Here is a 112,398-nt window from a genome sequence, read left to right on the forward strand (position 1 = left end):
CCCTGAATGGCACAATCGCAAGCTGAGCATTTTCGGTCGCTTCCAGCGGGGCTTCGAGGCGCGGTTCACCAGTTTCCGCGAGCACTACAAGACGATCCTCGAGACCCTGATCTCGATCCGTGGCCGTTTCGTGACGTTGTTCTTGCTGGCGGCGGTCTCGTCCATGGCGCTGCTGCTGTTCATCGGGCAGGACTTCTTTCCCGAGATCAAGTCGGGGACGCTGCAGATGCACATGCGTGCGCCGATCGGCAGTCGGCTTGAAGAGACCGGCAAGATCGCCGGGCTGGCCGAGCGTCGGATCCGCAGCCTGCTGCCGGGCCAGGTGGTCAATGTCGTGAACAACTGTGGTCTGCCGTTCAGTCAGCTGAACCAGGCCATGATCCCGTCTCCGACCGTGGGGGCACAGGACTGTGACATCACGATCCAGCTTCGCAATTCTGAAAGTCCGATCCCTGAATACCGCAGGACGCTCCGCAAGGGGCTGACGAATGATTTCCCTGGCACCATCTTCACGTTCCAGCCGGGTGATCTCACGGCCAAGATCCTGAACTTCGGTCTGCCGTCCCCGATCGACGTGCAGGTGGTGGGACGTGATCTGAACGACAACTTCCGCTTTGCCACACAGCTAGCCAAGAAACTGCGCCATATTCCGGGTATTACGGATGTTTCCATCCAGGAGCCGATGACGCAGCCGACCATCATGGTGAATAACCGCCGAAGCTTTGCGCTGGGAACAGGCATTACCGAGCGGGACGTGGCGCTGAACGCGCTGGTCACGCTGTCCGGCAGTGGTCAGGTCGGTCAGACCTATTACCTGAATGCGCAGGGCACATCGCAGCTGATCGACGTTCAGGCGCCTGCGAACTATCTGCAGACCATGAACGATCTGGAAATCCTCCCGATCGACAAGGGAGACGGCAACCCGACCAACCAGACGCCGCAGCTTCTGGGTGGCCTGAGTGAACTGGTGCAGACCGGAACACCGGCGGAAATCGCGCATTACAACATCATGCCGGTCTTCGATATTTATGCGGCGCCTGAAGATATGGACCTGGGAACTGTCTCGAGGGCGGTGAACCGGATCGTGGACAACGAGCGCAAGCTGCTGCCGCATGGGTCGAGCATGGTGGTCCGCGGTCAGGCCGTGACGATGAATGACGCCTATGTCCAACTGATCGGTGGCCTCGCGCTCTCAATCGTGTTGGTCTACTTGATCATCGTCGTGAACTTCCAGTCCTGGCTTGATCCGTTCGTCATCATCACCGCCCTGCCGGGCGCTCTGGGTGGTATCTCCTGGAGTCTGTTCCTGACCCATACGGCCATGTCGGTCCCGGCCCTGACGGGTGCGATCATGTGCATGGGAACGGCTACGGCCAACGCCATTCTTGTGGTGTCGTTCGCCCGTGAGCGGATGGATCATCATGGCGATGCCATCACGGCGGCGCTGGAAGCGGGTTATGAACGTATCCGCCCGGTTCTGATGACAGCGCTGGCGATGATGATCGGCATGATCCCGATGTCCATCAGCAATTCCGACAATGCGCCGCTGGGCAAGGCGGTGATCGGCGGGCTTCTCGTGGCAACTGTTGCCACCCTGCTTTTTGTTCCCTGCGTTTTTGCCCTTATTCATTACAAGCGGCCTGCTGGGCCTGAAGGAGACCGCGCATGAGCCATTCTGCGGATCAGGGGCAGGTGCCTCCGACAAACCATCCGGCACGCACGGGTTCTGGAACGCGTGGCAAGCTTGTCCTGCTGGTGGTGATTCTGCTGGCGATCGCACTGGCGGCCTGGGGGATCGTGCAGCGGGGAACGCATTATCATTCCCTGACCGGCGCAACAGAAGACGCGGCCATTCCGCCCGTTACACTGATTGCGCCGCAGCCGGGGCCGAAGACGCGGCAGGTCGATCTGCCCGCCAATCTCGCGGCCTGGTACGAGGCGCCGATCTACGCGCAGGTCTCGGGCTATGTGAAGATGTGGTACAAGGACTATGGCGCGCATGTGAAACGCGGTGACGTTCTGGCGGAGATCAGCACTCCGAGCATCGACGCCCAGTTCGAGGCGGCCAAGGCGCATTACAACGTCATTCTGGCGCGGTACAATCTGGCCCTGATCACGACCAAGCGCTGGACGGCCCTGAAGGGAACACAGGCTGTGTCGCGCCAGGAAGTGGACGTGCAGGCCGCCAACGCCGCTGCCCAGAAAGCCGAGCTCGAAGCTGCGCGTCATGACGTGGACCGCTTCCAGGCTCTTGAGGACTTCAAGAAGATCGTCGCGCCGTTCGACGGGATCGTGACGTCGCGTCTGGTGAACGTGGGCGACTACGTGAACGCAGGCGGCGGCAACCTCAATTCACGGGGCACGGCATCCGAACTGTTCTCGGTGGCCGATGTGCACCGCATGCGCGTGTTCGTGTCGGTCCCGCAGGATTTCGCCAGCGTCATTTCCCCGAAAATCGAAGCCGACCTCACGGTCCCGCAGTATCCGGGAAGCCGCTTCCGGGCGACGTTCCTCGCAACGGCCAATGCCTTCAATGCCGCGACCCGTACGGTCACGACCGAGCTGACACTGGATAACAGCGACAATCTGCTGTGGCCGAACTCCTATGCGACGGCGCATATTTCGGCCGCGGGCAATCCGAATATCCTGATTCTGCCGGAAGGCGCGATCATCTTCAGGGCCGAGGGAACACAGGTGGCGAAGGTCATCAATAACCACGCCCACCTGGTGAATGTGACCGTCGGTATCAACTTTGGTACGACAGTCCAGGTCCTCAGCGGTATTACAAAAGACGACCGTGTGGTTGCCAACCCTACTGCTGATCTGCTGGAAGGGGATGAAGTCAAGATCGTCCCGACCACGCCGGGATACAACACGCCGAGCAAGGCGCAGCAGGATGCGGATCAGCAGCCTGTCCGTCAGCATGATGCAAACCCTGAGGAGGCCGGATCTCGCTGATGAAACCGGAATGTTCCCAGTCATCCCCGCTCCAGTCATCTCAGTCCGCCACGGCTTCTTCCAGACGTAACCGCTCCAGATGGCGAATCACGACAGCTCTGGCCGGCGTGTTTTCGATCGGACTGGCGTCATGTGATCTGTCGCCTGAATATCATCCCCAGAAATTCCTCTATCCCGAAGGATGGGAAGGGAAGGGGCTGATGGGCAATGCGCAGCCCGCGGATGGCGTTGTCCGCAGTGACTGGTGGACCATGTTCAACGATCCCATTCTTGATGGGCTCGAAAAGCGCATGCTGGCCGTCAATCCCGATCTGCAGGCTGCGGCGGAAGCCTTCACGCAGGCCCGCGATGTGGCCCGCGAGACGGAAAGCCGTCTGTATCCGCAGGTGACCGGCGCGGCTCATATGAGCGACAACAAGGGCTCCCTCGGCCGGCTGTATAACAACCCGGCCACGAGCAGCAGTCTCGTTTATGAGTCCAATCAGGCCTATAGCGGTGCTGCGACCTGGGAACCGGATTTCTGGAACTCGATCCGTAACACCACGCGGATGCAGAAAAACCTGGCGCAGGCTTCGGCAGGCCAGTACGCGCTGGCCCGACTGAGTCTGGAAGCGGAACTGGCGTCCGACTATATCGCCCTGCGCGGGCTTGATGCCCAGAACGCGGTTTATGATGACTCCATCCGCTACTTCCGTGCCGCGGTCGAGATCACGGAACTGCGTCAGGCGGGTTCGATCGGTGCCGGCCTGGATGTTTCGCGTGCGGAAACCCAGCTCTATTCCGCGCAGGCGGGCAAGAGCAATCTGATCGCCCGACGCAACGTCATGGAGCATGCGATTGCGGTCCTGCTCAACACGGCCCCTGCAGGTTTCCATATCGCGCCCGTCAAGGACGTGAAAATGCATTTCGGGGTCGTGAAGATCAATGCGGGACTGCCCGCGTCGCTTCTTGAACGCCGCCCGGATATCGCCATTGCCGAGCGGCAGATGGCCGCGTCGGCCCGGGCCATCGGTGTGTCACGTGCCGCGTTCTACCCGCATATCACGTTCAGTGCCGAAGGCGGTTTCGAGGATGGCGGTTTCGATCTCGCCAGCATCTCCCGGGCATTCTGGAAGATCGCGGTTCAGGCGGTCGAGCCGGCCTTTACCGGTGGTCTGCGGCGTGCAGCACTTCAGCGCTCCTGGTCGCAGTACCGGAGCATGGTGGACAATTATCGCTCTGTCGTTCTGTCCGCGTTTCAGGATGTCGAAGATGGCCTGACGCAGACACGCCAGTTCAAGATTGCCCAGGATCAGCAGCAGAAGGCCGTGGATGCGGCGCTGCGCACGCAGAGCATGACCATGGCGCTCTATACGGGTGGTCTGTCGAACTATCTTGATGCCCTCGTAGCCCAGCAGGATGCCCTTCAGGCGCGTCTGGCCGAGGTTGATGTCCAGACGGCACAGGTGCAGTCCTCCGTGCGTCTGGTTCGTGCCCTGGGTGGTGGCTGGAGCGCCAGTGACCTGCCGGGCATCAAGCAGATCGATCCGTTCGGTCCGCTCCAGTACAAGGATCTGCGGACACCGAAGCCCGTGAACGGTATCGACAGTCATGCATCCCCGCTGGACAATGATCTGCGCGGTGATCAGGTGTCGGCAAATGTCCCGCAAGGCTTGACGGGACGGCCCTGACTGGTCTAGGGGTCCGCCTCACTTCGAACGCGGGAGGAGGAGGCGTGGCCGACTCCGTTGAACCGCGGTTCGGGAACGACAAACAGGGGAGTCCCGGATATGGCCAAAAAAGTTGTTGGCTACATCAAGCTTCAGATCCCGGCTGGTAAAGCCAATCCTTCTCCGCCGGTTGGTCCGGCTCTGGGTCAGCGCGGCCTGAACATCATGCAGTTCTGCAAGGAGTTCAACGCCAAGACCCAGCAGCTCGAGCCCGGCATGCCGATCCCGGTGGTCATCACCGCCTATGCGGATCGCACGTTCTCCTTCATCACGAAGACGCCGCCGAACACGTACTTCCTGCTGAAGGCTGCCAAGATTTCCAAGGGCAGCCAGACGGTCGGCAAGTCCGCTGCGGTTGGTTCCGTGACGACGGCTCAGCTTCGCGAGATCGCTGAGACGAAGTTCAAGGACATGAACGCCAACGACATTGACGGTGCCGTGCGCATGCTCGCCGGTTCTGCCAAGTCGATGGGCCTGAACGTGGTGGAGGGCTGATATCATGGCCAAGAACAAGCGTCTGACCGCCGCACAGGCAACTGTCGAGCGTAACAAGCCGTATGGTCTGTCCGAGGCCGTCGCTCTGGTGAAGAGCAACGCCAAGGCCAAGTTCGACGAGACGATCGAAATCTCGCTGAACCTCGGCATTGACCCGCGTCATGCTGACCAGATGGTCCGTGGTCTGATCTCCCTGCCGAACGGCACGGGCAAGACCCTTCGCGTTGGCGTTTTCGCCCGTGGCCCGAAGGCTGAAGAAGCCCTGGCTGCCGGCGCGGAAGTTGTTGGTGCGGAAGATCTGGCTGAAAAGATCCAGGCTGGCGAAATCGATTTCGACCGCTGCATTGCAACGCCGGACATGATGGCTCTCGTGGGGCGCCTGGGTAAGATCCTCGGCCCGCGTGGCCTGATGCCGAACCCGCGTCTCGGCACGGTGACCATGGACGTCAAGGGTGCCATCACGGCAGCCAAGTCCGGTCAGGTCGAGTACCGCGCCGAGAAGGCCGGTATCATTCATGCCGGCGTCGGCAAGGCTTCCTTCGATGAAGCCAAGCTGGTCGAGAACATCAACGCTCTGGTCGATGCCGTTCAGAAGGCTCGTCCGACGGGTGCCAAGGGTACGTATCTGAAGAAGGCAGCCCTGTCTTCCACGATGGGTCCGGGCGTTCGCGTTGACGTTGCGAGCTTCGAAGCCTGATTGACAGGTGGTCTTCCTTCTGGGAAAGACCACCACGAAATGACGTCACGCCTTCGGGTGTGATGGCTAAGGGGTGGCCCGCTTCGGTGGGCTGCTTCCAAACCTGTCCAAGACCGCACGTGGACCTTCGGGGCCTTAAGGATCCTTCGGGATCGCGGGCGTCAGACGGGGCGACAGTATTTTTGTGGCTCTGCTGCGATGTGCTGGGTTCGCTCACTTCTGTGGACAGGCGAGCGGGACTGCTTCGAAAGAGGCGGTTCCATGGGTAACCTGGTCCGGTGAAAGCCGGACTGACGAGGAGACAGGTTTTGGACCGTACGGAAAAACGGGCCTTTGTTGAGTTCCTCGCCGATGTGTTTGGCAGCACGTCCATGGTTGTCGTCACCCAGAACAAGGGTCTGACGGTTGCCGATGTGACGGAACTGCGTCGACGCATTCGTGCGGCAGGGGCGACATACAAGGTTGCGAAGAACCGGCTGGCCAGCCGTGCTCTGGATGGGACCCAATTCGACGGCATCGCGCCGCTGCTCAAGGGACCGACCGCGCTTGCGTGGTCTGAAGACCCGGCATCGGTGGCAAAGGTGATCGTCGAGTTCGCCAAGACGAACGACAAACTGGTGGTGCTTGGTGGTGCCCTCGGTTCCCAGACGCTTGGCGTCGACGGAATCAAGGCCCTTGCCGAGCTGCCGTCGCTGGACGAGCTGCGCGCAAAGCTGGTGGGTATGATCAATACCCCGGCCACGCGTATCGCAGGTGTTGTCCAGGCGCCGGCTGGCCAGCTTGCTCGCGTCTTTGGCGCCTATGCCAAGGCCGGCGAAGCAGAAGCCGCCTGAGAATGAAGGCCCGCGCTGCGGCGTAGGCCTTGAACCTGATCAACAGTACATCAATTTAGGATAAGACCATGGCCGATCTGGCAAAGATTGTTGAAGAGCTGTCCGCTCTGACCGTTCTGGAAGCTGCAGAACTCTCCAAGATGCTCGAAGAGAAGTGGGGCGTTTCCGCTGCTGCTCCGGTTGCAGTTGCTGCTGCTGCCGGTGGCGCTGCTGCTGCACCTGCTGAAGAGCAGACCGAATTCACGGTTGTCCTGGCTGATGCCGGCGACAAGAAGATCAACGTGATTAAGGAAGTCCGTGGCATCACGGGCCTGGGTCTGAAGGAAGCCAAGGACCTGGTCGAAGGCGCACCGAAGACCGTCAAGGAAGGCGCGTCCAAGGACGAAGCTGCCAAGATCAAGAAGGCTCTTGAAGACGCCGGCGCCAAGGTCGAAGTCAAGTAATTCACTGACTTCAGGCTGCTCCGTTCGCGGAGCAGTCTCTGCCTGGCAGACAGATGGGGCGGGGATCGCATGCGGTTCCCGCCCGATTTGCCGTTGGAGCAAAACGGGCGTATAGTACGCGGCTCGCCACGTACTGAAAATTTCATAATGGCCGGTCGTTCCGGTCGTCCGCAATGCTGGGGCCAGTTTCCCAGCGCCGTTTACGGGCGACTCGAAGGTCTGGTGCAGAGGGCAGAAGAGATGAACGCGATCACCAAATCGTTCACGGGACGCAAAAGGATCCGCAAAAGTTTCGGGCGTATTCCCGAAATTGCGCCGATGCCCAATTTGATCGACGTGCAGCGCGCCTCCTACGAGGCATTCCTGCAGATGAACGTGAGCCCTGACAGTCGGCAGGATGCCGGGCTGCAGGAAGTCTTCCGTTCGGTTTTTCCGATCAACGATTTTGCGGGTCGCGGTCGTCTGGACTTCATGTCCTACGAATTCGAAGATCCGAAATATGACGTCGAAGAGTGCATTCAGCGCGGTCTGACCTATGCGGCTCCGCTGAAGGTCATTCTTCGTCTGACGACGTGGGACATCGACGAGGATACGGGTTCGCGCTCGATCCACGACATGAAGGAACAGCCGGTTTACATGGGCGATATGCCGCTCATGACCGATAACGGCACTTTCATTATCAATGGCACCGAGCGTGTCATCGTCTCGCAGATGCATCGTAGCCCGGGCGTGTTCTTCGATCACGACAAGGGCAAGACGCATTCTTCGGGCAAGTATCTCTTTGCTGCCCGCGTTATTCCGTATCGTGGTTCCTGGCTCGATTTCGAGTTTGACGCCAAGGACCTGATCTATGTCCGCATCGATCGCAAGCGCAAGCTGCCGGTCACCACACTTCTGTATGCGCTTGAGGGTGCAAACTACCTCGCGCAGCGTGAGCAGAAAATTGCGGAAGGTGGCGATGTCGAGGGTCTTGATATCCGCGGAATGGATCAGGACGAAATCCTGTCCTACTTCTACGAGGCCGTGCCGTTCACCCGTCTGGGTGGAGAATGGGCGCGTCCGTTTGATCCGGATGCATTCCGTGGTCTGAAGCTGCTCAGCCCGCTGGTGGATGCTGACACGGGCGAAGTGGTTGCCGAGGCCGATGCCAAGCTGACCGCCCGTATGGTCCGCAAGATCGCGGAAAAGACTCGCGTCGTGCAGGTCGGTCGCCTCGATATTCTCGGACGCTTCCTGGCCTATGATCTCGTGAACGAGAACACGGGCGAGATCTACGGCGAAGCTGGCGAAGAGCTGACGGAAGACCGTCTGGCAGCGCTTGAAGAAATGGGCATCACGGAGCTTCCGCTGCTGTCCGTTGACGGTTCGCATGGTCCCTGGATCCGCAATACGCTGGCTGCCGACAAGAACAGCTGCCGTGACGAAGCGCTGATCGACATCTATCGCATCATGCGTCCGGGCGAACCGCCGACCAAGGAAACGGCGGAAGCCATGTTCCATGGTCTGTTCTTCGACCAGGGCCGCTACGATCTTTCCGCGGTTGGCCGTGTGAAGATGAACATGCGTCTTGATGTCGACGCGCCGGACACCCTGCGTGTTCTGCGTAAGGAAGACATCCTGCGCACGATCAAGATCATGTGCGAACTCAAGGACGGTCGCGGCCAGATCGACGATATCGACAACCTCGGTAACCGTCGTGTCCGCTCTGTCGGCGAACTGATGGAAAACCAGTATCGCGTTGGTCTGCTCCGTATGGAGCGCGCCATCCGCGAGCGTATGGGTTCCGTCGACATCGACACGGTCATGCCGCATGACCTGATCAACGCGAAGCCGGCTGCTGCTGCCGTGCGTGAATTCTTCGGATCCTCGCAGCTCAGCCAGTTCATGGACCAGACGAACCCGCTCTCCGAAGTGACGCACAAGCGTCGTCTTTCGGCGCTTGGCCCGGGCGGTCTGACCCGTGAGCGCGCAGGCTTCGAAGTCCGTGACGTTCATCCGACGCATTACGGCCGTATCTGCCCGATCGAGACGCCGGAAGGCCCGAACATCGGTCTGATCAATTCGCTGTCGACCTATGCCAAGGTGAACAAGTACGGCTTCATCGAGACGCCGTATCGTCTGGTGGAAGAGGGCGTTCTTCAGGACGGCTGGAAATATCTTTCCGCCATGGAGGAAGAAAAGCTCGTCGTTGCCCAGGCCGACGCCAAGCAGGACGATCAGGGCCGTCTGACGGACGAACTCGTTTCCGTCCGTCGTTCCGGTGACTTCCGCGTTGTTCCGCCGGATCAGGTCACGGCCTGCGACGTTTCGCCGAAGCAGCTTGTGTCTGTCGCTGCCGCGCTCATTCCGTTCCTTGAGAACGATGACGCCAACCGCGCCCTGATGGGCGCGAACATGCAGCGTCAGGCTGTGCCGCTGGTGAAGGCTGATGCCCCGCTGGTCGGTACCGGCATGGAAGCCGCTGTTGCGCATGATTCCGGTGCCACCATCGTTGCCAAGCGTCGTGGTGTCATCGACCAGATCGATGGTGCCCGTATCGTGGTGCGTGCGACGGACGAAGCCGGCGCCACGCAGGGTGTGGATATCTACCGCTTGCGCAAGTACATGCGTTCCAATCAGTCCACCTGCATCAACCAGCGTCCGCTGGTGAAGGTCGGTGATACGGTTCATGCCGGTGACATCATCGCTGACGGTCCCTCAACCGAACTGGGTGAACTGGCTCTGGGCCGCAACGTGCTCGTCGCGTTCATGCCTTGGAACGGTTACAACTTCGAAGATTCCATCCTGATCTCCGAGCGTATTGCCCGTGATGACGTGTTCACTTCGATCCATATCGAAGAGTTCGAAGTCATGGCCCGCGATACGAAGCTGGGTCAGGAAGAAATCACGCGCGACATTCCGAATGTCGGTGAGGAAGCCCTGCGCAACCTCGATGAAGCCGGTATTGTTTATGTTGGCGCCGAGGTGAATCCCGGTGACATTCTCGTTGGTAAGGTGACGCCGAAGGGTGAAAGCCCGATGACGCCGGAAGAGAAGCTTCTGCGCGCCATCTTCGGTGAAAAGGCTTCCGATGTCCGTGATACGTCCCTGAAGCTGCCGCCTGGCACGACGGGTACGATTGTCGACGTTCGCGTCTTCTCCCGCCGTGGCGTGGACAAGGACGAGCGTGCGATGGCCATCGAGCGCGCGGAAATTGAGCGTCTTACCAAGGACCGTGACGACGAGCGTGGCATTCAGGAGCGCAGCTTCTACAACCGTCTGCGTGAGCGTCTGGTTGGCCAGACGGCGGGTGCTGGCTTCAAGGGTATCCGCTCCGGTACGCCGATCACGGAAGAGGTTCTGGACGAGCATCATCGCGCAACCTGGGCCAGCATCACGGTCACGTCCGACGAAGTCATGGCGGAGCTCGAGAAGCTGCGCGGCGAGTTCAAGGAAGCGACCCGCCGGATCGATGCGCGTTTCGACAGCAAGGTTGAGAAGCTGCAGCGTGGCGATGAGCTGCCGCCTGGCGTGATGAAGATGGTCAAAGTCTTCGTTGCCGTGAAGCGCAAGCTTCAGCCGGGTGACAAGATGGCCGGTCGTCACGGTAACAAGGGTGTCGTCTCCCGCGTTGTTCCGGTCGAGGACATGCCGTTCCTTGAGAATGGTCAGGCTGTCGACATCGTGCTGAACCCGCTGGGTGTGCCATCGCGCATGAACATCGGTCAGATCCTGGAGACCCATCTGGGTTGGGCGTGTGCCAATATCGGCGCAAGCATCGGCGATATGGTGGACGAGTATCAGCGGACCGGCGAGCGCAAGCAGGAACTGCTTGACCGTCTGCATGAAGTCTATGGAGACGTAATCTTCAATGACGACATTGCAACGCTGCCGAACGAACAGCTGATCGAACTTGCGAACAACCTTCGCAAGGGTCTGCCGATCGCAACGCCGGTGTTCGACGGCGCCTCCATTCCCGACATCGAAGAGATGCTCGAGAAGGCTGGCGTCAACAAGTCGGGCCAGTCGCAGCTGATTGATGGTCGTACGGGTGAACTGTTCGAACGTCAGACGACGGTTGGCTACATCTACATGCTGAAGCTGCATCACCTTGTCGACGACAAGATCCATGCACGCTCGATCGGTCCTTACTCGCTCGTCACACAGCAGCCGCTGGGTGGTAAGGCGCAGTTCGGTGGCCAGCGCTTTGGTGAGATGGAAGTGTGGGCCCTTGAGGCATACGGTGCAGCCTACACGCTGCAGGAAATGCTGACGGTGAAGTCGGATGACGTGTCCGGCCGTACCAAGGTCTACGAGGCAATCGTTCGCGAGCAGGACGATTTCGAAGCAGGCATTCCGGAGAGCTTCAACGTTCTGATCAAGGAACTGAAGTCGCTCGGCCTGAATGTCGAACTCGAGCAGAGCGGGCTTTAATTGCCCGCTCCCTCCTTCTCGCCACGGTTCATTTTTAAGGTGTCCGCGGGACGCCGCGGTACACATTGGGGTTTCGGCGCATGAACGAACTCATGAAGATCCTGGGTCAGACCGGCCAGTCGGTGACCTTCGACCAGATCAAGATCCAGCTCGCCTCCAGCGAGCAGGTGCGGTCATGGTCTTACGGCGAAATCAAGAAGCCGGAGACCATTAACTACCGGACGTTCAAGCCTGAGCGTGACGGTCTGTTCTGTGCTCGTATCTTTGGCCCGATCAAGGATTACGAGTGCCTTTGCGGCAAGTACAAGCGGATGAAGTTCCGCGGTATCGTCTGCGAAAAGTGCGGTGTGGAAGTCACGCTGGCCAAGGTGCGCCGTGAGCGCATGGGCCACATCGAACTGGCGTCCCCGGTTGCACATATCTGGTTCCTGAAGTCCCTGCCGAGCCGCATCGCCACGATGCTGGATCTGCCGCTCAAGGACGTCGAGCCGGTCCTGTATTTCGAGAAGTTTCTGGTGCTCGACAAGGGCGTCTGTGAATCCGATCAGATCGATTCGTACAAGAACGGCAAGAAGCGCGACCAGTACCTGCTGGACGAAATCCGCTGCGAAGACCTGCTGGATGAATATCCGGATGCGGGCATCGACGTTGGAATCGGCGCAGAGGCCATCAAGCGCGCGCTGTCCAGCTATGACTGGGGCATTCCGAACGACCAGGAACGTGAGCTGAGCCTCGCGGCGAAGGAAAAGGGCCTGCCGGATCCGTTCGACTATGACGCTGACGTCATGGAAGGCGATTCCGAGAAGACCATGATGCGCAAGAAGCTGCGCAAGGCGACCTCGGAAGCCGCGCGCAAGAAGCTCGTCAAGCGTCTGAAGCTGGTTGAAGCCTTCGTGGAAAGCGGCTCGCGCCCGGACTGGATGATCATGGACATCGTTCCGGTCATCCCGCCGGAACTGCGTCCGCTGGTGCCTCTGGATGGTGGCCGTTTTGCAACGTCCGATCTGAACGACCTGTACCGCCGCGTCATCAACCGGAACAACCGTCTGAAGCGGCTGATCGAGCTGCGTGCGCCGGACATCATTGTCCGCAACGAAAAGCGCATGCTGCAGGAAGCTGTTGACGCCCTGTTCGACAACGGTCGCCGTGGCCGTGCCATCACGGGTGCCAACAAGCGTCCGCTGAAGTCACTGTCCGATATGCTGAAGGGCAAGCAGGGCCGTTTCCGTCAGAACCTGCTCGGAAAGCGCGTCGACTACTCCGGCCGTTCGGTCATCGTGGTCGGTCCGGAACTGAAGCTGCATCAGTGCGGTCTTCCGAAGAAGATGGCGCTCGAGCTGTTCAAGCCGTTCATCTACTCGAAGCTCGAGAAGTACGGTCACGCCACCACCATCAAGGCTGCAAAGCGCATGGTGGAGAAGGAGCGTCCGGAAGTCTGGGATATCCTGGAAGAGGTGATCCGCGAGCATCCGGTCATGCTGAACCGTGCGCCGACGCTTCACCGTCTGGGTATCCAGGCGTTCGAGCCGACGCTGATCGAAGGCAAGGCCATCCAGCTTCACCCGCTGGTCTGCACCGCGTTCAATGCCGACTTCGACGGTGACCAGATGGCCGTTCACGTGCCGCTGTCGCTTGAAGCCCAGCTTGAAGCCCGCGTGCTGATGATGTCCACGAACAACATCCTCAGCCCCGCGAACGGTAAGCCGATCATCGTGCCGTCCCAGGATATTGTGCTTGGCCTGTATTACCTGAGCCTTGAGGTTCCGGAATACCGCGAGACGCCTGACGAAGCCGTCATCAAGGATGGCAAGATCGTCACGGCAGCTCCGCCGGCTTACTCGGATGTCGCCGAAATCGAGAGCGCCATGCTTTCGGGTTCGCTGAAGCTGCATGACAAGATCCGTCTGCGTCTGCCGACGATCGATGCCGACGGGAAGTCGGTCCGCCAGACGATCGTGACCACGCCGGGTCGTGCGCTGATTGCGCAGATCCTGCCGAAGCATCAGGCCATTCCGTTCAGCCTGATTAACAAGCAGCTGACGAAGAAGAACGTGTCCGACGTGATCGACACGGTCTATCGCCACTGTGGTCAGAAGGAAGCCGTGATCTTCTGTGACCGTCTGATGGGGCTTGGTTTCCGTCATGCAGCCCGTGCCGGCATTTCCTTCGGCAAGGATGACATGATCATTCCGGAAGCCAAGGCAACGCTGGTTGGCAAGACGTCGGAAGAAGTCAAGGAGTTCGAGCAGCAGTATCAGGACGGTCTGATAACGGCTGGTGAGCGCTACAACAAGGTGGTTGATGCCTGGTCACGCTGCACGGACGAAGTCCAGGCTGCGATGCTCAAGGAGATCTCCAAACAGGTCATTGGCAAGCCGACGAACTCGGTCTGGATGATGAGCCACTCCGGTGCCCGTGGGTCGCCGGCCCAGATGAAGCAGCTCGCCGGTATGCGCGGTCTGATGGTGAAGCCTTCGGGCGAGATCATCGAACAGCCGATTATCGCGAACTTCAAGGAAGGCTTGTCGGTTCTCGATTACTTCACGTCCAGCCACGGTGCCCGTAAGGGCCTCGCGGATACGGCGCTGAAGACCGCGAACTCGGGTTACCTGACGCGTCGTCTCGTCGACGTGGCGCAGGACTGCATCATTGTCGAGCCGGATTGCGGTACGGAGCGCGGCCTGACGGTCCGTGCGGTCATGGATAGCGGCGAAGTCGTTGCCTCCCTGTCCGAGCGTATCCTAGGTCGTACCCTGTCCAAGGATGTGATCCATCCGGTGACGCAGGATGTCATCCTGCCGCGCAACACGCTGATCGAGGAAGCCGAGGCCGAGCTTATCGAGAAGGCTGGTGTGGAAAGCGTCGATATCCGCTCTGTCCTGACCTGTGACAGCCGCGTCGGTATCTGCGCTCACTGCTATGGCCGTGATCTGGCCCGCGGTACGCCGGTCAATATCGGTGAGGCTGTCGGCGTTATCGCTGCCCAGTCCATCGGTGAGCCGGGCACCCAGCTGACGATGCGTACCTTCCATATTGGTGGTGCGGCAACGCGTGGTGCCGAGCAGTCCATGGTCGAAGCGTCCCGCGACGGTATCGTGACGATCAAGAACCGCAACGTCGTCGAGAACTCGCAGAAGGTTCTGGTCGTGATGTCGCGTAACTGCGAGATCCTGCTGACCGACGAAAACGGTGTGGAACGTGCCCGCTACCGTGTGCCTTACGGTGCACGTCTGATGGTCTCGGAAGGCGAAGCGGTGACGCGGACCCAGAAGATGGCCGAGTGGGACCCGTACACCCTGCCGATCATCACCGAGCAGGCTGGTACCGTCGAGTATCTCGACCTGATCGACAGCATCACGCTCGTTGAGCGCATGGATGAAGTCACGGGTCTGAGCTCGAAGGTCGTCGTTGACTACAAGCAGGCAGCCAAGGGTGTGGATCTGCGTCCGCGCCTGCAGCTCAAGGATGCTTCCGGCAACGTCGTCAAGCTCGCCAATGGCAATGACGCCCGCTACTTCCTCTCTCCGGACAGTATTCTGTCGGTGGAGAACGGAGCAGAGGTCAATGCCGGTGACGTGCTGGCCCGTATTCCTCGCGAAGGGTCTAAGACGCGTGACATTACGGGTGGTCTGCCGCGTGTGGCAGAACTCTTCGAGGCACGTCGTCCGAAGGATCATGCGATCATTGCCGAAGGCGAGGGCCGTATCGAATTCGGGAAGGACTACAAGTCCAAGCGCTGCGTCATCGTCAAGAACGACGATACGGGTGAAGAGACGCAGTACCTCATCCCGAAGGGCAAGCACGTTTCCGTTCAGGAAGGCGACTTTGTCCAGAAGGGCGATCCGCTGGTCGACGGTCCGCGCGTGCCGCATGACATTCTCAAGGTCATGGGTGTCGAGGCCCTGTCCGACTATCTCGTGAACGAGATTCAGGACGTCTATCGACTGCAGGGCGTGAAGATCAATGACAAGCATATCGAAGTCATTGTTCGTCAGATGCTGCAGAAGGTGGAAATCCTTGAACCGGGTGACTCGACCTACCTGATCGGCGAGACGGTGGACCGTATCGAGTACGAGGGTGAAAACCAGCGTCTCATGGAGAACGGGGATACGCCTGCAAAGGCCATGCCGGTTCTGCAGGGCATCACCAAGGCGTCTCTGCAGACGCAGTCCTTCATCTCGGCGGCCTCCTTCCAGGAGACCACACGTGTCCTCACGGATGCGGCGACGTCGGGCAAGGTGGATACCCTCAACGGTCTGAAGGAGAACGTGATTGTCGGGCGTCTGATCCCGGCAGGAACGGGCAGTGTGATGAACCGCCTGCGGGGCATCGCTGCCAGCCAGGACCGTCAGCGCGTCGGTGGAACGTCTCCTAAGGCCGTCGAAGACGCAGCGGAATGAGAAAGGGATCCCCGCTTTTGAATGATGCGGGGATCCGGTTCGCCCGATTCCGGAAACTTTCTTTGCAGAATCGGGCCATTTCGGCTGAACCACTTGACTTGGCGTCGAACCCTTCGTAGGTTCCGCGCCCTCGGCTACTGCCTTCCCGGAAGGCTGAAAAAGCCGACGAAGTTTAAAGAATCGCATGCGGTGCCGCTATTCTCTCAGGAGTAGATGCCAAGGCCGCACGCTAAAGAGGGAAGGGAACAGCTCAGGCTGTTTCCTTTTCATGATGTGGAAATGGCAGGCGGTCCTACCGCATTTCGGTTGGAACAAATGTCACGACAGAAACAGCAATGTTGCTGTCTGAAATAGGACAAGGATTGGGAAGGGCGCATGCCGACCATCAACCAGTTGATCGCGAACGGCCGTGAGCCGGCCGCAAAGCGGAACAAGGTCCCCGCACTGCAGGGCTGCCCGCAGAAGCGCGGCGTTTGCACGCGTGTGTATACCGTAACGCCGAAGAAGCCGAACTCCGCTCTGCGTAAGGTCGCCAAGGTGCGTCTGACCAACGGGTATGAGGTCGTGAGCTACATTCCGGGTGAAGGCCACAACCTTCAGGAACACAGTGTTGTTCTGATCCGTGGTGGCCGCGTGAAGGATCTTCCTGGCGTCCGTTATCACATCCTGCGTGGTGTGCTTGATACACAGGGTCTCGCCAAGCGTCGTCAGCGTCGTTCGCTGTATGGCGCGAAGCGTCCGAAGTAAGAGGTATTTGGAATGAGTCGCCGTCACCGCGCTGTAAAGCGCGAGATCCTTCCCGATCCGAAGTTCGGAGACGTCGTCATTACGCGCTTCATGAATGCGCTGATGTACGATGGTAAGAAATCCACTGCCGAAGGCATCGTTTACGGTGCTCTCGAAGTCATGCGCCGTCGCGGCGGCACGACTGCAGATCCGGTGGCCATGTTCCACTCGGCTCTGGACAACGTGAAGCCTGCGGTTGAAGTCCGCTCGCGTCGCGTCGGTGGCGCAACCTATCAGGTTCCGGTTGAAGTCCGCGCCGAGCGCCGTCAGGCTCTCGCGATCCGCTGGCTGATTGATGCCTCCCGCAAGCGTGGCGAGAACACGATGCAGGAGCGTCTGTCCAACGAACTGATGGATGCGGTCAACAACCGTGGTTCCGCTGTCAAGAAGCGCGAAGACACGCACCGCATGGCTGAAGCCAACAAGGCATTCAGCCACTATCGCTGGTAATCAGAACCGGTTAAAGGGCTTCCGGCAGTGTCTCGATCTTCGGATCCGGCACTGACTGGTTTGAACTTTCAGTCTTACTCCCGTTCCAGGTGGAGCGGGGTTTTGGAGAAAGACGATGGCAAAGGCTAAATTCGAGCGGACGAAGCCGCACTGCAACATCGGCACCATCGGTCACGTCGATCACGGCAAGACCTCGCTGACTGCTGCAATCACCAAGACGCTGGCAAAGACCGGCGGCGCCACCTACAGCGCGTACGACCAGATCGACAAGGCTCCGGAAGAGCGCGCCCGTGGTATCACCATTTCCACGGCTCACGTTGAGTACGAGACGGCTGACCGTCACTACGCTCACGTCGACTGCCCGGGCCATGCTGACTACGTGAAGAACATGATCACGGGTGCAGCTCAGATGGACGGCGCGATCCTCGTCGTGTCCGCTGCTGACGGTCCGATGCCGCAGACCCGCGAGCACATCCTGCTTGCCCGTCAGGTTGGCGTGCCGGCACTGGTCGTGTTCCTGAACAAGGTTGACCAGGTTGACGATCCGGAGCTGCTTGAGCTCGTGGAAATGGAAGTTCGTGAGCTTCTGTCTTCCTACCAGTTCCCGGGCGACGATATCCCCATCGTCAAGGGCTCCGCTCTTGTGACGCTGGAAGATGGCGATCCGGCTATCGGTGAAGATCGCGTTCTTGAGCTGATGACGCAGGTTGACGCCTACATTCCGCAGCCGGAGCGTCCGGTTGACCGTCCGTTCCTGATGCCGATCGAAGACGTATTCTCGATCTCGGGTCGTGGTACGGTTGTCACGGGTCGTGTCGAGCGTGGCGTTGTCAACGTGGGTGACGAAGTCGAGATCATCGGCCTCAAAGACACCATCAAGACGACCGTTACGGGCGTTGAGATGTTCCGTAAGCTGCTCGATCGCGGTGAAGCCGGTGACAACATCGGTGCGCTGGTTCGTGGCACGAAGCGTGAAGACGTCGAGCGTGGCCAGGTTCTGGCAAAGCCCGGCTCCATCACGCCGCACAAGAAGTTCAAGGCTGAGGCTTACATCCTCACGAAGGAAGAAGGTGGCCGTCACACGCCGTTCTTCACGAACTACCGCCCGCAGTTCTATTTCCGTACGACCGACGTCACGGGCGTCGTGACGCTGCCGGAAGGCACGGAAATGGTCATGCCGGGTGACAACGTTGCCATGGATGTGGAGCTGATCGCTCCGATCGCCATGGACGAAGGCCTGCGCTTCGCTATCCGCGAAGGTGGCCGTACCGTGGGTGCCGGTGTGGTTTCTTCCATCACCGCCTAAGTCCTGCGTTTAGCTGTTGGCTTTGACAGCCCCGGTCAGATTTTTTCTGACCGGGGTTCCCTTTCAGGGGCAATGGCAGTAGGACGACACCCGAATTTTTGAGTTGGACGAACAAGAACATGGACAACCAGAACATCCGCATTCGCCTTAAGGCGTACGATCATCGCGTGCTGGACAACAGCACCAAGGAGATCGTAAACACGGCGAAGCGTACGGGTGCGCGGGTTCGGGGTCCGATCCCGCTGCCGACGCATATCGAACGGTTCACGGTGAACCGTTCGCCACACGTGGATAAGAAAAGCCGCGAACAGTTCGAAATTCGGACTCACCGCCGGCTGCTCGACATTGTCGAGCCGACCCCGCAGACCGTGGACGCCCTCATGAAGCTCGACCTCGCCGCTGGCGTGGACGTCGAGATCAAACTCTAAGGTCCAGACGATGCGAACCGGATTGATTGCAAAGAAGCTGGGAATGACCCGGCTGTTTAAGGAAGATGGCACGCATGTGCCTGTGACGGTCCTTCATCTTGACAATGTCGAGGTTGTGGATGCCCGCACGAACGAGCGCGATGGCTATACCGCCATTCAGCTCGGACTTGGTAATGCCAAGGTGAAGAATGTCACCAAGGCGAACCGTGGCCATTTCGCCCGGACCAAGGTCGAGCCAAAGAAGCATCTGGCAGAGTTCCGCGTCTCTGAAGACGCCCTGCTGGAAGCTGGAACCAAGCTGTCCGCTGCTCACTTCGTTGTGGGGCAGAAAGTTGACGTCACGGGCCAGAGCAAGGGCAAGGGTTTTGCGGGTGTTATGAAGCGTCATAACTTCGCAGGTCTCGAAGCGTCCCACGGCGTCTCCATCAGCCACCGTTCCCATGGTTCTACAGGCCAGCGCCAGGATCCTGGCAAGGTCTTCAAGGGAAAGAAGATGGCAGGTCACATGGGTGACGAGCGTGTTACCACGCTGAACCTTGAGATCGCTGCCGTGGATGAAGAGCGCAACCTGATCATGGTCAGGGGTGCAATTCCTGGTGCGAAGAACGGCCTTGTGCTGATTCGCGATGCAATCAAGAAGGCTCGCCATGCTGATGCGCCGTATCCGGCAGCAACAGTGGCGGCCGCCGGTTGAGGACGAGGGGCATGGAATACGATATCAAGACCCTCGATAACGGTAGCGCAGGCTCTGTCGCGCTTCCGGAAGAGATTTTCGCGGTCACGCCGCGCTCTGACATCATGGCGCGTGTTGTGCACTGGCAGCTTGCAAAGCGCCGTGCCGGTACGCACCGTACGAAGGGCATGGGTGAGATTTCTGGTACGACCAAGAAGCCTTATCGCCAGAAGGGCACGGGTTCTGCCCGTCAGGGCTCCCTGCGCGCGCCGCAGTTCCGTACGGGTGGCGTTGTCCATGGTCCGGTCGTTCGCGACCATGGCTATGACCTTCCCAAGAAGGTCCGTCGTCTCGGCCTGATCTGCGCCCTGTCGCAGAAGGCAGCCGAGGGCAAGCTGATCGTTCTCGATGCAGCCAACGGTGTCACTAAGACCCGTGAAGCCGCAGCGAAGGTCAAGGCCCTGGGCTGGACGTCCGCGCTGATCGTTGATGGCGCTGTTGACGAGCAGTTCGCTCGCGCAATCGCCAATCTGCCGAAGATCGACGTTCTGCCGACCATTGGTGCAAACGTCTATGACATCCTCAACCACGACGTGCTGGTCATCACCCGCGCCGGTCTTGAGGGTCTTAAGGAGCGTCTGGCATGACCACCAATACCGTCATGAACGCACACAAGACGGCACAGAACATGTCGCAGGAAGCCCTGTACGACGTGGTTCGTGCACCGCTGATCACCGAAAAGGCTACGCTTCTTTCCGAGCGTAACCAGGTGGTGTTCAAGGTCGCTCCCGGTGCGACGAAGCCTCAGATCAAGGCTGCGGTTGAGAAGCTCTTCAACGTGAAGGTTACCGGTGTGAACACGCTGGTCCAGAAGGGCAAGGTCAAGCGCGTCAAGGGTCGTCCCGGCCGTCGCTCGGACATCAAGAAGGCGTATGTACAGCTTGCTGAAGGTCAGTCCATTGACCTTACAGCCAAGCTGGGCTGACGCGGGGTAGGATACCATGGCACTCAAGCACTTTAATCCCACGACGCCGAGCACACGCGGCACCGTGCTGATTGACCGCAGCGAACTCTTCAAGGGTAAGCCGGTCAAGCAGCTGACGGAAGGCAAGAACAAGTCGGGTGGCCGTAACAATCACGGTCGCACCACGGTTCGCTTCCGTGGCGGCGGGCACAAGCAGTCCTATCGTTATGTCGACTTCAAGCGTCGCAAGTTCGATGTGGCCGCAACGGTCGAGCGTCTCGAATACGATCCGAACCGCACGGCATTCATTGCGCTGATCAAGTATGAAGATGGCGAACTCGCCTATATCCTTGCTCCGCAGCGCGTGAAGGTTGGCGATCGCGTCATCTCCGGCGCCCACACGGACGTCAAGCCTGGCAACGCCATGCCGCTGGGTGCAATGCCGGTCGGAACGATCGTGCACAACATCGAGCTGAAGCAGGGCGCTGGTGGCAAGCTGGCCCGCTCCGCTGGCACGTATGCCCAGCTGGTTGGCAAGGACGCTGGCTACGCACAGGTCAAGCTGCAGTCCGGTGAGCTGCGTCTCGTTCGCGGTGAATGCATGGCAACCGTTGGTGCCGTGTCTAACCCCGACAACATGAACCAGCACATGGGCAAGGCCGGCCGTTCCCGCTGGCTCGGACGTCGCCCGCACAACCGTGGCGTTGTCATGAACCCGGTTGACCATCCGCATGGTGGTGGTGAAGGCCGGACCTCTGGTGGCCGTCATCCGGTTACGCCGTGGGGTGTTCCGACCAAGGGTTACAAGACGCGTGTTAACAAGAAGACGGATAGCCTGATCATCCGTCGCCGTAAGTCCGGCAAGTAAGAGGGGGCAAACAGAGATGGCACGTTCCGTCTGGAAGGGCCCGTTCGTTGACGGGTATCTGTTCGGTAAGGCTGAAGCGTCCCGCGCTTCGGGTCGTAATGAAGTGATCAAGATCTGGTCGCGTCGTTCGACGATCCTTCCGCAGTTCGTCGGGCTTACGTTCGGCGTCTATAATGGTCACAAGTTCCTGCCTGTGCAGGTCACGGAGAACATGGTCGGTCACAAGTTCGGTGAATTCTCGCCGACGCGGACCTACACCGGTCATGGCTCTGACAAGAAGTCGAAGCGGGGCTGAAAATGAGCAAGCCGAAGCACATCCGCACGCTCGCTGACACGGAAGCGCAGGCAGTTGCCCGCAACATCCGCGTCAGCCCGCGCAAGCTGAACCTGGTCGCGGCAATGATCCGCAACCAGCCGGCTGACAAGGCTATCGCCGCTCTGACCTTCTCGCGTCGTCGTATCGCGCAGCAGGTCAAGAAGACTCTTGAGAGCGCCGTGGCCAACGCTGAGAACAATCACCAGCTCGATGTCGATCAGCTGGTGGTCAAGACGGCAGAAGTGGGCAAGTCCATCGTCATGAAGCGTTTCCACGCTCGTGGCCGTGGCCGTTCCGCTCGCGTCGAGAAGTTCTTCAGCCACCTGAAGATTGTTGTTGCCGAGCGTGCAGAAGCACCGGAAGAGACGAAGCCGTCTCGCGGAACCAACAAAGAGCAGAAGGCAGCCTGATCCATGGGACACAAGGTCAATCCGATCGGGCTTCGGCTCGGCGTCAACCGTACCTGGGACAGCCGCTGGTACGCTGGTCAAGACTACGCACGTCTGCTGCATGAAGATCTGAAGCTTCGTGCATTCCTGCGTCGCAAGCTGTCCGGCGCAGGCGTGTCCCGCGTTGTTATCGAGCGTCCGGCAAAGAAGCCCCGCGTGACGATCTACGCTGCCCGTCCGGGCGTCGTGATCGGCAAGAAGGGCCAGGACATCGACGCGCTCCGCAAGGAGCTGAGCCGTATGGCGAAGACCGACGTGGCGCTGAACATCGTCGAGATCCGCAAGCCGGAAATCGATGCGACCCTCGTTGCCGAGAACATCGCTCAGCAGCTGGAACGTCGTGTTGCTTTCCGTCGTGCCATGAAGCGCGCAATTCAGTCCGCAATGCGTCTGGGTGCCCAGGGCATCCGTATTACCTGCGGTGGTCGTCTGGGTGGTGCTGAAATCGCTCGTGCCGAAAAGTATCGTGAGGGACGCGTTCCCCTGCATACACTTCGCGCCGACATCGATTACGGTACGGCAACCGCCAAGACAACGTATGGCACCTGCGGTGTGAAGGTATGGATCTTCAAGGGTGAGATCCTGGCTCATGACCCGCTGGCACAGGATCGTCGTGCTGCGGAGCAGGCTCCCCAGCGCTAAGACTGTGAGCGAAAGCTCACAGTTCCTTTGCTGGTGCTGATTTGAGGATTTAACAACATGCTTTCCCCGAAGCGGACAAAGTTTCGTAAGGCCCACAAGGGCCGCATTCACGGTCTGGCGAAAAGCGGAACCCAGCTGAACTTCGGTGCCTTCGGCCTGAAGGCGCTGGAGCCGGAGCGGATCACCGCTCGCCAGATCGAAGCCTCCCGTCGTGCGATCACGCGTGCCATGAAGCGTGCCGGTCGTGTGTGGATTCGTATCTTTCCGGACACTCCGGTCTCGACAAAACCTGCAGAAGTGCGTATGGGCTCCGGTAAGGGTAACCCCGAGTACTGGGCAGCACGTGTCAAGCCGGGTCGTATCCTGTTCGAGATCGAAGGCGTTCCGCCTGAGGTTGCCAAGCTGGCCCTGAGCCTGGGTGCTGCAAAGCTTCCGATCAAGACCAAGTTCGTTCAGCGTATCGGAGACGCGTAATGGCCGACACGTACAAGCCTGCCGATCTGCGCGCGAAGAGCGAGGACGAGCTGAACGCTCTTCTGCTCGATCTCAAGCGCGAACAGATCAACCACCGTTTTTCGGCTGCCACCGGGCAGTCGGAGAACACAAGCCGCGTCAAGGTCGTGCGCCGTGCAGTAGCACGTATCAAGACACTGGCTCATCAATCGAAGAACCGTGCGGGCGCCAAAACGTCCGCCGCTAAGTCCTGAGAGGAGACGGACGATGCCAAGGCGCGTCCTGACGGGTAGGGTCACGAGCGACAAGATGGACAAGACGGTTACCGTTCTTGTCGATCGTCGCATCATGCATCCGCTCTACAAGAAGTTTATTCGCCGCTCCAAGAAGTATGCGGCTCATGACGAAGAGAACGTCTGCCAGACGGGCGATCTGGTCCGCATTGAAGAATGCGCACCGATCTCCAAGCGCAAGACGTGGTCTGTCGTGTCGCGCAACGGAGAGGATCTGGCATCTGCCTCCTCTTCCGTCAGCGCATAAGGGGGTAGGCACATGATTCATCCCGAGACCAACCTGGACGTCGCCGACAATTCCGGCGCACGTCGGGTGCAGTGCATCAAGGTGCTGGGCGGTTCCAAGCGGAAGACCGCCTCGGTCGGCGACGTCATTGTCGTGTCCGTCAAGGAAGCAATTCCCCGCGGCAAGGTGAAGAAGGGTGACGTCCATCAGGCCGTTATCGTTCGCACCTCCTACCCGGTCCGTCGTGCAGATGGCTCCGCCATCCGTTTCGACAAGAATGCTGCCGTTCTGCTGAACAAGCAGCAGGAGCCGATTGGTACGCGTATCTTTGGCCCGGTGGTTCGTGAACTGCGTGCGCGCAAGTTCATGAAGATCATCTCGCTGGCTCCGGAGGTGCTGTAATGGCTGCTCGTATCAAGAAGGGTGACCAGGTTCTGGTCCTCTCCGGCAAGTCCCGTGGCGTTCGTGGCGAAGTCCTCGCCGTGATGCCGAAGGCCGAGAAGGCTGTTGTGCGTGGCGTGGCAGTTGCCAAGCGTCACACGAAGCCCAACCGCATGGGTGGAGAAGGTGGGATCATCGAGCGCGAAATGCCGATCCACCTGTCCAACCTGAAGCTGGTTGATCCGAAGAGCGGCAAGCCGACGCGCGTTGGTTTCCGTATTCTGGAAGACGGTCGCAAGGTTCGCGTTGCCAAGGCAACCGGCGAAGTGATCGAAGGCTGAGGAGCGCAACAATGAGCGAATATAAAAACGCTTTGCCGCGTCTGCACCAGCGCTACGAAGACGTTCTGAAGAAGCAGCTGCGTGAGCAGTTCGGTTACGCCAACGAACTCCAGGTTCCCAAGCTCGAGAAGATCGTGCTGAACATGGGTGTTGGTGAAGCCGCCGGCGACCAGAAGAAGCTTGATGCCGCTGTTGCGGAAATGACCGTCATTTCCGGTCAGAAGCCCGTCAAGACCCTTGCTCGCAAGGCTATTGCCGGCTTCAAGATCCGTGAAGGTCTGCCCATCGGCTGCAAGGTCACGCTCCGTCGTGCCCGCATGTACGAGTTTCTTGACCGTCTGGTGACGATCGCCATGCCGCGTATCCGCGATTTCCGCGGTCTGCCGGCAAACAAGGGCTTTGATGGACATGGCAACTTCGCCATGGGCATCAAGGAACAGATCGTGTTTCCTGAGATCGAATATGACAAGATCGATGCCGTCCGCGGCATGGACATCATTTTCGTGACCAGCGCCAAGTCTGATGCTGAAGCAAAGGCCCTGCTGAAGGCCTTTGATCTGCCGTTCAACGGCTGATCCATAATTTTTCAGACCGATCACGGTTAAAATCAGGATTCGGCCTTCCATTGGAAGGCCGCTTTCCTTTATAGACACGCTGATTGGAAAACCGTCGGGATAGGCCTGACAGGTTCCGGGAGAAAATTCGAGATGGCGAAGGTCTCAGCGGTAAACCGTAATAACCATCGCGCTGCCCTGGTGAAGCGCGACAAGGAAAAGCGGACCGCTCTCAAGAACATCATCAAGGATCGCACACTGTCGGTTGAAGACCGCTTTGATGCGACCCTTAAGCTGGCCCAGATGCCGCGTAATGGATCCGCCACGCGCGTCCGCCTGCGTTGCAAGCTTTCTGGTCGCCCCCGTGCCAACTATCGTAAGTTCGAGCTGAGCCGTATTGCTCTGCGTGATCTTGCCTCCGCCGGCCAGATTCCTGGCATGGTCAAGTCGAGCTGGTAAAGGGTAGATCGAATGTCTTTGTCTGATCCACTGGGCGATATGCTGACCCGGATCCGCAATGCGCAGCGTGCCCGTCATGCTGTCTGCGTTGCGCCTGCATCCAAGCTGCGCGCAAGCGTTCTGGAAGCTCTGAAGCGTGAGGGCTACATCCGTGGCTTCGCAGCTGAGGAACTCCGCAAGGGTGTTGCACAGCTCCGCATCGAGCTGAAGTATGTAGAAGGCCAGCCGGTCATCAAGGAAATCCATCGCGTTTCCAAGCCCGGCCGTCGCGTCTACTCGAAGATCAAGGAACTTCCGCGCGTTTATGCCGGCCTTGGTGTGTCGATCCTGTCCACCCCGCGTGGCGTCCTGTCGGACGTCGAGGCTCGCGCTGCCAACGTTGGCGGCGAGGTCCTCTGCCGCGTCTTCTAAGGAGGATCGCATGTCTCGCGTAGGTAAATATCCCGTCGAAGTTCCGGCTGGCGTGCAGGTTTCCGTTGCTGATGGCTTCTTCAAGGCCAAGGGTAAGCTCGGTGAACTGACCGTTCCGGTGTCCCGTCACGTGGAAGTCAAGATCGAGGGCAGCAACGTTTCCGTCGCTCCTGTCGGTCGTCGCTCCCGCGAAAACTGGACCATGTGGGGAACGACCCGCGCTCTGATCGCCAATACGGTCAAGGGTGTGTCCGACGGCTTCTCCAAGGGGCTTGAAATTCAGGGTACGGGTTTCCGTGCTGCTGTTCAGGGCTCCAACCTGGTGATGAACCTCGGTTTCTCGCACGATGTTGTCTATCCGATTCCGGAAGGCATCAAGATCACCACTCCGCGTCCGACCGCGATTGTCGTTGAGGGTAACGACAAGCAGCGTGTTGGTCAGGTTGCGCTCGATATTCGCAGCTTCCGCAAGCCTGAGCCTTACAAGGGCAAGGGTGTTCGGTACGAGACCGAGGTTCTGCGTCGTAAGGAAGGTAAGAAGAAGTAATGGCATCGCAGCAAGGATTGCAGGAACGTCGCCGTCAGCGGCTGCGCTTCCAGCTTCGTCGCAAGAGCGGCGGCCGGCCGCGTTTGTCGGTCTTCCGTTCCAGCAAGCACATTCACGCCCAGATCATCGACGATGCACAGGGTCGCACACTTGCCAGCGCTTCCACGCTGGAAAAGACGCTGCGCGACGCTGGCAAGACCGGCGCCGACGTGTCTGCGGCTGCCGCTATCGGCAAGCTGATTGCCGAGCGCGGTGTTGCAGCTGGCGTCAAGACCGTCGTGTTCGACCGCGGCTCTTATCTGTATCATGGCCGGGTCAAAGCCCTGGCAGAGGCTGCCCGCGAGGGCGGACTCTCGTTCTAAGGAGGATCACACATGGCACGTGAGCCAAGAGAAGGCGGCCGTGGTGGTCGTGAGCGCGAGCAGGGCGATGATCTGGTCGACAAGCTCGTAACCATCAACCGTGTCGCCAAGGTCGTGAAGGGTGGTCGCCGTTTTGCGTTCGCTGCCCTCGTGGTTGTTGGTGACCAGAAGGGACGCGTTGGTTACGGTGCGGGCAAAGCCCGTGAAGTTCCCGAGGCGATCCGTAAGGCAACTGAGCGCGCGAAGCGCACGATGATCCGCGTACCGATGAAGGAGGGTCGTACCCTTCATCACGATACGTTCGGTCACTACGGCGCTGGGAAGGTTGTTGTCCGTGCGGCTGAAGCCGGTACGGGTATCATCGCCGGTGGTCCGATGCGTGCAGTGTTCGAAAGCCTTGGCGTCAATGACGTTGTGGCCAAGAGCCTCGGCACGCGGAACCCGCACAACATGATCAAGGCGACCTTTGCTGCGCTTGAGAAGGCCAGCAGCCCGCGTCATGTTGCTTCCCGTCGCGGCAAGAAGGCTGCTGAACTGTTTGGCAAGCGCGAGCAGGGCCAGACGGAAGCGGAGGTGACAAATGGCTGAGAACGGCAAGACCGTCCAGGTTACGCAGATCGCATCGGTCATCGGTCGTAAACCGGGCCAGGCTGAGACCATTACCGGTCTTGGTCTGCGTGGAATTGGTTCCACGCGCACGCTGGAGGATACTCCGGCCGTGCGTGGGATGATCCGCAAGGTTGCCCACCTCATCAAGGTGGAGGGTTGAAATGAACCTCAACGAACTGCGCGATAACGAGGGCTCTCGGTATCGCAAGAAGCGTCTCGGGCGCGGCATCGGGTCCGGCAAGGGCAAGACGTCGGGTCGTGGCGTCAAGGGTCAGAAGGCTCGTGAGGGTGTGTCCCTCAACGGCTTCGAGGGTGGCCAGCTTCCGCTGTACCGTCGTATGCCGAAGCGTGGCTTCGTGAACATCTTCCGCAAGGAATATGCTCCGGTGAACCTCGGTGCGATCTCCAAGGCCATCGAAAGCGGAAAGCTGGACAAGGCTGCAACCGTCAATGAGGAGTCCCTGCGCAAGGCTGGTCTCGTCAACGGTAGCAAGCTGGCCGGTGTCCGTCTTCTTGCCCATGGTGAGCTTTCGCATGGTGTGACCATCGAAGTGGCTGGCGCTTCTGCTGCGGCTCTGGCTGCGGTTGAGAAGGCTGGCGGCACCGTCAAGGTGCTCGAAACCAAGAAGGAAGCTCAGGCTGACGCCTGATATTTCTTTTCCGGGCTTCGGCCCGGAATAGGGTTGGATAGTGAACAGCGTCCCGTGCTCTCGTGCGGCGACGCTGTTTTCATGAAAGGACAGGTGGATGGCTTCCGCAGCAGAGCAGCTCGCCGCCAATCTCAATATGAGTTCGTTTTCCAAGGCGACCGAACTCAAGAAGCGCATCTGGTTCACCCTAGGTGCGCTGATCGTCTATCGGCTTGGCACGTATATTCCGGTTCCTGGCGTCGATGCGACCGTGATGGGGCAGCTTCTTGCCCAGCATCAGGGTGGTATCCTGGGAATGTTCGACATGTTCACGGGTGGTGCGCTTGGGCGTATGACCGTGTTCGCGCTGAACATCATGCCGTATATCAGTGCCTCGATCATCATCCAGCTTCTTTCCACGGCGCTTCCGTCCATGGAAGCAATGAAGAAGGAAGGTGAGGCGGGTCGTAAGAAGCTCAATCAGTACACGCGCTATCTTACGGTTTTCATCGCCCTTTTTCAGGCCTATGGCATTGCTGTCGGGCTTGAGAACATGACGGCGCATGGTGCGAATGCTGTGGTGGCCCCGGGGATGTTCTTCATTGCATCCTGCGTCGTGACGCTTGTGGGCGGCACGATGTTCCTGATGTGGCTTGGAGAGCAGATCACGTCCCGAGGTGTTGGAAACGGGATTTCCCTCATCATTTTCGCGGGTATCGTGGCGAACCTGCCGCATGCTCTGGCCAGTCTTTTCGAGTTGGGACGGACAGGGGCTCTTTCGCCTATTTTCGTTGTGATCTTTCTGATCCTGGCGATTGCGGTCATCGGCTTCATCGTCTTCATGGAGCAGGCACAGCGCCGCGTCGTGATCCAGTATCCGAAGCGTCAGGTTGGAAACCGCATTTTTGGCGGTGATTCCACTCACATGCCGCTGAAGGTCAATACGGCTGGCGTTATTCCGCCGATCTTTGCATCTTCCGTTCTTCTGATTCCGGTGACCATTTCCGGGTTCATGAACGGGCATTCGATGCCGGGATGGCTCTCGGTTCTGGGTCAGCAACTGGGGCAGGGCCAGCCGCTTTACATGCTGTTCTATGCGGCGATGATCCTCTTTTTCTCCTATTTCTATGCGGCGATTACGTTCAATCCCGAGGAAACGGCAGAGAACCTGCGCAAGCAGGGGGGCTTCATCCCGGGCATTCGTCCAGGTGCAAGCACCGCCACGTATTTCGACAAGATCCTGTCCCGTCTGACGGCGATCGGTGCGATGTATCTCGTGGTGGTCTGCCTGTTGCCGCAGATCCTGATCAGCAAATATAACGTGCCATTCTATTTCGGTGGCACCAGCCTGATCATTATCGTGTCGGTCACGATTGATACGGTGACACAGGTTCAGTCCCATCTGGTGGCGCACCAGTATTCGGGCCTGATCCGCAAACAGCGTAGCCGCGGTTCCCGTGGTGGTATTCCGGGAGGCTCGAAGCGTCGATGAACATCATTCTTCTTGGGCCGCCGGGGGCAGGCAAGGGAACCCAGGCCAAACGTCTTGAAGCTCTCTATGGCTTCAAGCAGATTTCCACTGGCGACATGCTGCGGGCGGAAGTCGCTGCGGGTTCGGCGATTGGTAACGAAGCCAAGGCGATCATGGAGAAGGGACAGTTTGTCCCTGATCCGATCATTGTTGCCATGATCCAGAACCGGATTGCACAGCCGGACTGCGAGCGGGGCTTCATTCTTGACGGCTTCCCGCGGACCGAAAGTCAGGCTGAGGCGCTGGACACCATGCTGTCCGCGCGCGGTCTGACGATCGATGCCGTTATCCTTCTGGACGTCAACGAAGAGGAACTCGTCGAGCGGATCGCCAGCCGTCGCGGCGAAGATGGTACGCGGCGTCCGGATGACAATCCCGATGTGGTCCGTGCCCGTCTGGATGTCTATCGCAAGCAGACCGCGCCCATCCTTCCTTATTATGAGAAGGCCGGGCGTCTGCTGCATGTTGATGGCATGAAAGACGTTGAGAGCGTTGGCAAAGAGATCGATGCCATCGTTGCGGCAGCGAAGAAACACTGAGCATTCTGACAGAATCACGAAAAAGTGATCTCTATCATTTGACTCAGGTAGGGTGGGCAGTATATTGCGCGCCCTCGACACAGGTGCAGTCAGGCCGTGTATGCGCATGCCGGAATCGGCAGGTGACAGGTCCGGCTGCGAGATAATCGACCTGGCCACGGCCGGGCACGTAACAGTCTGGTACGGCCCTGAGCCGTTCCAATGGGAGTAACAGGCGTGGCACGTATTGCCGGCGTAAACATTCCGACCAACAAGCGGGTCGTCATTGCCCTGCGTTATGTCTACGGCATTGGCCCGTCGACGGCGCAGTCCATCTGCAACAAGCTCGAAATCCCCGATGCCAAGCGCGTCAACGAGCTGTCTGATGATGAAATCGTGAAGATCCGCGAGCTGATCGATTCCGAACTGCGCGTTGAAGGCGATCTCCGTCGCGAGACCGCAATGAACATCAAGCGTCTGATGGACCTCGGTTGCTACCGTGGCCTTCGTCACCGTCGTGGCCTGCCGGTCCGCGGTCAGCGCACGCATACGAACGCCCGTACCCGCAAGGGCAAGGCCGTGGCGATTGCTGGTAAGAAGAAGGTCACGCGCTAATCCGCGCCTGACATTTTCATCGACGTTTTTCGTTAAACTTTTAGGACGACCTCTCTCATGGCCAAGGCCGCTGCTCCGCGTATCCGTAAAAAGGAACGCAAAAATATCATTTCCGGTGTTGCTCACGTGCTTTCCACGTTCAACAACACCATGATCACCATTTCTGACGCACAGGGCAACGCGATTGCCTGGTCGTCGTCGGGTGCGCAGGGGTTCAAAGGCTCCCGTAAGTCCACGCCGTATGCTGCTCAGGTCGCTGCAGAAGATGCCGGCCGCAAGGCACGCGAGCATGGCATGGAAACGCTTGAGATCGAGGTCTCCGGTCCGGGTTCGGGGCGTGAAAGCGCTCTCCGTGCCCTTCAGGCCGTAGGGTTCAACATTACGTCCATCCGCGACATGACGCCCGTGCCGCACAATGGCTGCCGTCCCCGGAAGCGTCGTCGCGTCTGAGTGATGCTTTGCTGCGTATCGTGCGCGATACGCAGCATCTGTAAGTGATTGCATCTTTTGCCGCACCTCTGGTGCGGGCCCAGGTGCCGCCAATTTCCCTTGGCGTGCTTCGTTGTTTGAAAGGCCACGACCTTGGTTCTCCAGAAAAACTGGCAGTCCCTCATCAAGCCGGAGAAGCTTGAAGTCGAGCCCGGACCGGTTGCCTCGCGCATCGCCACTGTCGTGGCCGAGCCTCTGGAACGCGGCTTCGGCATGACGCTTGGTAACGCACTGCGGCGTATTCTCCTGTCGTCGCTGCAGGGCGCTGCCGTGACCGCCATCCAGATCGATGGCGTGCTGCATGAGTTCTCCGCTGTGCCGGGTGTTCGCGAAGACGTCACGGACATCGTCCTGAACGTCAAGCAGCTCGCCCTTCGCATGCATGGTGAAGGCCCCAAGCGCATGATCCTGACGGCCACGGGCCCGGGTGAAGTGACGGCTGGCCAGATCCAGGCGGGTCATGACATCGAGATCATGAACCCTGATCTCGTGATCTGCACGCTCGATGACGGCGTGAAGCTCGGCATGGAATTCACCGTCAATATGGGCAAGGGCTATGTTGCAGCAGCAGCAAACCGTCCGGAAGATGCCCCGATTGGCCTGATTCCCATCGATGCGATCTACTCGCCGGTGCGCCGCGTGTCCTACAAGATCGAGCAGACGCGTGTCGGTCAGGTTACTGACTATGACAAGCTGCTGTTGACGGTTGAGACCAATGGTGCGGTGACGCCCGAAGACAGCCTGGCTCTTGCAGCCCGGATTCTTCAGGATCAGCTGCAGCTGTTCATCAACTTCGATGAGCCGCGTCCGGTCCAGCATGAAGAGCCGCAGGATGACCTGCCGTTCAACCGCAATCTTCTCCGCAAGGTTGACGAGCTCGAGCTGTCGGTGCGTAGCGCCAACTGCCTCAAGAACGACAACATTGTCTATATTGGCGATCTGGTGCAGAAGTCCGAACAGGAAATGCTCCGCACGCCTAATTTCGGGCGCAAGTCGCTCAACGAGATCAAGGAAGTTCTCACCGGTATGGGGCTGTCGCTCGGCATGAGCGTCCCGGCCTGGCCGCCCGAGAACATCGAGGATCTGGCCAAGCGTCTCGACGAGACGTTCTGAGAACTTTCAAGGTAAGGAAAACTAGCAATGCGTCATGGTGTGAGCGGGCGTAAGCTCAACGTCACCTCTTCTCACCGCGCTGCCATGTTCCGCAACATGGCCGTGGCTCTCATCAAGCACGAGCAGATCACGACGACGCTGCCGAAGGCGAAGGAACTTCGCCCGGTGGTCGAGAAGCTGATCACGCTCGGCAAGCGTGGCGATCTGCACGCCCGCCGTCAGGCTTTCGCACAGCTGCGTGACGACGCCGTCGTGACGAAGCTGTTCTCGGCTGTGGCCGAGCGTTACAAGGGACGTGCCGGTGGCTACTCCCGCGTGCTGAAGGCGGGCGTCCGTTATGGCGACAATGCCGATATGGCCGTGATCGAACTGATCGATCGTGATGTCGCCGCAAAGGGCCAGGACAGCGGACCGAAGCAGAACGTTGCAGAGGAGCAGGAAGCCGCCTGAGGCTCTCTGTTTTCGAAGATTTGAAAAAGGCCGGAGCAGGAATGCTCCGGCCTTTTTTGATTCGTGGTTTCTTTGCCACGATGTTGTGTGATATGCAGTCCCCACTCTTTGCAGACCCATTCCTGTCCTGTGTCGGGACAGCGTGAAATTCCGTTTCCTCACGGGAGCGGTTCCCGCCCTTTTGGAGAACGCTCCGCCGTTCTTCGCGGTGGGTCTGCACAATTCTGAGAAACAGGTCCGAGCACTCTCGTAGGGCCTGCCACGACGCATCGAATATGTATCCCGGCAATGAGGCCTGGATGGGTTCGTGATGCGTCCAGCGTTTGGAGAGCGTTATAATGTCCGAATCTTCCCCCCCTAAACATGGGCTTGCGGAAACCCTTGGGATACCCAGAGCCCTGTTCTGGGCATTTGTGGGACAGCTCCTGTTCATGGTCGGTGATGGCGTGGAGGCGGGGTATCTCGATACCTACATGCTTCATCACGGCCATACGCAGGGTTTCGTGAACGAAATGTTCACTTTCTACGGTGTCACCGTGATGATCGCGGCCTGGTTCTCCGGGCCGCTGTCCGATCTCATGGGCCCCAAGAAAGTCATGTGGCTTGGTCTCATTCTGTGGACCATTCTTGAAGTCGGCTTCCTGTCCTTCGGTCTGGGGCCGAACAGTGGGCCGATGATCCTGCTTTTCTATACACTGCGTGGGTTTGCCTATCCGCTCTTTGCGTATGGTTTTCTTGTCTGGATCGCTGCCGCCACGCCGACAGCGATGCTGGGGTCTGCTGCCGGTTGGTTCTGGTTTTCCTTCTCTGCCGGTCTGCCGACTCTCGGTTCGCAGTTCGCACGTTTTGCCATCCCGGAAATCGGCGAGCTTCGGACCTTCTGGTGTTCGCTGGGGTTGGTGATCGTAGGTGGCCTGGTCGCCCTGCTGTTCACGCATGAACCGACGGGCAAGAAGCGTCTTCTGCCGGAGCATATCCCGGCCCGGGACATCTTCTTCGGATCCATGAGCATCATGTGGCGTGAGCCCAAGACGCTGATTGCTGGTATCGTCCGCGTGATCGATACGTCTTCGGAATATGCCTTCCTGGCCATCATGCCAGCGTTCTTCGTGGATCATCTGGGATTTTCTCTGGAACAATGGCTGAACCTGCTGTCACTCATCTTCCTGAGCAACATCCTGTTCAATCTTGTTTCGGGCATGGTCGCCGATACGCTGGGGCATCGTTTTGTTGTGGCCGTCTTCGGTGGGATCGGTGGCTTTATCGCCATTCCGCTGTTCTATTATGTGCCGCTGTGGTTCCCCGGAAACTTCTGGGCCGTGGCCGCCGCAGGTATCTTCTATGGTGCGACCGTGGCAGCCTTTGTTCCGCTGTCCGGCCTGATGCCGCAGATCTGCCCGCGTGAGAAAGCCGCTGCCTTGTCCATTCTGGGATTGGGTGCTGGTGCGTCCACTTGGGTTGGTCCGGCAGTCGTGGCTGGCTGTGAAGCTGTCTTCGGTCCGGGCATGCAGTATGTGATCTGGACCTTTGCCGTGATCTATCTGGCCTCTGCTGGCATGACGATGGCTCTGACCATCTCGCCGGAAGCACGCCGTTACAGCGAAGAGGCTGCGGCGCGGGGCGAAACCGCGCCGGCTGTCGGTCACTGAGTTCAGGGCATTCCGTCATCTCCCTGACGCTGTAAAAGAAGGGGGCAGTCCGGGATCGGGCTGCCCCCTTCCGCGTTGGGAGGCAGTCATGTCAAGGAGAAGAGCTATGGACGCCGATCTGGAACAGTATCTGGAGGCAGGGTTAGGGCGGTTGCAGGACGATGCCAGCGCCTGTCCCTGGATGAACGGTCTTGAGAAAAAAGTTTCCAGTGCTGCAAGAGAAACAGAGGCACTTGTCAGCGATTTGATGGTCGATCAGCCACTGTTCTGGTTACTGACCTCGTTTTTCATCGGGATTTTGTTGGGAAAAGGTCTTTTTCGGAAAAGTTAAACTTCCGTAGGCTCGTCACGTTACGACATGACCACGAACTCTTGGGCGAGGAGCCTGCGTCATGTTGCACTATGCGATTGTTTTCTTTATCATTTCCATCATTGCCGGTGTTTTCGGTTTTTCCGGTATTTCGGCCGCAACGGCTGGGATTGCCAAGCTGTTCTTCATCGTCTTCCTCGTGCTGGCAGTGCTGGCCATTCTCGCAGGTGTCGCGGGGCTGCACGCTCTCTGAGCCCGGCAGGCGGGGAAGATATGAAAAGGGCGGGTGCCGATGGTCCCGCCCTTTTTCTGTGCTTCAGTTTCCGTTCTTGTCTCTCTGGATGAAGGACGGAAGAAGCGGATTGTCCGTCTGGAGTGAGTTTTTGCTCGGAAGCTGCTGCGTGGTCCAGCCACCGCCAAGATCCGTTATCAGCTTTACTTCGGCAAGGAACTGCTGCTGCCGTACGCTGAGCTGGGTCTCCTGGTACTGCAGGGCATTCTGCTCTGCCGTGATGACCGTTGTATAGATCTGCGTTCCGGCCAGATATTCGTTCATCGAAACCTGAACCGCGGCCTCGGCGGACTTCACGGCAGCATTCTGCAGGGCCAGCTGCTGATCGAGATAATGCAGACCTGACATCTGATCCTCGGTGTCCTGCAGCGCGGCCAGGACTGTCTGACGATAGGTGGCGACGGCGTTGTCGTAATCGGCTTCCGCACTGCGAACCGCGGCCGAGCGTGAGCCACCCTCGAAGATGGTCTCCGTTGCCGCAGCACCAAGGCTCCAGGTCCGGGTAGCGGTCTGGATCAGCTGCTGGAGCGGATTGCCGCTGTAGCCGTAGGATGCGGAGAGTGTGACCTGTGGGAAGAAGGCGCCAATCTCGTATCCGATTTCGGCATTATAGGCTTCCATGTTCCGCTCGGCCTGCGCCACGTCCGGACGGCGCTGAAGCAGCATGGACGGGACCGCAACAGGTGCCGGGGGGATCGTCTCGGGCAAGGGAGAGGGCGCCAGCGTGAGTTCTGCGGGAGCGCGGCCCGTCAGCATTGCGATGGCATGTTCATACTGCGAGCGGGCAATATGAGCGTTGGAGAGGCTGGCCTGTGTCGATTGCAGGAGATACCGTGCCTGAAGCACGCTGGCGGGATCGGCGACGCCGGCTTCGAGCTGGTTCTGGAGGATCTCCAGGTTGTGGCGATACAGGTCCACGTTGCGGGCATAGAGCGCAATCAGGCTGTCCTGATAGCGCAGATCGAAATAATCCTGAGCCAGCTGGAGCTGATAGGACAGGCGCATGTTGGCAACCAGCGCTGCGTCGGCCTGCGTTGCCGCGACCTGCTCCTGCACCTGACGACGGATCATGCCCCAGACGTCCACGGTCCAGCTTGCGGAGGGGCCGGTCGTCCACGTGTTGGACGTGTAGGACTGGCTGACCGAGTAGGAAACACCGCTGCTGGTATTCGAGGTGCTGCTGCCTTCCGAGGTGCGGTTGAAGCTGAATTTGCCGCTCAGGGTCGGGAAGAGCTGCGCGCGGATCGAGTCAATCGTGGCGGCAGCCTTGCGGTACTGCGCCTCGTATTCCTTCAGGCTCTGATTGGATGTGGCAACCCGTTCTTCAAGATCGTTCAGGACGGGATCGTTGAAGATCGTCCACCAGTCTCCCTTGGGCATCTTTGCAAGATCCGGGACCGCAACCTGCCAGCCGGGGGGCGGGGGCGCTTCCTTGAATTTGGCAGAGATGATGGCCTTCGGACGATGATAGTTCGGTCCGACCATGCCGCCGATGCAGCCGCTCAGGAAAGGCAGGGTCGCTGCCCCCAGCAGGGCAGTGCGCAGGGTAGACTTACGGAGGGCGGTCATCAGGACTGTGTTTCCCGGGATGAAAGATGGAAGAAGGAGGCGATATGGGCCCGCAGACGGCCCATGGCGCGCCCGAACCGGTCGAGATACAGGAAAATGACGGGTGTGCTGTAGAGCGTCAGAAGCTGGCTGACCACGAGGCCGCCGAGGATGGCGATGCCCAGCGGACGCCGGAGTTCACAGCCATAGCCGTTGCCAATGATCAGGGGCACGGCGCCGAATGCGGCTGCCAGCGATGTCATGAGGATCGGGCGGAAGCGCAGATGGCTCGCCTGACGGATGGCATCTGTGGGGGACAGACCCTCACGCTGCGCCACCAGGGCGAAATCGATCAGCATGATGGCGTTCTTCTTGACGATACCGATCAGGAGGATCACGCCGATCATTGCCATGAGGGAGAACTCCTCACCGCAGACCTGAAGGGCAAGAATGGCACCCACACCCGCAGACGGCAGGGTTGAGAGGATCGTGAGGGGATGGATCAGGCTCTCATACAGGATACCCAGCACGATATAGACGGCCGCGAGTGCCGCGAGGATCAGCAGGGCCTCGTTGCCGACCGATTTCTGGAAGGCCGCCGCGTTGCCGGCAAACCCGCCATGAATGTCCGCAGGAACATGCAGCTTGACCATGGCGGCCTGAACGGCATCGACAGCCGGACCAAGCGAGACGCCCGGGGCAAGGTTGAAGGAGATGGTCGTCGCGACGGACTGCCCGTCATGGCTGACGGTCAGGGCCGTATTGGTGTTGCGCTTGCGCGAGACGACGGAGAGCGGCACCATTGTGGATGCGGTCGTGGCAACCGCAGAGCCGCTCGAAGCTGACTTGCCGCCGGCGAGCGCGTTGGCCACCGAGTTCTGATAGGAGATCTCGCTCTCGGACAGGGTGGTCGTCGTGGTTGCCGCTTTGACGCGGATATTGTTGGACGCCGTGCCGCCTGCAGCAGTGCCACCCGAGATGCTGACCCACATCTGCTCCAGCATCGACGGATCCTGCCAGTAGCGGGGGGCCGCCTCCATGACGACGCGGTACTGGTTGAGATTGCCGTAGATGATGGACGCGGCACGCTGGCCGAACGCATCATAGAGCGTGTTGGAAATCAGCTGTGGCGTGACGGAGTAACGGGCCTCCGTATCGCGGTTGATCGCGATGTTGATGCCCTGTCCGCCCTGTTCCACATCCGAGGTGACGTCCATGAGTTCCGGCAGCTTCGAGAGTGCAGCCACGATCTTGGGCGTCCATTCGAACAGGTCCTCGGCGGAAGGGCCTTCCAGCGAATACTGGTAGGCGGCATCGCCGGGACGCGCGCCCATCCGGACGCTGCCCGGCGCCATCAGGCGGAGCTGTGCGCCGGGGACGTGGGAGAACCGGCGGGTCAGGCGCTGAATGGTCGTGGCGAGATCGTCCGTGCGCTCGGACTTGGGCTTGAGGGCGACGAACATGTTGGCGGAGTTGGCCGAACGCCCGCCTACGCCACCCATGACGCCCACGACATCGCGGTCAGACGCCACGGCCTTCATGGCCTTGACCACGATTTTCTGGAGCGCCTGGAACGAGATCGACTGGTCGGCGACGACGCGGCCCATGATCTGTCCGGTATCCTCGGACGGAAAAAAGCCCTTGGGCATCTTCACATAGAGCACACCCGCAAGAACCAGCGTGGCGGGCAGGGACATTGCGATCAGGAACTGGTGCCCTAGCGCCCAGTCGAGGGAGCGCCCGTAACCTGCGGTAATGCCGTTGATCGAGCGTTCGAGGAAGCGGCCGATCTTCTTCCACAGGCCTGGACCCTGATCGTCCGTATGGGTCAGGAGCTGGGCGCTGATCATGGGCGTCAGCGTCAGGGACAGGACCAGCGAGATGCAGAGCGTGATGACCATGGTCATCGCGAATTCATGGAACAGGCGCCCGGCAATGCCGCCCATCAGCATGATCGGTGCGAAGACGACGATCAGCGAGACAGTGATCGAGACAACGGTGAAGGCGACCTCGGTCGTACCCTTGATCGCGGCTTCCTGCCGACCGTAGCCCATCTCCATGTAGCGGGCGATGTTTTCCAGAACGACGATGGCGTCATCGACCACGAAGCCGGTCGAGATCGTCAGGGCCATCAGCGACATGTTGTCGAGCTGGTATCCCATCAGCGACATCGCGCCGAAGGTGCCAATAATCGAGACCGGAACCACGATGGCCGGAACCATGATGGCCGACAGGCTGCGCAGGAACAGCAGGACCACGGCCACCACGAGCACGACGGCGATGATGAGCGTCTGTTTCGTATCGTCCAGCGAGGCCCGGATCGTCTTGGAGCGATCGATCAGGATCGAGATATCGGTGTTGCCAGGCAGGGCGGACTGGAGCACGGGCAGACGACTGCGGATGCCGTCAATCGTCTTGATGACGTTGGCCCCGCCCTGGGTGAACACGGTGCAGATGATGGCGGCCTTGCCATTGAGATAGCCGGCCTGCCGAAGGTCTTCCACGCTGTCATTGACGTCCGCCACATCCGTGAGGCGCACGGGCTGGCTGTTGCGGTATGCGATGATCAGGTCGCGGTATTCTTCGGCCTTGGTGGCCTGATCGTTGGTGGAGAGCATCATCCGCTCTCCATTGGCGTCCAGGAAGCCCTTGGGCGTATGGGCATTGGCAGACGCCAGGGCAGCGCGAAGATCCTCGAATCCGATCCCGTAGCGGAACAGACGCAGCGGATTGATCTCGACCCGCACGGCCGGAAGGGACGCGCCCCGGATGTCCACATCGCCCACGCCCTGGATCTGGCTGAGCTGCGGGATCAGGATATTGCTGGCGAAATCGTAGAGTTCCTGCGGCGTCCGGGTGCTGGACGTCAGCGTCAGCGCAAGGACGGGCGGCCCGTTCGAGTTTGCCTTCATATAGGTCGGGTTGCTGCGCAGGGTCGTGGGCAGATCCTGCCGCGCGCCCTGAAGCGCCGCTTCCACGTCACGCGCCGCGCCGTTGATATCGCGCGACAGGTCGAACTGCAGCGTGATGCGCGTCTGGTTGACCGTGGATTCCGACGTCATTTCGGTCACGCCGGAAATCGCGCCGAGATGCCGTTCCAGAGGCCCGGCGATCGTGCTCGCGATTTCGGACGGGGAGCCGCCGGGCTGGTTCGCGGTCACCATGATGACCGGGAAATCCACGTTCGGCAGATCGGCGACCGGCAGGGTGAAATACCCCATGATGCCGCCCATCACGAGGGCGACGGCCAGCAGCGTCGTGCCGACAGGCCTCAGGACGAAGAGGCGGACCAGATTCACGGAGCGCCTGTCTGGGGATTGGAGGTCTGGGGCTTCGAAGGCGGGGTGCTGCGACGGTGACGCTTGATGAAGGCACGCGTTTTCGTGCCGACCTCATCCATGAACAGATAGATGACGGGTGTGGTGAACAGGGTCAGGAGCTGCGACATCATCAGGCCGAAGACGATGGCCACACCCAGCGGACGACGCAGCTCGGAGCCAACACCCGTGCCGAGCAGCAGGGGCAGGGCGCCGAACAGGGCGGCCAGCGTGGTCATCAGGATCGGACGGAAACGGAGCATGGCCGCGCGCTTGATGGACTCAAGGGGCGTATGGCCTTCCAGACGTTCGGCTTCGAGCGCGAAGTCGATCATCATGATGGCGTTCTTCTTCACGATGCCGATCAGCAGCACAATGCCGATGATGCCCATGATATCGAGATCCATCCCGAACAGATAGAGCCCGATCAGCGCACCGATGGCGGCCGAAGGCAGGGTGGAGAGGATCGTGATCGGGTGGATGTAACTCTCATAGAGAATTCCCAGCACGATATAGACCGCGATCACGGCCGCCATGACCAGCCAGACCTCGTTGGACAGCGACGAGCGGAACGCCGCGGCCGTGCCCTGGAAAGCAGTCTGGAATTCCGGCGGCAGGTTGATCTGCTTTTCCACGCGTTCGATGGCGTCGGTTGCGGTTCCCAGCGAATAACCACTGGTGACGTTGAACGAGACGGTCGTGGCCGGGAACTGCCCGTAATGGCTGATCAGCAGCGGTGAGAGCGCATGGGTAATCGTTGTCACCTGCGACAGCGGCACGAGACCGGATGTCGGCTGGCGGGTCGGGCCGGACGTGCTGGCGCCGGCTTCGGACGAGATGCCCGGCAGGTAGAGCTGGCTCAGGGACGTCAGGTCTGTCTGGAGCTTCGGATCGGCTTCCAGAATGACGCGGTACTGGTTGGACTGCGTGTAGATCGTGGTGATCTGGCGCTGGCCGTAGCTGTCATACAGAAGGTTGTCGATCGTCTGCGGCGTGATGGAGTATCGCGCGCCGGTCGGACGGTCGAGCGAGAGCTGGGCGACCAGTCCCTCGGCCTGAAGATCGGACGTCACATCCGTCAGGGACGGCTCCTTGCGTAGTGCATCCACGAATTTAGGCACCCAGGTCTTGAAGGTGTCGTAATCCGGGTTTTCCAGCATGAACTGGTACTGCGTGGCGGAAATCGAGGAATCCAGAGACAGATCCTGGATCGGCTGGACATAGAGTTCGGCGCCGGTCACCTGCTGCCCGACGGAAGAGAGGCGGCGCAGGATCGTCTGAAGGTCGCTCGTCCGCTGTTCACGCGGCTTGAGGTTGATGAGGAAGCGGCCGACATTCAGCGTCATGTTCTGGCCGTCGATGCCGACGAAGGATGAGATGCTGGCGACGTCCGGATCCTTGAGGATTACGTCTCCAAGGGCGGCCTGACGCTCCTTCATGCCTTCGAACGAAATGGCCTGCGACATCACGGAGATGCCCTGGATGACGCCGGTGTCCTGTGTCGGAAAGAAGCCCTTGGGAATGGTCCAGGCCAGAACGCCCGTCAGGATGATCGTGCCGACCGTGACAAGAAGGGTCATGACACGGAAGCGCAGCACGACGTCGAGCCAGCGTCCGTAGCCCGCGATCAGCGCATTGATGCCGCGTTCAGTGCTGTTGGACAGGCGGCTCCAGACCGTGTTCTTCGTGGACGGCGCATGCGTATCGGAGAGCAGGCGCGCGCACATCATCGGGACCAGCGTCAGGGCGACAACGGCGGAAATGATGATCGTGATGGAGAGCGTCATCGCGAATTCATGAAAGAGACGCCCCACAACGTCCTTCATGAACAGCAGCGGAATCAGCACGGCGATCAGCGAGACCGTCAGCGAGATGATGGTGAAGCCGATTTCGCCCGCGCCCTTGAGTGCTGCGGTGTAGCGGTCCTCGCCGGCTTCGACGTAACGCGCGATGTTCTCGATCACCACGATGGCGTCATCGACGACGAAGCCGGTCGCGATGGTCAGGGACATCAGCGAAAGGTTGTCGAGCGAGAAGCCCAGCAGATACATCGCCGCCAGCGTACCGATCAGCGACAGCGGGACGGAGAGGCTGGGAATGATCGTCGCCGGAACGTTCCGCAGGAATACGAAGATCACACCCACGACCAGCAGCATGGCCAGTGCGAGTTCGTATTCCACGTCATTGACCGACGCGCGGATGGTCGTGGTCCGGTCAGTCAATGGCGTGACGTCAATGCCGGGCGGCAGGTCGAGCTTGAGCTGCGGCAGGACGCGCAGCACGTTGTCCACGACGCCAATGACATTCGCGCCGGGCTGACGCTGCACGTTCAGGATCAGCGCAGGCGTGCGGTTGGCCCAGGCGGCGAGCTGTGCGTTTTCCGCACCTTCGACGACGGTTGCGATGTCACGCACCCGGATCGGACCGTTGTTCTGATACGCGATCACCTGGTTCATGAGCTGTTCGACGGACTGGATCTGACCGTCGATGCGCAGGGAGGTGGAGCGCTTGGGACCGTCGAACGTACCGGTCGGGGAATTGACGTTCACCGTGCTGATGATGGTGCGCAGTGTGTCGATCGCGATGCCGTAGGAGGTCAGCTTCGGAATGTTGACCTGGATCCGATACGCCTTTCGGTTGCCGCCTGACAGGGTGACGAGGCCGACGCCGGAAATCTGGCTGATCTTCTGCTCAAGACGCGTGTTGACGTAATCCTCGACCTCCGGAAGCGGCAGCGTCTTGGACGTGATGCCGAGCGTCAGGACGGGGGTGTCAGCCGGATTGACCTTCGCATAGATCGGGGGGGCGGGCAGATCGCTGGGGAGCAGGGAGGTGGCGTTGTTGATCGCGGCCTGAACTTCCTGCTCGGCCACGTCCATCGACATGTCGAGCCCGAAGCGCAGGGTCACGACCGAGGCACCGCCCGAGGACTGGGAGGTCATCTGGTCCAGGCCCGCCATCTGACCCAGCTGGGTTTCCAGAGGGGCGGTGACGGACGTGCTCATCACGTCCGGCCCGGCGCCCGGATAGAAGGTCGAGACCGTGATCGTCGGGTATTCGACCTGCGGCAGGGCTGACACGGCCAGGAAGTGATAGCCGAGCAGGCCGCTCAGCAGGATGGCGAACATCAGGAGGCTGGTGGCAACCGGGCGCTCGATGAACAGGCGGGACGGATTCACGGTCTTGCTGTTCCCTAATCTTGCTGTTCTGGTCGGCGATCAGTGGTTGCCGGTATCGGCGGGCGAGGACGGGTCGTTCTGCTGCTGCGGTGCGTCGGAACTCTGCTGTCCGTTGCGGTGACGGCGGTGCTGACCGGCGGTCTGCTGTTCGGCTTCCGAGGTCTGCTTCGCTGCCGAAGAGGTGTCGGGGATCGAGATCTTCTGCCCCGGACGCAGATGGCTGACACCGTCTGTCACGACGCGGTCACCGTCGTTCAGGCCTTTCTGGATCACGGCATTCGTGCTGTCGGTTGCCCCCACGGTGACGGGAACGACTTCCACGGTCATGTCGGATTTCACGCGGTAGACGAAGCGCCCGTCCGGACCGGTCTGCAAGGCATTGCCGGGGACGAGCAGGGCATCATGCAGCGTCGTGACCAGCAGATGCGGGTTGACGAACTGGTTCGGGAAGAGGTGCTCGTCCTCGTTGGCAAAAATGCCACGCATCCGGACCGTTCCGGTCGAGGTATCGATCTGGCTGTCGAGGGCCTTCACGGTGCCCGTGGCGAGTTTCTGGGTGTTGTCGCTGTTCCAGGCTTCAACCGTCAGTTCGCCGGATTCCCGCAGATGGGTCGCGACTTCGCCAAGCTGGTTCTGCGGGACCGTGAAAATCACGGAGATCGGCTGCATCTGTGTCAGGATCGTCAGGCCGCCGGACTGACCTGCGGTGACATAGTTGCCTACGTCGAGCACGCGGATACCGACACGGCCATCGACCGGCGCGATGATGTGGCAGTACATCACGTTCAGTTCGGCGTTGCGGACATTGGCGCGATCATATTCGACCTGTCCTTCGAGCTGCTGTACCGTGAATTCCTGATCCCGGGCCGTCATCGCCGAGGTCGAGTTCTGTTTGATCAGGCGCTGGTAGCGGGCATTGTCCACGCGGGCCTTTTCAAGCTGCGCGATATCGGCTGCAAGCGTGCCACGATACTGCGCGAGCGTGGCCTCGTAGGGACGCGGATCGATCAGTTCGAGCTCGTCTCCCTTATGGACGTGCTGGCCTTCCTGATAATAGACGGCGGCGATATGGCCGTTGACGCGCGGCGTGATCGTTACGTTGGTGACGGGGACGACCGTGCCGATTTCCTGGAAAATGACAGGCATGTCGCCGATATGGGCACTTGCGACGGCGACGGGCTGTACGCTTCCGTCGGCGGCTGCCCCGCGGGCATGCTTGTGTGTCGCCCCATGGGGGCGGAAGATCGCGAACAGGATCAGGAGAGCGACCAGAAGGACAATTCCCCACAGGATCCAGCGCCGACGGGAACGGGCTGGTGAGGGAGAGGACTGGGCTGTGCTGTTCGTAAGGCGGTCGCTGGAGCCGGCCGTCTGCTGATCCATGGTGGTTCTGTCTTTCCCGTATACCAGAGCGCAGGGCTCTCAGGCGGCGATGCTGTGTGTTTTCATACCTATACGGCAGGAAACCAGCGCCTGCCATGACACGACCTTAAATCCTGTTCAGTTTTGACAACGAAAATCAAAAACCGGGCAAAATGATACGGTTCGTTACTTTTCCCCGGGGCTTGTCTCTTCTGCGCTCAGGGATCATATCGGACTGGAACCGGATGCTCCCGTCGTGCGTTTGAATGCAGACACAGGTCTATCCGGACAGAGGAGAACAAGATGGCTGATACAACTGAGACGAAGGCCGAGGGCCTCCTGGATGAAGCCAAAGGCAAGGTCAAGGACGGTTTAGGCGGTCTGACGGGCGATGCGAAGCTTCAGGCTGAGGGCAAGTTCGACCAGCTTTCCGGCATGGCGCAGCAGGACTTCGCTGACCTGTACGACGAGGGTGAAACCAAGCTCGAAGCCGCGACGGCATTCGTTCAGGATCGTCCCTTGATCTCGCTGGTGATTGCGACGGTCGTCGGAATGATCGTGGGCGGACTGATGTTCGGTCGCAAAAGCTCCTGAGGGAGCAAGAGGCGCTTCGACCACAGCGGCGTCTTTGTGCTAGAAGCCTCCCGGAGTAATCCGGGAGGCTTTTTGCATGGAATGGTTTTACGAGAATAACGGGCAGCAGGCCGGTCCCGTCTCCCGTGAAGAAATTCTGCGTCTGATCATGCAGCAGCGCATCAGACCTGAGACGCTTGTCTGGACGTCGGAATTCGGAGACGTCTGGAAGCCGGCCAGCGCGGCGGGGCTGGTGTCTCCGCTCACGGGGCTGCTGCGCATGTCGGCCGGGATCTCGGAGCACTGGGCCTGGGTTCTGCTGGTCGGGCCGTGGCTAATCCAGCGCCTGGCGCTTCTCGTCCTGGACTGGCGGCAGATCCCCGACAGCGAGCGGATGGGGACATTCTCCATCGTCGGAATGATGTCGCTGGCCCTGTTCTTTACAGCCTTCATGCTGGACCGGAACTCCATCCGTGAAAGTGGACAGACCCCGCCGGGCTTCTGGTGGTGGCTGTTCCTGCCCGGATATTTCTGGCGGCGCCGGCAGATTGTCGGGCGCGGACTGTCGCTCCTGATCGTCAGTCTTGTGCTGCTGGCGGCCAATGTGACGGAAAAAATCTATCAGTTGCCCCAGATCGAAACCGAGCTTCAGACCCGGCAGGGACAGCTGAATCAGCCCGCTCCCTCAACCCCGCCGGCCTCGGGTCAGGACAACGAACAGGAAGAACTCTGACGGTGGTGGGAAAGAGTCTTTCCCACCACACTTGACAGATTAAACTTAGAGAACATGCATTTTTGGGCTTCCCTTTCGAGTCGCTATGATTCAAAACCGATTCGGTCACCTGATTTCGGGGTGTCTGTCGGGGAGAATGCTCAGAAATGCCGGATTACGCCCTGGAAGCTGCCCACGGGGGGCTGGTCGTCGGGATCGACGAAGTTGGGCGTGGTCCTCTGGCAGGGCCGGTAGTGGCTTCTGCCGTAGCATTCATGGCTCCCCCCTCAGAAACCCTGTCTTCCCTCCTTGATGATTCCAAGAAACTGACGGTGCGTCGCCGGATGCTGGCCTATGAGGCCCTCATGGCCGATGAGCAGACGCTGATCGGTATCGGTGCCGCCTCGGTCGCGGAAATCGAGCGGATCAACATCGCCCAGGCCTGCTATCTGGCCATGCGGCGCGCTCTGTCCCGTCTGGGGTGCACTCCCGATCTGGCGCTTGTGGACGGCAAACATGCCCCGAAGCTGCCATGCCCCATAAAAATGGTGATTGGCGGGGACGGGATCAGCCTGTCCATCGCCGCAGCCTCCATCATCGCAAAAGTGACGCGGGACCGCCTGATGGCGCGTCTGGCCGTGCGGCATGATGCTTATGGGTGGGAGCGCAACGCCGGTTACGGCACGGCCGCGCATATGCATGGACTGAAGCTCCGGGGGGTGACACCCCATCACAGGCGCGGGTTCGCGCCGATACGAAACATGATTGAAGCAGAGGCACACGCAGCATGAGCGGTGAATTTCCCGTCGACCAGATCCTGCGTGGAGAGTGCATTGAGACGATGAAGACGCTGCCCGATGGGAGCGTGGACTGCATTTTCGCTGACCCACCGTACAACCTTCAGCTGCGCGGTGAGCTGCGTCGTCCGGACGAAACCGTCGTGGACGGGGTGGACGATGACTGGGACAAGTTCGCGGATTACGCGACCTACGACAATTTTACGCGCGAATGGCTGAGTGAAGCGCGCCGTATCCTGCACAAGGACGGCACGATCTGGGTTATCGGGTCGTATCACAACGTCTTCCGGCTGGGCGCGATCATGCAGGATCTGGGCTTCTGGATCCTGAACGACATCGTCTGGCGCAAGTCCAATCCGATGCCGAATTTCCGCGGGCGTCGCTTTACCAACGCGCATGAGACGCTGATCTGGGCGGCGCGCGGTCCGCAAAGCAAGTACCGGTTCAACTATCAGGCCATGAAGGCCCTGAACGACGATCTTCAGATGCGTTCGGACTGGTACCTGCCGCTGTGCACGGGCAATGAGCGCCTGAAAAACGAACATGGCCTGAAACTGCATCCGACGCAGAAGCCGGAAAGCCTGCTGCATCGTGTGCTGGTCGCCTCAACCAATGCCAATGATGTGGTGCTCGATCCGTTCTGCGGAAGCGGCACCACCCCGGCGATGGCCAAGCGCCTTGGCCGCCATTACATCGCCATTGAACGCCACCCGGACTACGTCAAAGCTGCCCGGGAACGCGTGGCGCGTGAAGAGCGTCTGACTTCCGAGCAGCTTGCAACGACCCCCGCCAAGCGCGAAATGCCGCGCATTCCGTTTGGCAGCTTCGTGGAAACCGGTGTCCTTCCGGCCGGGACGCTGCTGTATGACCGGCAGAAGCGGCTGAAAGCAACCGTCACGCCCGATGGTACGCTCGTATCGGGCAATCAGCGCGGCTCGATCCACAAGCTGGGGGCAATGCTGACCAATGCACCGTCCTGCAATGGCTGGACGTTCTGGTATTTCGAGCGGGACGGCCAGTACGTCCAGATCGATGTGCTGCGTCAGGAAAGCCAGGCGCTCCGCAACGTCGGCTGACGCCCGGGGCAGTGCTCATAAAAAAGCCGGAGATCAGTCTCCGGCTTTTTTCGTGTCTGGTGCAGAAATATCAGTGGCCTGCAAAACCAAGGAAGCCGACTGACGGGTCCGATTTTCCGCCGCTCGTATCGAAATGCGGCGACGCTGCGACGAGAGAGCGTTTCGGGGTGACGGATTTGCCGCCGATCGTAAGATGGCCGCTGCCGTTCTTCATCTCGACGCCCTCGTCAGAGACGCTGTTCTCGATCTTGCCATCCGGGTTGTAGGTCCGCATCGACAGGAGCAGGAACATGATGTCCTTGCGGTTCAGGTCGATGGCCATGTCCAGCGGCGTCTGGTCCAGAACGTTGTGACCGCCCATGTCGGCACCGCGGTTGAGGGCTTCTTTCGCAGCATTGAGCGAACCGCGGTTGATGGCATCGAACAGGGCGGTGGTCGGGTTCACGTCCGAACGGGCATGACCGGCATCGTCATCGGATGCTTCTGCTCCGGGCAGGGCGGAAGGTGGCGCGGCGCGCTGGGCGGCCTTGCGGGCCTCGGCCTTCTTCTGGGCGGCTTCGGCTTCCTGTTCAGCCTCGGCGTCGTCGGCATCCTGAGCCTGGGCGTGATGCCAGGGTACGAGAATCGTCGGCGTCATTGCCAGAGCGGCAATGAGCAGCAGGCGGGGCAGGGTGGGGAGCAGTCGCATGATGCCAATATACTGTGATCGATCGTCCTGTGCGAGTCTGCAGATGCCTCTCAGGCGTGCCGGAATGTGACATTTTTTCAATGACCTTCCCGCCACCAGCCGATTGCGAGGAAAATCAGCGCCGCAAGCAGGGCCGCCCAGGCGGGAACGAGGTCTTTCGTGCGCGTCTCACCCGCGACGGCGGCGGTTGTAACGGGAAGGCCCATCCAGTCCGATCCGCTCATGGCGTTACCGGCCGAGACCTGTCGCAGATGGGGTGTCTGATCCGCAATCCATGAGACAGTTCCGCCAGAAGCCTTGGCTGCGCCGTCCATGAGGGTCGCGGTGGCGCGCAGGTCCTGCCGCTCGATCGGGTCATGAGAAACCGGGCTGGCGAAGGCGACGAGACCATCCTGCCGGACGCTCCAGATTCCGGGCATCGTGGCAGGGGCCGTAGCGTGCCAGACGCCATTCGTCCGGGTCAGTGTCAGGGGTTGGCGCTTTCCGTCCGGGGCGGTGACGAAGGCTTCCGGCGAAACGGGCTGGCCGGCGGCATGACGTTCGATTTCAAGCTGGCCGCTCTCGATCCGGGCCGTGAGGCGGTTTTCCTCAAGGTCTGGTTCCTTCATCAGCCAATGCGACAGGCGGCGCAGAAGTTCGGCCTGCGGTCCGCCGCCACCCTCACCACGCGACCAGAGCCAGAGCTGGTCCGACAACAGCATGGCCACGCGCCCGCGATCCACACGGTCCAGCAGGAGAAGCGGCGCGCCATCGGGACCGTGCATCAGGTCTTCGCCGTGTGACTGGTCCGGATGAAGGGCGCGATACCAGGGGCCCCAGTCTTCCGTCAGGCCCGCAGTCACAGGATGGGTCTTGCCGAGATCGGTCAGGGAAGGGCGGAAGGCGCGGGTGACGATTCCGTCCGTGCTGACATGCGCGGGGAGAACCTGTGCGAGGCTTGTGTCCTGAAGCGTGCCGTCCTGCGTGAATTCAGGTCCGGCGGTCACCAGCAGGCCGCCGCCATTGCGCACGTAATCGGCGATGTTGGTCAGGTACTCGTCAGGTAGAATGTTGCTGTTGCGAAAGCCGTCCAGAATGATGAGGTCGAAGCTGCGGATCTTTTCCTGAAACAGTTCGCGGATGGGAAACGGGATCAGCGCCAGATCGGACAGCGGCGTGCCGTCATCGGTGTTGGGAGAGCGCAGGATGGTGAAGTGCACGAGATCGACGGATGGATCGGCCTTCAGCAGCCGGCGCCAGACGCGCTCGCCCTGATTGGGTACGCCTGAGACCAGCAGCACGCGCAGCCGGTCCCGAACGCCACGGATACGGACGACTTCACTGTTGTTCTCGGTGGACGCTTCCCCGGCCAGAGAGGACACGGACAGCCCAACCAGCGTCTCGCCGGGATGCTGGACGGGGAGCGTGATGTCCTGCGGCGTGCCGGTCTGGATAGGACGTGTCTGCGGCGGGGCGTCGCCGGAGCGGATCGTGAGAATGGCATCCGAAGCGCTGGCCGCTCCCAGATCGTCCACCTGAACGCGGATCGTGGCGTTCTGGCCGACGATCGCATAGGGCGGCGTGCTCAGGATGCGCAGGCGCCGGTCCTGTTCCTCGCCATGTGCCGTCAGCAGAAGATGCAGGGGAAGCGTCTGGCCGTTTGCGCCATGAAAGCGGGGCGGCAGATGGGGTGGTACGTCATGATCCATGCCATCGGTCACGACAATGGCGCCCGCAAAACGGCCCTGCGGCAGATCGGCATGGTCCAGCGCCTCGAACAGGCGTGTTCCGTGACCGGTCCCGCCCGGCACATCGACGCGATGCAGCGTCAGGCCAGGAAGATGGGCCGCGTCCTGCATGATCTGTTCGGCGGCATGGTCCGCGATGGCAGTCCGGTGCCCGACCTGCATGGAGGCCGAGCGGTCCACGACCAGAAGCGCATCCTGCGGCACGGGTCGTAGCACCGGATGCAGCGAGCGCGGTCCGGACAGCCAGCCCAGAAGAGCCAGCACAGCCAGTGCCCGCCAAAGCATGCCGCGTGCGCCACGGATGGCACCGTAGACTGCGCCCGCAACGGTCAGGATTGCCAGCGTTGCCAGAAGCCAGATCGGCAGCATGGGAGAAAGGTCGAACATCATGGTGCGTCCTCCTCGTCAACGCTGTCGGGGCTGGTTGCGGCGGCCCCATTGTCAGGTGTGCCGAGGCGGCGGAGCATTTCCGGGTATTGCGCCTGATCGTTCTTGTAGTTTCCGGTCAGGGCATACAGCACCATGTTCATGCCGAAACGATAGGCCTGCGTCCGCTGGTCCTCGCCATCGGGAATGACGGCGAAGGGATGGTTGCCCGAACCATCCACGGCCCAGGCATGCGCCCAGTCGCCATTGCCGATGATGACCGGGCTGACATCATCATTCGCCTCATCGCCATTACGCGCGACATAGACCGGCTGCCCGGCAACGCGGCCGGGGAAGCCGCTGTGTAGCAGATAGAACGTGTGAGCCAGAACGTGCTTTTCCGTCAGCTTGGCAAGCGGCGGCACGACGAGACCATCAGTCACGCGCTGCAACGCGGCGCGGGCTGCGGAACTGGTTCCGGAATCCGTATCGGTCCCCGCGCCCTGCTCGTCGATCAGCAGGATGCCGCCATGATCCATGAAGGCATTGAGGGCTTTCGTGCGCTCGGGATCGGGCTGGGCGTCGGGTGTGACCGGCCAGTACAGGAGCGGATAGAACGCCAAATCGTCCTTACCCGGAACGACGCCATCCGGATGGCCGAGCGTTGCGGAACTGCGCGCCGTTGTAAAGTCGGAGAGGCCTTGAAGCCCTTCGCGGGAGACGGTGTCGATATCGTCATGACCGGTGATGACATAGGCCAGCCGTGTATCAAGCGCAGCCTGTGGCACAGTTGTCGGCAAGGGCGGCATCTGCGTCGGGGTCTGGGCATGAGCCACGGGCAGGATCAGCAGACAGGCCACGCCCAGAGCGCCCAGCAGCCCGCAACGCCGCAGGGACAGGATCAGGTCCAGCAGCAGAAGCAGCAGGCCCGCTGTCATCAGCGCGGGACCAAGCGGACGGTCTGCAGGGGCGCCATCCGGTGTAATGCGGGACCCAAGCAGGGGTTCTTCCTTCATTGCGGGCGCAGAGTCGGAAAGGTTCAGGGCATGCGTTCCATGGGCCGGACCATAAAGTCCGGCGGGATGGGTGACGGAGACAGGCGTATGCGCCAGATCCGAGACGCGGATGGAGCGTGCGGCCTGTGGGGGCATGATGAGCCCACCGTCACTTCCGACAATCCGCCAGGGTGCAAGTTCCGAAGGCCCACCGCCCGCAACGCCGGCCGAACGCTCGATCAGGCGCTCCAGCATGTCGGGGAACAGCCCTGACAGCGGCACATTGGACCAGTCCGGCGAGGCCGTGACATGGAACAGAACGATCTCGCCATTGCCTTCCGCCCGTGCGGTCACGAGAGGCGTGCCGTCACTCAGGGCCGCCCAGACATGATCCGTGAGGCCCGTTTCAGGCTTGGCCAGAACCTGCCGGGAGACAGTGACATCGGGCGGGATCGTCAGGTCGGAAAACGGCGAGGTCTCGGGGAAGGGCGCCAGTGTCTGCGGCTTGCCCCAGGACATGGGACCGCCGAGCTGCCGCATGCCACTCATGAGATGGACGGGCAGGAGCGCGTCTGATGTTGCGTCGGACGCGGCACCCTGCTCGGCGGCGAGGCCGGGACCGGCAAAGCGCACGAGCATACCACCATGACGGACCCAGTTCAGGACACGGCTGCGCGTCTGATCGCCGGAAAGCGCGCCATCCGTCGCGATCAGGACAGACAGGGGCGCACCCAGCAGCGCCGTCGCATCCCCGCTATGCAGGTCCGAAATCGGCTGCAAGGCGCGGTTCAGGAAGAACGCCGAGCCGACAAGCGGTGTGGCATCGCCAGGCGTCTGGAGGATGCCTACGGGACGGCGGTGATCAGCCTGTCCCATCAGATGCACGGCAGCGGGGCCGGTTGCACCTTCCAGCGTCAGATGATCAAGCTGGTTCCGCAGGAGAGGCGGGAGGGAAATGGTCTGATCCTGCCCGGTTCTGACGGGATAGGCGGCGAGCGTTCCACCATTGGCATTGGCAGCATGGAGCGTCACGGTCCGCGTGGGGCAGGACAGTGTGTCCACTCTGGCGTGCAGGGCACCGTCCTGACCCGTAGATGCGGCAAGACGCAGGATATCGCAGCCATTCCAGCGCATGTCCTGCACGGAACGGGCCTTAGCGAGCGCGTCATGCAGGGTAGCATCTCCGTTTGCCGCCAGCCCGTCCGAAAGGATCATCACGCGCTGGCCGGACAGATCCCGGTGCTGGAGCAGGGACGCCAGGGCCTGACGGTCCGTTGGCCAGGGCTGAGGCCTCAGGCGGGAAAGATGTTCGGACAGGGCATGTGCATCATGCGTCGTGAACGCTTCGGGCATCGCACCATCAGGCGCGCGGGCAGCGTGCAGAAGCGTTACGTCCTGACCATTGCGGATCGCAGTTTCGCCAAGGGCCAGAGCCGCGGAAATACGCTCATTCCAGTGCGGAATGGCGGCCCAGCCATCATCAAGCACAAGGGTGAGCGGGCCGTTTCCGGTTTCGGCCTGATGCGGGGTCAGGACAGGCCGGGCCAGTCCAAAAATAACGAGGGCCACGGCGGCCATGCGCAGAAGCAGGAGCCAGAGCGGCGAACGGGCCGCGTCCTCACGCCGCGCCGTCAACCGGTTCAGGATGAGCAGGGACGGAAAGCGCTGATCCTGCGGGGCGGGCGGCGTGGCGCGGACCAGCCACCACAGGGCGGGCAGCGTGAGAAGACCGAGCAGCAGGAATGGGGCGAGAAGAATCATCGGCCGCCTCCCAATGCCATGTGAAGGGCGAGCAGGGCCGGAAGCGGATTCTGCGACGTGTCATGCATGATGCAGTCGGCATGCAGCGAGGCCGCACTCTGCTTCAGGGCCGCAAGATGGGCATTCATGGCCTGTTCATAAGCGGGGCCAAGGCTTTCCATGGCTGGAAGGGTCAGAACGCCGCCTTCCAGCCCTTCGAAACGGATTCGACCGGAGCGTTTCAGTTCCCGTTCCGCAGGATCGAGAACGCAGAGAAGATGCGTTCGCACGGGGCGGCTGGCGCAGGTCTTGAGAAAGGTGTCGATCCGGTCTTCGTCCCACAGGAAATCGCTGATCACGACCAGATCGGACCGGGCGGGAACGAGTGCCATGCGCGGAAATTCGGGTTCGTCCGCATCTGAATGCAGAAGGGAGGCGGCCAGCCGCGGCAGGACCTGCCGGCCAGCCAGTGCGCGTCCCGCCTCAATTCCGGTCAGCAGCCCGGCGCGCTCGCCACCCCGCAGGGATGCGGACGCCAGAGCCAGCGTGCAGAGCTGGGCCCGCTCGGCCTTGGTCGGCAGGGTATCAGACGATCGCCACTGCATGGAGGGCGACGGGTCGCACCACAGCATCAGCGACTGGGCGTTTTCCCGCTCGCGCTCACGGACCCAGAACGTGTCTTCGACCGGAGAGCGGGCAGACTGCCGCCAGTCGATGGACGTTGCGGGCTCGCCGGCGTGATAGGGGCGGAACTGCCAGAAATCCTCACCCGCGCCCGAACGCCTGCGACCGTGAACACCGCTTTGCAGGTTCGCAGCAATCTTTTCGGCTTCAAGAACGAGCGCGGGCAGGGCGAGGCTTTCCGCCTGCACGGTCGGAGCGCTGGAAGCGGCGCCCCGGTTGCGACGGAAGAAACTGCGCAGAGTATCGGACGGACTTTTCACGGCGATCAGAGGAGGGCCTGTGCCTGCTTGCGGATCAGGGCTTCGCGATCCGTCCCCGATGCGCGCGCGCCAAAGCCCAGCCCGATACGATGGGACAGAACCGGACTTGCAAGGGCCACGACGTCATCAAGGCTCGGAGCCAGGCGGCCGTCGAGCAGCGCGCGGGCGCGGGTCGCGATCATCAGGGCCTGTGCCGCACGGGGGCCGGGACCGTAGGACACGGCTTCCCGCACTTCCGGTGAGGCGGACGGATCTTCCGGACGCAGCGAGCGCGTCAGTGTCAGGATCGCATCCACGATCTGGTCACCAACCGGCAGACGGCGGACGAGATTCTGGGCCGCAAGAAGGCTTTCGGCATTCATCAGGGCAGAAGCCGTCGGCGTCGTGACGCCCGTGGTCTGAAGCAGCATCTGACGTTCCGCGTCCCGGCCAGGAAACCCGAGGCTGATCTGAAGCATGAAACGGTCGAGCTGGGCTTCGGGAAGCGGATAGGTGCCTTCCTGCTCGATCGGGTTCTGGGTCGCGAGAACGTGGAAAGGACGCGGAAGGGCATAGTCCTTGCCCCCCTGCGTCACGCGACGTTCCGCCATGGCCTGAAGTAGCGCGGACTGGGTACGGGGGCTGGCACGGTTGATTTCATCAGCAAGAACGAGCTGACCGAAAATCGGGCCGGGTAGGAAGCGGAAGGCGCGACGCCCGTCGGCATCCTGATCGAGGATTTCCGCACCCGTGATATCCGACGGCATCAGGTCGGGCGTGAACTGGATGCGCGTGGCGTCCAGACCCAGCACACGCGACGCCGTATTGACCAGAAGCGTCTTACCCAGACCGGGGGCGCCCATCAGAAGCGCGTGACCACCGGACAGGATCGTGACAAGCACCTGTTCAATGACGCTGTCCTGGCCCAGAACAATGCCGCCGATGGCCTGGCGGACATGACGGAGAACCGGGGCCAGACGGTCGGCTTCAGCCACGTCCGCCTCGCCCTGCAGGGTGCCGGCGGAAACGCCGGAAGAATATTGCTGCTCGCTCATGACGCCAGTCTGACAGGTGTGGGGGTTTCATCAAGGCTCGATTGCACCCAAGTTGGTGTGAGAAGAGAGTTTTTATGCAGTTGGAGGGAAAATTGAGCGATCATCAGTTCCGGCAGGCGGCCCGACCTGACGCCGCCCTGTCTCCAGATCCCCTGATGCCTCCGTCTTCCTTTCCCGGAACGCTTGGTACAGGCCCCCGGCTGCTGCCTTTTCTCATTCAGCGCGACGGCACCTGGCTTTACCGGGGCTCGGCGATCAAACGCAAAGCCATGCTGTGCATGTTCTCTTCGATGCTCACCCGCGATCCCGAAGGAACCTACTGGCTGAAAACGCCGATGGAACAGGGGATCATTCAGGTCGAGGATGTGCCGTTCGTAGCCGTCGAGCTGGACTTCCGCGGTACCTGCGGCCGACAGCAGAATCTCTGTTTCCGCACCAACATGGATGAGTTGATCTGTATCGGCCCCGAACATCCGCTCTCCTGTGACTGGGACCGCCCGTCGGACGAATGTGCCAGCGTACCCTATGTCCATGTCCGTGACGGCGAGGGAGCTTTCCCCATCCTCGCCCGGGTGACACGTGCGGTGCATTACGAACTCGCGGCGCTTGCGGTTCCCGGGCATGTGAGGGGCCAGCCCTGTCTGGGCGTCTGGAGCCAGGACTGTTTCTTCCCGCTTTCGCGCCCTGCATGACGCAGAACTCCGGTCTGCTGAAGCGGCTGCCAGATCGTACGGGACTGGATCGCATCTGGTCGGTCCTGCCTGAGGCTCGCCTCGTCGGCGGATCGGTGCGCGATCTGCTCGCCGGTGTTGCCGTCCATGATCTGGATCTCGCGACTCCGGAACCGCCAGACGATGTGCAGCGCCGGCTGGAAGAAGCCGGCATCCGCGTGCTTCCCACCGGACTGGCGCATGGGACCGTCACGGCCTTGCTGGACAATGTGCCCTATGAAATCACGACCCTGCGTCGGGACGAGGAAACGGACGGGCGCCACGCGATCGTGGCCTGGACGCAGGACTGGGCGGAAGACGCGGCCCGGCGGGATTTTACGATCAACGCCATGTCGCTGGACCGTCACGACCGGCTCCATGATTATTTCGGCGGCCGGGAGGATCTTCAGAACCATCGCGTGCGGTTCGTTGGAGACGCCTCGCGCCGGATCGCGGAAGACGCGCTGAGAGCCCTTCGTTTCTTCCGGTTCGATGCGCGGTACGGGCATGGCGTTCCTGACCGGGAGGCATGTCAGGCCGTCTCGGAGCAGCTTGGACTGATTGGCACGCTCTCGGCTGAACGGGTCGCCTCGGAACTGCTGAGAATTCTGTCTGGTCCGCGCCTGAACGAAACGATCGGGGCAATGGCATCGGTCGGCCTGCTTCAGGTGCTTCTGCCAGAGCCGGACCAGCATTTCCTGAACCGTCTGCTGGCCTGTGAGGCCCCGGTGTCTTCCCTGCTCAGGCTGTTTGCGCTGTGTCACCGGCACAGCCCGGAGCTGGCTGGGCGCCTGAAACTGTCCAACGCGGATGGCGAGAAGATCGAGGTGTGGGCGTCAGCTCAACCGACCTTGCATCTGGAACTGTCCGATGACGACCTGCGTCGTCTGCGGGTGTTGCAGGATCTGGACCGGCTTGTAGAGCGGAGCTGGTTGCTCCAGGCCCGTCTTGTGGGCGCGCCTGACAGCGCGTGGGACCGGTTCCGTTCACGGTTGAAAACCATGCCGCAGCCCGAATTTCCGCTATCGGGTAAGGATGCCATTGCGGAAGGTGTCCGGCCAGGGCCGGGCATGGGTCAATGGCTGAAAACGGGGCGGGACTGGTGGATGGCGCAGGGATGCCTGCCGGACCGGAGCGCGTGTCTGGCCTATCTTGCCACGCAGAAATGAAGCGGCGGTTTCGCCCTTTTCGCAAGGCCTGCTAAACCCCCGATATGACGAAAACGACAGCTCTTGATACGGACAGCCGCGTCCTGATGAAACGCATCTGGCGTGAGGAAATGCGCCAGCATGTGGGACGGATCATCTCCGTCATTGTTCTGACGGTCCTGATGGCAGGGCTGACCGCGCTTTATCCTGCGGTCATCAAGCGCGCCGTGGACATGTTCGCGGCGCATGATTCCCGGATCCTCTATCAGGTGCCGGCTCTGGTCGTGATCGTGACTGGACTGAAAGCCGCGTCCCAGTACGGGCAGACGATCGCCGTGCAGGGACTGGTTCTGGCCGTAATCCGCGGGTTGCAGTCGCGCATGTTCGCCCATGCGCTTCAGGCGGACGTCTCGACCATCGAAAAGGACGCCCCCGCCAAATGGGCCGCCCGCTTCACCACGGATGCCATTTCGATCCGCGAGGCCATGATCCGTGTGGTCAACGCGCTCGGTGATGCGGTGACGGTGGTGGGGCTCGTCATTTCCATGATCGTCACGGACTGGGAACTGAGCCTGATTGCGCTTGTGCTCTACCCGGTCGCGGCCGTACCCATCCAGAAGCTGGGCAAGAAAGTGCGTCGGGCCTCGGGCGGCATGCAGGAGCAGATCGGCGAGACTTCGGCCCTGCTCAACGAAAGTTTTGCTCTGGCCCGGCAGGTCCGCATCTACCGGATGGAAGAGCGGGAAAGCACGCGCGTCGATCACTCGCTTGATCTGCTGCATTCGGCCTTCCTGCGGATTGCCAAAGGGCGCGCGCGCGTCGATCCGGTTCTGGAGGTTCTGGGCGGTGCCGCTGTGGCTGCCGTGCTGGGCTTTGCGGGCTGGCGCGCGGCCCAGGGTGGTGCGACACTGGGGGACTTTACCGCCTTTATTGCCGCTCTCCTGACTGCCGCCCGGCCGATCCGCGCGCTGGGTTCACTCAATACGGCTCTTCAGGAAGGGCTGGCCGGTCTGTCGCGGGTTTTTGCCGTGATCGATGAACCCCCGGCTGTTGTGGAACGCCCGAACGCGAAACCCCTGCCGTCCGGAAAAGGACATCTGGCGTTCCAGCAGGCCAGCTACCGTTACGAGGATGGGAGGGTTGGTCTGCAGAACCTGACCTTCGAGGTTCAGCCTGGGAAAACCGTCGCGCTCGTAGGGCCGAGCGGCGCCGGAAAATCCACGGCGCTTTCCCTGATCCCGCGTCTGCATGATGTCAGCGCGGGCAATATCCGTCTTGAAGGGATGGATCTGCGGGATCTGACCCTGTCTTCCCTTCGGGACGCCATCGCGTATGTCAGTCAGGATACGACCCTGTTCGACATGTCCGTGCTTGAAAATATCTGGATCGGGCGGCCTTCCGCATCACGCAGCGAGGTCGAAAAGGCCTGCGCCATGGCGGCGGTCGATTTCCTCGATAACCTGCCGGCGGGTTTGGAAACACGCGTCGGGCCGGGTGGACGCCGACTGTCCGGTGGTCAGCGTCAGCGCGTGGCTCTGGCCCGCGCCCTGCTTCGTAACCCACGCATCCTGCTTCTGGATGAAGCGACGAGTGCGCTTGATTCCGAAAGCGAGGCGCGGGTGCAGAATGCACTGGCAAACCTGCGTTCAGGCCGTACGACAGTGATCGTCGCGCACCGGCTTTCCACCGTGCAGGCTGCCGATCTGATCGTTGTGATGGATCAGGGCGCCGTCGCCGAAGCCGGCACCCATGCCGAACTTCTCCGCAAGGATGGCCTTTATGCGCGGCTGGTGCGGACCCAGTCTCTGGCAGCAGCCTGAAAAAGCGCTGCCAGTTCAGGAATCAGATCGGCATAGAGAGCTTTCTTGAAGCCCAGATTGCGGTTCAGAACCGCCTGCGGCTCGACCCACTCCCAGGCGTCGAATTCGGGCGGGTCCTGAAGGTCCAGACGGATATCGGAATCCTGTCCCTCGTAACCCATCACGAACCATTTCTGGGTCTGCCCCCGAAAACGTCCTCCCAGGGCCTTTCCGATCAGGTCGGACGGCAGATCATAGGAAAGCCAGCCACTCCGTTCGGCCAGAATTCGCGCGTTCTGGGTTCCGATTTCTTCTCCCATTTCGCGCAGGGCAGCAACCTGTGGTGTCTCACCTTCATCAATGCCGCCCTGTGGGCACTGCCAGACGTCTCCCGGAAGGTCTGTGCGCCGGGCGATGAACAGCTTGCCGTCACGGTTGAAGAGCGCAATTCCTACATTCGGGCGGTAGGGAAGGGTCATGGGGTCGGTCATAGGGGCGCTACCGGATTGGAAGGTGAAAGATTGGCGGCCTGATCGTTGCTGATGCCGCTATCCGCAAAAGCTGATGGCGGTACAACGACGAAGTTCTGCGCGGCCGGACCTTTAAGCCAGTTTGCGAGACGGTCGATCATGACAGGCGTGATCGGCCCGACCATCAGCAGGATCTTTGCCGGCTTTCCATCCTGAGGCAGCAGTGCGGCCAGACGGCTGTCCAGAGTGGCGGCGTCGGTATCCCCGTCGATCCAGGCAGTGGCCGTCATCCCGCGCGTGCGACGGCCATCCTGCGCGGAGCCTGCCAGATAGAGCAGGCCCTTGTTGCTGATGGCACTGGCAATCGGGGAAAAATCGGGCGAAGTCGCATAGCCGCCGCCCGGCTGATCGTCCCCGTTTTCAGACGCATCCGTCAGTCCTTCCGCGCCTGCGGCACGGGAGAGACACCATTCCAGTTCGCGCTGATCGTCAGCAGCGGAGTTTCCATATCCCAGCGCGTGTGGGCCTTCATCGACCCGTTCGGGATGGGCGCTCTGCATGGGAAGAGTGACATAGACTTCCCTGTGGCTGGCATGAGCCCGCGCAATAATGTCGCTGATATTGCTGACATAAGGCGAAATCCCAACCGCCACAGGCGCGGGAATACGCGAAAGAACGTCGTAGGTCAGGGCGTCGGAATAGCCAAATCCCTGCAGCACGATTGCAATGGCAGTTTTGTCGGTCGGCAGGGGCGCCGATGCTTGTGGAGAAGGGGAAGCGGCAGAGGACACAACCGGGGGCAAAGCCTGTTGTGTCACAGCGGTCGAAGATCCCGCTGGTGAAGGCGGGATAGCCTTGGCGGGAATGGTGGTGGTCGCCGTCGGTAAGGCCATGTCAGCCGGCTTTGCCGGAACCGGCACGGCGAGTGCCTGCGCTCCAGCGGCTACCACGGTTGTCTCTTTTGGTGCCTGAGTGGAAACAATCGAAGAATTGGCCGGGGAAGTGGGCTGCGCAGGCAGAGGCGGTTTGGACTGCGGAGTGACCTTAGCGAGAACAACGGGTTTCTGCTGGTGCAACAGAAACGCCGCCGCCCCGGCTCCACCGGCCAGAAGAACGGCCCAGAACGCGATCAGAAGGCGTCCAATAACGGGAAGTCGTTGCCAGAGCCCTGGTCGGCTGGAGGCGGGACGGTTCTGCACGATCCGGGATGTCCTTGTCAGTGGTGGGCTTCAGGCGGTTTGGGGGCGGTCGGAGTAGCAGCCTTGACCTCTGTTGCCGGCGCGGTGGCCGGAGCCGGGTTTGACAGGCCTGCCATGGCGTTGATGACCTTGATCGCCTGCTGAAGCTGGAAGTCGGTTGCAGGCTTCGTGGCATCGAACGCGGGCCAGCTGGCATCCGGCATCTTCGGAATGGATTTCGCGATTGGCGGAATATCGGTGCGCGGCGTTTCGTTCGTCCGGTTGCCGCCGATATTCGTTAGGATGTGGGACAGGTCGGCCTCACGATAACCATAGGCATCGTCATCCTTCGTCTCGGCAACGGGGATATCAGGCGTAATGCCAAGTCCCTGAATGGAGCGGCCGGACGGTGTGTAATAACGCGCTGTCGTCAGACGCACGGCACCCTGGTCGCCGATGGGGATGAGAGTCTGGACCGAGCCTTTGCCGAAGGTCTTTTCGCCAAGAATAATGGCGCGGTGATGATCCTTCAGGGCGCCAGCCACGATTTCACTGGCCGAAGCCGAGCCGCCATTCGTCAGGACGACGATCGGCAGGCCATTGGTGATGTCCGTACCCTTGGCATCCCAGCGCTGGTTGTTCTCGGCATGACGCCCACGGATCGAGACGATTTCACCGTCCTTGATGAAGTCGTCCGAAACGGCAATGGCCTGATCGAGCTTGCCGCCCGGATTGGAGCGCAGGTCAAGGATGATGCCGGTCAGCTTGCCGCCCGGCGCCTTGGTGGCCTGTGCTTTCAGCTTGTCAAAGGCGGCATGCATGGCGCTTTCGAGATCGTCATCGAACTCGGTCAGGCGGATATAGCCCGTGCTGCCATACAGCGCAGACTTCACGATCTGGACGTGCACGATCTCACGCGTCATGTCGAAAGTGAGGGTCTTGCCGGTCTTGGGGCGCACGATCGTCAGGCTGATTTTCGTCCCCGGATCACCACGCATCTTGCGGACGGCCTGATCGAGTGTCAGGTCATCGATGCTCTTGTGGTCCACCATCGTGATGAAATCGCCGGGCTGGATACCCGCGCGCGCGGCCGGGGTTCCGTCGATCGGGGAAACGACACGGACATGGCCCGACTCACCCTGCACCTGAAGACCCAGACCGCCGAACTTGCCGGAGATCTCCGTCTGCATGTCGTGGAACTGGGCCGCCGTCATGTAGGACGAATGGGGATCGAGATTGCCCACCATCCCATCAAGCGCGTTATTGATCAGGTCCTTGTCGGAGACGGGGTGGACATATTCTGCCTTCACCACGTCCATGACCGTTCCCAGCAGCGTCAGCAGACGGACGGTTTCCGCGCTGTTGTCATGGGAGATTTCACGGGCGAGGGCTGCACCCGGAAAGTCGCCGGAGCCAGCAAGACGCAGGGCTCCCGGTCCGACGGCCAGTCCGGCCAGAAAGGCGGTGCCCAGCAACAGGCCACTGCGAAACTTCATGTGATCTCCATCCTCGGGAACGAAGGAACGTACTGACCGTCGTCGCCTCGGAGGCAGACTAGGCCGGTTCGGGTTGCCAAATTATTAAGAAACGATCCTACAAGGTCAGACGCGCTCGGCAAACCGGATCAGAGGAAAGGAGCGGGGCTGACAACCTGCGTACCATGCCGGAGCTGGACAAAAAGCATTCCGTCGGAAGCAGGCATCTGGCCCAGTGTGGCAGCTTTCCTGATGCTTTGGCCACCCGAAACATTCAGCTGTCCCAGTCCGGAAAGCACGAAGCGGTAATTCCGTCCGCAGTCGAGGATCAGCATCTGTCCGAAGGAGCGGAAGGGGCCTGCAAATTCGACTCGGCCCGTGCAGGGGGCCTGTACGGGCGCCGAAGAGAGGGCGGCATAGGTGATGCCGGTTGCGGGACCGGCTTCGGTCGTCTGGCCCCAGCGGACGGCAACACGGCCTGAGACGGGGGCGTGACCACTGCCGCTGGAAACGCCCTGTCCGGCCGAAGAGAGCGCCTGGGCCTGCGACCGTGCATGGCGGGCGCGTTCGAGCTGGTGCTGACGGGTCAGGGCGGCGGCTTCCTTTTCCAGCTCGGCGCGGGCCTGGGCTTCCTGCCGGACAAGCGCGTCGATTTCAGCGGACAGATCCGCTGCGGCCTGCATGGCGTCGGCCACGGCCTTGCGAGCCTTCTGGGCGCCCTGATCCGCGACGGCTTCCTGCCGTGCCGCAATTTGGGTCCGGGCTGCGGCCGCATTGCGCTCGCGGGTCTGCTGCGCGAGGAGATCTGCTAGTTCTTTTTGCCGGTTGTCCAGATCAATGCCGATTGCATGCAGTTCGTCTTCGCGCGACTGAAGCGCCTGGGCACGTTGCTGCGTCAGGCGCGAGAAGCCACCGAGGACGGAGAGCGCGGTGACGCTTTCCGACGCTGTTTCCGGAGAGGCCAGCAGTGCGGCATCCGGTGCGATGGACAGGCGTGCTGCGACGGGAAGCAGCGGTTGCAGTGCGGCATTCTGCTGGCGAATATCCGCTTCGACAGCCGTCCGCTTGTCCATCAGTTCCGCAATACTGGCCTTGAGTGCAAGAATGCGGCTCTGGGTCGTATCTACGGCGGACTGGGCCGTGTGGGTCTGGGCCGTGAAGGCGAGAGTGCGTGCACTGTCCTGTTTCGCCTTTGCTTCGGCCTGTGCCGAGGCAATCTGTTTTGCTTTCAGGGCTGCTGCTTCATCCGCCTGCCGTTTTTCCAGCGCCCGTCGCGCGGCCTGGGCGCGGGCAAGGGCTTTCTGGCCCTCGCTGGGCGCGGCGGCCGCCGGTTTTCCCGTATGCTGGAGGTGATGATGAGACGCATGCCGTGCTGTCGCCCAGACAGGCGACAGGAGCAGGGCGAGCGGCAGGAGATATCGCGGATCAGGCGCTTTCAAGCAGGGAGACACCCGTCATCGCGTCAGGCTGTTTCACGCCCATCAGCGCCAGCATGGTCGGTGCCAGATCGGCCAGACGGCCGTCATGGATGGTCTCCCCCTCGGCATGCGCCAGGATGACGGGCACCACGTTGAGCGTGTGGGACGTGTGTGCGCCGCCTGTCACGGGGTCCCGCATGGTTTCGCAGTTGCCATGATCGGCGGTGACGAGCAGAACGCCGCCCGCTTTGACAATGGCTTCATTGATGCGGCCCAGCCCCTGATCGACGGTCTCGCAGGCCTTGATGGCGGCGGACAGGGAGCCGGTATGGCCGACCATGTCCGGATTGGCGAAGTTCAGGACGATCATGTCGAATTTGCCGCTTTCGATGGCGGCAACGGCCTTGTCCGTCAGTTCAGGGGCGGACATCTCGGGCTGCAGATCGTAGGTCGCGACCTTGGGTGAGGGGACCAGAATGCGCTCTTCACCTTCGAACTGGACTTCGCGGCCCCCGTTCAGGAAGTAGGTGACGTGCGGATATTTCTCCGTTTCGGCCATGCGGAGCTGGGTCCGCCCTGCCTTGGCCACCACGTCTCCCAGCAGATTCTCAAGCGGCACTTTGGGGAACAGGATGCTCATGTAAGGTGCCAGATGATCGGAATAGCGCGACATGCCGCAGACGGCTGCGAATTTCACCTTCCGGCCGCTGTCATACTCCGCGAAATCCGGCAGGACGAGGACGTCCAGCAGCTGACGGATCCGGTCTGCACGGAAATTGCAGGCCAGAATGCCGTCCCCGTCCTTCATGCCGGCATAATCGCCCAGAACGGTGGGAAGAACGAATTCGTCTCCCTTGTCGCTGGCGTAGCTGGCCTGAAGGGCCGAGAGAGCGTCCTTCGCGTGGGGGCCTTTTGCGTCCCGGATGGCCTCGACGGCGAGGGCGACGCGCTCCCAGCGGCGATCCCGGTCCATGGCGTAATAACGGCCGCTCAGCGTTGCAATCTGCACGCTGTCAGGCAGGTCCTTCAGGAATTTCCCGATGAAGTCCTCACCCGAGCGCGGCGCCGTATCGCGGCCATCGCTGAAGATGTGAACGGCCACGGGCACACCCGCCGCGCTGACGATTTTTGCCAGTGCGACCACATGGTCCTGATGGGCATGCACACCGCCGGGCGAGATCAGGCCCATGAGGTGGCAGGTTCCGCCAGACGCCTTCAGGGCCGCGATGAACTCCAGCAGAGCGGGGTTCTGTGCCAGGGAGCCGTCCCGGGCGCTGCGGGAGATGCGGGGGAGTTCCTGCATCACGACACGGCCGGCACCGATATTCAGATGTCCGACTTCGGAATTGCCCATCTGCCCGTCCGGCAGGCCGACATCCTCGCCCGAGGTTTTCAGGAAGGCGTGGGGGCTTGTGGCCCAGAGGGTGTCGAAAGTCGGAGTGTTTGCGAGACGGACCGCATTATCGGACTCATCCTCGCGCCAGCCGAAGCCGTCGAGAATGACGAGCATGACGGGGCGGGGTGTTGAGGATGCGGACATGGGATGTCTCCTGCAGGAAAGGAGGAATGGGACTGTTACCCATCATGCCATCATTCCCCACAAATGCGAACGCCCGCCATGAGGGCGGGCGTTGCATTGTGATCGGGGAACAGGCTTCAGAGCTTGTCGATGCCGCTCTTGACCGCATCCTTGGCGTCGCCCGTGGTCTTCTGGACCTTGCCCTTGAGGTTCTGGGCCACGCCTTCGCCTTCAAGTTCCTTGTCGTTCGTCAGATGCCCGACTTCTTCCTTGATCTTGCCGGTCACCTGATTGGCAACGCCCTTGATCTTTTCTTCGATGGAACTCATGACCGGATCCTTCCGTCTTGATGTTGTACAATCCCTAACGGGCGTCTCTGCGTCGGGTTGCGCCAGGACAGTTTAAGATGCGTGACAAAATACGGCCGCGCTTTCATACATCGTCAGAAGACGCCTTTCAGATTTTCCGGAGAACCAGCATGACCCAGAGTTGCGGCCCAAATGGGCAGACCGGCAGTGGCTGCGGTGTTGGCCTGACACCGGAACAGCGGCGTATCCTTCATGAACACGGAACGGAACGTCCCGGCTCCAGCCCCCTCAACGACGAGAAGCGCGCGGGGATTTATGCCTGTGCGGCCTGCGGGCGCCCGCTTTTTGCTTCGGAAATGAAATATGATAGCGGCAGTGGCTGGCCCTCGTTTTTCCAGGCTCTGCCGGATGGCGTCGAAACCACGCAGGACAGCCGCTATGGCATGGTCCGCACCGAAGTCCATTGCGCGAACTGCAAGGGCCATCTGGGGCATGTCTTTCCCGATGGTCCGCCGCCTACGGGACTTCGTTACTGCATGAACGGTCTGGCGCTCGATTTCCGCCCGGCCGAAGGAGAAAAAGCATGAGTCAGGCGCTGCCGCCTATCGTCCTCGACCACCCGCTGGTGCGCCACAAGCTGACCCGTCTGCGTGACCGCAATACCTCCACGGCCGGGTTCCGTCGCCTGACGCGCGAACTCAGCCTGCTGCTGGCTTACGAAGCCACGCGCAATCTGTCGCTGGCGCCGCGGCATATCGAGGCGCCGAGCGGCCCGATGGAAGGCGAGGAACTGGACGGCAAGAAGCTGTGTTTCGTCTCCATCCTACGTGCCGGAAACGGTCTGCTGGATGGCATGCTGGATCTGGTGCCGTCCGCACGTGTCGGCCATATCGGTCTACGCCGCGATCACGAAACGCTGGAAGTCAGCGAATACTACTTCAACATGCCCAGCGATGTTCCGGGACGGACCTGCATTGTGCTCGATCCGATGCTGGCAACAGGGCACTCCGCCGCTGCGGCCATTACCCGCGTGAAGGCGGCTGGCGCCAAGGATCCGGTTTTTGCCTGCCTGCTGGCCGTGCCGGAAGGGATTGCCCATGTGCAGGGACTGCACCCTGATGTGCAGATCGTGACCTGCTCCATCGACAGCCATCTGGACGGACACGGCTATATCGTTCCGGGCCTCGGCGATGCAGGCGACCGTCTGTTCGGTACGCGCTGAGGCTTTGGCACACGCTCTTGTGTGCTGAAACTTCCGCGGTTTTGTGGCGGGTATGGGGGCTCATCCAGAAGGGAGCGTTCCATGCCTGCCTATGCTGTATTCATTCGTGAAAAACTGACTGACCCAGCCGAATTTCAGAAATATTCGGAGGTGGTCGGTGAAACCTTCAAGGGTTTTCCAGCCAAGATCCTCGCGGCTTATGGCAAGCAGGAAAAACTCGAAGGCACCGAGCCTGATGGTGTCGTGATTATCGAGTTTCCGGACGCGGCCTCGGCCCGGGCCTGGTATGAAAGCCCGGCCTACCAGAAGGCCGCCGCGCATCGCTGGAAAGCCGGGCCCTATAACGTTGTTATCGTGGACGGTCTCTGAAGATCAGTCGCGCCGGACGATGTAATGCCGCGCCAGATCAGTCTCGATCTGGTGGGCATGTTCGGTGTCGCGGGCTTCCACCATCACCAGCAGTTCTGCCGTCTGAACGGACGGGGACGCGAACAGGCGGTGATGGGAGACTTCAATGATGTTCCCGCCGTAATTGCCGATACGGGCCGAAATGTCCGCCAGCATGCCCGGACGGTCGGGGATCTGGAAGATCAGACGCAGGATCCGTCCGTCCCGGAGCAGGGAGCGCAGGATCGTATTGGCGAGGATACGGGCGTTGATGTTGCCGCCGGACAGGGGCAACGCAACGCGGCGTCCCTTGAACAGCTCCGGATAGGCCAGAACGGCTGCAAGGCCCGTGGCACCTGCACCTTCACAGACCTGCTTGGCCTTTTCGGCCAGCGTCGTGATGGCGCTTTCGACCTGAAGCTCGCTGACGACGAGGATCTTCGAGATCTTGTTGCGAAAGGCGTTCAGGCAGTGGTCGCCGAGCCTTGTGACGGCGATACCTTCCGCGATGGTCGAGCCGCCCTGCGTCGGGCCGTCTTCCTGCGGGTAGTTGGACAGGGACGCATAGGCCTCGACCTGTACGCCAATGACCTCGACATCCGGGCGAAGTGCGGCCATGACAGTCGCAAATCCACCGATCAGGCCACCGCCGCCCACGGGCACGACAACCGTATCGATGTCCGGAGCATCTTCCAGAAGCTCCAGCGCCGCAGTGCCCTGACCGGCGATGACGGCAGGGTCGTTGAACGGATGGACGAGAACGCGGCCATCCTGCTTCTGGAGTTCGGCAGCGGTCTCGCTGGCCTGTGCGAAATCGTCCCCTGCGAGCACGACATTCGCGCCCCAGGCCTGCGTTGCCGCGACCTTGGTGGCTGGCGTGAAGCGCGGCATGACGATGGTGGCATCAATGCCGAGAAGACTGGCCTGACGGGCCACACCCTGTGCGTGATTGCCTGCCGAGACGGTAATGACGCCGCGCGCCCGCTCTTCCGGCGTCAGGAGGGCCATCTTGTTGGCCGCTCCGCGCTCCTTGAAGGAGCCGATCGCCTGAAGGTTTTCGAGCTTGAGCGTAATTTCCGCGCCTGTCAGCCGGGAAAGGGCCGGGCAGGCGATGGTCGGCGTGCGGACCACCGTGGACGCGATGCGCTCATGGGCGCTCTCGATATCCGCGATGGTCACGGCAGGGGTGGTGGACGTCAGGACGTCAGACATCAGCGATATGTGACCTTGAGGATTTCATAGGTCCGGTCTCCGCCAGGGGCGGGAACGGAAACGGAGTCACCGACATCCTTGCCGATCAGGGCCTTGGCCAGAGGCGAGGAAATCGAGATCAGGCCCTGCTTGATGTCGGCCTCATGAACGCCAACGATCTGGTACAGGGCTTCCTTGTCGGTCTCTTCGTCGACGAGTTCGATATGCGCGCCAAAACGGACGCGCGTTCCGGTCAGCGTCGAAGGGTCGATCACCTCGGCATTGGAGATGATGCCTTCCAGCTCCAGAACGCGGCCTTCGATGAAGGACTGGCGGTCACGGGCGGCGTGGTACTCGGCATTTTCGGACAGGTCACCATGTTCGCGGGCTTCTGCAATGGCACGGATGACGGCCGGGCGGTCAACGCTCTTGAGGGTCCGCAGCTCGTCTTCGAGACGCTGCTGTCCCTTCGCGGTCATGGGGATCTTCTGCACTCTGAAATCCTCGAAAAAGCGTGACTGAAATTATGATGAAGCCAGACAACCTAGGGTTTGCCGGGGTTTTTTGCAAGGTGGGGCGGTATGATGCCTGTGTATGTCAGGCCTGATGCTGTTCCCATAGGCCGGGGTGGCTCATGGGCTGAACTGCGTGAAAGTGCAGGCCCGGCGAGAGGCAGTCTGTGTAAGATCAGGCTTTCTTCTGGCGTTCGCTCAGGACCAGCCAGCCAAAGCAGGCGGCGAGCCCGGCTGCAAAGAAAATGGCCATTTTCACGCTGATGAGAAACCGCTGTCCCATCCCGATATGCACGGACGTCTCATTGGTATCCCACAGGTCGGGAACGCCATGGGCATGGGGATTGTTGCTGTGGATGACGCCATGGGACAGGTAGTGTCGCATCAGTTCATGCGACGAAATCACGCCCTGATGGAAATGATCGAGGATCAGGACGATGACCAGAAACGACAGTCCGGCGGGACCAGCGATGAAATGGTCGCCTGCAAGGCAGCGCTTCAGCAGTCTGAACTGGATGAAGAGGACGCCGATAAAGAAGATCCAGAGCATCGGTGTGGGGAGTGTCAGCCACAGCCCGATCTCGATGGCCGCCAGGGCCGCAACCGCTAGATAGACCATAAGATCGGTCCGAAGCGGAAAACCGCTGATGGCGAGCCTGAGCATTATGATGTCCTGCATGGAGAGGGGAGTTCCGGGACGTCCAGACTATCCGCTCCCTCCTTTGCGCGACAAGTCCGATGACCCCTTCCGGAAAGGCTGTGATCCTCTTTGTGGGGCAGCCGGACCGGAAGGGTGTCGATAGGGTCAGAACTTACCCTTGAAGTAGGACTGGAGCGGGGCGACGCCCAGATTGTCTTCCTTCAGGACCGCGATGGCATAGGTCGCGGCACGGGCGCCAGCGATCGTGGTGTAATGCGGGACGCCCATGGTCAGGGCACTGCGACGGATCTCGTAGCTGTCCTGCGCGGCCTGACCACCCTGCGAGGTGTTGATGACCATCTGCACGTCACCTGAGCGGATTGAATCCACGCAGTTCGGACGGCCCTGCATCACCTTGTTCACGCGCTTTACGGGAATGTCGGCGGCTTCCAGACGCGAGGCCGTGCCGCTGGTGGCAAGGATGGTAAAGCCCATGGCGACCAGCTTGCGGGCCAGCGGCTGAACATGGGCCTTGTCGCTTTCACGCACCGAGAGGAATACCGTGCCCGAAAGCGGCAGCTTTACGCCAGCCGCAAGCTGGGACTTGGCAAAGGCACGCTCGAAACTGGAATCCAGCCCCATGACTTCGCCTGTGGAGCGCATTTCCGGACCGAGGATTGTGTCGGCATTCGCGAAGCGGTGGAACGGGAACACGGCTTCCTTGACCGCGACATGCGGAGAGACCGCACCGCCATTGAGCTGGAATTCCGTCAGCTTCGCACCGGCCATGACGCGGGCGCCGATCTTGGCAACCGGAACGCCGGTGGCCTTGGCAACGAACGGTACGGTCCGGGAGGCGCGGGGGTTCACTTCGAGAACGAAGACTTCCTGATCCTTGATGGCGTACTGGACGTTCATCAGGCCGCGGATGCCCAGTTCGCGGGCCATGGCTTCGGTCTGCGAGCGCAGTTCCGTTACCAGTGCGGGAGAGAGCGTGTAGGGCGGCAGGGAGCAGGCGGAATCACCGGAATGGATGCCGGCTTCCTCGATGTGTTCCATGACGCCTGCGACATAGACGTTCTCACCGTCGCAGATGCAGTCCACGTCCGCTTCGATCGCGTCGTTAAGATAGTGGTCGAGCAGGACGGGGCCGGTCGAGACTTCGGGGCCGGCGGCGCGCAGGACTTCGTTGAGGTAGCGCTTGAGGCCCGGCTTGTCATAGACGATTTCCATCGCACGGCCGCCCAGGACGTAGGACGGGCGGGCGACGACCGGGTAGCCGACGTCTTCGGCGATTTTCTCGGCTTCCGCCGGGCTGCGGGCGATGCCGTTGCGGGGCTGGCGCAGGCCGAGCTTGCGGAGCATGGCCTGGAAGCGCTCGCGGTCTTCGGCACGGTCGATTGCATCGGCAGGCGTGCCGAGCAGCGGGATGCCTGCTTCTTCGAGGGCGCGGGACAGCTTGAGCGGAGTCTGGCCGCCATACTGCACGATGCAGCCCAGAACCTTGCCGCCCTTGGCTTCGGTGCGGATCAGGGCGATCACGTCCTCAGCGGTCAGGGGCTCGAAATACAGACGGTCCGAGGTGTCGTAATCGGTGGAGACCGTCTCGGGGTTGCAGTTGACCATGACCGTCTCGAAACCGGCTTCGCGCAGGGCGTAGGCGGCGTGGACACAGCAATAGTCGAACTCGATGCCCTGACCGATGCGGTTCGGGCCACCACCGAGGATGACGATCTTGTCGCGGTTTGTCGGGCGGCTTTCGCAGTCCGGCGTGCCGAACCCGCCTTCATAGGTCGAATACAGATAGGGCGTGTCGGAAGCGAATTCGGCGGCGCAGGTGTCGATGCGGCGATAGACCGGCGTGACAGCCAGTTTTTCGCGCAGGGCTGCGACGTCCTTGATGCTCTGGCCGGAAAGGCGGGCGAGCTGGGCGTCGGAGAAGCCCTGGGCCTTGAGGCGGCGCAGATTGTAGGCGTCCTTCGGCAGGCCGGTCTTTTCGATCTCGCGCTCGGACGTCACGATGTCTTCGAGCTGGCGGAGGAACCACGGCTCGAACTTGCAGGCTTCGTTTATCTGCTCGACGCTTAAGCCTGCGCGCAGGGCCTGTGCGGCCATCAGGATGCGCTCGGGGCGCGGCTCGGCCAGAGCGGCGAGATAGGCGTTGTGCGAACCGTCGCCGGGGGCTTCGACGGGATCGAGGCCGGTGAGGCCCGTTTCCATAGAGCGCAGGCCCTTCTGGATGGCTTCGGCGAAGGAGCGGCCAACCGACATGGCTTCACCGACCGACTTCATGGACGTCGAGAGGAGCGCCGGAGAGCCGGGGAACTTCTCGAAAGTGAAGCGGGGGATCTTGGCGACGACATAGTCGATCGTCGGCTCGAAGGAGGCCGGGGTCGTTTTCGTGATGTCGTTCTTGAGTTCGTCCAGCGTGTAGCCGACGGCCAGCTTGGCGGCGATCTTGGCGATCGGGAAGCCGGTGGCCTTCGAGGCGAGTGCTGAGGAACGCGACACGCGTGGGTTCATCTCGATGACAACCAGACGGCCATCGGCGGGGTTGACGCCGAACTGCACGTTGGAGCCGCCGGTCTCGACGCCGATCTTGCGCAGGCACGCGATCGAGGCGTCCCGCATGCGCTGGTATTCCTTGTCGGTCAGCGTCAGGGCGGGGGCGACGGTGATGGAGTCACCGGTATGGACGCCCATCGGGTCGATGTTCTCGATGGAGCAGATGATGATGCAGTTATCCGCGGTGTCGCGGACCACTTCCATCTCGTATTCTTTCCAGCCGAGGACGGATTCTTCGATCAGGACTTCGGTCGTCGGCGAGGCATCGAGGCCGCCTGTGACGATCTGGTCGAACTCTTCACGGTTATAGGCGATGCCGCCGCCAGCGCCGCCCATGGTGAAGGACGGGCGGATGATGGCGGGCAGACCGACATCGGCCAGTGCCGCGCGGGCTTCTTCAAGCGTGTGGGCGATGGTGCTGCGGGGGCTTTCGATCCCGATTTCGTCCATGGCTTCGCGGAACTTCTGGCGGTCTTCCGCGCGGTCGATGACTTCCGCATCCGCGCCGATCAGTTCCACGTTGTGCTTTTTGAGGAAGCCGGACTTGTCGAGCGCCATGGCGGCGTTCAGGGCAGTCTGGCCGCCCATCGTCGGCAGGACGGCGTCGGGCTTTTCCTTGAGGATGATGCGCTCGACGAATTCCGGGGTGATCGGCTCGATATAGGTCGCATCCGCCAGACCGGGATCGGTCATGATGGTGGCGGGGTTCGAGTTGATCAGGATGACGCGATAGCCTTCCTCGCGCAGGGCCTTGCAGGCCTGTGCGCCGGAATAGTCGAATTCGCAGGCCTGTCCGATGACGATCGGGCCAGCGCCGATGATCAGGATGGACGAAATGTCTGTCCGTTTTGGCATGGCTCAGGCTCCTGCGTTCGTGCTGTTGGCGGCGCGACGGTCCATGACCGCGACGAAACGCTCGAAAAGATAGAAACTGTCGGACGGGCCGGGGCTCGCCTCGGGATGGTACTGGACGGAGAAGGCGTCCTTCGTAGTGGAGGCGACGCCTTCGTTGGAGCCGTCGAACAGGCTCACATGCGTCACCTTCACGTCGGCGGGCAGGGACTTCTCGTCCACGGCGAAACCATGGTTCTGGCTGGTGATTTCCACGCGGCCGGTTTCCACGTCCTTGACCGGCTGGTTGGCACCGCGATGGCCGCGCTCCAGCTTGTAGGTCTTGCCGCCCAGAGCCTGTGCGAGAAGCTGGTGGCCGAGGCAGATGCCGAAGACGGGGACGTTTGCGTCCAGCACCTTGCGGATGGCGGGGACGGCATAGGTGCCGGTCGCGGCCGGATCGCCGGGGCCGTTAGAGAGGAACACGCCTTCGGGCTTGAGTTCCAGGATCTCTTCGGCGGTGGCCGTGGCGGGCAGGACAGTGACGTCACAGCCGGCGGTCACGAGGCAGCGCAGGATGTTGTCCTTCGCACCGTAGTCCATGGCGACCACGCGGCGACGGTTTTCGCGCACGGGCTTTGTGGAGTGCCACACGCCTTCGGTCCAGACGCGCTTGGGGCGTGTAACCTCTTTGGCGAGGTCCATGCCTTCGAGGCCGGGCCACTGGCGGGCACGGTTCAGCAGGCTGTCCGTGTCGATACGGCCGTTTTCCGGGAAGGCGAGGATGGCGGTCTGCGGGCCGTTGTCGCGCAGGGTGCGGGTGATGGCGCGTGTGTCGATGCCGCTGATGCCGGCACGACCGTGATCGCGGAGCCATGCGGCGAAAGGCTCGTGGGAGCGCCAGCTTGCCGGGGCGGTGATGTCTTCCTTCACGACGGCGCCGAGGGCGGCCATCTTCGGGGCCTCGTTGTCATCGGTGTTCGTGCCGACATTGCCGATATGCGGGAAGGTAAAGGTCACGATCTGGCCAGCGAAAGACGGGTCGGTCAGGGTTTCCTGATAGCCGGTCATGCCGGTGGAGAAGCAGAGTTCTCCGACGGCGCCTTCCGTATGGGCACCGAAGCCACGGCCCCACAGGACCGTCCCATCGGCAAGGACAAGGGCGGCGTTGGCGCCGGGAGGGCAGGGATTGGACACGTCCGTCTCTCTTTCTTGTTCTTGCTGGGTTTCAGTCGTGGTGAGGTCTGCTGTCAGATCCTGCAGGGCGATTCCCGGCACGCGCAGCAGGGCCGGCCAGTGCTTGGTCGGGACCATGCGGGACTGGCGCCACTTGCGCACGGCTTCCAGTCCGACGCCGGCAAGAGCGGCGATTTCGTCCGCGCCTCCGGCTTTTTCGATGATTCTGTCGATGTCCATGGTCGCCCCGTTGCTGGCTGCCGGATGTACTTCTGGGGCCTCTGAATAAGGGATCGGAAACGGAATGGGAAGTTTTTTCCCACTGCTCGTTTTGCGTCTTGGGTAGAGGTGGGAAATTTTTTCCGAATGGCTTGTTTTGCGGCCACAGGGGCTGCCGGATTGTTGCAAACCGGCTTTTGTGCGATTTTGCCGCCATTCAAGGAATGAGGGACGGCTCGCCTAGGGAGTTTCCTGTGGGCTGTCCGATGAAGGAGAACGGCGATGTCGCTTCGCAAGCAGATCATGGACGACCTCAAGACAGCCATGAAGGCCGGTCAGTCCGAGACGGTGGCCCAGATCCGCGGGATCACGGCCAAGATCAAGGATCTGGACGTTGCCGCCCGTGCCAAGAGCGCGGAGGTGACGGATACGGACATCATTTCCGCCCTGCGCTCCATGATCAAGTCCCGCACGGAATCCGCCACGATGTATCGTGAGGGTGGCCGTCCGGAGCTGGCGGAAAAGGAAGAGGGGGAGATCGCGACGATCAAGTCCTACCTGCCGCCGGAGCTGGACGAAGCCACGTTGAAGGCCGGGATCGAAGAGGCCGTGAAAAAGACGGAAGCGGCCGGCATGAAGGATATGGGCAAGGTCATGGCCGCGCTGAAGGAGCGTTTTGGCGCGGATCTGGACCCGGCGAAGGCCAGTGCTCTGGTGAAGGCGCATCTTTCGGCTTGATCCGTCGATCAGTCGTATCGTGTGACGAAAAAGCCGCTCCTTCGGGGGCGGCTTTTCTGTTTTCAGGGTGTTCGGCAGAGTCTGGCGTAATCGCTGGGACGGTAGCCTGTGTTTTTGTGGAAGGCCGTGGCGAAGGCGCCGAGGCTTTCATAGCCGACGTCCAGTGCCACGCTGGCCACGCTCTCGCCGCGTGCCAGTTTTTCCTGAGCGTTCAGGATGCGCAGGCGTTGCCGCCAGGCCGAGAATGGCAGTCCTGTCTCAAGCGTGAAATGGCGGACGAAAGAGCGCAGCGACATGGCGGCCAGTTTGGCCCAGTCTTTCTGGTCGCGGGAATCTGCGGGATTGTCGCTCAGGGTGTTAGCGACGCGGCAGAGTTGTTCGCTTTTCGGGAAAGGCAGGGACACGGAGGCGCGCGGGGCGGTCAGGAATTCGTGCCAGAAGCATTCCGCGAGGCGGCTGATCTGGGCGTCCCATCGTGTTTCGTCGGCGTCGTGGGACAGGCGATCCGCCAGAGCGGTGAGGAGGCGTGTGCCGCCTGCGAGAAAGGGTTCGTCCGGTAGGCCGGAGCATTTTGCTGCGCTGACATACAGGCTCCAGCCCGCGACGGCGCCGTGGGAGCGGGCTTCGTGCGGAATGTGGGGCGGGAGCCAGAGGCACTGGCCGGGGCCGATCAGCCAGTAGGCGTACTCGGTGCGGATGGCCATGACGCCGCTTTCAATGCCGAAGATCTGGCCGCGTGCATGGGCGTGGCGTTCGGCGATCCGGCGTGTGTCCTGCTTCATGTGGCCGCCGAGGAGCCATGGCGTTCCGGTGCTCGAATGGTCTACGGCGGCGGGAGTCATAAAGAAATTGGCGCACATGAGTCGAATTATGGCCTGAGAGCGTGAGAACGCCAAAATGACTTTCGCTAAAACTGTTGTCTCCGGGCGGGTTTGAAACCTGAGCGGAGTGTTCAGCGGGAGATCAGGATCATGAAAGTCGGCTTTGTGGGCCTTGGGGCCATGGGACATGCGATGGCGGAGCGTCTTCTCAAGGGAAGACATGAGCTTGTCGTGACCAACAGGACGCGTGCGAAGGCGGATGATCTGGTGGCGCAGGGGGCTGTTTTTGCCGAAACGCCTGCCGATGTGGCGCGGCAGGTGGAGGTCGTGTTCTCCATGCTGTTCGATGATGCCAGCACGGAAGAGGCTGTTTTCGGAGAGCACGGAATTGCCAAGGCTCTGGCGCCGGGCGGTATTCATGCGTGCAGCAGTACGCTGTCTCTGGAGCAGGCGCGCCGTCTGCGGGACGGGCATGCGGAGCAGGGGCAGGTCTATGTCAGTGCCAATGTCCTGGGGCGGCCTCCGGCAGCGAAGGCGGGTGAGCTGTTCGTGGTGACGGCGGGAGCGGAGGAGGCACTGACGCGTCTGCGGCCTTTGCTGGAATGTTTCGGGTCGAAGATTTTCGAAGTGGGGCAGGACCCGGTTCAGGCCAATCTGGCCAAGCTGTCTCTGAATTTCATGATCTATTCGACGATCGAGCAGATGGCGGAAGTCTTTGCGCTGAATGAAAAGGCCGGGACAGATCCTCATGCGATTTTCGAGATCATGACGGGCAGTTTCTACAACGCGCCGGTTCACAAGAATTACGGAAAGCTGATGGTCGATCATGAATACGATCATCCGGGCGCGCCGGTGACGCTGGGGCTCAAGGACATGGAGATGTTCCTCAAGGCCGGGGGTGAGCATGCTGTGCCGCTGCCTTATGCCTCGGTGGTGCGGGACCGGTTGCTGAGTGCGATCAGTGCCGGGGATGCCGGGCGGGATTTCGTCGTGCTGCTGGAGCGGGCGCGGCAGGACAGCGGGCTGAAATAGGTGTCGGGGATGTCAGGACATATTGGGGTGGCCGATCATGCGCCGGAAAAGATCATCCGGGACATGTTCGCCATGTTTACGGATTTCGGGTCCGATCTGGATGCGCTGACGGCGTTCATGACGCCCGATTATCGCCAGCTTGTGGATGGGCGGGAAATGACGCTGGCGGATTTTCGTGCTCATGCGCTGGCTCTGCGGGAGGGGCTTTCGTCGCTGGAAATCGAGATCCTGCATCTGGTCTGTGAGGCGGATCGGGCGGCGACGGTTCATCTGGCTTCGGCGACCCGCCCTTCCGGAGTGCGGAGCGTGATCCGGGTGGTGGCGTTTTACCAGTTCCGCGACGGGCGGCTCTGTCTTGTGGATGAACTGACGCGTGTCCAGCAGGGTCATCACGGCGATGATGCGTTGGGAAGTCTGCAATAGATTGGGACGGGTTTGACAGCACGGCGGTGAGGTCCTCACTCTGAAATCCTGTTTTGTGGATGAGGCCAGAATGTCGGCAGGTGGTTCAACGAAGGTCGTTTTCATTGCGCTGGGGGTCAATCTTGCGATTGCCTGCGTGAAGGGTGTGGCGGCTCTGCTGACCGGGTCGGCCGCGATGCTGGCGGAGACGGTTCATTCCTTTGTCGACTGCGGCAACCAGCTTCTGCTGCTGGTAGGCATGAAGCGTGCGGCGGCTCCGGCGACGAAGGAGCATCCGCTGGGGCATCACCGGGAGCTTTATTTCTGGACGCTGGTGTTGGCGGGTGCGCTGTTCATTGGCGGTGGCGTTGCGTCCCTGCACGAAGGCTGGGAGAAGGTCTGGCATCCGGCGGCGATGGAGCCGATCCATGTGCTGGGGCATGTCTTTCCCGGCTGGTGGCTGAATGTCGCCATTCTCGGCATTTCGGGCAGCATGGAAGGCTACGGGTTTCTGGCGGCCATGAAATCCCTGCCGTCCGGGAAAGGATCCCTGTGGACCATGATCCGCCGCAGTACCGATCCGGGGCTGTTTGTCGTGCTGTTCGAAGACGGCGCGGCGCTGGTCAGTCTGACGATCGCGCTGGTCTTTACCGTGCTGTCCGTCGTGACGGGCTGGCATGTGCTCGATGGTGTGGCGTCGCTGCTGATCGGGGTGGTTCTGGTGATTGTTGCAGTGCTGCTGACGAACGAGACGCGCTCCCTGCTGGTCGGGGAGAGTAGTCCGGAAATCGATGCGTTCGTGCGGGCCCAGGCGGCGAAGCTTCCGGGTGTGATCGGGGTCAACGAGGTCGTGACCGAGACGCGGGGGCCGGGGAGCATCATCGTCCTGCTGTCGCTGGACTGGGACGACACGCTGACGGCCGGGCAGGTGGAGCAGGGGGTTTCGGCGCTGGAGCGGGTGACGCGGGCGCGATATCCGTCGGTGCTGCGGATGTATGTCGAGGCGCAGGACAAGCGCGACAGTGCCCCGGATATTGCCGTGCAGCACCCCTGAACGCAGATCGGGCCCCCTTTCGGGAGCCCGACACCGTCAGCCGTAACGGACTGGCAGGATTTTACTGCTGCGGCTGCGTGGCCGGAGCCGGAGCGGCAGCGCCCGGCTGGGTCGTGCTGTTCATCTGGCCGGGGGAGGTCGAGTGCTCGACATCGTAGGCGGTGGCCTTCTCGATGTAGGTGCCCTTCGCGCCCGGATGTTCCTTGTCGTACAGGGCGGCCTTTGCGCGGGCTTCCTTGCGGTAACGGTGACGCACATACATGCCGGTCGCGCAGCCGCCCACGGCGCCCAGGACGCCGTGATGGTTGGCGACATGTCCACCGACAGCGCCGGCAGCGCCGTATTTGAGGCAGCCACCCGGTTCTGCTTCGGCCGTCGTGATCGACGTTGCCAGCAGACCGGCAGCGGCGGCAAGCATCAGGTACTTTTTCATGAGTGCTTCCTGTTTTTCCAAAGCTGTCGGGTCACCCGGCAGCACAGAGACGGCTGCCAGCATGCCCCAACCCGGCGTTCAGAACAACCGGGAGGGGCAGCGCACCACGTTTTCGGCCGGCGCGCTGAAGGTCCAGACGGTGCCGTCCGGATCATGGCAGCAGGAACTGCTGGCACCGGGGATCGAGCGTGGATTGTGTTCGATGACGATCGATCCGAAGCCGCGCCGTTCGGGTCTGGCGACGGTGGGGCCGCCGGTCTCTTTCCAGCACATCCGGAAGACGGGTTTGTCCTCTTCGTCGTGCAGATCCCAGGTGACGGTTACGGTTCCGGTGTCGTTCGACAGGGCGCCGTATTTGATGGCGTTGGTTGTCAGTTCGTAGATCGCAAGGCCGATGCGGTCGGCAGTGTCGGGGACGAACTGAAGCTCCGGATCGCCTTCGATCCGCAGGCGTGTGGCGGGGAAATCACCGGCCACGGCAGTCTGGGATGTGACGACATCGTGGACCGTGGCGCCCGTCCATTCGCCGTGGATCAGAAGGTCCTGACTACGGGCGATGGAGGTGATGCGCTCTTCCAGAACTTTGACGAAGGGGGCCGTGGGGTCGGGGACGGTGCGCCGGATCAGGGCCTGAAAGATGGCGAGCATGTTCTTGGAGCGGTGGTTCAGCTCGTTGAGCAGCAGGGCGATCTGCTGTTCGTGCTCGCGCTGGATCGTCACGTCGCGCGAGACGCAGAGAATGGCTTCGACGCTCTGATCGGGGTTCAGGAGCGGAGTCAGCATGTTGTCCCAGTGCCGGACGGGCTCACCGGGGAGCTGGCTGATCCCCATGAAGCGGACGTTCTGTCCTTCGGCGGCGTCCTTCAGGGCCTTGCCGCCGGGAACATGCGCTTCCGGCGGGAGCAGGCCGAGCCAGCTCATGCTGAAGCCCGAGGTGCTGTCCACGCCGAGGGCCTCGCAGCCCGCGGTGTTCATGTGAACCAGCGTGCCGTCTTTCGCGATTTCCTTGATGCAGTCCACGCTGACATTGAGCATCCGGTCGCGGATGTCGGCCTTCTGAAGCAGGGCTTCCTCGTGACGTTTCTGCTCATGGATGTCGGTCAGGATGAGGAGGCGGACTGCACCTTCGCCGCTGGCGGCCGGGCGCTGGACGAGACGCAGGAGAAACCAGCGGGTGTGGCCATCAGGGTTCAGGATGCGGAAGCTTGTGCTTCGGAGCTGGTCTGAGGGTGTGGTGTCTCGGAGGATGTTGGTGATCTGTGCTTGATCGGCGGGGACAATGACCGGGAGCCACTCTGAAAAAGCGAGCGGTACGCCAAGGGCTGCCGCCTGCTGCTTCCAGGCCGTGTTGAAGTGCATGGCGCCTGTATCGCTGACAGGCTCCATGCAGATCAGGTCAGGCAGCAGGTCGAAGGCGGGACAGGAAATGTCGGGTGGGGCGGTCTGTGTCTGTCCCATATCTCTTTCTGACGGTAGCGCGCAGTATTGCGATGGTTTCAGGATCCATGCGCGATACTTTTGGTCGCGCTTTGAGACGTTTATCCCGAAAATTCATCTTTCCGAAACCTGCTTTTGGCGCGGATCAGGGCAGCAATACGGCGGCACCGTCGAAACGGCCGTGCCGGAGGTCATCGAGGGCCTGATTGGCGTCCTTTAGGGCATAGGGGGTGTTGGTCACTTTGATGCCGACTTCCGGGGCGATTTTCAGGAATTCCAGACCGTCCTGACGGGTCAGGTTGGCGACGGAGACGATTTCGCGCTCTTCCCATAATGTGTCGTAGGAAAAGGCCGGGATCTCGCTCATGTGGATGCCGCCGCACACGACTTTTCCGCCTTTTCGGATGGCCTTGAGACCAGCGGGGAGCAGGGCGCCGACGGGGGCAAACAGGATGACGGCGTCTAGCGGTTCAGGCGGGAGTTCGTCCGAGCCGCCGGCCCAGACGGCACCGAGGGAGCGGGCGAAATCCTGTTTCTGCGTGTCGCCGGGGGACGTGAAGGCGTAGACGTTGCGGCCCTGCCAGCGCAGGACCTGCGTGATGATATGGGCGGCGGCACCAAAACCGTAGAGCCCGATCTTTTTGCCGTCCCCGGCCTTTTTCAGGCAGCGCCAGCCGATCAGCCCGGCGCAGAGCAGGGGGGCGAGATCCTTGTCTTCGCCCTTGTCGCCCATCGGGAAGGCGTAGCGGGCATCGGCGACTGTCATGGTCGCGTAGCCGCCATTGCGGGTGAAGCCGGTGAAGAGGGGATGGTCGCAGAGATTTTCCATCCCGTGCGTGCAGTAATAGCAGTGCCCGCAGGTATGCCCCAGCCACGGCACGCCGACCCTCTCGCCCACCGACAGGCCGGTGACATTGCTGCCGAGCTTGTCGATCCGGCCGATGATTTCGTGGCCGGGGATGATGGGGAGGGTGGCGTGCGGGAGTTCGCCATCCACGACATGCAGGTCCGTCCGGCACACGCCGCAGGCGCCGATCCGGATGCGGATTTCATCGGGGCCGGGTTCGGGATCGGGGAGTTCGACCCATTCCAGAGGGGTGTGATGGGCTTTGAGCTGCATGGCGAACATGGCGTGTTCTCCTGTGGCTTGTAGTTCAGGACCGGAAGTCGAGCACTGTCCGGCCTTCGAGGCGACCATTCTGCAGATCGTCGAAGATCGTATTGATGTTTTCAAGTTTTCCAGGGGTGACGACGGATTTGACCTTGCCGCGGGCGAAGAAATCCATGGCTTCGATCATGTCCAGCCGTGTGCCGACAATGGAGCCGCGGATGGTGGTGCCGTTCATGACCATGTCGAAGATCGAGACGGGGAAATCGCCGGGCGGCAGTCCGTTCAGCACGATGGTGCCGCCGCGCCGGGCATAGCCCATGGCCTGCGAAAACGCCGTCCGTCCGACAGCGGTGACGAGGGCGCCATGTGCGCCGCCGATTTGCTGCTGGATGAATTTTGCAGGATCGGTGTCCTTGGCGTTGACGGTCAGGGATGCGCCGAGCTTCTTGGCCGTGGCGAGTTTCTCGTCGTCGATATCCACGGCGACGACATTCATGCCCATGGCGATGGCATACTGCACGGCCATCTGGCCGAGGCCGCCGACGCCCGAAATCGCGACCCATTGACCGGGGCGGGCCTCGGTCATTTTCAGGCCCTTGTAGACTGTCAGGCCCGCGCACAGGACAGGAGCGGTCTGGAGCGGGTCGATGGTCGAAGGCAGGTGCGCGACGTAATTGGGGTCGGCCACGACATATTCCGCGAAGCAGCCATTGACGGTGTAGCCGGTGTCGTCCTGCTTTTCGCAGAGGGTTTCCCAGCCACCCAGACAGTGTTCGCAGTGGCCGCAGGCGGAATAGAGCCAGGGCACGCCCACGACATCGCCAACCTTGACGAAATTATCGACCTGACTGCCGACGGCGACGATATGGCCCACACCTTCGTGGCCGGGAATGAACGGCGGGTTGGGCTTGGAGGGCCAGTCCCCGCGCGCTGCGTGCAGGTCGGTGTGGCAGACGCCGCAGGTATCGACCTTCACGAGGATCTGGTTGGGGCGGACGTCCGGGATGGGCAGCCGCTCGATAGTGAGCGGCTTGCCGAATTCACGGACGACGGCGGCGAGCATTGTATCAGCCATTGGGAAGGTTCCTTCTGGATTACGAGGCGGAGAGGCCCTTGACGGCCTCCACCATCTTGGAGAGCACGGCCTGCGCATCCCCGAAGACCATGGCGCAGTTGTCCTGGAAGAACAGCGGGTTCTGGACGGCGGAGTAGCCCATGCCCATGCCGCGCTTGATGACGAAGACCTGACGGGCCTTGTCGGCATTCAGGATCGGCATGCCGTAGATCGGGGAGGACTTGTCCGTCCGGGCGGAGGGGTTCACCACGTCGTTGGCGCCGATGACGAGGGCGACGTCAGTATCGGCGAAGCTGTCGTTGATGTCGTCCATGTCGTAGATCATGTCGTACGGCACGCCGGCTTCGGCGAGCAGCACGTTCATGTGGCCCGGCATGCGACCGGCGACCGGGTGGATTGCGAATTTCACGTCCACGCCCGCGGCCTGAAGCAGTTTGACGAACTCGTAGAGCTTGCCCTGGGCCTGTGCGACGGCGAGGCCATAGCCCGGCACGATGATGACCGTGGAGGCATAGCGCATCGTGGTCGCGGCATCGCTGGCGCTGACGGATTTGGCTTCCTTCTGCGGGCCGCTGGCGGCGGCAGCGGTGGCTTCACCGAAATTGCTGAACAGGACGTTGGTGATGGAGCGGTTCATGCCCTTGGCCATCATGACCGTCAGCAGCGTACCGGCCGAACCCACGACCATACCGGCGATCATCAGGGCCGGGTCGGCCATGACATAGCCTTCAAGACCCACGGCAAGGCCCGTGAAGGCGTTGTACAGCGAGATCACGACCGGCATGTCCGCACCGCCGATGGGGACGGTCATGCAGATGCCGCAGAGCAGCGCGCCGATGAAGAACAGCAGGGCGAACAGGCCACCGCCGGGCTGATGGTACTGGGCGACGGCCATGACGCCGAGCAGGATCGTCAGCATGAAGACGGCGGCATTGACGATGCGCTGTCCACCGAAGCGGATCGGCTTGTTCATGCGGCCATCGAGCTTGGCCCAGGCGATCAGCGAGCCGGAGAGCGACATGCTGCCAATCAGGCCACCTGCGACGGTGACGAGAAGCTGGCCAACGCCGGTGTCTTTCGGGCCGGTGAGGGCGATGACGGACACGGCCGCGGCAGCACCGCCGCCCATGCCGTTGAAGAGGGCGACCATCTGCGGCATCGCGGTCATGGCGACGCTGCGGCCTTTCCAGCCAGCCCAGCCGCCACCGATGAGCAGTGCGAGCACGGCAAGGATGACGTTCACGACGATATGGGGTTGGGCTGCGTCGGAAACGCTGAAGATCTGAAGGAAGCTGGCCGCGACGACGAACAGCATGCCCCAGCCTGCGGTCACGATGCCCGAGACGGCCGTGACGGGGGAGGACATGCGTTTGAGGCCATAGACCAGCAGGCCGGAAGCGATCAGGCCGCTGAGGGCCACGATATAGGCGAGCAGGATCATGATTTGGCTCCTGATGCCGGGGCCGGAGCGGATGCTGCGGGTTTTGTGCTGGGCTTGAACATGGCCAGCATCCGGTCGGTCACGACATAGCCGCCGACTACGTTGCCGGCGCCGAGCATGACGCCCAGAAAGCCGACGACCTGCTCCAGAACGGAAGACGCGTTGAACAGTGCGCCGAGGGCGCCGACGACCACGATGCCGTGTACGAAGTTCGAGCCGGACATGAGCGGCGTGTGCAGGATGGAGGGGACGCGGCTGATGACCTCATAGCCCGTGAAAGCCGCGAGCATGAAGATGTACAGGGCGATGACGAAGGTCATTGCGGTGATCATTTTGCGGTCTCCTTGCCTGCGTCGTTTGCGGCGGGGCCAGTGGGCGCGGGAGTGGCAGCGGGTGCGATCACAGGCGGGGGGGCAGGCGCGGGCGGGGCTGGCGAATTCGGATCCACGGCGGTGCGGATGCCGTCATTCGTGATGGTGCCGCCATGCGTCAGCGCGGTGCCGGAGATGACCTCGTCGGTGAAATCCGGCGCCAGACCCTTGTCCTTGGTGATGATCTGCTGGAGCAGATGCATGATGTTCTTGGAATAGAGTTCGCTGGCCTGCTCGGCGAGCATGGACGGGACGTTGACGGGGCCGACGATGGTCGTGGGGCCAACCTGAACGGTCTGCCCGGCCTGTGTGCCTTCGCAGTTGCCGCCGCCTTCCGCGCCAAGGTCGATGATGACGGCGCCGGGCTTCATGGCCTTGATCTGTTCGGCATCGATCAGGCGGGGGGCGCGCTTGCCGGGGACGGCGGCCGTTGTGACGATCAGGTCCGAGCGGGCGATATGGTCGCTCAGCGCCTTGCGGACCTTCTGTTTCTCGTCATCCGTCAGTTCGCGGGCATAGCCGCCCTGACCGGTGGCATCGACGCCGGTATCGACGAATTTTGCGCCGAGCGACTGCGCCTCTTCCTTGCTCTCGGGGCGGACGTCATAGCCTTCAGTGATGGCACCTAGGCGCTTTGCGGTTGCCAGGGACTGAAGCCCGGCCACGCCGAGGCCCATGACCAGAACCTGTGCGGCGCGCAGGGAACCTACGGCCGTGGTCATCATGGGCAGGATCTTGGGCATGTGCACTGCGCCCATCAGGACGGCGTAATAGCCCGCCAGCGTGGCCTGGCTGGAGAGGGCGTCCATAGCCTGTGCACGGGAAATGCGGGGCACCAGCTCCATGGCGAAGCAGGTGATCTTCCCATCCCGCAGGGCCTTCACCAGATCCGGATTGTTGCGGCCGTAGATGAAGGCAATGAGGATGGCGCCGGGCTTCATGGCCCTGACCGTTTCCAGCGTCGGCGGCTGGACGGCCAGGACGATGTCGGCATCGGCCACCAGCGCGTTGCGGTCCGGCGAGAAGGTGACGTCCTTGTAGGTGCCGTCGGGATAGGACGATGCGACGCCTGCGCCCGTTTCCATGGCGAAGGTGATGCCCAGCGGGGCCAGTTTCTCGGCGACCTGAGGAATGAGAGCGACGCGGCGTTCCCCGCCTTCGTCGCGTTCTTTCAGGACTGAAATCTTGACAGTCATTGGTTGCGATCCTGTGTCTGTCGTCGGGCGCGGGCTGTCGCCGAAGGACAGGCTGAGCAAAGAGGGCCCGCGCCCCGTTCAGCGTCACCATGACGCTTCTTCGGGGTGGAAACCATTGATGGATATCAAAAGGGAGAAATTATATCTGTAAGGAAATTATTCGTAATGACCGATCGGTCATTATGATTCTGTGACAGGGCTGACCGATCGGTCACTTTTCTGCGCTCCGTCGGGAAAGGGAGTATGGTGGATTTCGGGAAAAAGTTTCCTTTAAACAGAAGGGCTGGCGCTGTATGCGCTCGTGGACCTTCTTTCCAACCCGCATGAAAGGCTCTTCCTGCCCATGGCAATTGATGCTGCTTTTCTCGACGAACTGCGGAACCGGACGCCGCTGCCGTCGCTGATCGGGCGGCGTAACAAGTTGGTGAGGTCCGGGCGGAACTGGAAAACCTGCTGTCCGTTCCATGGTGAGAAGACGCCGTCCTTCTACATTTACGATGACCATTTCCATTGCTTCGGCTGCGGCGTGCACGGTGATGCCATCAGCTATGTGATGCAGAGCGAGGGGCGCAGCTTCCCTGAAGCCGTCGAACAGCTTGCGTCTGAGGCGGGACTCGAGGTTCCGAAAGCCGACCCGCGGACGGAAGCCCGTGCCCGGGAAGCGCAGTCGCTCGGTGACGTGCTCAATCTCGTGCAGGAGAGCTATCGCCGCCGGTTGTACCGCCCGGAAGGACGTGAGGGGCTGGCCTATCTGCGGGGGCGCGGGCTGACGGAAGAGACGATCGAGCGGTTCGGTCTGGGCTGGTCCGGCGACGGGCGGCAACTGCTGGACGAACTGCGACCGCATGGCGTGACGGTCGAGATGCTGATCCGCGCCGGGGTCATGCGCGTGGATGAGCAGGGCGCTCCGAAAGGGGAGCTGTTCTTCAATCGCGTGACGTTCCCGATCAGGGACCGGCGGGGGCGCATGATGTCCTTCGGCGCCCGGACGCTCGGGGACGGGCAGCCCAAATATCTCAATGGCCCGGAGACGGCCCTGTTCTCCAAGCGCCGGACGCTGTTCAATCTCGACCTGGCACGCGAAGCCGTGCATCGCGGGGCTGATCTCGTGGTGGTCGAGGGCTATATGGACGTCATCGCCATGGATCAGGCGGGGTTTGGCGGGGCTGTGGCTCCTCTGGGCACGGCGATGGGCGAGGAACAGCTTGAACTGTTGTGGCGCATGTCGCCGTCACCGATCCTGTGTCTCGATGGTGATGCGGCGGGGGCGCGGGCGGCGCTCCGGGTGTGTGAGGTTTCGTTGCCCCTTCTGTCGCCTGAGCGGACGATCCGGTTCTGCCGGCTGGACCCAAAGGATGATCCGGATAGTCTGATCCGTAGCCGGGGGCCTCGGGCCATGCAGGAGGCACTGTCCGGCGCGACGTCGATGGCGGAGGAACTGTTCGGGCTGCTGACGGTGGGACTGGTGGATCCGGGGCCGGACCAGCGGGCAGCTTTGCGTGAAAAGCTGGTGGCGCTGTCGCGGCTCATTCCGGACAAGGCTCTGGCATCGGAATATCGCAGCACGCTGCTGGACATGTTCTTTGCGCGCTTCCGGCGGAAGAAAACTTTCCAGCGCAAGGGGGGCGAGAGCCTGCCGCTCTCCACGCAGGCGCCCGGGGCAATGCGCGATGTGGAGTCGGGAAATCTGGAGCGGCTGAACATTATGACGGCGATGCTGCTTCACCATCCCGATATCCTTCCGGAAGTGGAACAGGCGTATAGCGGTCTGCATCTGACGCCTGAACTGGACCGTCTGCGTTCGGCGCTGCTGGACTGGTCCTGTCAGGAAGAGGAACAGGACGCTCTGAAGGAAGAGGGCTGCATGGCCTGGCTCGAGGAGCATGGGCTGGCAGATCTGGCGGGAAGGGTGAAAGGCGGCCCGTTGCCGCGCAGTGTGGGTGACGGGAAGGTCAAGGACGAGATCCTGAAGGTGGATGTCATTGAAAGCTGGTGGCATTTTTATGCCCTGGTCAATTTCCAGACCTTCGAGCGGACCCTGGAAGAGGACGTGACCCGGGCCGTGATTGAAGGGGACATGGAGCCTTTCGTGGATGAGAACGGGCAGAGCGGGCTTCGTTTTCCCAATGCACTCATGACCCGTCTTCGGGTTCGCGATGCCCTGAAAAGCGGAGAGAGGGTCGGAGAGTAAGGGGTGGCGGAGACTGCTCCGCAACAGCGGAAGAAATGCTTCCGGAACGAATTTTATTCCCGAAAGGTTGCATTCTTTGGGGTGCCAATCTTGACTTCGGGCGCAGGATCGACCACCTGCACGCTGCCGGATTGCTAACTCGCGGCGGAGTTGACGGAGAGACGAATGGCGACGAAAACAGCCTCTGGAACGGATCGGAACGCGCAGGAACAGGAGGGGGATACCACTCTCCTCGATACGCAGTCCGCTGCCGTTAAGCGGCTGATCGCCAAAGGGCGTGAACGCGGACACATCACCTTTGACGAGCTGAACGCTGTCCTGCCGCAGGATCAGATGTCTTCGGAGCAGATCGAGGACGTCATGGCGGCGCTGTCCGAAATGGGCATCCAGGTTATCGAGAACGAGGACCAGGACGAAGCCGAGGCTCCCGCGGAAAAGGAAGCCGAGGGCGACGGCGAGGAAGCCGAGGGCCCGCAGGGCGGTAACGTCGATGCCGAGGCCGCCAGCCGCACGGATGATCCGGTCCGCATGTATCTGCGTGAGATGGGCTCGGTCGAGCTGCTGTCGCGCGAGGGTGAGATTGCGATCGCCAAGCGGATCGAGGCTGGCCGCGACGAGATGATTGGCGGCCTGTGCGAGAGCCCGCTGACGATTCGCGCTATCATTTCCTGGCATGAGCGCCTCAAGGACGGCGAGATGCTCCTGCGTGACATCGTGGATCTCGAGGCCAGCCAGGGTGGTGGTCCGGACCCCGAGGCGGTCGAGGGCGAAGAAGGTGACGAGGCGTCCGAAGAGGACGACTCTGCCGAGGACGAGAACGAAGAGGGTGAAGGCGACCAGCAGGAAGGCAGCGGCCTGTCCCTGTCCGCTCTGGAAGAGAAGCTGAAGCCGGAAATCCTGGCACGCTTCGAAGCCATCGAGCCGCTGTATCACAAGCTTCGCAAGCTCCAGATCAAGCGCATCGAAGCCCTGACGGGTGGTGAGGATCACTCGGACAAGTCCGAGCAGACCTATGAGAAGCTGCGGCATGAACTGGTCAGCCTCGTTGAGCAGGTGCATCTGCACAATAACCGGATCGAAGAGCTGGTTGCGCAGATCAAGATGCAGGTTCAGAAGCTGAACAATGTCGAAGGCCGGATGATGCGTCTGGCTGAGAACTGCAAGATCTCGCGTGATGACTTCCTCATCAAGTATCGCAGCCGCGAACTTGACCCGACCTGGCTGGACAGCATTTCCGCGCTGCCGGGCAAGGGCTGGAAGAACCTGACGACCAAGCACATGGACCAACTGCGCAACCTGCGTGGCGAGATTGCGGCCCTGTCGCATGAGACGGGTCTGCCGGTTGGAGAGTTCCGCCGGGTCTATGCCACCATTTCCCGTGGCGAGCGTGATTCCACGCGCGCCAAGAAGGAAATGATCGAGGCGAACCTGCGTCTGGTGATCTCGATCGCCAAGAAGTACACGAACCGTGGCCTGCAGTTCCTGGATCTGATTCAGGAAGGCAACATCGGTCTGATGAAGGCGGTGGACAAGTTCGAATACCGTCGCGGTTACAAGTTCTCGACCTATGCGACCTGGTGGATCCGTCAGGCGATCACGCGTTCCATCGCGGATCAGGCCAAGACGATCCGTATTCCGGTCCACATGATCGAGACGATCAACAAGCTCGTCCGGACGTCGCGCCAGATGCTGCATGAGATCGGGCGTGAGCCGGCTCCGGAAGAGCTGGCCGAGAAGCTTGGCATGCCGCTGGAGAAGGTCCGCAAGGTCCTGAAGATCGCCAAGGAGCCGATCTCGCTCGAAACGCCGATTGGTGATGAGGAAGACAGCCATCTCGGTGACTTCATCGAGGACAAGACGGCCGTCATTCCGCTGGATGCTGCCATCCAGACGAACCTGCGTGAAGCCACGACGCGCGTTCTGGCGTCGCTGACGCCGCGTGAGGAGCGCGTGCTGCGGATGCGCTTTGGCATCGGCATGAACACGGACCACACCCTTGAGGAAGTGGGTCAGCAGTTCAACGTGACCCGTGAGCGTATCCGTCAGATCGAGGCGAAGGCACTGCGCAAGCTCAAGCACCCGAGCCGCTCGCGCAAGCTGCGCTCCTTCCTCGACGACAACTGATCGTCGGGCGCGGGACCGGGGCGATGCTGCCGGACTGGCTTAAGCCGAAAGGGACATCCACCCGTCTTGCGGTGGATGTCATCTTTCTGGAGACACGCTCTCCCCGTCCGTTTCCCGTTCTGCCGGAAGGATATTCCCTGTCCCGCGTGACGGGGGACGAGGCCGTGCCGCTTTATCGCGTCCTGTATGCGGGGGTGGGGCAGGACTACTGCTGGTGGATGCGCCGGTCGATGCCGGATGCGGAACTGGCGGGGATTCTTCATGATCCTGCCGTTCATTTCATGGTCCTGCGTGATGGCTCCGGGGAGCCGCTCGGGTTCTACGAACTGGATCTGAGGCAGGGCGGGGATGCCAATCTGGCTTATTTCGGCCTTCTGTCGCAGGGGATGGGGCGCGGTCTGGGGCGTGTGCTTCTGGATCATGCCGTGGCCCGGGCCTTCGGGGCCGGAAGCTGGCGCCTGCGGGTCAATACCTGCACGCTCGATCATCCCCATGCGCTGCCGAATTACCGGCGGGCGGGATTTGAACTCCGGTATGTCGTGCCGGAAAGCTGGGACGTTCCGGACGAATATGTGCCGCAAAGACTGAAGCGACTCTGAGGCAGGACTTGCTTTGAGACGCATGGTGTGATTAATGCCGCCTTTCCCTGCCGGGCGATGTGGCATCGCACCGGCTATACCCGTGCCCTGAAACATGGGCCCTGTTTCCGGCATGGGCCGGAGCCAGTCGCGGGTTGACCTCATCCGAAGGGAGTATTCATGCCATTGTATGAAAGCGTGCTCATCGCACGTAATGATGTGTCGCAGGCTCAGGTGGAAACCCTGGTCGAGACCATCGAAACCCTGCTCAAGGACAACGGCGGTTCCATCCAGAAGCGCGAGTTCTGGGGCCTGCGTTCGCTCGCATACCGCATCAAGAAGAACCGCAAGGGCCATTACGTCCTGCTGGGCCTTGACTGCACCCCCGACGTGCTGCGCGAGCTGGAGCGTCAGCTGGGCCTGAACGAAGACGTGCTGCGCGTTCTGACGCTGCGCGTTGACGAGATCGACGAGAACCCGTCTCCGGTTCTGGCCCGCAAGAGCGATGATCGTGGCGATCGCGGCAACTTCCGTGGCGGCTCCAAGCCGGCCGGTCGTTTCGAGAGCGGCCGTGGCGGTCCCCGTCGCAGCAGCGAAGACCGTGAAGAATATCGTGCACGTGGCGAGCAGGACGATGCTCGTGAGACGGCCGGAGCGGAGTAAGAAACATGTCCGAGACCATCACTCCCGACGTCAGCGAAGTGAACCCGGCTGCCCGTCGTACGGCAGTTGGCGCACGTCGTCCGTTCTACCGTCGTCGCAAGTCCTGCCCGTTCTCCGGCCCCAACGCGCCGAAGATCGACTACAAGGACGTGCGTCTGCTGAGCCGCTTCCTTTCGGAGCGCGGCAAGATCGTGCCGAGCCGCATCACGGCCGTTTCGGCCAAGAAGCAGCGTGAGCTGGCACAGGCGATCAAGCGCGCCCGTTTCCTCGCCCTGCTCCCCTACGTCGTGAACTGAGGAGAGCATCATGTCCCAGACCGCACTGATCCTGCTGCAGCGGGTCGAGCATCTCGGCCAGATGGGCGACCTGGTGCACGTGAAGCCGGGTTATGCCCGTAACTTCCTGCTGCCCCAGGCCAAGGCCATGCGCGCCACGGTTGCCAACAAGAAGCGTTTCGAGACCGAGCGCGCCCAGCTTGAGGCCCAGAACCTCAAGAAGCGTGAAGAGGCCGAGCGTCTTGCCGAGCGCATGCACGAACTGTCCGTCGTCATCATCCGTCAGGCTGGTGACAGCGGAAGCCTGTACGGCTCCGTCAGCACCCGCGACATCGCGGCTGCCGCTACGGAAGCCGGCCTGACGATTTCGCGTCAGCAGGTTGTCCTGGCACACCCGATCAAGCAGCTTGGTCTGACGGAAGCACGCATCGTGCTGCATCCGGAAGTGTCCATCCCGCTGACGGTGAACGTTGCCCGTTCCGCTGAAGAAGCAGAGCGTCAGGCCCGTGGCGAAGCCATTGGCGTGCAGGACGAGGATGAGAACATCCTTGGCGAACTGCAGGCTGAGAATGCCGCCGAAGAGGCTGCTGCCGAAGCTGCCGAGGCATCGGAAGAAGCATAAGGCTTTTACCGAGGACCTTGTCCTGAAAAACCCGGCCGGGGATATCCCCGGCCGGGTTTTTTTGTGTCTGTTCTTCCGGAGGAGTACAACTCCAGACCTGTTCGGGCTTTTTCCCGGTATTGGAAACAGGAGATCGGAATGAAACGGATTCTGGATTTTGTCTTGAGGAAGTTCATCCAGACAGGAAGCCTGAGGGTCACGTTCAGTGACGGGACTGTCTGCACCTATCGTGGCCGCAAGCCGGGACTGGAAGCCGGACTTCATCTGCTCAACAAACAGGCGGAGCGGGCCCTGATCATCAATTCCGGTCTGGCGTTCGGCGAGGAATACATGGCGGGCAGCATCGTGCCCGACGGCTGTACGCTCGAGACACTGCTGAGCGTCCTGATGGAGAACATCAATGGGCATGGGCATGTCTTCGAAGAAATCGAGGATCGTCTGCGCTATGTGACGCGGGCGTGGAAGACGCTCAATTCGCTCAAGAAATCCCGCAGCAATGTCGCGCATCACTATGATCTGAACGGTACGCTGTACGATCTGTTCCTGGACAAGGACCGGCAGTATTCCTGCGCCTATTTCGCGCATGAGGATATGACGCTGGAAGAGGCGCAGATCGCCAAGAAGCGGCATATTGCCTCCAAGCTCAATCTGGATCGTCCGGGGCTCGAGGTGCTTGATATCGGCTGTGGCTGGGGTGGCATGGCCCTGACGCTGGCGAAGGATTATGGGGCGAAGGTCCTTGGTATCACGCTGTCACGCGAGCAGCTCGAGGTGGCGCGGAAGCGGGCGAAGGAAGAAGGGCTTGAGGGCCAAGTGTGCTTCGAACTGATCGACTACCGCAACCTGCATCAGCAGTTCGACCGGATCGTCTCGGTGGGCATGTTCGAGCATGTGGGCCCGCCACAGTTCGAGGCATTTTTCAAGCAGCTGAAAGCCTGTCTCAAGCCGGATGGCGTGGCGCTGATCCATTCCATAGGACGTATGGACGGGCCGGGGACGACCAATCCCTGGATCCAGAAATATATTTTCCCGGGTGGATATTCGCCTGCGCTGAGCGAGACGCTGGCGGCGATCGAGCGGTCCGGGTTGTGGATGACGGACTGCGAGGTGCTGCGTCTGCATTATGCGCGCACGCTGGCGGAATGGCGCAAGCGTTTCGATGCCAATCGCGACAAGATCCGGGCGCTGTATGACGAGCGGTTTGTCCGGATGTTCGAGTTCTATCTTGTGGGGGCCGAACTGGCGTTCCGCGTGCAGGGGCACATGAACTTCCAGCTTCAGCTGACCCGGTCGATCGATGCCGTGCCGTTCACGCGCGACTACATGTTCGAGCGTGAACGGGAAAGCGTGACGTCGTAAGGGGCCTCAGCGGCTGGCGAGATTCAGTTCCGCCAGCCGCGCGAATTCGGCGACCGAGAGCGTTTCGGCCCGGCGGGTCGGTTCGATTTCGGCCTGTTCCAGCAGACGCTCGCCGCCGATGGATTTCAGCGAGGAGCGCAGCATCTTGCGGCGCTGGCCGAAGGCGGCGGCCGTGACCTGCTCCATGGCGCGGAACAGCTGCGGAGACGGCTGTTCCGCATGGGGGATGATGACGGCCACGGCGGAATGGACCTTGGGTGGCGGTGAGAAGGCGGCCGGCGGGATGCGCAGGGCGACCGAGCATGAGGCGCACCACTGGGCCAGCACCGCCAGGCGTCCGTAAGCTGAACTTCCCGGAGCCGCGCAGATACGCTCCGCGACTTCAAGCTGGAACATCAGCGACAGCCGTTCCCACTGCGATGCCTGGCGGAGCCAGCCTATGAGCAGGGGCGTGGCAACGTTATAGGGTAGGTTCGCAATGATCTGGCGCGGAGCGGGGGCCAGAGCCGCAGCATCCAGCTTCAGGGCGTCCTGACGGACGACGTGCAGGCGGTCCGGGTAGTAAGTAGCCAGTTCGTCCAGCAGGGGCCATGCGCGCTCGTCGATTTCCACGACATCGACGCGGCTGGCAGGGGTGTCCAGCAGGGCGCGGGTCAGGCCGCCGGGACCGGGACCGATTTCGACGACACTGCGTCCTGTCAGATCACCGCCGAGAGCTGCGATCCGGGCGCAGATGCCCGGATCGAGAAGGAAGTGCTGGCCGAGAGATTTCTTCGCATCCAGACCATGGGCCTGAATGGTGTCACGCAGTGAAGGAAGGGACACGTCAGTTGAAGGCCGTCTTGGCGGCGGGACGCATCTCGATGATCGCGCGGCGCTGAAGGTCGCGCTGAAGCTGGCGGGAGGCCTGCTCGACACGTTCGTTCATGAGCTGATCGGCGATTTCGCTGGGGCTCTGCTGGGCCAAGTTTTTCTGCTGGCGGTTGCAGACCATGAGCAGGGCAATACCGTCCATCGAGACCAGCGGACGGCTGACCTTGTTGGGGGGGAGCGCTTCGAGAACTGCCTTCATCTGGGGCATCAGGCGCTCGAGGATCTGCGAGCCCGGATTGCTGGGACGCTTTTCACCAAGGGATTTGTTGAGCGCTTCCATGGCGTCACAACTATGGACCGTCTGTACGGCTGTCGTCGCTTTCTGCAGGGCGGCACGCTGCTGATCGGTCGGGTTCTGCGGGTTCAGGGGCGCATCGAACGGGAAAAAGGCCTGTCGCAGGTCGAGCTGGGTGCCCATCTGCTTGCCGACCACGCGTTTTGACTGAACGGTGGCGATCACGAAGCCGCCGGCGACCTGGATCGGGTTGGAAATGGCGCCGATCGGCATCTGGCGGACGATGTTGACGACCTGCGGATCGAGGTTGTCTTCCTGCACCCAGCCCATGGAGCCGCCATCGAGGGCTGACTGGGCCTGCGAGAACTGGGCGGCCACGATCGGGAAGGGAGCGCCTTCGCGGAGCTGGGAAATGATCGTCTTGGTGAAGGTAAGCTCGGCTTCGTCATGCCGTGGATCGGCCACGGGAACAAAGATTTCGCTCATGAAATACTGGGCGCGTCCCTGCTCGGCCTGAAGGGCCTGCTCGCGCTGGCTGATCTGGGTGGCGGTGATCCGGCCTTCCTCGCCCAGCTTTTCACGCAGGACCTGCATCCAGCCGATCTGCACGCGGATCTGGTCGATCAGCGTCGTCAGTGACACGCCATCCGAGGCCAGACGGTCCCGCAGGGCGTTCTTGGGCATGCCGTTGCGCTGTTCGATATTTGAAATGGCGCCCGCGATCTGGTCAGGTTCCACATTGATGTGGAGCCTGAGGATTTCCTGTGTTTTCAGGCGCTCGTCGATCAGCTGATGGATAATCTGGCCGCGCATGCGGTTCATGATTTCCGGGCTGATGGGCAGGCCGGTCGAGAGCACGAAGAGCTTTGCGCGGTTGTCCACGTCACGCTGCGTGAGGACCTGTCCGTTGATGACGGCCAGGATCTGGTCCTCGGGCGGCTTGGCCGGAGGAGCGTCCTGCTTGGTCGCCGCAGTTTTCGAAGCCGCTTTCGGGTCCGCCTTGTGATGCGGGGCGGCCGTGGCGGGGAGGGCTGCCGAGAAGGCGAGAAGGGCAGCCAGGGCCGTAGAGGCGATGCAGTGGGTCTTGGACATGCTCAACCGTTGATTCCGAAGGTGCCGATCGTCTTGAACGTGAAGTTGAACAGGACGGTCTCGTTACGCTGTTCGCCGCCGATACGGGTGTATTGCTTGATATACATGATATCCAGCCCGAAACAGTCATTGGAATAGCCGATCGTGCCACCGTTTGCGACGAACTGTTTCCTGGACAGGCTGCGGCGGAAGAAACCCGACGCATGGTAATTCCGCCAGTGGGTTGAAAACCCGCCAGTCACTTCGCTCGTCTTGACCATGTATGGCGCATTGGGACCGGATTCGCGGAAATCTGTCGCGTAATAATAATATGGCGTTACGGGCGCGTAGATGTAGCCACCTGTCAGGCGGAACATCGGAACGCCGGTGCTGACGAGGCCTTCGCCGTAGTCGAACTGGTGGGTCCACGGGTTGAAGCGGCCGCGGGCCGTGACATCGACATACTGGTTCGGGCTGACGCGCAGGCGACCCACCGGGTCCGACAGGTGGTGGTCGAGGCCGGAATAGGGCAGGCGGTTGTGGTCGATATGTTCCTGGAAGCTTTCACCAACGAGCATGTCGATGGCGTGGCCGTTCCAGGACCAGTTCTGATGGATGCCCACATTCGCGCGCAGGCCGCCGTCGAGACGGTCCGTGCCGAGATAGCGGTTGAGGGAAAACAGCGTGGTGTCGGTGAACTCGTAGGACAGGCTGTCTTCGTTGGGGATGTTGCGGTTCTGCGAGTTGCCGGTGTTGGGGGCAGCAATGATCTGGGCGATCGGCTCCAGGATCTGCGAGCCATGTCCCTTGGCGAAGCTGCGCAGGAACGGCCAGTTCATCTTCAGGGCGATGGTCGGCTGGACCTGTCCGACGAGATGGTTGCCGCCGGCGTTCGTGTAGTAGGTCGGCTGCTGGTAGGCCTGGGTGGCGTGATAGACCATGGAATCAATCCGGGCCGTCAGCAGGAACTGCTGCCCGAGCTTGTTGTGGAACGGGCGGTCCCACTGGATGGCCGCTTCGCCGCGCTGATCGTTGATGCCGTTTTTGCGGTACAGGTTGAAGTCCGTCGTCTGGACGCTGAGACGGCCGCCGAACATGTCCGGCTGTCCCTGAAACGCGTAGGTCAGTCTCGGAAGGGCCCAGGGGAGATCCGAGTTGCGGATGACGCCCTGGTTCAGGCCCTGATAGGCCTGTCCGTCGAGACGCATGTAGGAGCCAACGCCGTATCCTTCGAGGAACAGGTTGGAATTCAGCATTTCCTGACCGTAGCCGGGAACGCGGTAGTCACGCATGTAGTTGGCGGAACTGGCGACGTTGATGTTGGCGCCAAGCTGCCAGTTGCGGTCGAGGGCGAAATTGGCGCGACCGAACACATAGCCCTGTACGCCATATTCGCTGGATGAGCCGACATTGTTGCCGAAGGTGTTGGTGTACTCGCTTTCGTTATGGGTGTCGTAGGCCACGCCGCCCGTGACGTCGACCGAGCCGAAATTCATGCGGTTGCGGTACTGCGCCGTCAGTTCGGGGCCGGTCTTGGTGGAGACGAGGCCGCGTACCGTCAGGTCCTGCTGCTCGTCGATAGCCCAGAAATAGGGGAGCGTGAAATAGGTGCCGAGATAGCGGTCATGCGGGCTGATGCCCGGCATCAGGAAGCCGCTCTGCCGTTTAACGGACGGATCGGTCATGGAGAAGAACGGGAAATAGAAAACTGGCAGGCCGAGCATTTTCAGCCAGGCATGATCGAATTCGAGCCGCTTGTGCTGCACGTCCTGCGTCGCATCAAAAGCCTGGAACTGCCAGAAGGGGGGCAGGTCGGGATTTTTCTCGCAGATCTTGCAGGCCGTGTAGACGGCATGCGTCAGGTCGTTGAGCATCCCGTTCGTGCGGCGCATGCCGTTGCCGGCGAGCTTGGCGTTGTCTTCCATGCGGATGTAGATGCCGCTGCCGATGCCGTCGTGCATGCCGTGGCTGAACTCGACGTAATCGGCATAGGTCGTGCTGCCATCGGGTTCCACGACCGCGACATGGCCCTTGGCGGACAGGATGCCGGTGCTGCGGTCATAGGTCACGCGGTCGGCGCGCATGGCGTGATCGCCCTGCCAGACGCGGACATTCCCTTCCCATGTGATCAGGCCGTTCTTGGCATAGCTTTCGCTATCCGCAAGATAGGTCAGGGGATCGGTCTGGGATGTTGGCTTTCCGATGACGATGACATGGGAATTGTCGCGCTGCATCGTGTTGGCAGACATTGTCTGCGGCGCCACGAGCGCGGTTCCAGCCATCAGCGTGGCACCGACGAACGAAGCGCGTCTGCGGGCGCGTGTTGGGAGCCACAGGGGCACCGTCATCAACCATCCTCCATGTGCAGCAAAAGGGCCACCGCGAGGCAGAGCCCCGCACCTGTCGGCGCCCATGCGGCAAGAACCGGCGGCAGGGCGCCGGATTCACCAAACTGTTCGGCCACTTTCGAGATGGTGAACAGCGCAAAGCCTGCGGCGATTCCCGATCCCAGCATCCGGGCCACGCCGCCGCGCCGTGTGGGGCGCATCGAGAAGCCTGCGGATACCAATGCCATGGTCCCGGCCAGAATGGGAAGGGCCAGTAGCGACTGGAAATGAAGTCTGTGCCGGATCGAGGGGAATCCCGAGCGCTCCAGAAGGCTGATGAAGCCCGGAAGAGCGAAGACGGACAGCGTATCCGGCGATGCGAAACTTTCCTGCACGCGGCCGACCGTCAGATCGGATGGCAGGGTCATGTCCCCGATCTGCTGCGGCAGGTGATCGGGGTGGAGCACTGAGGTTCCGTGCAGGATCCACTGGTGATCGCCCAGCGCGCCCTGGGGGGCTTCGACGCGGACGATCAGGCGGTCCCGGTCATCGAGGCGGAAGATCGAGACGCCCGAAACCTTCAGGGCGCCGTCGATGAGATGGACGTCCTGGGCATGCAGGATCGCAACACCGTGCGGAACCAGACCGTCATCGGACTGTCTGAGCCAGAGCGCACCTCCATTGAGTGTCAGGGGGCCGCCGCCGGTGCGCAGATAGGTCTGGTCGAGCATTTCGGCGCTGCGGAACATGGTCGAGGACAGGGCCGAGATGCCGGTTGTCGTCAGCAGGCCCGTCAGCAGGGCGCAGGCCAGCGGGCTGGCGAGGAACTGCCAGGCGGAAATGCCGGCGGCGCGCGCCACGATGAGTTCGGAGGAGCGTGTCAGGCGGGAGAAGCACACGATCCCGCCCAGCAGGATGCCGAAAGGCAGGACGTAGATGATGTAATAAGGAACATGCAGGGCCGCGATCTTGACGATGAGGCTGGCCGGGACGTTGGGCCGTGTTGCCGCGCGGCGCAGCAGGTCGATGAAGTCGAACAGGGAGACCAGTCCGGTCAGGGCCAGCACCATGGACAGGGTGCTGAGCATGAACTGCCGCGCGATGTAGATCGCGAGGGTCGTAGAAAACCCGGCATGTTCGTCGCGGGTGCTGATCGCCTGGAACAGGGATGTCAGCCAGGGGCCCAGGCGGGGGGACGGGATGGCTCTCATCGGGCGCCCCCTGCGGAGGGCACGGAGGCCGGAGCGGTCTGGCGCACGGTGCCGGTCCACTGTTCGAGGAACAGCATGGCCGCGCAGACGATGGCCGGGAGAATGGCCTCAAGCCAGATGAGAGGCACCAGCGCGAGGTGCCGCCCGGCGAGGTTCTGGAGCATGAGCGAGATGGCCAGAAGCCCGACGACCGTCAGGATGGCGATCAGGGGGCGTGTGATGTTGCCGTGACGGGAGAAGGCCCCCCGGAGCACGGTGACCAGACCGATCATCGCGAAGGACAGGGCCGTCAGCGGTGAGGTGAGCCGGCGCCATCCCACGACGATGTTCTTGCCGCGGTCACGCTCTGAGACTTCGTGGGGATCGGGATGGAACAGCTCGCGCAGGGACATTTCGTCCGGGTCCCGGTCTTCGTGGTTGTGCTGGCGCGACGAGGTGAGATCGATGGTGTTGCGTCCGAATGTCAGGACATTCAGCCGTCCTGTATGGCGGTCGATTTCCTCGCGCGAGCCGTCATACAGCACGACGCGCGGCTGGTCGTTGACCACGACCATGGTGCCGCGTTCCGCGAGGATCGTGGTGTGGGAATCGGGGTCGCGGTCGTCTTCGACCAGCACACCGTGCAACTGGCCATCACTGGTGCGGCCGCGCACATAGACCGTCATGTCATTGGACAGGCTGGTGAACACGCCGTCCTGAAGCAGGAAGGCCGCCATGCGATTGCGGATCTGGAACTCGTAGCGATGGAACGCATGGTACGAAACTGGCGCGAGCCACAGGGTCAGGACGTAGCACAGGATCACCGAGAAGAACGCGCAGAGCAGCCCTGGCCTCGCCAGTTCCAGCGGTGAGCGGCCGGCTGCGCGCATGACCGTGAGTTCCCGGTCGCCGACCATCCGCTGATAGGTGAAAAGCACGACGAGAAACGTCGTGATCGGCAGGATTACGGCGATGAAGGATGGCAGCATCAGCGAGGTGAGCTGGATGAAAACCCTCAGGGACAGGCCGTGCTGGACCACCATCGAGACGAAGTGCAGCGACTGGGTCAGCCAGATCAGTGCCGTCGCCCCTCCCGTCAGCGCCAGCAGGGCGATGAGAAGCTGGCGGAGAATGTAGCGGTCGAGCAGAGGCAGGATCTGCCGCCCGGAGGTTCCGGAGGATGAGGCCATGGCCCTTCATCTATCCCTAGCGCGTGGCGGGAGGAAGGCGAAAAAACGAAACAGTTTCTATCGCAGATAGGAGGCCCGGTCGATGGGCGCCCTTGTGACGGAGAGGCTGTGATAGAATTGTGTTCCGGCAATGCCGACCAGAAGACCCGCACCGGCGGCGAAGACGATGGCGATGTAGCGCCAGGGTCTCTGCATGCGCAGGGTTGCCAGTTCCAGCTGGATCAGCCCCAGATCCGTCTGGCAGCGTCCCAGGCGCGTCTGTGCCGTGCGGGTGTCGGACTCGCTCTGGCCGAGGCGGCGCTCAAGCCCGGAGATCTGCTCCTGGAGACGTTTTTCGCGCTCGGTCTCGTCTTTGCCGGATATGGTTCCGATACGGGAGGTGAACAGGTTTTTCAGCGCGCCGCCCGTGACACCGTCGCGCCGGGCCATCTGGCGGATCCGTTCCAGAGCGGTCGCCGCATGCCCCGGCTGTTCATCCAGCACCAGCGCCAGAATGTCCGACAGGATCTTGATTTCCCTGGGGTCCGGGGCGCGGGCCATGCTCAGGTCAGGGTCGCGGCATGGGTGCGCGGTTCAGCGGCGCGGCGAAGACGGTCCCGGATGGCGAGGCCGAGCCCGTGGCGGGGGATCGGCTGGGCGGCGATGGTTTTCAGGCCGCGACGGGTGCCTTCCGCATCCAGAAAGCGCAGTCCGGCGAAGAGGCGGGCTGCCGCTTCTTCAAGATTGCCGCTCTCGCTCAGGTTCCATGTCAGTCCGGCGCCGGGCAGGGGCGTACCGAAGGCAAGCTGGGCTTCGTCGGGCGCGATGGAGGTCGCGTCCAGCCTGACAGGCAGGCTCGGGGCGTAATGCGAGGCCAGTCGACCGGGCGAGGCCGGGGCGATTTCCGAAAAATCGTCCGGATGGCGGATCGGGCCGCAAAGTGCGGTCAATTCTTCGAGGGTCACGCCGCCCGGGCGCAGGAGGACGGGCACCTCGCGGGTCAGGTCGAGAACCGTACTTTCCACGCCGATGGAGCAGGGGCCGGAATCCAGAACCGCGTCGATCCGTCCATCCAGTGAGCGCAGGACGTGAAACGCATCGGACGGGCTGACCGTGCCTGAAACATTCGCAGACGGCGCGGCGACGGGGGCACCGACTTCGCGGAGCAGGGCCAGGGCCGTCTTGCCGCGCGGAACACGCAGCGCCAGCGTGGACAGGCCGGCCGCCGCGAGGTCGGAGACGGTTGAATTCGGGGAGCGGGGCAGAACCATCGTCAACGGGCCGGGCCAGAAACGCTCGGCCAGCGCATGGGCGATGTCTTCCATCCTGCCGCTCAGCGATGCCTGCGCGAAGGCGCTTTCAGCATCGGGGAGATGGCTGATGAGCGGGTTGAAGCGCGGGCGTCCCTTGGCGGCGAAGATCTTTGCGACAGCGGTATCGGACGAGGCAATGGCGCCAAGGCCGTAGACGGTCTCGGTTCCGAATGCGACCAGCTTTCCGGCCTTGAGGAGCTCGGCGGCGCGGCGGATGCCTTCAGGGGTGGCTGTCAGGCGCTCGGTGTGAAGCGTGTCGCTCAAGATGCGCCTCCGGTGCAGTAGAATGAGCCGTTCAGCCGGTCCGGCTTGCCATAGCGCAGGGGGGCGCCGGTCTCGTCGAGCAGGGCGCCGCCTGCGGCTTCCAGAATGGCCTGGGGGGCGGCCGTGTCCCATTCCATCGTGGGGCCGAAACGGGGATAGAAATCCGCGGCACCTTCGGCCACCCGCATGAACTTGACCGAGGATGACAGCTTCTCGACGGAGGCGACCTGTCGTCCGGCGAGCCAGCGCTCCAGAAGTTCGGGATTGCCGTGATGGCTCGAGGCCAGAACGCGCAGGCCTTCTGCAGGCGGTGTGGCGGTATGGATCGGCGTGCTGTTTGTGCCGTCCGAGCGGTGGGCGCCGAGACCCTGTCCGCCGCTGTAGATCAGGCCGTAACCTGGCAGGGCAACCACGCCCAGAACCGGACGGTCATGGCGGACCAGGCCGATATTGACGGTGAAGTCCTTTGCGCCCGAGGCAAAGCCGCGTGTCCCGTCGAGGGGATCGACCAGCCAGTAGGCGTCTTCCGCGTTCACCCGGATTCCGGCCGACATTTCTTCCTCGCCGATGGCGGGAATGGACGGGCAGGCCGCGCGCAGGCCCGATAGGATATGATGTTCGGAGGCGTGGTCCGCTTCCGTGACGGGGGAGGCATCGTCCTTGATGTCCGTCCGGAAGCCGCGTTCGCGGATGGCGTTGATGATGTCCGAGGCTTCGGATGCGAGCCGGAACGCCAGGGCCAGAAGGGCGCGGTCATCGTCCGCAGGGACGGTGATGGGTGAGGCAGAAGTCATTTGTCCAGACTACTCCAAGATGGCTTTTGCGTCATGTGCTGATGCGCCCGTTATTGCGGGCAGGTCGGGACGGGCGCCTGATCTCCGTTCCACCGGGCAAACGGGATCTTTGTCGCAGCGCTCAGGGCGATGGCCGCGTGGCAGGTCGTGACCGGAGATGCGAGCGTGGTGCGAAGCGCGAAATAGAACGGCGTGCTGCCAGGTTCTCCGTCCCCTTGGGTCAGCTGGTACACGCGGATATGTGCCGGACTGGGCTGCGGGACTGGATTGGTGCCGGTGTCGCGGGTGGTCACGAACAGTAGAAGAGCCGGGGTTCCGTTTATACGGGCGGATGCGAAATGGATGGTCTGGACCGCGTCTTCGCCGGTGTGGGGACTGTCCTGCAGCATGTCGAGAAGCTGGCCGGCATGGTCCGGGTTTTCCGTATCGATGAGGCTTGTGCGGCCGGGCTGCTCTGTGTCGCGGGTGGTGACGGTATAAAGATGGTAGCTCCATGCGTTTCCGTTTTCACGCCACAGCGGGGTGATGGTCACGTCCGGGAAGCCCGATGGATGAAGCGTGACGGGGCTGTTGCCGAGTGGGATAGGCGTGATGTCGGTGAGCCGTGAGGTGGCCTGTGCGTGCGGGGCAGTGCAGGCGAGGCCGGAGCAGAGCAGAAGCTTCAGGAGGGAACGGCGCATCGGGCGGTCTTTCTTCATGCCGGATGAGGGGAGGACTTGCCGGGGCGGTCGGTGTTCCCGATAACGGAGGCAACGACTTCATGTTCCAGACGGCAGGGCCATCATGCTTTCAGTGATTTTCGATTCCTTTCCAGCCTTTTCTGCGGATGCGCCCAGGGCTGTTGTCCTGCTGTGCGAGGCGGCGTCCGGCGAGCCATTTGCCGCGCTGGACAAGGCTTCCGCCGGGGCCGTTTCGCGCGCCGTTGCGCTGAAAGGCTTCAAGGGCGAGGCCGGCCAGAGCGTGGTGCTTCCGGCACCGGCCGAAGGGCTGTCGCAGGTCGTGCTTGCCGGTGTGAAACCCAAGGGTGGTGCGGCGATTGATGCCGTGGCCATCGAGAACGCGGCCGGTCGGGCCGTTCGTCTGCTGGATGGTGTTGAAAGCGCTGTTCTGGCTTTTTCCGAAGGACTGGAGCAGTTTGCTCCGGACGCGGCTCTGGGCGCGCGTCTGGCATCCTATGATTTCGATCTGTACCGCACAAAGAAATCCGATAGCCGTCCGGTTCTGAAGACGCTGCATGTTGCGGTTTCCGATGTTGCGGCAGCGCAGACGCGGTGGACGGCTCTGGATGCGGTCTCGCAGGGTGTGATTCTGACACGGAACCTCGTGAGCGAGCCGCCGAATGTGCTTTATCCTCAGACCTTTACGCAGCGCATTGAAGAACTGCGTGAGCTTGGCCTGACGGTTGAAGTGCTCGACGAAAAAGCCATGACAGAGCTGGGCTTTGGCGCGCTTCTGGGCGTGGCCCAGGGCAGTGTGCACAAGCCGCGCACGGTGATTGTCCGTCATAATGGTGATGGCAGCGAGGCTCCTCTGGCGTTCATCGGCAAGGGCGTGACCTTCGACAGCGGTGGCATTTCCATCAAGCCTGCGGCTGGCATGGACGAGATGAAGACCGATATGGGTGGTGCTGCGACCGTGATTGGTCTGATGAGCGCGCTGGCCCGTCGCAAGGCTCCGGTCAATGCGATCGGTGTGGTTGGTCTTGTTGAGAACATGGTGTCTGGTGGGGCCCAGCGTCCGGGCGATATCGTGCGGGCCTATGACGGTCAGACGATTGAGGTTCTGAACACGGACGCAGAAGGACGCCTCGTTCTGGCGGATGTGCTGTCCTATACGCGGAAGCGCTTCAGCCCGAAGCTGATGGTCAATCTGGCGACGCTGACGGGCGCGATCGTGGTCAGCCTTGGCTATGAAAATGCCGGTCTGTTCAGCAACAGCGATACGCTGGCCAAGGGGCTGGCCGAGGCCGGGGCGCAGGTTGGCGAAGGGCTGTGGCGGATGCCGATGGGTGAGGCCTATAATCGCCAGATTGACTCCGATATCGCGGACATGAAGAACATCGGTGGCCGTCCGGGCAGTGCGATCCTGGCGGCAGAGTTCCTCAAGCGCTTCGTGGGCGACACGGACTGGGCGCATCTGGATATCGCAGGGACGGCCTGGAAGACCAAGGCGTCTGCTATCGCTCCGAAGGGAGCGACGGGCTTCGGCGTGCGTCTGCTGGACTGCTTCGTGAAGGCGCACGAAGCCAGCGCCTGAGGAGCGGAATTACGCCGTGGATGTCGGGTTCTATCATCTGACGCGCACGCCGCTTGAGCAGGCACTTCCGGCCCTGCTGGGCCGGACGCTGGATGCGGGGGAGCGTGCGGTTGTGCGCTGTCCGGATGCGGCTGCGGTCATGGCGCTGGATGCAGCGCTGTGGGCCTGCCGGGACCCGGTCTGGCTGCCGCATGGCACTGCAAAGAGCGGCCATGCGGTCCGGCAGCCGATCTGGCTGACCGAGGGTGAGGACGTGCCGAACGAGGCGCGGTTCCTGTTCCGCGTGGATGGCGCGGGGAGCGATGAGTTCTCGCCCTTTACGCGGATTTTCGATCTTTTCGATGGCGGAAATCCGCAATCCGTTCAGCGGGCAAGACAACGCTGGGTGGCCATGAAATCTTCCGGTCACAATCTCGTGTACTGGAAACAGGAAGAGCGGGGCTGGAAAAAGGCGGGGTAAGGTTTCAAATTGTGTCTGAGACCCTTGATGGAAGACGCTCCGTAACCGGGGTGCCGTTCATTCCACTGGAGAGGACGCCTGACTGTGCCAGAGCCCACGAATTCTTCCCCCGCGCCTTTGAAAACTGATCTTCGTCGCGTCGATATCAATCCCGACTTCTGGTATCCGCTGGCCTGGTCGAAGGATCTCAAGCGCGGCAAGACGATCGGGCGGCGGTTCGGGCGCTTTCCCATTGCACTGGTGCGGCCTGAAGAAGGAAGTGTCTTTGCGCTCGAAGACCGTTGTGCGCACCGTCAGGTTCCGCTCAGTCTGGGGAAGGTCAGCGGTGAGGCGGTCCAGTGCTGCTATCACGGCTGGGCTTATGGCCGGTCCGGGCGGTGCATCGATGTGCCGTATCTGGGCAAGGGTAAACTGCCGAATGGTGTGAAGACGTATCCCTGTCGTGAGGCAGGCGGGATGATCTTCATTTTCCCCGGTGATGCGGAAAAAGCGGAGAGCGTGCCGCTGCCGCCTCTGGCCCAGGTGGACAATCCGGCGTTCAAGACGCGGCGTTTCAGCCCGGTCGTGAAGTGCCACTATACGTTCATGCATGAGAACCTGATGGACATGAACCATCAGTTCCTGCACCGTCGCCAGATGGGGCAGATCAGGGCGCGTTTTCTGGGGCAGGATGCGGGTGAGAACTTCATCGAGGCGCACTACAGCTTTGCGCGGACGGGAAACCAGCAGCCGCTGGCGGAACGCCTGATCTTCGGCAAGCATCATGATGATCCGAACCGGGAGCAGCCGGTCGAGGAGATCGTCAGCATCCGCACGACCTATCCGTATCAGAGCCTGAAAATCCATGACAAAGACGGCGATCTGATCATGGAGTTGTTCAGCGTTTACGTCCCTGACACGGCGGACGGGATGAGCACGCAGACGTTCGGTCTGCTGTCGGTGCTGCGACCGAAGACGCCGTTCCTGATCGACATGATCTGGCCTGCATTGGGCATTTTCACGCACCGGATCTTTGAAGAAGACCGGGAAATCATGGAACTGGAGCAGAACGCCTGGCGTGAACTCGGGGGCGATCATAACGTCGAGGTCTTCCCGATCGTGCGGAAATTGCGGGATCTTCTGGCGCAGAACGGTGTCGCGCCGGGGACGGATACGGTGGCGCAGGCTGAAGTTTCGAGGGAACAGCCGGCTGATCCTGTCGTTGTCTGAGGACACAGACAGGAAACGGTCATGAAAACAGTCACACTCAGGAATGGTGTCAGGGTTCCCGCGCTGGGCATGGGAACCTGGAATATCGGCGACAGTGCCGCGCGGCGTTCTGACGAGATCGAAAGCCTGCGTCAGGGACTGGAGGCCGGGCTGCGGGTTGTTGATACTGCCGAGATGTATGGCAACGGCCGGTCGGAAGAACTGGTGGGGGAAGCCATCGCGGATGTGCGCGATGACGTTTATCTTGTCAGCAAGGTCGTGCCGTCCAATGCGTCGTATGATGGTGTGCACAAGGCATGCCGCCGTTCACTCAAGCATCTCGATACGGACTGGCTTGACCTGTACCTGCTGCACTGGCGCGGGGGTACGCCGCTTGAGGAGACGATCCGCGCGTTCGAGGATCTGAAGGATGACGGGCTGATCCGGGGCTGGGGTGTTTCGAACTTCGATGTCGATGACATGGAAGAAATTGAAAGCCTGTCCGGAAACTGTCTGGTCAATCAGGTTCTGTACAATCTTGAGCATCGCGGGACGGAATTCGATCTTCTGGATCATGATCTGAGCACCGATATGGTCACGATGGCGTATTCGCCGCTCGGGCAGGGCGGGGAGCTTCTGGAACATCCGGCTCTGAAAGACGTAGCGTCGAGGCATGAGACGTCGCAGGGGCCTGCCGATCCGGCTCAGATCGCGCTGGCCTGGGTGCTGCGCCGGCCGAATGTGATGGCCATTCCGAAGGCCGGGTCTCCGAAGCATGTTGCCGGAAATCTGGCCAGTCTGGAGATCAGTCTGACGGATGCGGATCTCAAAACGCTGGACAGTGCTTTCCCTCCGCCGAAACGCAAGGTATCTCTCGCCATGATCTGACGGTCGTGATGATTGCGGTCCGTTTCCACCTCTTGTCCGGAACGCGCCCTGCATATTTTCGTCTCCCTTTTCCACGTTGATCCGGTTTCTCTCTGCCTGGCGTTTCTGGTCGTTCCTGCCTGTGTGCAGGCGATGCAGCCGGGGCGGGCTGGGAGAGCCGTGGTTCTCTGTGTGGCGGCGCTGGGTGCGGTGCTGGGCCTGTCGCCAGCCGTTCAGGCTGTTGCGCTGGGCGTGATTGCGGCGCAGGACCGGGAAGCCTGTCCGGCAGTCTGGAGCGTTCCGGCTCTGCTGTTGTCCGTGCTGTTTCCTGCCCAGACATTCGTCGTGCTGGCAGTGCTGCCGGTCCTGTTCTGGTCCGCGCTGGTGCGCCGGCCTGACGGGGGGCAGGAGGGCGGGGCATTTTCCGCCGTGATGGGTATTCTGGGCGTATCGCTGGTCTGGCATGCGCCGACGGCGGTTTCAGCAGAACTCGTTGCGGGGCTTGGGGCCGCTGTGATCGGGCTGCTGGGCCGGTCTGTGCTCGGGGCCTGCCGTCCGGGAGATCTGGGGCTTTTGCGCCCTGTTCTTCTGATGGTTCTGGTCGTGGCGGCGCAGGCGGAAGGTCTTGCGGTCTGTGCCCGGATTGCACTGGAAGCCACACTTCTCGATCTCTCACTGCTGGTTCTGACGGCCGCACTGGTGCGCGTGTTTCCGGTGCTGTCGGTGTTGCGGCTGCCGTTTCCGCCTTTGCCGGGGCTGGTTGTCCTGTGGCTCGGGATTCATGCCGCGCTTGGTATGGCGGCGGGTGTCGAGGGGTGGAGCGTGCTTGGGGTGGCGGTTGCCCTGCTGCTCGGCCTGCTTGGTCTGTCGGATATCCTTGTTGTGGGGCGGGTGTTCCGTGCGTGGCAGGGGCGTGTTTCGGGCGTTTCCGTCCTGCTGGTGGGGGCTGGAAGTCTGCTGCTGCCCGCTCTGGTGTTCGGAATGGTGAGCCCGGTCCTGCATTTCGTGGGTGGGGAGTGGGTCTGGCCTGTCTGGCGTATGGGCGGCGGCGATGGCGCCTCTCTGCGCTTGCCGGCTTTCGTGCTGACGGGGGCGGTTCTGTGGTGTGTGCTGGTGCGTCCATGGCGGGTTGTCGGAGGGATCGTGCAGACGGCCTCCACGCTTCTTCCTGCGCTGGGAAACCTGCTTTCGGTCGGAGACGGTCTGTTTGAGGAAGCGCCGTCCCTGGGATGGAAAATGCGCTGCGTCATTGTGGCGGGGCGGCGGCGTTTCAGGGCGCTTGGCGGCGTAAAGGCTCCTGTTCTTCCCGATCTGCGTCAGGGCGCGGTGGGGCTCTGGCTCGTGCTTCTTGGCCTCGTTCTGGCGGTGCTGGGAGTGATGGCGTGATGGGGCATGAGATCGGACTGATCCTGCTGTCGGTGCTGGAAGCGCTGTTTCAACTGGGGCTGCTTCTCATTCTGGCGCCCGTAATGGGCTGGTGTCTGGACAGTCTGCCGTTCTGGCTGGCGGGACGGTCGGTCGGGACAGTGCGGTTCCGTCTGTTGCAGGCGGTGCGTTTCTGGAGATCGCTGTTTCAGGTTCCGCTGGGCGGGCGTCCGGCGCTGGCGCTGACGGCGGGTGTGCTGACGCTTGTGTGTCTGCCAGCGGTCACGACGGGATCGGGGCTGTCGTCGCTGGCTGATCCGCTTGTTATCGGACTGGTCGTGCTGCTGGGGCGCGGATTTCTGGGGCCGGGCCTGGTGCAGGGTGAGGCGGCGCGGCTGATGCCTGCGGTTCTGCTCCTGTGTCTGACCGAGGCCCTGATTGCTCTGGCCGCGCCGGGAACGGACGGTCTGTCTGGCCTGTGCGCGATGCTGCATATCGAGCCTGAGCCGGGCCTGGAAGGGGCGCTTGCGGCCTGTGCGCTGGCGCTTGGAATTGCCTGTCCGCCTTTGCGTTCGGATGATGTGACGCAGATGCTGTCCGGATTGCGGGACCGGCATGAACGTGAGGCCGCGCGTAGTATTGCCGATGTGCTGAACTGCGGCTGGCTGCTGCTGCTGGGGGACCTGGCGCTGCCGGTGAGCGTGGGGCTGGCGCAGGGTGGTGTGCAGGGCTGGTGGCTCGGGTTGCTGGCGCTGGGTGGACGGCTGGCACTGACCGTAGCTGTGGCGGTCGGGCTGCGTCTGATGGCGCAGGAACGGAGTGCCCGGCTGACGGCGCTGTTCGCGGGTGTGGCGCTTCTTCTGGCTCTGGCGGGGAGGTTCGGCACATGATCGTCGGATTTGGATTGCTGCTGCTTCTGGCGCTGGCAGGTCTGGGCAAGGACGGGCGGGGGCTGCCGCTTTACGGGGCGGTCTGTGCTTTTGCGGGGGCGACGGTCTGTTCGGGGCTGCTGGCGCTGCTGACGTCCGCGGCTCTGGTCGGGCTGAATGTGCTGGCCTGGGCCTGGCTGCGGCGGTTTGCGCCTGAAGCGCCGGACCGGGCGGCTGTTCTGCCGGTTGTCGGGACGCTTGTGCTGCTGCTCGCGCTCGGGCTGTCCGGTGCGGGGCTGGGTCTCGCGCCGGTGCTGGGCGCGGGGGCGGTTCTGGCCGGCCTTTGCGGCGCTGCGTGGGGGACGCCGCTGGTTCAGTTCACGGGGCTTCTGCGTGCCGCGGACGGGCTGGTTGTCGTGGCCTGCGTGCTGCATTCATGGCCGCTTTTTGCGGCGGCGCTGAGCCTGTGGGGTGTTCTGGCGGCGCTCGGTGTGACGCTTCTGCCGCGTCTGGCGTGGCGCAGGGTGGAGGACGTCTGATGCATCCGCTTGCTCCTGTTGGAACGCTGTTTGCCGTAACGGTCTGGCCGCTTCTGGCGGCGTTCCTGCTCCTTCTGACGCCGGAAAACCGCCAGTCTGCCAGCAGTCTGACCTTCGCTGTGGCCGGGCTCCTCATTACGCCGCTGGCTGTGTGGCTCATGCCGGGAACGGATGCGCTGGCGGCGGCGTGTTCGTGCATCGTGACGGCCATTCCGCTGCTTTTGCCGCAGGCTCAGGACCGGACCGGGCGCATCCTGCCGTTTCTGGTGACGGGCTGTGCGCTTCTGGCGCTGAACATTCACTCGGCTTTTGCCGTGACGGTCCTGTGTGGTGCGGGAACGGTTCTTTTGGCCTGGCGCGAAGGGCGTGGGCCCCGCAAGGCGCTTGTTGTCTGGGATATGGCGCGCAGCCGGCTGGGCGGTGTGGTGCTGGGGCTTCTGGGAGCGTCGCTTCTGCCGATGCAGCAGTCGTCGCTTGGTGCGGTACTGCTGACGGTTGGGCTGTGCATGGTGGCGGGGCTTGGACCATCGCCAGCTCCGGCGCCTGAGGCAGCACTTCTGGATACGGGGCTGCGGTTTTCGGTACTCATGCTGATGTTCCGGCTGAGTGCGTATCCGTTGGTTCATCTGCTGATGCTGATCGCGGGGTTTGGGACGATCATCATGCTCGTCTCGTCGCGGTCTTCGGGGCGGAACATGTCCCTGCCGATGCTGTCTGCCTTCGGGGCCCTGGCAGCTGCGACCGGGGAAGGCACGACGCTGGTCCTGCTGCTGCTTGCGGCGCTCGGGCTTGCGGTTCTGGACCTGCGCGGGGCAGAGGGCGAGGACGGGATCGCGGCCGGAGCCGCGCCCTGGCCGGTGTTCTGTGCGCTTGTCGGGATCGGGCGTTCGCTTGAAACCGGGCAGCTTGTTCTGCTGGTGGTGTGTCTGCTGCCCGCTCTGTGGTCGGTACGGCACAGGACGCTTCTGCCGGCGTTTGTGCGGGGAGAGCGGGGCATGGTGGCCGTGATGCAGGCGGTTCTGCTGCTGGGGGGGCTGTGTGGTCCGCTGTTTCTGGCCTGGCATCCGGTGACGGGGTGGCGACCATGATGGGGATGGGGCGGATCATCCGCAGCGGCGAGCGGGTTGCGCTGTCGCATTATCATCTCGATGCTGAACAGTGGAGCGCGATGCTGTCTGCGCCGGGTGCGACGCTGCCGCTGATATCCTGCTGGGCGGATGATGCCCGTGCCTATGTGCTCCTGCTGGAGGGGGATCGTCCGCTTCTGGCGAGTACGGCGGTGGAAGAGCGGCGTTATCTTGCGCCGTCCTCGCGTTTTGCCGGGGCCGAGTGGGGTGAGCGCGTGGCGTATGACCTCTATGGCGTGGAAGCGATGGATGCCCGCGGGAACGGAGCACCGGCGCTGGATGAGGGTGGCTGGACGTCCACCTGGCCGCTGTCGTCCCGTCCGGGGCCGGCGGCGGGAGGATTGCGGCCGCTGGCGGGAAGCCATCTGCTGCGTCCTGAGCAGACGGGGCTGAGCGGCCCCCTGGAACTGTCCTTCGAGGTTCTGAAGGGGAAGGTCCGGAGTGTGGAGGTCTGTGCGGGCGGCGCGCATCGCGGGGTCGTGTCGCGCCTGCTGGGACGGACGCCGGAAGAGGCCATGCCGCTGGTGTCGCGGATGACAGCGGGCGGGTTCGTGGCGCATCCGCTGGCTTTTGCGCGGGCTGTGGCGCAGGCGCGCGGGCTGGTTCCGGGGCCTGGTATCCGGGATGTCTGGATGGTGCTGCTGGAGATCGAACGGATGTCGCTTCATCTGTTCGACATGGCCCGGACGGCGCGGGGCGTGGATGCGGAGCTGCTCGCGACGCATTGCGATCATGCGCGGGAAGCCATCGCGCGGGCCTGTGCGGAGCAGGGCGTTTCCCGCCGTCTGATGGATATGGTGGCCTGTGACGGGTTTCGGGATGGGCTCGAGATCGTGCCGCTGGCTCAGGCCGTTCATGCGGCGATGCAGCCGCGTCTTGCGGCGCTGGAAGAGCTTCACCGGGTTTTTGCGCCACGTCTGGACGGGTTTGCGGTTCTGGATGTACGGCTGGCCGAGCGTTTTGCCGTGGGGGGCGTGACCGGGCGCGCGAGCGGTCGCAGCATGGACATGCGGCGACGGGAAGCAGGGATGCGGCTGGAGGCGTTGCGGGCGACAGGATCGAGCCAGGGCGATGCCCGGGCGCGTGAAGGGCTGCGGCTTGCGGAAATCCGCGATTCCCTGAAGCTGCTGGAGCGGATCCTGGGGAGTATCGGTCTGGAAGACGACGAGCCGGCGCCGGACCGGACGGATGAGGGCATTGGCGTGGCCGAGGGCGCGCGCGGAGACGTGTGGTACTGGGTGCGCTTGAAAGACGGGCGGATCGAGAGCCTGCATGTGCGGGACCCGGGCGTATCGCTTCTGCCGGTTCTGGGCGCGATGCTGCGGGGCTATCCCGTCAGCCGGGTGCCGGCGGCTCTGGGCTCGATCGGGATTTCACCGGCGGGGATTGCGCTGTGAAGACTGTGCAACGGACGGGGCCTCTGAGCCTGCTGTACGCTTTCATGGATGCAACGCGCGGGCGGGCGTCTGTGGAAGGAGAAGTTCCGCGGCGGGAGCGGCCGATCGGACTGTATGTCCTTGAGACCGGTGGGTGCGAGGGATGCTTCATGGAGATCGAGTCCCTCAATGGCAGTGCGTTCGCGCTGGAGCAGGCGGGTTTTGTCTGTGTGAGCGATCCGGCGGACGCGGACTGGCTGTTGCTGACGGGGGCCGTGACGCGGGTCTGTGCTGAAATGGTGGA

Annotated in this window: 110 protein-coding genes (2 of these 110 only partly in view); 73 read left to right on the plus strand and 37 right to left on the minus strand. The window is 61.8% G+C overall.

What is annotated here, in order from left to right; translation table 11 throughout:
* The 42 genes from HKD31_RS03245 to HKD31_RS03450 all read left to right on the plus strand — a co-directional run.
* A protein-coding gene (locus HKD31_RS03245) for an efflux RND transporter permease subunit (protein WP_194263622.1) crosses the window boundary here: on the plus strand, positions 1–1,669 show its 3' portion. Its footprint begins 1,499 nt before the window's first position; only the last 1,669 of its 3,168 coding nucleotides appear in the window; its start codon lies off the left edge, out of view; its stop codon occupies positions 1,667–1,669.
* Entirely contained in the window at positions 1,666–2,958 is a 1,293-nt protein-coding gene (locus HKD31_RS03250; protein ID WP_194263621.1) for an efflux RND transporter periplasmic adaptor subunit, read from the plus strand. The genes HKD31_RS03245 and HKD31_RS03250 overlap by 4 nt, the downstream gene beginning before the upstream one ends.
* Positions 2,958–4,628 (plus strand): efflux transporter outer membrane subunit, encoded by a 1,671-nt coding sequence (locus HKD31_RS03255; RefSeq protein ID WP_228120136.1) that lies wholly within the window; start codon positions 2,958–2,960, stop codon positions 4,626–4,628. The genes HKD31_RS03250 and HKD31_RS03255 overlap by 1 nt, the downstream gene beginning before the upstream one ends.
* 99 nt (positions 4,629–4,727) lie before the next feature.
* Positions 4,728–5,162 carry a 50S ribosomal protein L11 gene (gene rplK, locus HKD31_RS03260; protein ID WP_008852418.1) on the plus strand — a complete coding sequence of 145 codons (435 nt, stop codon included), beginning with the start codon at positions 4,728–4,730 and terminating at the stop codon, positions 5,160–5,162.
* Positions 5,163–5,166: 4 nt separating this feature from the next.
* Positions 5,167–5,859 (plus strand): 50S ribosomal protein L1, encoded by a 693-nt coding sequence (gene rplA / locus HKD31_RS03265; RefSeq protein ID WP_011251974.1) that lies wholly within the window; start codon positions 5,167–5,169, stop codon positions 5,857–5,859.
* Positions 5,860–6,167: 308 nt separating this feature from the next.
* A complete protein-coding gene (rplJ, locus tag HKD31_RS03270; RefSeq protein WP_041110860.1) occupies positions 6,168–6,692 on the plus strand; it encodes a 50S ribosomal protein L10 in 525 nt (174 codons plus the stop codon).
* Positions 6,693–6,760: 68 nt separating this feature from the next.
* The gene (gene rplL / locus HKD31_RS03275) at positions 6,761–7,135 is read left to right on the plus strand and encodes a 50S ribosomal protein L7/L12 (RefSeq protein ID WP_041110858.1); all 375 of its coding nucleotides are present in this window, start codon (positions 6,761–6,763) and stop codon (positions 7,133–7,135) included.
* Between the two features lie 240 nt (positions 7,136–7,375).
* On the plus strand, positions 7,376–11,548 hold the full coding sequence (gene rpoB / locus HKD31_RS03280; protein ID WP_194264069.1) for a DNA-directed RNA polymerase subunit beta: 4,173 nt from the start codon (positions 7,376–7,378) through the stop codon (positions 11,546–11,548).
* A gap of 80 nt (positions 11,549–11,628) precedes the next feature.
* Positions 11,629–15,948 carry a DNA-directed RNA polymerase subunit beta' gene (gene rpoC, locus HKD31_RS03285; protein ID WP_194263620.1) on the plus strand — a complete coding sequence of 1,440 codons (4,320 nt, stop codon included), beginning with the start codon at positions 11,629–11,631 and terminating at the stop codon, positions 15,946–15,948.
* Positions 15,949–16,323: 375 nt separating this feature from the next.
* The gene (gene rpsL, locus HKD31_RS03290) at positions 16,324–16,695 is read left to right on the plus strand and encodes a 30S ribosomal protein S12 (protein WP_011251969.1); all 372 of its coding nucleotides are present in this window, start codon (positions 16,324–16,326) and stop codon (positions 16,693–16,695) included.
* Positions 16,696–16,707: 12 nt separating this feature from the next.
* Complete coding sequence (gene rpsG, locus HKD31_RS03295; RefSeq protein WP_011251968.1) at positions 16,708–17,184, plus strand: 30S ribosomal protein S7; 477 nt, start codon at positions 16,708–16,710, stop codon at positions 17,182–17,184.
* 115 nt (positions 17,185–17,299) lie between these two features.
* Positions 17,300–18,490 (plus strand): elongation factor Tu, encoded by a 1,191-nt coding sequence (tuf, locus tag HKD31_RS03300; protein ID WP_062496096.1) that lies wholly within the window; start codon positions 17,300–17,302, stop codon positions 18,488–18,490.
* 119 nt (positions 18,491–18,609) lie between these two features.
* Positions 18,610–18,918 (plus strand): 30S ribosomal protein S10, encoded by a 309-nt coding sequence (gene rpsJ, locus HKD31_RS03305; RefSeq protein WP_007282720.1) that lies wholly within the window; start codon positions 18,610–18,612, stop codon positions 18,916–18,918.
* A 10-nt stretch (positions 18,919–18,928) separates the two neighbouring features.
* Positions 18,929–19,612 (plus strand): 50S ribosomal protein L3, encoded by a 684-nt coding sequence (rplC, locus tag HKD31_RS03310; RefSeq protein WP_041110841.1) that lies wholly within the window; start codon positions 18,929–18,931, stop codon positions 19,610–19,612.
* An 11-nt stretch (positions 19,613–19,623) separates the two neighbouring features.
* Positions 19,624–20,238, plus strand: coding sequence for a 50S ribosomal protein L4 (gene rplD, locus HKD31_RS03315; protein ID WP_194263619.1), 615 nt, complete (start codon positions 19,624–19,626; stop codon positions 20,236–20,238).
* 41 nt (positions 20,239–20,279) lie between these two features.
* Complete coding sequence (locus HKD31_RS03320) at positions 20,280–20,576, plus strand: 50S ribosomal protein L23 (RefSeq protein WP_172492046.1); 297 nt, start codon at positions 20,280–20,282, stop codon at positions 20,574–20,576.
* A 16-nt stretch (positions 20,577–20,592) separates the two neighbouring features.
* Positions 20,593–21,423, plus strand: coding sequence for a 50S ribosomal protein L2 (gene rplB / locus HKD31_RS03325; RefSeq protein ID WP_011251963.1), 831 nt, complete (start codon positions 20,593–20,595; stop codon positions 21,421–21,423).
* Positions 21,424–21,439: 16 nt separating this feature from the next.
* Positions 21,440–21,718: a 30S ribosomal protein S19 gene (rpsS, locus tag HKD31_RS03330; protein ID WP_011251962.1), complete on the plus strand. Its 279-nt coding sequence runs from the start codon at positions 21,440–21,442 to the stop codon at positions 21,716–21,718.
* Positions 21,719–21,720: 2 nt separating this feature from the next.
* Entirely contained in the window at positions 21,721–22,149 is a 429-nt protein-coding gene (rplV, locus tag HKD31_RS03335; RefSeq protein ID WP_011251961.1) for a 50S ribosomal protein L22, read from the plus strand.
* A 3-nt stretch (positions 22,150–22,152) separates the two neighbouring features.
* Positions 22,153–22,830, plus strand: coding sequence for a 30S ribosomal protein S3 (rpsC, locus tag HKD31_RS03340; RefSeq protein ID WP_011251960.1), 678 nt, complete (start codon positions 22,153–22,155; stop codon positions 22,828–22,830).
* 57 nt (positions 22,831–22,887) lie between these two features.
* The gene (gene rplP, locus HKD31_RS03345; RefSeq protein WP_011251959.1) at positions 22,888–23,304 is read left to right on the plus strand and encodes a 50S ribosomal protein L16; all 417 of its coding nucleotides are present in this window, start codon (positions 22,888–22,890) and stop codon (positions 23,302–23,304) included.
* Positions 23,304–23,537, plus strand: coding sequence for a 50S ribosomal protein L29 (gene rpmC, locus HKD31_RS03350; protein WP_011251958.1), 234 nt, complete (start codon positions 23,304–23,306; stop codon positions 23,535–23,537). The genes rplP and rpmC overlap by 1 nt, the downstream gene beginning before the upstream one ends.
* A gap of 13 nt (positions 23,538–23,550) precedes the next feature.
* Positions 23,551–23,823: a 30S ribosomal protein S17 gene (gene rpsQ, locus HKD31_RS03355; protein ID WP_024717239.1), complete on the plus strand. Its 273-nt coding sequence runs from the start codon at positions 23,551–23,553 to the stop codon at positions 23,821–23,823.
* Positions 23,824–23,835: 12 nt separating this feature from the next.
* The gene (gene rplN, locus HKD31_RS03360) at positions 23,836–24,204 is read left to right on the plus strand and encodes a 50S ribosomal protein L14 (protein ID WP_011251956.1); all 369 of its coding nucleotides are present in this window, start codon (positions 23,836–23,838) and stop codon (positions 24,202–24,204) included.
* Positions 24,204–24,524, plus strand: a complete 321-nt coding sequence (gene rplX, locus HKD31_RS03365; RefSeq protein WP_011251955.1) for a 50S ribosomal protein L24 — start codon at positions 24,204–24,206, stop codon at positions 24,522–24,524. Before rplN ends, rplX begins: the two co-directional genes overlap by 1 nt.
* A gap of 11 nt (positions 24,525–24,535) precedes the next feature.
* Positions 24,536–25,099, plus strand: a complete 564-nt coding sequence (gene rplE / locus HKD31_RS03370) for a 50S ribosomal protein L5 (RefSeq protein WP_011251954.1) — start codon at positions 24,536–24,538, stop codon at positions 25,097–25,099.
* Positions 25,100–25,231: 132 nt separating this feature from the next.
* Positions 25,232–25,537 (plus strand): 30S ribosomal protein S14, encoded by a 306-nt coding sequence (gene rpsN / locus HKD31_RS03375; RefSeq protein WP_011251953.1) that lies wholly within the window; start codon positions 25,232–25,234, stop codon positions 25,535–25,537.
* Between the two features lie 12 nt (positions 25,538–25,549).
* Positions 25,550–25,948, plus strand: a complete 399-nt coding sequence (gene rpsH, locus HKD31_RS03380) for a 30S ribosomal protein S8 (protein ID WP_011251952.1) — start codon at positions 25,550–25,552, stop codon at positions 25,946–25,948.
* A 10-nt stretch (positions 25,949–25,958) separates the two neighbouring features.
* Positions 25,959–26,495 (plus strand): 50S ribosomal protein L6, encoded by a 537-nt coding sequence (gene rplF / locus HKD31_RS03385; RefSeq protein ID WP_011251951.1) that lies wholly within the window; start codon positions 25,959–25,961, stop codon positions 26,493–26,495.
* Complete coding sequence (gene rplR, locus HKD31_RS03390; RefSeq protein ID WP_194263618.1) at positions 26,495–26,857, plus strand: 50S ribosomal protein L18; 363 nt, start codon at positions 26,495–26,497, stop codon at positions 26,855–26,857. The genes rplF and rplR overlap by 1 nt, the downstream gene beginning before the upstream one ends.
* Positions 26,858–26,869: 12 nt before the next feature.
* Positions 26,870–27,445, plus strand: coding sequence for a 30S ribosomal protein S5 (rpsE, locus tag HKD31_RS03395; RefSeq protein ID WP_011251949.1), 576 nt, complete (start codon positions 26,870–26,872; stop codon positions 27,443–27,445).
* Entirely contained in the window at positions 27,438–27,626 is a 189-nt protein-coding gene (gene rpmD, locus HKD31_RS03400) for a 50S ribosomal protein L30 (RefSeq protein WP_011251948.1), read from the plus strand. The genes rpsE and rpmD overlap by 8 nt, the downstream gene beginning before the upstream one ends.
* Before the next feature lies 1 nt (position 27,627).
* Positions 27,628–28,116, plus strand: a complete 489-nt coding sequence (gene rplO / locus HKD31_RS03405) for a 50S ribosomal protein L15 (protein ID WP_062448930.1) — start codon at positions 27,628–27,630, stop codon at positions 28,114–28,116.
* Positions 28,117–28,213: 97 nt separating this feature from the next.
* The gene (gene secY, locus HKD31_RS03410) at positions 28,214–29,587 is read left to right on the plus strand and encodes a preprotein translocase subunit SecY (RefSeq protein WP_194263617.1); all 1,374 of its coding nucleotides are present in this window, start codon (positions 28,214–28,216) and stop codon (positions 29,585–29,587) included.
* Positions 29,584–30,165, plus strand: a complete 582-nt coding sequence (locus HKD31_RS03415) for an adenylate kinase (RefSeq protein ID WP_062457593.1) — start codon at positions 29,584–29,586, stop codon at positions 30,163–30,165. The genes secY and HKD31_RS03415 overlap by 4 nt, the downstream gene beginning before the upstream one ends.
* Positions 30,166–30,381: 216 nt before the next feature.
* Complete coding sequence (rpsM, locus tag HKD31_RS03420) at positions 30,382–30,759, plus strand: 30S ribosomal protein S13 (RefSeq protein WP_011251944.1); 378 nt, start codon at positions 30,382–30,384, stop codon at positions 30,757–30,759.
* Positions 30,760–30,816: 57 nt separating this feature from the next.
* Positions 30,817–31,209: a 30S ribosomal protein S11 gene (gene rpsK / locus HKD31_RS03425; RefSeq protein ID WP_011251943.1), complete on the plus strand. Its 393-nt coding sequence runs from the start codon at positions 30,817–30,819 to the stop codon at positions 31,207–31,209.
* A gap of 132 nt (positions 31,210–31,341) precedes the next feature.
* A complete protein-coding gene (locus HKD31_RS03430) occupies positions 31,342–32,361 on the plus strand; it encodes a DNA-directed RNA polymerase subunit alpha (RefSeq protein WP_011251942.1) in 1,020 nt (339 codons plus the stop codon).
* A 27-nt stretch (positions 32,362–32,388) separates the two neighbouring features.
* The gene (rplQ, locus tag HKD31_RS03435; RefSeq protein ID WP_062496108.1) at positions 32,389–32,811 is read left to right on the plus strand and encodes a 50S ribosomal protein L17; all 423 of its coding nucleotides are present in this window, start codon (positions 32,389–32,391) and stop codon (positions 32,809–32,811) included.
* A 338-nt stretch (positions 32,812–33,149) separates the two neighbouring features.
* Entirely contained in the window at positions 33,150–34,460 is a 1,311-nt protein-coding gene (locus HKD31_RS03440; protein WP_194263616.1) for an MFS transporter, read from the plus strand.
* 106 nt (positions 34,461–34,566) lie between these two features.
* Positions 34,567–34,791 carry a hypothetical protein gene (locus HKD31_RS03445; protein WP_194263615.1) on the plus strand — a complete coding sequence of 75 codons (225 nt, stop codon included), beginning with the start codon at positions 34,567–34,569 and terminating at the stop codon, positions 34,789–34,791.
* Positions 34,792–34,852: 61 nt separating this feature from the next.
* Positions 34,853–35,023 carry a DUF1328 domain-containing protein gene (locus HKD31_RS03450; protein WP_011251938.1) on the plus strand — a complete coding sequence of 57 codons (171 nt, stop codon included), beginning with the start codon at positions 34,853–34,855 and terminating at the stop codon, positions 35,021–35,023.
* A gap of 63 nt (positions 35,024–35,086) precedes the next feature.
* On the opposite strand, the gene HKD31_RS03455 is transcribed toward HKD31_RS03450, so the two are convergent.
* Genes HKD31_RS03455 through HKD31_RS03470 form a run of 4 tightly spaced genes read right to left on the minus strand, consistent with a single transcriptional unit; the run spans position 35,087 to position 44,489 of the window.
* Positions 35,087–36,631 carry an efflux transporter outer membrane subunit gene (locus HKD31_RS03455; RefSeq protein WP_062496113.1) on the minus strand — a complete coding sequence of 515 codons (1,545 nt, stop codon included), beginning with the start codon at positions 36,629–36,631 and terminating at the stop codon, positions 35,087–35,089.
* The gene (locus tag HKD31_RS03460; protein WP_194263614.1) at positions 36,631–39,909 is read right to left on the minus strand and encodes an efflux RND transporter permease subunit; all 3,279 of its coding nucleotides are present in this window, start codon (positions 39,907–39,909) and stop codon (positions 36,631–36,633) included. The genes HKD31_RS03455 and HKD31_RS03460 overlap by 1 nt, the downstream gene beginning before the upstream one ends.
* Positions 39,906–43,106: an efflux RND transporter permease subunit gene (locus HKD31_RS03465; RefSeq protein WP_194263613.1), complete on the minus strand. Its 3,201-nt coding sequence runs from the start codon at positions 43,104–43,106 to the stop codon at positions 39,906–39,908. The genes HKD31_RS03460 and HKD31_RS03465 overlap by 4 nt, the downstream gene beginning before the upstream one ends.
* Before the next feature lie 39 nt (positions 43,107–43,145).
* Positions 43,146–44,489 (minus strand): efflux RND transporter periplasmic adaptor subunit, encoded by a 1,344-nt coding sequence (locus HKD31_RS03470; protein ID WP_194263612.1) that lies wholly within the window; start codon positions 44,487–44,489, stop codon positions 43,146–43,148.
* A 282-nt stretch (positions 44,490–44,771) separates the two neighbouring features.
* Between HKD31_RS03470 and HKD31_RS03475 the strand changes: the two genes are divergently transcribed.
* The 4 genes from HKD31_RS03475 (at position 44,772) to HKD31_RS03490 (ending at position 47,626) form a co-directional block, all read left to right on the plus strand.
* Positions 44,772–45,062, plus strand: coding sequence for a CsbD family protein (locus HKD31_RS03475; RefSeq protein ID WP_194263611.1), 291 nt, complete (start codon positions 44,772–44,774; stop codon positions 45,060–45,062).
* A gap of 76 nt (positions 45,063–45,138) precedes the next feature.
* Positions 45,139–45,774 carry a DUF4339 domain-containing protein gene (locus tag HKD31_RS03480; protein ID WP_062448916.1) on the plus strand — a complete coding sequence of 212 codons (636 nt, stop codon included), beginning with the start codon at positions 45,139–45,141 and terminating at the stop codon, positions 45,772–45,774.
* Positions 45,775–45,920: 146 nt separating this feature from the next.
* The gene (locus HKD31_RS03485; protein ID WP_194263610.1) at positions 45,921–46,544 is read left to right on the plus strand and encodes a ribonuclease HII; all 624 of its coding nucleotides are present in this window, start codon (positions 45,921–45,923) and stop codon (positions 46,542–46,544) included.
* The gene (locus HKD31_RS03490) at positions 46,541–47,626 is read left to right on the plus strand and encodes a site-specific DNA-methyltransferase (RefSeq protein ID WP_011251930.1); all 1,086 of its coding nucleotides are present in this window, start codon (positions 46,541–46,543) and stop codon (positions 47,624–47,626) included. Before HKD31_RS03485 ends, HKD31_RS03490 begins: the two co-directional genes overlap by 4 nt.
* A 70-nt stretch (positions 47,627–47,696) precedes the next feature.
* On the opposite strand, the gene HKD31_RS03495 is transcribed toward HKD31_RS03490, so the two are convergent.
* The 5 genes from HKD31_RS03495 to HKD31_RS03515 all read right to left on the minus strand — a co-directional run bounded on the left by HKD31_RS03495 (position 47,697) and on the right by HKD31_RS03515 (position 55,120).
* Positions 47,697–48,314 (minus strand): ankyrin repeat domain-containing protein, encoded by a 618-nt coding sequence (locus HKD31_RS03495; RefSeq protein WP_194263609.1) that lies wholly within the window; start codon positions 48,312–48,314, stop codon positions 47,697–47,699.
* A gap of 77 nt (positions 48,315–48,391) precedes the next feature.
* A complete protein-coding gene (locus HKD31_RS03500; protein WP_194263608.1) occupies positions 48,392–50,431 on the minus strand; it encodes a VWA domain-containing protein in 2,040 nt (679 codons plus the stop codon).
* Positions 50,428–53,163, minus strand: a complete 2,736-nt coding sequence (locus HKD31_RS03505; protein ID WP_194263607.1) for a DUF4159 domain-containing protein — start codon at positions 53,161–53,163, stop codon at positions 50,428–50,430. The genes HKD31_RS03500 and HKD31_RS03505 overlap by 4 nt, the downstream gene beginning before the upstream one ends.
* Positions 53,160–54,086, minus strand: coding sequence for a DUF58 domain-containing protein (locus HKD31_RS03510; RefSeq protein ID WP_194263606.1), 927 nt, complete (start codon positions 54,084–54,086; stop codon positions 53,160–53,162). Before HKD31_RS03510 ends, HKD31_RS03505 begins: the two co-directional genes overlap by 4 nt.
* Positions 54,087–54,091: 5 nt before the next feature.
* Positions 54,092–55,120, minus strand: a complete 1,029-nt coding sequence (locus HKD31_RS03515) for an AAA family ATPase (RefSeq protein ID WP_194263605.1) — start codon at positions 55,118–55,120, stop codon at positions 54,092–54,094.
* A gap of 155 nt (positions 55,121–55,275) precedes the next feature.
* Between HKD31_RS03515 and HKD31_RS03520 the strand changes: the two genes are divergently transcribed.
* From HKD31_RS03520 to HKD31_RS03530, 3 genes are read left to right on the plus strand one after another with little or no spacing between them, the layout of a single operon-like run.
* On the plus strand, positions 55,276–55,812 hold the full coding sequence (locus HKD31_RS03520) for a DUF1285 domain-containing protein (RefSeq protein WP_194264068.1): 537 nt from the start codon (positions 55,276–55,278) through the stop codon (positions 55,810–55,812).
* On the plus strand, positions 55,809–56,999 hold the full coding sequence (locus HKD31_RS03525; RefSeq protein WP_194263604.1) for a CCA tRNA nucleotidyltransferase: 1,191 nt from the start codon (positions 55,809–55,811) through the stop codon (positions 56,997–56,999). Before HKD31_RS03520 ends, HKD31_RS03525 begins: the two co-directional genes overlap by 4 nt.
* Before the next feature lie 44 nt (positions 57,000–57,043).
* On the plus strand, positions 57,044–58,798 hold the full coding sequence (locus HKD31_RS03530) for an ABC transporter ATP-binding protein (RefSeq protein ID WP_194263603.1): 1,755 nt from the start codon (positions 57,044–57,046) through the stop codon (positions 58,796–58,798).
* Here the strand turns inward: HKD31_RS03530 and HKD31_RS03535 are convergent.
* From HKD31_RS03535 to HKD31_RS03560, 6 genes are all read right to left on the minus strand, one after another.
* Positions 58,756–59,268, minus strand: coding sequence for an RNA pyrophosphohydrolase (locus HKD31_RS03535; RefSeq protein ID WP_194263602.1), 513 nt, complete (start codon positions 59,266–59,268; stop codon positions 58,756–58,758). The two genes, HKD31_RS03530 and HKD31_RS03535, sit on opposite strands and share 43 nt — an antisense overlap.
* Complete coding sequence (locus HKD31_RS03540; RefSeq protein ID WP_194263601.1) at positions 59,265–60,446, minus strand: divergent polysaccharide deacetylase family protein; 1,182 nt, start codon at positions 60,444–60,446, stop codon at positions 59,265–59,267. Before HKD31_RS03540 ends, HKD31_RS03535 begins: the two co-directional genes overlap by 4 nt.
* A gap of 17 nt (positions 60,447–60,463) precedes the next feature.
* Entirely contained in the window at positions 60,464–61,921 is a 1,458-nt protein-coding gene (locus tag HKD31_RS03545; protein ID WP_041110810.1) for a S41 family peptidase, read from the minus strand.
* A 128-nt stretch (positions 61,922–62,049) separates the two neighbouring features.
* Complete coding sequence (locus HKD31_RS03550) at positions 62,050–63,339, minus strand: murein hydrolase activator EnvC family protein (RefSeq protein WP_194263600.1); 1,290 nt, start codon at positions 63,337–63,339, stop codon at positions 62,050–62,052.
* The gene (gpmI, locus tag HKD31_RS03555; protein ID WP_194263599.1) at positions 63,326–64,858 is read right to left on the minus strand and encodes a 2,3-bisphosphoglycerate-independent phosphoglycerate mutase; all 1,533 of its coding nucleotides are present in this window, start codon (positions 64,856–64,858) and stop codon (positions 63,326–63,328) included. The genes HKD31_RS03550 and gpmI overlap by 14 nt, the downstream gene beginning before the upstream one ends.
* Before the next feature lie 116 nt (positions 64,859–64,974).
* Positions 64,975–65,166, minus strand: a complete 192-nt coding sequence (locus HKD31_RS03560) for a CsbD family protein (protein ID WP_194263598.1) — start codon at positions 65,164–65,166, stop codon at positions 64,975–64,977.
* A 149-nt stretch (positions 65,167–65,315) separates the two neighbouring features.
* Here HKD31_RS03560 and msrB point away from each other — a divergent pair, with 149 nt between their 5' ends.
* The 3 genes from msrB to HKD31_RS03575 all read left to right on the plus strand — a co-directional run bounded on the left by msrB (position 65,316) and on the right by HKD31_RS03575 (position 66,736).
* Positions 65,316–65,732, plus strand: a complete 417-nt coding sequence (gene msrB, locus HKD31_RS03565; protein WP_194263597.1) for a peptide-methionine (R)-S-oxide reductase MsrB — start codon at positions 65,316–65,318, stop codon at positions 65,730–65,732.
* On the plus strand, positions 65,729–66,367 hold the full coding sequence (upp, locus tag HKD31_RS03570; RefSeq protein ID WP_194263596.1) for a uracil phosphoribosyltransferase: 639 nt from the start codon (positions 65,729–65,731) through the stop codon (positions 66,365–66,367). The genes msrB and upp overlap by 4 nt, the downstream gene beginning before the upstream one ends.
* A gap of 81 nt (positions 66,368–66,448) precedes the next feature.
* A complete protein-coding gene (locus tag HKD31_RS03575; RefSeq protein ID WP_062448882.1) occupies positions 66,449–66,736 on the plus strand; it encodes a DUF1330 domain-containing protein in 288 nt (95 codons plus the stop codon).
* A gap of 3 nt (positions 66,737–66,739) precedes the next feature.
* Here the strand turns inward: HKD31_RS03575 and HKD31_RS03580 are convergent, their stop codons facing one another.
* The 5 genes from HKD31_RS03580 to carA form a co-directional block, all read right to left on the minus strand.
* Positions 66,740–67,966 (minus strand): threonine ammonia-lyase, encoded by a 1,227-nt coding sequence (locus tag HKD31_RS03580; RefSeq protein ID WP_172491776.1) that lies wholly within the window; start codon positions 67,964–67,966, stop codon positions 66,740–66,742.
* Positions 67,966–68,439 (minus strand): transcription elongation factor GreA, encoded by a 474-nt coding sequence (gene greA / locus HKD31_RS03585; protein ID WP_011251910.1) that lies wholly within the window; start codon positions 68,437–68,439, stop codon positions 67,966–67,968. Before greA ends, HKD31_RS03580 begins: the two co-directional genes overlap by 1 nt.
* Positions 68,440–68,632: 193 nt before the next feature.
* Positions 68,633–69,136, minus strand: a complete 504-nt coding sequence (locus HKD31_RS03590; protein WP_194263595.1) for a hypothetical protein — start codon at positions 69,134–69,136, stop codon at positions 68,633–68,635.
* Between the two features lie 126 nt (positions 69,137–69,262).
* On the minus strand, positions 69,263–72,517 hold the full coding sequence (gene carB / locus HKD31_RS03595; RefSeq protein ID WP_194263594.1) for a carbamoyl-phosphate synthase large subunit: 3,255 nt from the start codon (positions 72,515–72,517) through the stop codon (positions 69,263–69,265).
* A 3-nt stretch (positions 72,518–72,520) separates the two neighbouring features.
* Positions 72,521–73,909: a glutamine-hydrolyzing carbamoyl-phosphate synthase small subunit gene (gene carA, locus HKD31_RS03600; RefSeq protein WP_194263593.1), complete on the minus strand. Its 1,389-nt coding sequence runs from the start codon at positions 73,907–73,909 to the stop codon at positions 72,521–72,523.
* Positions 73,910–74,170: 261 nt separating this feature from the next.
* On the opposite strand from carA, the gene HKD31_RS03605 reads away from it, so the two are divergent.
* Positions 74,171–74,626, plus strand: coding sequence for a GatB/YqeY domain-containing protein (locus tag HKD31_RS03605; RefSeq protein WP_194263592.1), 456 nt, complete (start codon positions 74,171–74,173; stop codon positions 74,624–74,626).
* 62 nt (positions 74,627–74,688) lie between these two features.
* Here HKD31_RS03605 and HKD31_RS03610 read toward each other — a convergent pair whose 3' ends face one another.
* Positions 74,689–75,408, minus strand: a complete 720-nt coding sequence (locus tag HKD31_RS03610) for an AraC family transcriptional regulator (protein WP_228120137.1) — start codon at positions 75,406–75,408, stop codon at positions 74,689–74,691.
* A 189-nt stretch (positions 75,409–75,597) separates the two neighbouring features.
* Between HKD31_RS03610 and HKD31_RS03615 the strand changes: the two genes are divergently transcribed.
* From HKD31_RS03615 to HKD31_RS03625, 3 genes are all read left to right on the plus strand, one after another.
* Entirely contained in the window at positions 75,598–76,479 is an 882-nt protein-coding gene (locus tag HKD31_RS03615) for an NAD(P)-dependent oxidoreductase (RefSeq protein ID WP_194263590.1), read from the plus strand.
* Positions 76,480–76,488: 9 nt separating this feature from the next.
* Positions 76,489–76,902, plus strand: coding sequence for a nuclear transport factor 2 family protein (locus tag HKD31_RS03620; protein WP_194263589.1), 414 nt, complete (start codon positions 76,489–76,491; stop codon positions 76,900–76,902).
* Between the two features lie 70 nt (positions 76,903–76,972).
* Positions 76,973–77,935: a cation diffusion facilitator family transporter gene (locus HKD31_RS03625; protein WP_194263588.1), complete on the plus strand. Its 963-nt coding sequence runs from the start codon at positions 76,973–76,975 to the stop codon at positions 77,933–77,935.
* Between the two features lie 61 nt (positions 77,936–77,996).
* Here HKD31_RS03625 and HKD31_RS03630 read toward each other — a convergent pair whose 3' ends face one another.
* From HKD31_RS03630 to HKD31_RS03660, 7 genes are all read right to left on the minus strand, one after another.
* Complete coding sequence (locus tag HKD31_RS03630) at positions 77,997–78,368, minus strand: hypothetical protein (RefSeq protein WP_062494940.1); 372 nt, start codon at positions 78,366–78,368, stop codon at positions 77,997–77,999.
* Between the two features lie 78 nt (positions 78,369–78,446).
* Positions 78,447–79,826: a sensor histidine kinase gene (locus HKD31_RS03635; protein WP_194263587.1), complete on the minus strand. Its 1,380-nt coding sequence runs from the start codon at positions 79,824–79,826 to the stop codon at positions 78,447–78,449.
* Between the two features lie 124 nt (positions 79,827–79,950).
* A complete protein-coding gene (locus HKD31_RS03640) occupies positions 79,951–80,934 on the minus strand; it encodes a zinc-dependent alcohol dehydrogenase family protein (protein ID WP_194263586.1) in 984 nt (327 codons plus the stop codon).
* Positions 80,935–80,959: 25 nt separating this feature from the next.
* The gene (adhP, locus tag HKD31_RS03645; protein ID WP_194263585.1) at positions 80,960–81,991 is read right to left on the minus strand and encodes an alcohol dehydrogenase AdhP; all 1,032 of its coding nucleotides are present in this window, start codon (positions 81,989–81,991) and stop codon (positions 80,960–80,962) included.
* A gap of 19 nt (positions 81,992–82,010) precedes the next feature.
* On the minus strand, positions 82,011–83,432 hold the full coding sequence (locus HKD31_RS03650; protein ID WP_172491766.1) for an NAD(P)(+) transhydrogenase (Re/Si-specific) subunit beta: 1,422 nt from the start codon (positions 83,430–83,432) through the stop codon (positions 82,011–82,013).
* The gene (locus tag HKD31_RS03655; protein ID WP_194263584.1) at positions 83,429–83,764 is read right to left on the minus strand and encodes an NAD(P) transhydrogenase subunit alpha part 2; all 336 of its coding nucleotides are present in this window, start codon (positions 83,762–83,764) and stop codon (positions 83,429–83,431) included. Before HKD31_RS03655 ends, HKD31_RS03650 begins: the two co-directional genes overlap by 4 nt.
* Positions 83,761–84,999, minus strand: coding sequence for an NAD(P) transhydrogenase subunit alpha (locus tag HKD31_RS03660; protein ID WP_194263583.1), 1,239 nt, complete (start codon positions 84,997–84,999; stop codon positions 83,761–83,763). Before HKD31_RS03660 ends, HKD31_RS03655 begins: the two co-directional genes overlap by 4 nt.
* A gap of 343 nt (positions 85,000–85,342) precedes the next feature.
* Between HKD31_RS03660 and dnaG the strand changes: the two genes are divergently transcribed.
* From dnaG to HKD31_RS03695, 7 genes are all read left to right on the plus strand, one after another.
* Complete coding sequence (dnaG, locus tag HKD31_RS03665; protein WP_194263582.1) at positions 85,343–87,190, plus strand: DNA primase; 1,848 nt, start codon at positions 85,343–85,345, stop codon at positions 87,188–87,190.
* 165 nt (positions 87,191–87,355) lie between these two features.
* Positions 87,356–89,314 carry an RNA polymerase sigma factor RpoD gene (rpoD, locus tag HKD31_RS03670; RefSeq protein WP_194263581.1) on the plus strand — a complete coding sequence of 653 codons (1,959 nt, stop codon included), beginning with the start codon at positions 87,356–87,358 and terminating at the stop codon, positions 89,312–89,314.
* A gap of 23 nt (positions 89,315–89,337) precedes the next feature.
* Positions 89,338–89,913, plus strand: coding sequence for a GNAT family N-acetyltransferase (locus HKD31_RS03675; RefSeq protein ID WP_194263580.1), 576 nt, complete (start codon positions 89,338–89,340; stop codon positions 89,911–89,913).
* Between the two features lie 159 nt (positions 89,914–90,072).
* Positions 90,073–90,555 carry a 30S ribosomal protein S6 gene (gene rpsF, locus HKD31_RS03680; RefSeq protein WP_194263579.1) on the plus strand — a complete coding sequence of 161 codons (483 nt, stop codon included), beginning with the start codon at positions 90,073–90,075 and terminating at the stop codon, positions 90,553–90,555.
* A gap of 5 nt (positions 90,556–90,560) precedes the next feature.
* A complete protein-coding gene (gene rpsR, locus HKD31_RS03685; RefSeq protein WP_062494891.1) occupies positions 90,561–90,851 on the plus strand; it encodes a 30S ribosomal protein S18 in 291 nt (96 codons plus the stop codon).
* A 10-nt stretch (positions 90,852–90,861) separates the two neighbouring features.
* Positions 90,862–91,452 carry a 50S ribosomal protein L9 gene (rplI, locus tag HKD31_RS03690; RefSeq protein WP_062494889.1) on the plus strand — a complete coding sequence of 197 codons (591 nt, stop codon included), beginning with the start codon at positions 90,862–90,864 and terminating at the stop codon, positions 91,450–91,452.
* Positions 91,453–91,590: 138 nt separating this feature from the next.
* Positions 91,591–92,811: an SAM-dependent methyltransferase gene (locus tag HKD31_RS03695; protein WP_194263578.1), complete on the plus strand. Its 1,221-nt coding sequence runs from the start codon at positions 91,591–91,593 to the stop codon at positions 92,809–92,811.
* 6 nt (positions 92,812–92,817) lie between these two features.
* On the opposite strand, the gene rsmA is transcribed toward HKD31_RS03695, so the two are convergent.
* The 9 genes from rsmA to HKD31_RS03740 are packed head-to-tail and all read right to left on the minus strand — an operon-like array spanning position 92,818 to position 102,727.
* The gene (rsmA, locus tag HKD31_RS03700; RefSeq protein ID WP_194263577.1) at positions 92,818–93,636 is read right to left on the minus strand and encodes a 16S rRNA (adenine(1518)-N(6)/adenine(1519)-N(6))-dimethyltransferase RsmA; all 819 of its coding nucleotides are present in this window, start codon (positions 93,634–93,636) and stop codon (positions 92,818–92,820) included.
* A 1-nt stretch (position 93,637) separates the two neighbouring features.
* On the minus strand, positions 93,638–95,011 hold the full coding sequence (locus HKD31_RS03705; RefSeq protein WP_062494882.1) for a peptidylprolyl isomerase: 1,374 nt from the start codon (positions 95,009–95,011) through the stop codon (positions 93,638–93,640).
* Between the two features lie 2 nt (positions 95,012–95,013).
* The gene (locus HKD31_RS03710) at positions 95,014–97,338 is read right to left on the minus strand and encodes an LPS-assembly protein LptD (RefSeq protein ID WP_370543915.1); all 2,325 of its coding nucleotides are present in this window, start codon (positions 97,336–97,338) and stop codon (positions 95,014–95,016) included.
* The gene (lptG, locus tag HKD31_RS03715) at positions 97,338–98,528 is read right to left on the minus strand and encodes an LPS export ABC transporter permease LptG (RefSeq protein ID WP_011251885.1); all 1,191 of its coding nucleotides are present in this window, start codon (positions 98,526–98,528) and stop codon (positions 97,338–97,340) included. The genes HKD31_RS03710 and lptG overlap by 1 nt, the downstream gene beginning before the upstream one ends.
* Positions 98,525–99,697 carry an LPS export ABC transporter permease LptF gene (lptF, locus tag HKD31_RS03720; protein WP_062494878.1) on the minus strand — a complete coding sequence of 391 codons (1,173 nt, stop codon included), beginning with the start codon at positions 99,695–99,697 and terminating at the stop codon, positions 98,525–98,527. The genes lptG and lptF overlap by 4 nt, the downstream gene beginning before the upstream one ends.
* Before the next feature lie 57 nt (positions 99,698–99,754).
* Positions 99,755–100,237 (minus strand): hypothetical protein, encoded by a 483-nt coding sequence (locus HKD31_RS03725; protein ID WP_194263576.1) that lies wholly within the window; start codon positions 100,235–100,237, stop codon positions 99,755–99,757.
* Positions 100,238–100,239: 2 nt separating this feature from the next.
* Positions 100,240–101,253 (minus strand): L-threonylcarbamoyladenylate synthase, encoded by a 1,014-nt coding sequence (locus HKD31_RS03730; protein WP_172491758.1) that lies wholly within the window; start codon positions 101,251–101,253, stop codon positions 100,240–100,242.
* A complete protein-coding gene (locus HKD31_RS03735) occupies positions 101,250–102,047 on the minus strand; it encodes a 3'(2'),5'-bisphosphate nucleotidase CysQ family protein (RefSeq protein ID WP_194263575.1) in 798 nt (265 codons plus the stop codon). Before HKD31_RS03735 ends, HKD31_RS03730 begins: the two co-directional genes overlap by 4 nt.
* Positions 102,048–102,097: 50 nt before the next feature.
* A complete protein-coding gene (locus tag HKD31_RS03740; protein WP_194263574.1) occupies positions 102,098–102,727 on the minus strand; it encodes a hypothetical protein in 630 nt (209 codons plus the stop codon).
* A 103-nt stretch (positions 102,728–102,830) separates the two neighbouring features.
* On the opposite strand from HKD31_RS03740, the gene HKD31_RS03745 reads away from it, so the two are divergent.
* From HKD31_RS03745 to HKD31_RS03790, 10 genes are all read left to right on the plus strand, one after another.
* A complete protein-coding gene (locus HKD31_RS03745) occupies positions 102,831–104,303 on the plus strand; it encodes a leucyl aminopeptidase (RefSeq protein ID WP_194263573.1) in 1,473 nt (490 codons plus the stop codon).
* 16 nt (positions 104,304–104,319) lie between these two features.
* Positions 104,320–104,763 (plus strand): DNA polymerase III subunit chi, encoded by a 444-nt coding sequence (locus HKD31_RS03750; RefSeq protein ID WP_194263572.1) that lies wholly within the window; start codon positions 104,320–104,322, stop codon positions 104,761–104,763.
* An 84-nt stretch (positions 104,764–104,847) separates the two neighbouring features.
* On the plus strand, positions 104,848–105,972 hold the full coding sequence (locus HKD31_RS03755; RefSeq protein ID WP_194263571.1) for a Rieske 2Fe-2S domain-containing protein: 1,125 nt from the start codon (positions 104,848–104,850) through the stop codon (positions 105,970–105,972).
* A 21-nt stretch (positions 105,973–105,993) separates the two neighbouring features.
* Entirely contained in the window at positions 105,994–106,839 is an 846-nt protein-coding gene (locus tag HKD31_RS03760; RefSeq protein WP_194263570.1) for an aldo/keto reductase, read from the plus strand.
* Positions 106,840–106,851: 12 nt separating this feature from the next.
* On the plus strand, positions 106,852–108,204 hold the full coding sequence (locus HKD31_RS03765; RefSeq protein WP_194263569.1) for a hypothetical protein: 1,353 nt from the start codon (positions 106,852–106,854) through the stop codon (positions 108,202–108,204).
* Positions 108,204–109,073, plus strand: coding sequence for a hypothetical protein (locus tag HKD31_RS03770; protein ID WP_194264066.1), 870 nt, complete (start codon positions 108,204–108,206; stop codon positions 109,071–109,073). The genes HKD31_RS03765 and HKD31_RS03770 overlap by 1 nt, the downstream gene beginning before the upstream one ends.
* On the plus strand, positions 109,070–109,591 hold the full coding sequence (locus HKD31_RS03775; RefSeq protein ID WP_194263568.1) for a hypothetical protein: 522 nt from the start codon (positions 109,070–109,072) through the stop codon (positions 109,589–109,591). Before HKD31_RS03770 ends, HKD31_RS03775 begins: the two co-directional genes overlap by 4 nt.
* The gene (locus tag HKD31_RS03780) at positions 109,591–110,679 is read left to right on the plus strand and encodes a hypothetical protein (RefSeq protein ID WP_194263567.1); all 1,089 of its coding nucleotides are present in this window, start codon (positions 109,591–109,593) and stop codon (positions 110,677–110,679) included. Before HKD31_RS03775 ends, HKD31_RS03780 begins: the two co-directional genes overlap by 1 nt.
* Positions 110,676–112,115, plus strand: coding sequence for an NADH-quinone oxidoreductase subunit D-related protein (locus tag HKD31_RS03785; RefSeq protein WP_194264065.1), 1,440 nt, complete (start codon positions 110,676–110,678; stop codon positions 112,113–112,115). The genes HKD31_RS03780 and HKD31_RS03785 overlap by 4 nt, the downstream gene beginning before the upstream one ends.
* Positions 112,112–112,398, plus strand: partial view of an NADH-quinone oxidoreductase subunit B family protein gene (locus HKD31_RS03790; protein WP_194263566.1) — the 5' portion only. The gene runs 199 nt beyond the window's last position; only the first 287 of its 486 coding nucleotides appear in the window; it begins with the start codon at positions 112,112–112,114; its stop codon lies off the right edge, out of view. The genes HKD31_RS03785 and HKD31_RS03790 overlap by 4 nt, the downstream gene beginning before the upstream one ends.

The sequence above is a fragment of the Gluconobacter potus genome (assembly GCF_015244705.1).
In the GTDB taxonomy this organism is placed as follows: domain Bacteria; phylum Pseudomonadota; class Alphaproteobacteria; order Acetobacterales; family Acetobacteraceae; genus Gluconobacter; species Gluconobacter potus.

What these genes read in the sequence shown, in the direction of transcription:
- HKD31_RS03450 (WP_011251938.1), top strand. Translation starts at nt 34,853, where the DNA reads ATGTTGCACTATGCGATTGTTTTCTTTATCATTTCCATCATTGCCGGT.
- HKD31_RS03485 (WP_194263610.1), top strand. Translation starts at nt 45,921, where the DNA reads ATGCCGGATTACGCCCTGGAAGCTGCCCACGGGGGGCTGGTCGTCGGG.
- HKD31_RS03695 (WP_194263578.1), top strand. Translation starts at nt 91,591, where the DNA reads ATGAAACGGATTCTGGATTTTGTCTTGAGGAAGTTCATCCAGACAGGA.
- rplK (WP_008852418.1), top strand. Translation starts at nt 4,728, where the DNA reads ATGGCCAAAAAAGTTGTTGGCTACATCAAGCTTCAGATCCCGGCTGGT.
- HKD31_RS03725 (WP_194263576.1), bottom strand. Translation starts at nt 100,237, where the DNA reads ATGGCCCGCGCCCCGGACCCCAGGGAAATCAAGATCCTGTCGGACATT.
- rplX (WP_011251955.1), top strand. Translation starts at nt 24,204, where the DNA reads ATGGCTGCTCGTATCAAGAAGGGTGACCAGGTTCTGGTCCTCTCCGGC.
- HKD31_RS03740 (WP_194263574.1), bottom strand. Translation starts at nt 102,727, where the DNA reads ATGCGCCGTTCCCTCCTGAAGCTTCTGCTCTGCTCCGGCCTCGCCTGC.
- HKD31_RS03760 (WP_194263570.1), top strand. Translation starts at nt 105,994, where the DNA reads ATGAAAACAGTCACACTCAGGAATGGTGTCAGGGTTCCCGCGCTGGGC.
- rpoB (WP_194264069.1), top strand. Translation starts at nt 7,376, where the DNA reads ATGAACGCGATCACCAAATCGTTCACGGGACGCAAAAGGATCCGCAAA.
- HKD31_RS03780 (WP_194263567.1), top strand. Translation starts at nt 109,591, where the DNA reads ATGCATCCGCTTGCTCCTGTTGGAACGCTGTTTGCCGTAACGGTCTGG.
- rpoC (WP_194263620.1), top strand. Translation starts at nt 11,629, where the DNA reads ATGAACGAACTCATGAAGATCCTGGGTCAGACCGGCCAGTCGGTGACC.
- rpsG (WP_011251968.1), top strand. Translation starts at nt 16,708, where the DNA reads ATGAGTCGCCGTCACCGCGCTGTAAAGCGCGAGATCCTTCCCGATCCG.
- rplV (WP_011251961.1), top strand. Translation starts at nt 21,721, where the DNA reads ATGAGCAAGCCGAAGCACATCCGCACGCTCGCTGACACGGAAGCGCAG.
- HKD31_RS03635 (WP_194263587.1), bottom strand. Translation starts at nt 79,826, where the DNA reads ATGGGACAGACACAGACCGCCCCACCCGACATTTCCTGTCCCGCCTTC.
- rpsK (WP_011251943.1), top strand. Translation starts at nt 30,817, where the DNA reads ATGGCCAAGGCCGCTGCTCCGCGTATCCGTAAAAAGGAACGCAAAAAT.
- rpoD (WP_194263581.1), top strand. Translation starts at nt 87,356, where the DNA reads ATGGCGACGAAAACAGCCTCTGGAACGGATCGGAACGCGCAGGAACAG.
- rplN (WP_011251956.1), top strand. Translation starts at nt 23,836, where the DNA reads ATGATTCATCCCGAGACCAACCTGGACGTCGCCGACAATTCCGGCGCA.
- HKD31_RS03785 (WP_194264065.1), top strand. Translation starts at nt 110,676, where the DNA reads ATGATGGGGATGGGGCGGATCATCCGCAGCGGCGAGCGGGTTGCGCTG.
- HKD31_RS03705 (WP_062494882.1), bottom strand. Translation starts at nt 95,011, where the DNA reads ATGTCCAAGACCCACTGCATCGCCTCTACGGCCCTGGCTGCCCTTCTC.
- HKD31_RS03520 (WP_194264068.1), top strand. Translation starts at nt 55,276, where the DNA reads ATGCCTCCGTCTTCCTTTCCCGGAACGCTTGGTACAGGCCCCCGGCTG.
- upp (WP_194263596.1), top strand. Translation starts at nt 65,729, where the DNA reads ATGAGTCAGGCGCTGCCGCCTATCGTCCTCGACCACCCGCTGGTGCGC.
- rpsS (WP_011251962.1), top strand. Translation starts at nt 21,440, where the DNA reads ATGGCACGTTCCGTCTGGAAGGGCCCGTTCGTTGACGGGTATCTGTTC.
- HKD31_RS03490 (WP_011251930.1), top strand. Translation starts at nt 46,541, where the DNA reads ATGAGCGGTGAATTTCCCGTCGACCAGATCCTGCGTGGAGAGTGCATT.
- gpmI (WP_194263599.1), bottom strand. Translation starts at nt 64,858, where the DNA reads ATGTCCGCATCCTCAACACCCCGCCCCGTCATGCTCGTCATTCTCGAC.
- rpmD (WP_011251948.1), top strand. Translation starts at nt 27,438, where the DNA reads ATGGCTGAGAACGGCAAGACCGTCCAGGTTACGCAGATCGCATCGGTC.
- HKD31_RS03580 (WP_172491776.1), bottom strand. Translation starts at nt 67,966, where the DNA reads ATGTCTGACGTCCTGACGTCCACCACCCCTGCCGTGACCATCGCGGAT.
- HKD31_RS03515 (WP_194263605.1), bottom strand. Translation starts at nt 55,120, where the DNA reads ATGAGCGAGCAGCAATATTCTTCCGGCGTTTCCGCCGGCACCCTGCAG.
- carA (WP_194263593.1), bottom strand. Translation starts at nt 73,909, where the DNA reads ATGGACATCGACAGAATCATCGAAAAAGCCGGAGGCGCGGACGAAATC.
- HKD31_RS03770 (WP_194264066.1), top strand. Translation starts at nt 108,204, where the DNA reads ATGGGGCATGAGATCGGACTGATCCTGCTGTCGGTGCTGGAAGCGCTG.
- HKD31_RS03775 (WP_194263568.1), top strand. Translation starts at nt 109,070, where the DNA reads ATGATCGTCGGATTTGGATTGCTGCTGCTTCTGGCGCTGGCAGGTCTG.
- HKD31_RS03590 (WP_194263595.1), bottom strand. Translation starts at nt 69,136, where the DNA reads ATGCAGGACATCATAATGCTCAGGCTCGCCATCAGCGGTTTTCCGCTT.
- rplQ (WP_062496108.1), top strand. Translation starts at nt 32,389, where the DNA reads ATGCGTCATGGTGTGAGCGGGCGTAAGCTCAACGTCACCTCTTCTCAC.
- rplR (WP_194263618.1), top strand. Translation starts at nt 26,495, where the DNA reads ATGGCATCGCAGCAAGGATTGCAGGAACGTCGCCGTCAGCGGCTGCGC.
- HKD31_RS03560 (WP_194263598.1), bottom strand. Translation starts at nt 65,166, where the DNA reads ATGAGTTCCATCGAAGAAAAGATCAAGGGCGTTGCCAATCAGGTGACC.
- rplE (WP_011251954.1), top strand. Translation starts at nt 24,536, where the DNA reads ATGAGCGAATATAAAAACGCTTTGCCGCGTCTGCACCAGCGCTACGAA.
- HKD31_RS03455 (WP_062496113.1), bottom strand. Translation starts at nt 36,631, where the DNA reads ATGACCGCCCTCCGTAAGTCTACCCTGCGCACTGCCCTGCTGGGGGCA.
- rpsE (WP_011251949.1), top strand. Translation starts at nt 26,870, where the DNA reads ATGGCACGTGAGCCAAGAGAAGGCGGCCGTGGTGGTCGTGAGCGCGAG.
- HKD31_RS03535 (WP_194263602.1), bottom strand. Translation starts at nt 59,268, where the DNA reads ATGACCGACCCCATGACCCTTCCCTACCGCCCGAATGTAGGAATTGCG.
- rplB (WP_011251963.1), top strand. Translation starts at nt 20,593, where the DNA reads ATGGCACTCAAGCACTTTAATCCCACGACGCCGAGCACACGCGGCACC.
- tuf (WP_062496096.1), top strand. Translation starts at nt 17,300, where the DNA reads ATGGCAAAGGCTAAATTCGAGCGGACGAAGCCGCACTGCAACATCGGC.
- lptF (WP_062494878.1), bottom strand. Translation starts at nt 99,697, where the DNA reads ATGGCCTCATCCTCCGGAACCTCCGGGCGGCAGATCCTGCCTCTGCTC.
- HKD31_RS03640 (WP_194263586.1), bottom strand. Translation starts at nt 80,934, where the DNA reads ATGTTCGCCATGCAGCTCAAAGCCCATCACACCCCTCTGGAATGGGTC.
- HKD31_RS03255 (WP_228120136.1), top strand. Translation starts at nt 2,958, where the DNA reads ATGAAACCGGAATGTTCCCAGTCATCCCCGCTCCAGTCATCTCAGTCC.
- HKD31_RS03620 (WP_194263589.1), top strand. Translation starts at nt 76,489, where the DNA reads ATGTCAGGACATATTGGGGTGGCCGATCATGCGCCGGAAAAGATCATC.
- HKD31_RS03505 (WP_194263607.1), bottom strand. Translation starts at nt 53,163, where the DNA reads ATGATTCTTCTCGCCCCATTCCTGCTGCTCGGTCTTCTCACGCTGCCC.
- HKD31_RS03445 (WP_194263615.1), top strand. Translation starts at nt 34,567, where the DNA reads ATGGACGCCGATCTGGAACAGTATCTGGAGGCAGGGTTAGGGCGGTTG.
- rplL (WP_041110858.1), top strand. Translation starts at nt 6,761, where the DNA reads ATGGCCGATCTGGCAAAGATTGTTGAAGAGCTGTCCGCTCTGACCGTT.
- HKD31_RS03320 (WP_172492046.1), top strand. Translation starts at nt 20,280, where the DNA reads ATGTCGCAGGAAGCCCTGTACGACGTGGTTCGTGCACCGCTGATCACC.
- HKD31_RS03625 (WP_194263588.1), top strand. Translation starts at nt 76,973, where the DNA reads ATGTCGGCAGGTGGTTCAACGAAGGTCGTTTTCATTGCGCTGGGGGTC.
- rpsL (WP_011251969.1), top strand. Translation starts at nt 16,324, where the DNA reads ATGCCGACCATCAACCAGTTGATCGCGAACGGCCGTGAGCCGGCCGCA.
- HKD31_RS03575 (WP_062448882.1), top strand. Translation starts at nt 66,449, where the DNA reads ATGCCTGCCTATGCTGTATTCATTCGTGAAAAACTGACTGACCCAGCC.
- adhP (WP_194263585.1), bottom strand. Translation starts at nt 81,991, where the DNA reads ATGGCTGATACAATGCTCGCCGCCGTCGTCCGTGAATTCGGCAAGCCG.
- HKD31_RS03710 (WP_370543915.1), bottom strand. Translation starts at nt 97,338, where the DNA reads ATGACGGTGCCCCTGTGGCTCCCAACACGCGCCCGCAGACGCGCTTCG.
- secY (WP_194263617.1), top strand. Translation starts at nt 28,214, where the DNA reads ATGGCTTCCGCAGCAGAGCAGCTCGCCGCCAATCTCAATATGAGTTCG.
- HKD31_RS03630 (WP_062494940.1), bottom strand. Translation starts at nt 78,368, where the DNA reads ATGAAAAAGTACCTGATGCTTGCCGCCGCTGCCGGTCTGCTGGCAACG.
- rpsQ (WP_024717239.1), top strand. Translation starts at nt 23,551, where the DNA reads ATGCCAAGGCGCGTCCTGACGGGTAGGGTCACGAGCGACAAGATGGAC.
- HKD31_RS03500 (WP_194263608.1), bottom strand. Translation starts at nt 50,431, where the DNA reads ATGATGTTCGACCTTTCTCCCATGCTGCCGATCTGGCTTCTGGCAACG.
- rpsF (WP_194263579.1), top strand. Translation starts at nt 90,073, where the DNA reads ATGCCATTGTATGAAAGCGTGCTCATCGCACGTAATGATGTGTCGCAG.
- HKD31_RS03675 (WP_194263580.1), top strand. Translation starts at nt 89,338, where the DNA reads ATGCTGCCGGACTGGCTTAAGCCGAAAGGGACATCCACCCGTCTTGCG.
- HKD31_RS03480 (WP_062448916.1), top strand. Translation starts at nt 45,139, where the DNA reads ATGGAATGGTTTTACGAGAATAACGGGCAGCAGGCCGGTCCCGTCTCC.
- HKD31_RS03745 (WP_194263573.1), top strand. Translation starts at nt 102,831, where the DNA reads ATGCTTTCAGTGATTTTCGATTCCTTTCCAGCCTTTTCTGCGGATGCG.
- HKD31_RS03735 (WP_194263575.1), bottom strand. Translation starts at nt 102,047, where the DNA reads ATGACTTCTGCCTCACCCATCACCGTCCCTGCGGACGATGACCGCGCC.
- rplD (WP_194263619.1), top strand. Translation starts at nt 19,624, where the DNA reads ATGGAATACGATATCAAGACCCTCGATAACGGTAGCGCAGGCTCTGTC.
- HKD31_RS03650 (WP_172491766.1), bottom strand. Translation starts at nt 83,432, where the DNA reads ATGATCCTGCTCGCCTATATCGTGGCCCTCAGCGGCCTGATCGCTTCC.
- HKD31_RS03470 (WP_194263612.1), bottom strand. Translation starts at nt 44,489, where the DNA reads ATGGATCAGCAGACGGCCGGCTCCAGCGACCGCCTTACGAACAGCACA.
- HKD31_RS03250 (WP_194263621.1), top strand. Translation starts at nt 1,666, where the DNA reads ATGAGCCATTCTGCGGATCAGGGGCAGGTGCCTCCGACAAACCATCCG.
- HKD31_RS03610 (WP_228120137.1), bottom strand. Translation starts at nt 75,408, where the DNA reads ATGAAGCAGGACACACGCCGGATCGCCGAACGCCACGCCCATGCACGC.
- HKD31_RS03530 (WP_194263603.1), top strand. Translation starts at nt 57,044, where the DNA reads ATGACGAAAACGACAGCTCTTGATACGGACAGCCGCGTCCTGATGAAA.
- lptG (WP_011251885.1), bottom strand. Translation starts at nt 98,528, where the DNA reads ATGAGAGCCATCCCGTCCCCCCGCCTGGGCCCCTGGCTGACATCCCTG.
- rpsR (WP_062494891.1), top strand. Translation starts at nt 90,561, where the DNA reads ATGTCCGAGACCATCACTCCCGACGTCAGCGAAGTGAACCCGGCTGCC.
- HKD31_RS03475 (WP_194263611.1), top strand. Translation starts at nt 44,772, where the DNA reads ATGGCTGATACAACTGAGACGAAGGCCGAGGGCCTCCTGGATGAAGCC.
- dnaG (WP_194263582.1), top strand. Translation starts at nt 85,343, where the DNA reads ATGGCAATTGATGCTGCTTTTCTCGACGAACTGCGGAACCGGACGCCG.
- rpsN (WP_011251953.1), top strand. Translation starts at nt 25,232, where the DNA reads ATGGCGAAGGTCTCAGCGGTAAACCGTAATAACCATCGCGCTGCCCTG.
- HKD31_RS03655 (WP_194263584.1), bottom strand. Translation starts at nt 83,764, where the DNA reads ATGATCACCGCAATGACCTTCGTCATCGCCCTGTACATCTTCATGCTC.
- rpsC (WP_011251960.1), top strand. Translation starts at nt 22,153, where the DNA reads ATGGGACACAAGGTCAATCCGATCGGGCTTCGGCTCGGCGTCAACCGT.
- HKD31_RS03495 (WP_194263609.1), bottom strand. Translation starts at nt 48,314, where the DNA reads ATGCGACTGCTCCCCACCCTGCCCCGCCTGCTGCTCATTGCCGCTCTG.
- rplO (WP_062448930.1), top strand. Translation starts at nt 27,628, where the DNA reads ATGAACCTCAACGAACTGCGCGATAACGAGGGCTCTCGGTATCGCAAG.
- HKD31_RS03660 (WP_194263583.1), bottom strand. Translation starts at nt 84,999, where the DNA reads ATGACTGTCAAGATTTCAGTCCTGAAAGAACGCGACGAAGGCGGGGAA.
- HKD31_RS03440 (WP_194263616.1), top strand. Translation starts at nt 33,150, where the DNA reads ATGTCCGAATCTTCCCCCCCTAAACATGGGCTTGCGGAAACCCTTGGG.
- rplF (WP_011251951.1), top strand. Translation starts at nt 25,959, where the DNA reads ATGTCTCGCGTAGGTAAATATCCCGTCGAAGTTCCGGCTGGCGTGCAG.
- rplP (WP_011251959.1), top strand. Translation starts at nt 22,888, where the DNA reads ATGCTTTCCCCGAAGCGGACAAAGTTTCGTAAGGCCCACAAGGGCCGC.
- HKD31_RS03415 (WP_062457593.1), top strand. Translation starts at nt 29,584, where the DNA reads ATGAACATCATTCTTCTTGGGCCGCCGGGGGCAGGCAAGGGAACCCAG.
- HKD31_RS03615 (WP_194263590.1), top strand. Translation starts at nt 75,598, where the DNA reads ATGAAAGTCGGCTTTGTGGGCCTTGGGGCCATGGGACATGCGATGGCG.
- carB (WP_194263594.1), bottom strand. Translation starts at nt 72,517, where the DNA reads ATGCCAAAACGGACAGACATTTCGTCCATCCTGATCATCGGCGCTGGC.
- rplA (WP_011251974.1), top strand. Translation starts at nt 5,167, where the DNA reads ATGGCCAAGAACAAGCGTCTGACCGCCGCACAGGCAACTGTCGAGCGT.
- msrB (WP_194263597.1), top strand. Translation starts at nt 65,316, where the DNA reads ATGACCCAGAGTTGCGGCCCAAATGGGCAGACCGGCAGTGGCTGCGGT.
- rplI (WP_062494889.1), top strand. Translation starts at nt 90,862, where the DNA reads ATGTCCCAGACCGCACTGATCCTGCTGCAGCGGGTCGAGCATCTCGGC.
- rpsH (WP_011251952.1), top strand. Translation starts at nt 25,550, where the DNA reads ATGTCTTTGTCTGATCCACTGGGCGATATGCTGACCCGGATCCGCAAT.
- HKD31_RS03545 (WP_041110810.1), bottom strand. Translation starts at nt 61,921, where the DNA reads ATGAAGTTTCGCAGTGGCCTGTTGCTGGGCACCGCCTTTCTGGCCGGA.
- rpsJ (WP_007282720.1), top strand. Translation starts at nt 18,610, where the DNA reads ATGGACAACCAGAACATCCGCATTCGCCTTAAGGCGTACGATCATCGC.
- HKD31_RS03525 (WP_194263604.1), top strand. Translation starts at nt 55,809, where the DNA reads ATGACGCAGAACTCCGGTCTGCTGAAGCGGCTGCCAGATCGTACGGGA.
- rpmC (WP_011251958.1), top strand. Translation starts at nt 23,304, where the DNA reads ATGGCCGACACGTACAAGCCTGCCGATCTGCGCGCGAAGAGCGAGGAC.
- HKD31_RS03605 (WP_194263592.1), top strand. Translation starts at nt 74,171, where the DNA reads ATGTCGCTTCGCAAGCAGATCATGGACGACCTCAAGACAGCCATGAAG.
- rplC (WP_041110841.1), top strand. Translation starts at nt 18,929, where the DNA reads ATGCGAACCGGATTGATTGCAAAGAAGCTGGGAATGACCCGGCTGTTT.